Annotated in this window: 111 protein-coding genes, 2 tRNA genes and 1 pseudogene (2 of these 114 running past the window's edge); 51 read left to right on the forward strand and 63 right to left on the reverse strand. The window is 64.9% G+C overall.

The genetic code is table 11. The features are described 5' to 3' along the window. The 3 genes in view from QTI66_RS11980 to QTI66_RS11990 are tightly spaced (at most 18 nt apart) and all read left to right on the forward strand, a layout consistent with a single transcriptional unit that may run on beyond the window. Window positions 1–312, forward strand: partial view of an SRPBCC family protein gene (locus tag QTI66_RS11980; protein ID WP_286559729.1) — the 3' portion only. It extends 153 nt beyond the left edge of the window; only the last 312 of its 465 coding nucleotides appear in the window; its start codon lies off the left edge, out of view; its stop codon occupies window positions 310–312. Window positions 313–322: 10 nt separating this feature from the next. Beyond that, window positions 323–1078: a DUF899 domain-containing protein gene (locus tag QTI66_RS11985; protein WP_286559730.1), complete on the forward strand. Its 756-nt coding sequence runs from the start codon at window positions 323–325 to the stop codon at window positions 1076–1078. 18 nt (window positions 1079–1096) lie between these two features. Next, window positions 1097–1570: a VOC family protein gene (locus QTI66_RS11990; RefSeq protein ID WP_286559731.1), complete on the forward strand. Its 474-nt coding sequence runs from the start codon at window positions 1097–1099 to the stop codon at window positions 1568–1570. Window positions 1571–1731: 161 nt separating this feature from the next. Here the strand turns inward: QTI66_RS11990 and QTI66_RS11995 are convergent, their stop codons facing one another. From QTI66_RS11995 to QTI66_RS12005, 3 genes are all read right to left on the reverse strand, one after another. After that, a complete protein-coding gene (locus QTI66_RS11995) occupies window positions 1732–1908 on the reverse strand; it encodes a hypothetical protein (RefSeq protein ID WP_286559732.1) in 177 nt (58 codons plus the stop codon). A 171-nt stretch (window positions 1909–2079) separates the two neighbouring features. Beyond that, window positions 2080–2247 carry a hypothetical protein gene (locus QTI66_RS12000; protein ID WP_286559994.1) on the reverse strand — a complete coding sequence of 56 codons (168 nt, stop codon included), beginning with the start codon at window positions 2245–2247 and terminating at the stop codon, window positions 2080–2082. After that, window positions 2228–2458, reverse strand: a complete 231-nt coding sequence (locus tag QTI66_RS12005; protein ID WP_286559733.1) for a hypothetical protein — start codon at window positions 2456–2458, stop codon at window positions 2228–2230. The genes QTI66_RS12000 and QTI66_RS12005 overlap by 20 nt, the downstream gene beginning before the upstream one ends. 225 nt (window positions 2459–2683) lie before the next feature. On the opposite strand from QTI66_RS12005, the gene QTI66_RS12010 reads away from it, so the two are divergent. Continuing rightward, window positions 2684–2899, forward strand: coding sequence for a hypothetical protein (locus tag QTI66_RS12010; protein WP_286559734.1), 216 nt, complete (start codon window positions 2684–2686; stop codon window positions 2897–2899). A 33-nt stretch (window positions 2900–2932) separates the two neighbouring features. On the opposite strand, the gene QTI66_RS12015 is transcribed toward QTI66_RS12010, so the two are convergent. The 3 genes from QTI66_RS12015 to serS form a co-directional block, all read right to left on the reverse strand. Beyond that, the gene (locus QTI66_RS12015; RefSeq protein ID WP_286559735.1) at window positions 2933–3325 is read right to left on the reverse strand and encodes an FHA domain-containing protein; all 393 of its coding nucleotides are present in this window, start codon (window positions 3323–3325) and stop codon (window positions 2933–2935) included. A 117-nt stretch (window positions 3326–3442) separates the two neighbouring features. After that, a tRNA-Ser gene (locus tag QTI66_RS12020) sits at window positions 3443–3532 on the reverse strand. A 45-nt stretch (window positions 3533–3577) separates the two neighbouring features. Next, window positions 3578–4909, reverse strand: a complete 1332-nt coding sequence (gene serS, locus QTI66_RS12025; protein WP_286559736.1) for a serine--tRNA ligase — start codon at window positions 4907–4909, stop codon at window positions 3578–3580. 67 nt (window positions 4910–4976) lie between these two features. On the opposite strand from serS, the gene QTI66_RS12030 reads away from it, so the two are divergent. Continuing rightward, window positions 4977–5378: a VOC family protein gene (locus tag QTI66_RS12030; protein WP_286559737.1), complete on the forward strand. Its 402-nt coding sequence runs from the start codon at window positions 4977–4979 to the stop codon at window positions 5376–5378. Window positions 5379–5551: 173 nt separating this feature from the next. Here QTI66_RS12030 and QTI66_RS12035 read toward each other — a convergent pair whose 3' ends face one another. From QTI66_RS12035 to QTI66_RS12045, 3 genes are read right to left on the reverse strand one after another with little or no spacing between them, the layout of a single operon-like run. After that, window positions 5552–6514 (reverse strand): threonine/serine dehydratase, encoded by a 963-nt coding sequence (locus tag QTI66_RS12035; protein ID WP_286559738.1) that lies wholly within the window; start codon window positions 6512–6514, stop codon window positions 5552–5554. Beyond that, window positions 6511–7533, reverse strand: coding sequence for a 4-hydroxy-3-methylbut-2-enyl diphosphate reductase (gene ispH / locus QTI66_RS12040; protein WP_286559739.1), 1023 nt, complete (start codon window positions 7531–7533; stop codon window positions 6511–6513). The genes QTI66_RS12035 and ispH overlap by 4 nt, the downstream gene beginning before the upstream one ends. Continuing rightward, complete coding sequence (locus QTI66_RS12045; protein WP_286559740.1) at window positions 7530–7985, reverse strand: FKBP-type peptidyl-prolyl cis-trans isomerase; 456 nt, start codon at window positions 7983–7985, stop codon at window positions 7530–7532. The genes ispH and QTI66_RS12045 overlap by 4 nt, the downstream gene beginning before the upstream one ends. Before the next feature lie 65 nt (window positions 7986–8050). Here QTI66_RS12045 and radC point away from each other — a divergent pair, with 65 nt between their 5' ends. Then, on the forward strand, window positions 8051–8728 hold the full coding sequence (radC, locus tag QTI66_RS12050) for a RadC family protein (RefSeq protein ID WP_286559741.1): 678 nt from the start codon (window positions 8051–8053) through the stop codon (window positions 8726–8728). 25 nt (window positions 8729–8753) lie between these two features. Next, the gene (locus QTI66_RS12055) at window positions 8754–9410 is read left to right on the forward strand and encodes a Smr/MutS family protein (protein WP_286559742.1); all 657 of its coding nucleotides are present in this window, start codon (window positions 8754–8756) and stop codon (window positions 9408–9410) included. Between the two features lie 16 nt (window positions 9411–9426). Here QTI66_RS12055 and QTI66_RS12060 read toward each other — a convergent pair whose 3' ends face one another. Both QTI66_RS12060 and QTI66_RS12065 read right to left on the reverse strand, forming a co-directional pair. Then, a complete protein-coding gene (locus tag QTI66_RS12060) occupies window positions 9427–10650 on the reverse strand; it encodes an NAD(P)/FAD-dependent oxidoreductase (protein WP_286559743.1) in 1224 nt (407 codons plus the stop codon). Between the two features lie 76 nt (window positions 10651–10726). Continuing rightward, entirely contained in the window at window positions 10727–11146 is a 420-nt protein-coding gene (locus tag QTI66_RS12065) for a group II truncated hemoglobin (RefSeq protein ID WP_286559987.1), read from the reverse strand. Between the two features lie 411 nt (window positions 11147–11557). Between QTI66_RS12065 and QTI66_RS12070 the strand changes: the two genes are divergently transcribed. The 3 genes from QTI66_RS12070 (at window position 11558) to QTI66_RS12080 (ending at window position 14375) form a co-directional block, all read left to right on the forward strand. After that, on the forward strand, window positions 11558–12205 hold the full coding sequence (locus QTI66_RS12070) for a hypothetical protein (protein ID WP_286559744.1): 648 nt from the start codon (window positions 11558–11560) through the stop codon (window positions 12203–12205). Between the two features lie 180 nt (window positions 12206–12385). Then, complete coding sequence (locus QTI66_RS12075; RefSeq protein WP_286559745.1) at window positions 12386–13261, forward strand: phosphate/phosphite/phosphonate ABC transporter substrate-binding protein; 876 nt, start codon at window positions 12386–12388, stop codon at window positions 13259–13261. Window positions 13262–13346: 85 nt separating this feature from the next. Continuing rightward, window positions 13347–14375 carry an isopenicillin N synthase family dioxygenase gene (locus QTI66_RS12080; RefSeq protein WP_286559746.1) on the forward strand — a complete coding sequence of 343 codons (1029 nt, stop codon included), beginning with the start codon at window positions 13347–13349 and terminating at the stop codon, window positions 14373–14375. A gap of 113 nt (window positions 14376–14488) precedes the next feature. On the opposite strand, the gene QTI66_RS12085 is transcribed toward QTI66_RS12080, so the two are convergent. Beyond that, window positions 14489–17008, reverse strand: coding sequence for an ABC transporter permease (locus QTI66_RS12085; protein WP_286559748.1), 2520 nt, complete (start codon window positions 17006–17008; stop codon window positions 14489–14491). A gap of 85 nt (window positions 17009–17093) precedes the next feature. Here QTI66_RS12085 and QTI66_RS12090 point away from each other — a divergent pair, with 85 nt between their 5' ends. Continuing rightward, entirely contained in the window at window positions 17094–18014 is a 921-nt protein-coding gene (locus QTI66_RS12090) for a crotonase/enoyl-CoA hydratase family protein (RefSeq protein WP_286559749.1), read from the forward strand. 6 nt (window positions 18015–18020) lie between these two features. Here QTI66_RS12090 and QTI66_RS12095 read toward each other — a convergent pair whose 3' ends face one another. The 11 genes from QTI66_RS12095 to QTI66_RS12145 all read right to left on the reverse strand — a co-directional run bounded on the left by QTI66_RS12095 (window position 18021) and on the right by QTI66_RS12145 (window position 36709). Next, entirely contained in the window at window positions 18021–18905 is an 885-nt protein-coding gene (locus tag QTI66_RS12095; protein WP_286559750.1) for a formate dehydrogenase accessory sulfurtransferase FdhD, read from the reverse strand. A gap of 16 nt (window positions 18906–18921) precedes the next feature. After that, a complete protein-coding gene (gene fdhF, locus QTI66_RS12100) occupies window positions 18922–21900 on the reverse strand; it encodes a formate dehydrogenase subunit alpha (RefSeq protein ID WP_286559751.1) in 2979 nt (992 codons plus the stop codon). A gap of 79 nt (window positions 21901–21979) precedes the next feature. Further along, a complete protein-coding gene (locus QTI66_RS12105; protein ID WP_286559752.1) occupies window positions 21980–23788 on the reverse strand; it encodes an NADH-ubiquinone oxidoreductase-F iron-sulfur binding region domain-containing protein in 1809 nt (602 codons plus the stop codon). A 90-nt stretch (window positions 23789–23878) separates the two neighbouring features. Further along, window positions 23879–25561 (reverse strand): OFA family MFS transporter, encoded by a 1683-nt coding sequence (locus QTI66_RS12110; RefSeq protein WP_286559753.1) that lies wholly within the window; start codon window positions 25559–25561, stop codon window positions 23879–23881. Window positions 25562–26541: 980 nt separating this feature from the next. Continuing rightward, the gene (gene apbC, locus QTI66_RS12115; protein ID WP_286559754.1) at window positions 26542–27633 is read right to left on the reverse strand and encodes an iron-sulfur cluster carrier protein ApbC; all 1092 of its coding nucleotides are present in this window, start codon (window positions 27631–27633) and stop codon (window positions 26542–26544) included. 114 nt (window positions 27634–27747) lie between these two features. Next, complete coding sequence (gene trxC / locus QTI66_RS12120; RefSeq protein ID WP_286559755.1) at window positions 27748–28194, reverse strand: thioredoxin TrxC; 447 nt, start codon at window positions 28192–28194, stop codon at window positions 27748–27750. Window positions 28195–28263: 69 nt separating this feature from the next. After that, window positions 28264–29601: an MFS transporter gene (locus QTI66_RS12125; RefSeq protein ID WP_286559756.1), complete on the reverse strand. Its 1338-nt coding sequence runs from the start codon at window positions 29599–29601 to the stop codon at window positions 28264–28266. A 569-nt stretch (window positions 29602–30170) separates the two neighbouring features. Beyond that, window positions 30171–31577: an aldehyde dehydrogenase family protein gene (locus QTI66_RS12130; protein WP_286559757.1), complete on the reverse strand. Its 1407-nt coding sequence runs from the start codon at window positions 31575–31577 to the stop codon at window positions 30171–30173. Window positions 31578–31631: 54 nt separating this feature from the next. After that, a complete protein-coding gene (locus QTI66_RS12135) occupies window positions 31632–33206 on the reverse strand; it encodes an amidase (RefSeq protein WP_286559758.1) in 1575 nt (524 codons plus the stop codon). Between the two features lie 20 nt (window positions 33207–33226). Then, window positions 33227–35551 carry a primary-amine oxidase gene (gene tynA / locus QTI66_RS12140; protein ID WP_286559759.1) on the reverse strand — a complete coding sequence of 775 codons (2325 nt, stop codon included), beginning with the start codon at window positions 35549–35551 and terminating at the stop codon, window positions 33227–33229. 132 nt (window positions 35552–35683) lie between these two features. Then, the gene (locus QTI66_RS12145) at window positions 35684–36709 is read right to left on the reverse strand and encodes a helix-turn-helix domain-containing protein (RefSeq protein ID WP_286559761.1); all 1026 of its coding nucleotides are present in this window, start codon (window positions 36707–36709) and stop codon (window positions 35684–35686) included. A 274-nt stretch (window positions 36710–36983) separates the two neighbouring features. Here QTI66_RS12145 and QTI66_RS12150 point away from each other — a divergent pair, with 274 nt between their 5' ends. Beyond that, on the forward strand, window positions 36984–37280 hold the full coding sequence (locus QTI66_RS12150; RefSeq protein WP_286559763.1) for a hypothetical protein: 297 nt from the start codon (window positions 36984–36986) through the stop codon (window positions 37278–37280). A gap of 111 nt (window positions 37281–37391) precedes the next feature. Here QTI66_RS12150 and QTI66_RS12155 read toward each other — a convergent pair whose 3' ends face one another. After that, a complete protein-coding gene (locus QTI66_RS12155; RefSeq protein WP_286559764.1) occupies window positions 37392–38234 on the reverse strand; it encodes a Crp/Fnr family transcriptional regulator in 843 nt (280 codons plus the stop codon). Between QTI66_RS12155 and paaX the strand changes: the two genes are divergently transcribed. Then, the gene (gene paaX, locus QTI66_RS12160; protein WP_286559765.1) at window positions 38233–39207 is read left to right on the forward strand and encodes a phenylacetic acid degradation operon negative regulatory protein PaaX; all 975 of its coding nucleotides are present in this window, start codon (window positions 38233–38235) and stop codon (window positions 39205–39207) included. The genes QTI66_RS12155 and paaX overlap by 2 nt on opposite strands. Next, entirely contained in the window at window positions 39204–40406 is a 1203-nt protein-coding gene (locus QTI66_RS12165; RefSeq protein WP_286559767.1) for a patatin-like phospholipase family protein, read from the forward strand. Before paaX ends, QTI66_RS12165 begins: the two co-directional genes overlap by 4 nt. 14 nt (window positions 40407–40420) lie before the next feature. Here QTI66_RS12165 and rimI read toward each other — a convergent pair whose 3' ends face one another. Then, window positions 40421–40888, reverse strand: a complete 468-nt coding sequence (rimI, locus tag QTI66_RS12170; RefSeq protein WP_286559769.1) for a ribosomal protein S18-alanine N-acetyltransferase — start codon at window positions 40886–40888, stop codon at window positions 40421–40423. A gap of 139 nt (window positions 40889–41027) precedes the next feature. Between rimI and metG the strand changes: the two genes are divergently transcribed. The 5 genes from metG to QTI66_RS12195 all read left to right on the forward strand — a co-directional run bounded on the left by metG (window position 41028) and on the right by QTI66_RS12195 (window position 46229). Beyond that, window positions 41028–43103 carry a methionine--tRNA ligase gene (gene metG / locus QTI66_RS12175; RefSeq protein ID WP_286559770.1) on the forward strand — a complete coding sequence of 692 codons (2076 nt, stop codon included), beginning with the start codon at window positions 41028–41030 and terminating at the stop codon, window positions 43101–43103. A 4-nt stretch (window positions 43104–43107) separates the two neighbouring features. Beyond that, a complete protein-coding gene (locus QTI66_RS12180) occupies window positions 43108–43359 on the forward strand; it encodes a hypothetical protein (protein ID WP_286559773.1) in 252 nt (83 codons plus the stop codon). 37 nt (window positions 43360–43396) lie between these two features. Continuing rightward, window positions 43397–45082, forward strand: a complete 1686-nt coding sequence (locus tag QTI66_RS12185; RefSeq protein WP_286559775.1) for a SulP family inorganic anion transporter — start codon at window positions 43397–43399, stop codon at window positions 45080–45082. Between the two features lie 22 nt (window positions 45083–45104). Continuing rightward, window positions 45105–45311 (forward strand): DUF3460 family protein, encoded by a 207-nt coding sequence (locus tag QTI66_RS12190; RefSeq protein WP_286559776.1) that lies wholly within the window; start codon window positions 45105–45107, stop codon window positions 45309–45311. Window positions 45312–45431: 120 nt separating this feature from the next. Continuing rightward, window positions 45432–46229 (forward strand): segregation and condensation protein A, encoded by a 798-nt coding sequence (locus QTI66_RS12195; protein ID WP_286559988.1) that lies wholly within the window; start codon window positions 45432–45434, stop codon window positions 46227–46229. A gap of 236 nt (window positions 46230–46465) precedes the next feature. Here the strand turns inward: QTI66_RS12195 and QTI66_RS12200 are convergent, their stop codons facing one another. The 5 genes from QTI66_RS12200 to QTI66_RS12220 all read right to left on the reverse strand — a co-directional run bounded on the left by QTI66_RS12200 (window position 46466) and on the right by QTI66_RS12220 (window position 49568). Further along, entirely contained in the window at window positions 46466–47134 is a 669-nt protein-coding gene (locus tag QTI66_RS12200; RefSeq protein ID WP_286559778.1) for a hypothetical protein, read from the reverse strand. 175 nt (window positions 47135–47309) lie between these two features. After that, the gene (locus QTI66_RS12205) at window positions 47310–48317 is read right to left on the reverse strand and encodes an NAD(P)H-dependent glycerol-3-phosphate dehydrogenase (protein WP_286559779.1); all 1008 of its coding nucleotides are present in this window, start codon (window positions 48315–48317) and stop codon (window positions 47310–47312) included. 41 nt (window positions 48318–48358) lie between these two features. Next, window positions 48359–48817 carry a protein-export chaperone SecB gene (gene secB / locus QTI66_RS12210; RefSeq protein ID WP_286559782.1) on the reverse strand — a complete coding sequence of 153 codons (459 nt, stop codon included), beginning with the start codon at window positions 48815–48817 and terminating at the stop codon, window positions 48359–48361. Between the two features lie 90 nt (window positions 48818–48907). Next, window positions 48908–49168, reverse strand: coding sequence for a glutaredoxin 3 (grxC, locus tag QTI66_RS12215; protein ID WP_286559783.1), 261 nt, complete (start codon window positions 49166–49168; stop codon window positions 48908–48910). Between the two features lie 16 nt (window positions 49169–49184). After that, complete coding sequence (locus tag QTI66_RS12220; RefSeq protein ID WP_286559989.1) at window positions 49185–49568, reverse strand: rhodanese-like domain-containing protein; 384 nt, start codon at window positions 49566–49568, stop codon at window positions 49185–49187. Between the two features lie 116 nt (window positions 49569–49684). On the opposite strand from QTI66_RS12220, the gene gpmA reads away from it, so the two are divergent. The 3 genes from gpmA (at window position 49685) to QTI66_RS12235 (ending at window position 52778) form a co-directional block, all read left to right on the forward strand. Beyond that, the gene (gene gpmA, locus QTI66_RS12225; protein ID WP_286559785.1) at window positions 49685–50428 is read left to right on the forward strand and encodes a 2,3-diphosphoglycerate-dependent phosphoglycerate mutase; all 744 of its coding nucleotides are present in this window, start codon (window positions 49685–49687) and stop codon (window positions 50426–50428) included. Between the two features lie 88 nt (window positions 50429–50516). Beyond that, window positions 50517–51953, forward strand: coding sequence for a S41 family peptidase (locus tag QTI66_RS12230; protein ID WP_286559786.1), 1437 nt, complete (start codon window positions 50517–50519; stop codon window positions 51951–51953). A gap of 57 nt (window positions 51954–52010) precedes the next feature. Further along, window positions 52011–52778: a HesA/MoeB/ThiF family protein gene (locus QTI66_RS12235; protein ID WP_286559787.1), complete on the forward strand. Its 768-nt coding sequence runs from the start codon at window positions 52011–52013 to the stop codon at window positions 52776–52778. Window positions 52779–52797: 19 nt separating this feature from the next. Here QTI66_RS12235 and QTI66_RS12240 read toward each other — a convergent pair whose 3' ends face one another. Continuing rightward, a complete protein-coding gene (locus QTI66_RS12240) occupies window positions 52798–54831 on the reverse strand; it encodes an AsmA family protein (protein WP_286559789.1) in 2034 nt (677 codons plus the stop codon). Window positions 54832–54974: 143 nt separating this feature from the next. Between QTI66_RS12240 and QTI66_RS12245 the strand changes: the two genes are divergently transcribed. Next, entirely contained in the window at window positions 54975–55382 is a 408-nt protein-coding gene (locus QTI66_RS12245) for a response regulator (protein WP_286559790.1), read from the forward strand. Window positions 55383–55413: 31 nt separating this feature from the next. Here QTI66_RS12245 and QTI66_RS12250 read toward each other — a convergent pair whose 3' ends face one another. Further along, window positions 55414–56046, reverse strand: coding sequence for a response regulator (locus QTI66_RS12250; RefSeq protein WP_286559791.1), 633 nt, complete (start codon window positions 56044–56046; stop codon window positions 55414–55416). 134 nt (window positions 56047–56180) lie between these two features. On the opposite strand from QTI66_RS12250, the gene QTI66_RS12255 reads away from it, so the two are divergent. The 6 genes from QTI66_RS12255 to QTI66_RS12280 all read left to right on the forward strand — a co-directional run bounded on the left by QTI66_RS12255 (window position 56181) and on the right by QTI66_RS12280 (window position 59675). Next, window positions 56181–57497 carry a CHASE3 domain-containing protein gene (locus QTI66_RS12255; RefSeq protein ID WP_286559990.1) on the forward strand — a complete coding sequence of 439 codons (1317 nt, stop codon included), beginning with the start codon at window positions 56181–56183 and terminating at the stop codon, window positions 57495–57497. Window positions 57498–57690: 193 nt separating this feature from the next. Further along, a complete protein-coding gene (locus tag QTI66_RS12260) occupies window positions 57691–57855 on the forward strand; it encodes a DUF1328 domain-containing protein (protein ID WP_286559792.1) in 165 nt (54 codons plus the stop codon). A gap of 57 nt (window positions 57856–57912) precedes the next feature. Then, complete coding sequence (locus tag QTI66_RS12265; RefSeq protein WP_286559794.1) at window positions 57913–58290, forward strand: hypothetical protein; 378 nt, start codon at window positions 57913–57915, stop codon at window positions 58288–58290. Window positions 58291–58322: 32 nt separating this feature from the next. Beyond that, window positions 58323–58703, forward strand: coding sequence for a phage holin family protein (locus QTI66_RS12270; protein ID WP_286559795.1), 381 nt, complete (start codon window positions 58323–58325; stop codon window positions 58701–58703). After that, the gene (locus tag QTI66_RS12275) at window positions 58693–59136 is read left to right on the forward strand and encodes a hypothetical protein (protein ID WP_286559796.1); all 444 of its coding nucleotides are present in this window, start codon (window positions 58693–58695) and stop codon (window positions 59134–59136) included. Before QTI66_RS12270 ends, QTI66_RS12275 begins: the two co-directional genes overlap by 11 nt. Beyond that, window positions 59133–59675, forward strand: coding sequence for a ferritin-like domain-containing protein (locus QTI66_RS12280; protein ID WP_286559797.1), 543 nt, complete (start codon window positions 59133–59135; stop codon window positions 59673–59675). Before QTI66_RS12275 ends, QTI66_RS12280 begins: the two co-directional genes overlap by 4 nt. Window positions 59676–59764: 89 nt before the next feature. On the opposite strand, the gene QTI66_RS12285 is transcribed toward QTI66_RS12280, so the two are convergent. The 18 genes from QTI66_RS12285 to serA all read right to left on the reverse strand — a co-directional run bounded on the left by QTI66_RS12285 (window position 59765) and on the right by serA (window position 78583). Further along, a complete protein-coding gene (locus QTI66_RS12285; RefSeq protein WP_286559799.1) occupies window positions 59765–60259 on the reverse strand; it encodes a BON domain-containing protein in 495 nt (164 codons plus the stop codon). 89 nt (window positions 60260–60348) lie between these two features. After that, complete coding sequence (locus tag QTI66_RS12290) at window positions 60349–61176, reverse strand: DUF429 domain-containing protein (RefSeq protein WP_286559801.1); 828 nt, start codon at window positions 61174–61176, stop codon at window positions 60349–60351. A gap of 84 nt (window positions 61177–61260) precedes the next feature. Then, window positions 61261–61683: a BLUF domain-containing protein gene (locus tag QTI66_RS12295; RefSeq protein WP_286559804.1), complete on the reverse strand. Its 423-nt coding sequence runs from the start codon at window positions 61681–61683 to the stop codon at window positions 61261–61263. 90 nt (window positions 61684–61773) lie between these two features. After that, complete coding sequence (folE, locus tag QTI66_RS12300; RefSeq protein ID WP_286559806.1) at window positions 61774–62508, reverse strand: GTP cyclohydrolase I; 735 nt, start codon at window positions 62506–62508, stop codon at window positions 61774–61776. 74 nt (window positions 62509–62582) lie between these two features. Then, complete coding sequence (locus QTI66_RS12305) at window positions 62583–63335, reverse strand: endonuclease/exonuclease/phosphatase family protein (RefSeq protein ID WP_286559808.1); 753 nt, start codon at window positions 63333–63335, stop codon at window positions 62583–62585. Further along, complete coding sequence (gene nudB, locus QTI66_RS12310) at window positions 63332–63805, reverse strand: dihydroneopterin triphosphate diphosphatase (RefSeq protein WP_286559809.1); 474 nt, start codon at window positions 63803–63805, stop codon at window positions 63332–63334. Before nudB ends, QTI66_RS12305 begins: the two co-directional genes overlap by 4 nt. 7 nt (window positions 63806–63812) lie before the next feature. After that, window positions 63813–65624: an aspartate--tRNA ligase gene (aspS, locus tag QTI66_RS12315; protein ID WP_286559811.1), complete on the reverse strand. Its 1812-nt coding sequence runs from the start codon at window positions 65622–65624 to the stop codon at window positions 63813–63815. A 55-nt stretch (window positions 65625–65679) separates the two neighbouring features. Continuing rightward, window positions 65680–66297, reverse strand: coding sequence for a DUF502 domain-containing protein (locus QTI66_RS12320; RefSeq protein ID WP_286559817.1), 618 nt, complete (start codon window positions 66295–66297; stop codon window positions 65680–65682). 12 nt (window positions 66298–66309) lie between these two features. Next, window positions 66310–66663, reverse strand: coding sequence for an FmdB family zinc ribbon protein (locus tag QTI66_RS12325; protein ID WP_286559819.1), 354 nt, complete (start codon window positions 66661–66663; stop codon window positions 66310–66312). Window positions 66664–66743: 80 nt separating this feature from the next. Then, window positions 66744–68192, reverse strand: a complete 1449-nt coding sequence (locus tag QTI66_RS12330; RefSeq protein ID WP_286559820.1) for a high affinity choline transporter 1 — start codon at window positions 68190–68192, stop codon at window positions 66744–66746. A 33-nt stretch (window positions 68193–68225) separates the two neighbouring features. Then, window positions 68226–69794 (reverse strand): ubiquinone biosynthesis regulatory protein kinase UbiB, encoded by a 1569-nt coding sequence (gene ubiB, locus QTI66_RS12335; RefSeq protein ID WP_286559822.1) that lies wholly within the window; start codon window positions 69792–69794, stop codon window positions 68226–68228. Next, on the reverse strand, window positions 69791–70339 hold the full coding sequence (locus QTI66_RS12340; RefSeq protein ID WP_286559823.1) for a ubiquinone biosynthesis accessory factor UbiJ: 549 nt from the start codon (window positions 70337–70339) through the stop codon (window positions 69791–69793). Before QTI66_RS12340 ends, ubiB begins: the two co-directional genes overlap by 4 nt. A gap of 122 nt (window positions 70340–70461) precedes the next feature. Further along, a complete protein-coding gene (locus QTI66_RS12345) occupies window positions 70462–71505 on the reverse strand; it encodes a Tim44 domain-containing protein (RefSeq protein ID WP_286559825.1) in 1044 nt (347 codons plus the stop codon). Window positions 71506–71537: 32 nt separating this feature from the next. Further along, window positions 71538–72269, reverse strand: a complete 732-nt coding sequence (gene ubiE / locus QTI66_RS12350; protein ID WP_286559826.1) for a bifunctional demethylmenaquinone methyltransferase/2-methoxy-6-polyprenyl-1,4-benzoquinol methylase UbiE — start codon at window positions 72267–72269, stop codon at window positions 71538–71540. Window positions 72270–72425: 156 nt separating this feature from the next. Then, window positions 72426–72839 carry a gamma-butyrobetaine hydroxylase family protein gene (locus QTI66_RS12355; RefSeq protein ID WP_286559828.1) on the reverse strand — a complete coding sequence of 138 codons (414 nt, stop codon included), beginning with the start codon at window positions 72837–72839 and terminating at the stop codon, window positions 72426–72428. Then, window positions 72839–73279: an HIT family protein gene (locus tag QTI66_RS12360; RefSeq protein WP_286559991.1), complete on the reverse strand. Its 441-nt coding sequence runs from the start codon at window positions 73277–73279 to the stop codon at window positions 72839–72841. Before QTI66_RS12360 ends, QTI66_RS12355 begins: the two co-directional genes overlap by 1 nt. Before the next feature lie 5 nt (window positions 73280–73284). Continuing rightward, window positions 73285–77268, reverse strand: coding sequence for a DUF3683 domain-containing protein (locus QTI66_RS12365; RefSeq protein WP_286559831.1), 3984 nt, complete (start codon window positions 77266–77268; stop codon window positions 73285–73287). An 85-nt stretch (window positions 77269–77353) separates the two neighbouring features. Further along, window positions 77354–78583 carry a phosphoglycerate dehydrogenase gene (gene serA, locus QTI66_RS12370; protein ID WP_286559832.1) on the reverse strand — a complete coding sequence of 410 codons (1230 nt, stop codon included), beginning with the start codon at window positions 78581–78583 and terminating at the stop codon, window positions 77354–77356. 195 nt (window positions 78584–78778) lie between these two features. Between serA and ugpB the strand changes: the two genes are divergently transcribed. The 6 genes from ugpB (at window position 78779) to QTI66_RS12400 (ending at window position 86179) form a co-directional block, all read left to right on the forward strand. Next, complete coding sequence (gene ugpB / locus QTI66_RS12375; protein WP_286559834.1) at window positions 78779–80089, forward strand: sn-glycerol-3-phosphate ABC transporter substrate-binding protein UgpB; 1311 nt, start codon at window positions 78779–78781, stop codon at window positions 80087–80089. Between the two features lie 65 nt (window positions 80090–80154). After that, window positions 80155–81036, forward strand: a complete 882-nt coding sequence (ugpA, locus tag QTI66_RS12380) for a sn-glycerol-3-phosphate ABC transporter permease UgpA (RefSeq protein WP_286559835.1) — start codon at window positions 80155–80157, stop codon at window positions 81034–81036. Window positions 81037–81090: 54 nt separating this feature from the next. After that, window positions 81091–81942 carry a sn-glycerol-3-phosphate ABC transporter permease UgpE gene (ugpE, locus tag QTI66_RS12385; protein ID WP_286559836.1) on the forward strand — a complete coding sequence of 284 codons (852 nt, stop codon included), beginning with the start codon at window positions 81091–81093 and terminating at the stop codon, window positions 81940–81942. Further along, window positions 81942–82955 carry a sn-glycerol-3-phosphate ABC transporter ATP-binding protein UgpC gene (gene ugpC / locus QTI66_RS12390; RefSeq protein WP_286559837.1) on the forward strand — a complete coding sequence of 338 codons (1014 nt, stop codon included), beginning with the start codon at window positions 81942–81944 and terminating at the stop codon, window positions 82953–82955. The genes ugpE and ugpC overlap by 1 nt, the downstream gene beginning before the upstream one ends. Further along, a complete protein-coding gene (ugpQ, locus tag QTI66_RS12395) occupies window positions 82952–83701 on the forward strand; it encodes a glycerophosphodiester phosphodiesterase (RefSeq protein WP_286559838.1) in 750 nt (249 codons plus the stop codon). The genes ugpC and ugpQ overlap by 4 nt, the downstream gene beginning before the upstream one ends. A 39-nt stretch (window positions 83702–83740) precedes the next feature. Continuing rightward, a complete protein-coding gene (locus tag QTI66_RS12400) occupies window positions 83741–86179 on the forward strand; it encodes a DUF3772 domain-containing protein (RefSeq protein ID WP_286559839.1) in 2439 nt (812 codons plus the stop codon). Here the strand turns inward: QTI66_RS12400 and QTI66_RS12405 are convergent. Continuing rightward, window positions 86169–86444: a hypothetical protein gene (locus QTI66_RS12405; RefSeq protein ID WP_286559841.1), complete on the reverse strand. Its 276-nt coding sequence runs from the start codon at window positions 86442–86444 to the stop codon at window positions 86169–86171. The two genes, QTI66_RS12400 and QTI66_RS12405, sit on opposite strands and share 11 nt — an antisense overlap. Window positions 86445–86537: 93 nt before the next feature. Between QTI66_RS12405 and hemA the strand changes: the two genes are divergently transcribed. The 7 genes from hemA to paeA all read left to right on the forward strand — a co-directional run bounded on the left by hemA (window position 86538) and on the right by paeA (window position 93203). Continuing rightward, window positions 86538–87809: a glutamyl-tRNA reductase gene (hemA, locus tag QTI66_RS12410; protein ID WP_286559843.1), complete on the forward strand. Its 1272-nt coding sequence runs from the start codon at window positions 86538–86540 to the stop codon at window positions 87807–87809. Between the two features lie 110 nt (window positions 87810–87919). Next, window positions 87920–89002: a peptide chain release factor 1 gene (gene prfA, locus QTI66_RS12415; protein WP_286559844.1), complete on the forward strand. Its 1083-nt coding sequence runs from the start codon at window positions 87920–87922 to the stop codon at window positions 89000–89002. After that, window positions 88999–89844, forward strand: coding sequence for a peptide chain release factor N(5)-glutamine methyltransferase (gene prmC, locus QTI66_RS12420; RefSeq protein ID WP_286559846.1), 846 nt, complete (start codon window positions 88999–89001; stop codon window positions 89842–89844). Before prfA ends, prmC begins: the two co-directional genes overlap by 4 nt. Before the next feature lie 27 nt (window positions 89845–89871). After that, window positions 89872–90198: a Grx4 family monothiol glutaredoxin gene (gene grxD / locus QTI66_RS12425; protein WP_286559848.1), complete on the forward strand. Its 327-nt coding sequence runs from the start codon at window positions 89872–89874 to the stop codon at window positions 90196–90198. Window positions 90199–90214: 16 nt separating this feature from the next. Next, window positions 90215–90697, forward strand: a complete 483-nt coding sequence (locus QTI66_RS12430; RefSeq protein ID WP_286559850.1) for a cupin domain-containing protein — start codon at window positions 90215–90217, stop codon at window positions 90695–90697. A 108-nt stretch (window positions 90698–90805) separates the two neighbouring features. Then, window positions 90806–91804 carry an AAA family ATPase gene (locus QTI66_RS12435; RefSeq protein ID WP_286559851.1) on the forward strand — a complete coding sequence of 333 codons (999 nt, stop codon included), beginning with the start codon at window positions 90806–90808 and terminating at the stop codon, window positions 91802–91804. Window positions 91805–91883: 79 nt separating this feature from the next. After that, the gene (paeA, locus tag QTI66_RS12440; RefSeq protein ID WP_286559852.1) at window positions 91884–93203 is read left to right on the forward strand and encodes a polyamine export protein PaeA; all 1320 of its coding nucleotides are present in this window, start codon (window positions 91884–91886) and stop codon (window positions 93201–93203) included. 1 nt (window position 93204) lies between these two features. On the opposite strand, the gene QTI66_RS12445 is transcribed toward paeA, so the two are convergent. Continuing rightward, a complete protein-coding gene (locus QTI66_RS12445) occupies window positions 93205–93840 on the reverse strand; it encodes a lytic transglycosylase domain-containing protein (protein ID WP_286559853.1) in 636 nt (211 codons plus the stop codon). Then, window positions 93837–95582 carry a proline--tRNA ligase gene (locus tag QTI66_RS12450; protein ID WP_286559854.1) on the reverse strand — a complete coding sequence of 582 codons (1746 nt, stop codon included), beginning with the start codon at window positions 95580–95582 and terminating at the stop codon, window positions 93837–93839. The genes QTI66_RS12445 and QTI66_RS12450 overlap by 4 nt, the downstream gene beginning before the upstream one ends. Window positions 95583–95708: 126 nt before the next feature. Between QTI66_RS12450 and QTI66_RS12455 the strand changes: the two genes are divergently transcribed. Beyond that, window positions 95709–96362, forward strand: a complete 654-nt coding sequence (locus QTI66_RS12455) for an RNA pyrophosphohydrolase (protein WP_353506193.1) — start codon at window positions 95709–95711, stop codon at window positions 96360–96362. Then, window positions 96307–96861, forward strand: coding sequence for a CNP1-like family protein (locus QTI66_RS12460; RefSeq protein WP_286559856.1), 555 nt, complete (start codon window positions 96307–96309; stop codon window positions 96859–96861). The genes QTI66_RS12455 and QTI66_RS12460 overlap by 56 nt, the downstream gene beginning before the upstream one ends. Window positions 96862–96878: 17 nt before the next feature. On the opposite strand, the gene proB is transcribed toward QTI66_RS12460, so the two are convergent. The 4 genes from proB to rplU form a co-directional block, all read right to left on the reverse strand. Continuing rightward, window positions 96879–98021 (reverse strand): glutamate 5-kinase, encoded by a 1143-nt coding sequence (proB, locus tag QTI66_RS12465; RefSeq protein WP_286559857.1) that lies wholly within the window; start codon window positions 98019–98021, stop codon window positions 96879–96881. 72 nt (window positions 98022–98093) lie between these two features. Continuing rightward, a complete protein-coding gene (cgtA, locus tag QTI66_RS12470; RefSeq protein WP_286559858.1) occupies window positions 98094–99158 on the reverse strand; it encodes an Obg family GTPase CgtA in 1065 nt (354 codons plus the stop codon). 69 nt (window positions 99159–99227) lie between these two features. Further along, window positions 99228–99485: a 50S ribosomal protein L27 gene (rpmA, locus tag QTI66_RS12475; RefSeq protein WP_214687201.1), complete on the reverse strand. Its 258-nt coding sequence runs from the start codon at window positions 99483–99485 to the stop codon at window positions 99228–99230. A gap of 11 nt (window positions 99486–99496) precedes the next feature. After that, on the reverse strand, window positions 99497–99808 hold the full coding sequence (rplU, locus tag QTI66_RS12480; RefSeq protein ID WP_213953195.1) for a 50S ribosomal protein L21: 312 nt from the start codon (window positions 99806–99808) through the stop codon (window positions 99497–99499). A 209-nt stretch (window positions 99809–100017) separates the two neighbouring features. Between rplU and QTI66_RS12485 the strand changes: the two genes are divergently transcribed. The 3 genes from QTI66_RS12485 (at window position 100018) to QTI66_RS12495 (ending at window position 102300) form a co-directional block, all read left to right on the forward strand. Beyond that, the gene (locus QTI66_RS12485; protein ID WP_286559861.1) at window positions 100018–101004 is read left to right on the forward strand and encodes a polyprenyl synthetase family protein; all 987 of its coding nucleotides are present in this window, start codon (window positions 100018–100020) and stop codon (window positions 101002–101004) included. A 38-nt stretch (window positions 101005–101042) separates the two neighbouring features. Beyond that, window positions 101043–101119: transfer RNA gene (locus QTI66_RS12490), tRNA-Pro, on the forward strand. 257 nt (window positions 101120–101376) lie between these two features. Further along, window positions 101377–102300, forward strand: coding sequence for an alpha/beta fold hydrolase (locus tag QTI66_RS12495; protein WP_286559863.1), 924 nt, complete (start codon window positions 101377–101379; stop codon window positions 102298–102300). 54 nt (window positions 102301–102354) lie between these two features. On the opposite strand, the pseudogene QTI66_RS39565 reads toward QTI66_RS12495, so the two are convergent. The 3 genes and pseudogenes from QTI66_RS39565 to orn all read right to left on the reverse strand — a co-directional run. Continuing rightward, window positions 102355–102528 (reverse strand): annotated as a pseudogene (locus QTI66_RS39565) (helix-turn-helix domain-containing protein); the annotation flags it as partial. 50 nt (window positions 102529–102578) lie between these two features. Then, window positions 102579–104399 (reverse strand): DEAD/DEAH box helicase, encoded by a 1821-nt coding sequence (locus tag QTI66_RS12500; protein ID WP_286559865.1) that lies wholly within the window; start codon window positions 104397–104399, stop codon window positions 102579–102581. A gap of 219 nt (window positions 104400–104618) precedes the next feature. Beyond that, window positions 104619–105239: an oligoribonuclease gene (gene orn, locus QTI66_RS12505; RefSeq protein WP_286559866.1), complete on the reverse strand. Its 621-nt coding sequence runs from the start codon at window positions 105237–105239 to the stop codon at window positions 104619–104621. Window positions 105240–105276: 37 nt separating this feature from the next. Between orn and QTI66_RS12510 the strand changes: the two genes are divergently transcribed. From QTI66_RS12510 to QTI66_RS12525, 4 genes are read left to right on the forward strand one after another with little or no spacing between them, the layout of a single operon-like run. Further along, a complete protein-coding gene (locus QTI66_RS12510) occupies window positions 105277–106539 on the forward strand; it encodes a M48 family metallopeptidase (RefSeq protein ID WP_286559868.1) in 1263 nt (420 codons plus the stop codon). A 19-nt stretch (window positions 106540–106558) separates the two neighbouring features. Next, a complete protein-coding gene (locus QTI66_RS12515; RefSeq protein WP_286559870.1) occupies window positions 106559–106897 on the forward strand; it encodes a 4a-hydroxytetrahydrobiopterin dehydratase in 339 nt (112 codons plus the stop codon). Between the two features lie 32 nt (window positions 106898–106929). Further along, the gene (gene rsgA, locus QTI66_RS12520; protein ID WP_286559871.1) at window positions 106930–107871 is read left to right on the forward strand and encodes a ribosome small subunit-dependent GTPase A; all 942 of its coding nucleotides are present in this window, start codon (window positions 106930–106932) and stop codon (window positions 107869–107871) included. Next, window positions 107868–108995 (forward strand): glycosyltransferase family 4 protein, encoded by a 1128-nt coding sequence (locus tag QTI66_RS12525; RefSeq protein WP_286559873.1) that lies wholly within the window; start codon window positions 107868–107870, stop codon window positions 108993–108995. The genes rsgA and QTI66_RS12525 overlap by 4 nt, the downstream gene beginning before the upstream one ends. Window positions 108996–108998: 3 nt before the next feature. Here QTI66_RS12525 and hisC read toward each other — a convergent pair whose 3' ends face one another. The 3 genes in view from hisC to QTI66_RS12540 are tightly spaced (at most 50 nt apart) and all read right to left on the reverse strand, a layout consistent with a single transcriptional unit that may run on beyond the window. Next, window positions 108999–110102, reverse strand: a complete 1104-nt coding sequence (gene hisC / locus QTI66_RS12530) for a histidinol-phosphate transaminase (RefSeq protein WP_444814990.1) — start codon at window positions 110100–110102, stop codon at window positions 108999–109001. A 50-nt stretch (window positions 110103–110152) separates the two neighbouring features. After that, the gene (locus QTI66_RS12535; protein WP_286559875.1) at window positions 110153–111154 is read right to left on the reverse strand and encodes a CobD/CbiB family protein; all 1002 of its coding nucleotides are present in this window, start codon (window positions 111152–111154) and stop codon (window positions 110153–110155) included. 43 nt (window positions 111155–111197) lie between these two features. Then, on the reverse strand, window positions 111198–111858 hold the 3' portion of the coding sequence (locus QTI66_RS12540; protein WP_286559876.1) for a CoA pyrophosphatase. Its footprint extends 71 nt past the window's final position; 661 of the gene's 732 nt are visible here — the last part of the coding sequence; its start codon lies beyond the right edge, outside the window; it ends in the stop codon at window positions 111198–111200.

Below are 111858 nucleotides of genomic sequence, written 5' to 3' on the forward strand. Positions count from 1 at the left end.
CTGCGCGCCAGCGTGGACCTGCGCGTGGGCGGGCATTTCAACGTGGCCTTCAACACCAAGGACGGCGGCGAGCATGAAGTCAACGGCGTCTATCGCGAGGTGGTGCCGCAGCGCAAGCTGGTGTTCACGTGGGCCTGGGTCAGTACGCCCGAGCGTGAATCGCTGGTGACGGTGCGCTTCGAACCCACCGCTACCGGCACGCAGATGGATTTCCTGCATGAGCAGTTCCACGACGAGGTCGCGCGCGACGACCACGAAGGCGGATGGACTCCCACCTTCGAAAAACTCGCGCGTTTCGTTCACACATTCTGAAAGGACCGAAATGAGCAACCGGATCGAAGGCCACCGCGTCGTCTCGCGCGCCGAGTGGATCGAAGCCAGCACGCGCCACGTCGCGCTTGAAAAGGAACTCACCCGCCTGCGCGACCGCCTCAGCGAAGAACGGCGCGACCTGCCGTGGGTCAAGCTCGACCAGGCCTACGCCTTCCAGACGCGCGAAGGCACACGAACGTTGGCAGAGCTCTTTGGCGGCAACAGCCAGTTGGTGGTCTACCACTTCATGTTCGCGCCGGGCGACGAAGCGGGCTGCATCGGCTGCTCCTTCGTGCTCGACCACATGCAGGGCGCACTGGTGCACCTGGCGCATCACGACGTGAGTGTGGTCGTGGTGTCGCGTGCGCCGCTCGTTGAAATCGAACGCTATCGCGCGCGCATGGGCTGGAACGTGAAATGGGCGTCCTCCAGCGGCAGCGATTTCAACTACGACTTCAAGGTGTCGTTCACGCCGAAGCAGGTGGCATCAGGCCTCGTGGACTACAACTTCAAGATGCAGGCGCCTTGGGGGCCGGAAGCCTCCGGCGTGAGCGTGTTCTTCAAGGACGAACGCGGGGACGTCTTCCACACCTATTCATCCTTTGGCCGCGGCGGCGAAGGGCTGCTCGGTGCCTACACGCTGCTCGACATGGTGCCCAAGGGCCGTTCAGAGCCCGCCACGGGCGCCAAGATGCAGCATTGGGTCAAGCGCCATGACGAATACGACGGCGGCGCAGCCACCGTCCCGCACGCCTGCTGCAACTGAACAAAAAAGGAATCCCCCATGCAAAAGATCTCTCCCTTCCTGTGGTTCGACAACAATGCCGAGGAAGCCATCGAGTTCTACACGTCGATCTTCAAGAATTCGAAGGTGTCGAACGTGATGCGTTACGGCGATGCGGGCCCCGGCCCCAAGGGCAGCGTGATGGGCGCGAGCGTCGAACTCGAAGGCCAGGAATTCATGGTGCTCAACGGCGGGCCGATGTTCAAGTTCTCGCCAGCCATTTCCTTCTACGTGCATTGCGACACGCAGGACGAAATCGATCACTACTGGGCACGGCTCGGTGAAGGCGGAACCATCCAGCAATGCGGATGGCTGCAAGACAAGTTCGGTGTGAGTTGGCAGATCGTGCCCAACATCCTGAGCAAATACCTTCAGGACAAGGACCCCACCCGGTCAAGCCGCGTGATGCAGGCCATGATGAAGATGGTCAAGCTCGACATCGGCGGCCTGCAAAGGGCTTACGACGGCGTTTGAGCGCGGCAAGGCGCGCACGGCTCACTCAGTGCAGCGAGCAGAAGGGGCGGCCTTCAACGGTCGCCCAGATGCATGCGCGAATCCACGCAACGACGATGCGCGGGTCCTGCGACGAAGGGACTGCCTGCATGGGTATTTGCATGATGCTTCTCCCACCATGTTCAGCGCTCGACGCGCTCGAGAAGCCGCACCACCTCGTAGCCGAGCAGGTGCCAGAAGAACGCTTCGGATTCGTTCGTCGTGTGCAGGCGCGATTCGCGCGGCCCGGTGCATTCGTAGCAAAAGCGCCAGCCGAAGGTTTCGGTGCTGCGAAGGCTGCTGCTGCTGTTCTCGTTCATGGCAATTCTCCTGAGCGGAAGATGCGGAAGATCCTGTAGTTGCAAGATAGGTCTTTCCCATCGCGCGAAGGAGCGGCGGGCCGCCACTGGTGCCGTCAGCGTTCAGTTGCAAAGCTTGTCCGCATTGATGCCGTCTTCACCCATGGGCAATTGCTGACGCGAGGCTGCCGCTCATTGCGGCTGCTGGTGAGCGGGCGGATCGTCTTCGGTGGAGGGCCCCGGCGGATTCACCGGCTGCGGATTCGGGTCGTCCTGCCCCGGAACGGGCTCGGGCGGCGGCTCGTCGCCGCCGGGCTGGACGTGGCGCACGCCCTCGTCCTCAGACAGATTCGGTTTCATCTCTGAGCGCATCGCGGCCTCTGGGGGTGATGGCCAGCACCTGTGCGGCCTTGTGGCTCTGCCCGCCGCCCTCCAGCGGCTCGGCCGGCGGAATCAGGGCGGTGACCAGATCGGCGGCGCGCAGCACGCGCAGGCGGTCGATGTCCGCCGGCGCATAGACCGCCAGCGGCAACTTTTCCTGGGCAATCTGTCGAAGAAACTCCAGCGGCATCCCGTGTCTCCTTGGCTTGTGTGACGAGCGACAGAAATCGTATGAACGCGCCGAGCTTGCACCAACAACGAAAAATACTTTCGTTGAAGGGAAATCGAAAGTCCCGGTTCATTCTTGTCACGTAAGCTTGGCTGCAATGCCCTGTCGGCATGAGGACGGAACTTGCAATCAATCGCCAGAAGAGAACTACCCGACAGCCTCCCCCGCTTGCCTCCCGGCTGGACCTTGACACTGGAACTGGACGCGGGTGACGACGGCGAACTCAACGGGGTCGCGCAGCTTCGGCAAGCGGGTGAGCTGCGCTGCCGCATGGTGCTGACGCGCTACGGAACCGATCGCGCGGCTGCCGTGGCACGCGTGAATGCGCGTGTTGAATACTGGCTGTCCGAGTGGCTCGCCCGGCCGCATACCGGTACAACGGCTTTCGGCGAACTCGAATAAGGCCCGTTGTTCGCCCGCGCGCTCGCGGTGCCGCTATCCCGGCCGATTGGTTGAATGCGGCCGCCGCGTGTCGAGGTCGATGAGGGAGCCGGGAATCGTCAGGAGCCGCAAGCTTTCCGCCGAACTGAACTTCTGGTTCGTGGCGAAGAAGCGCATCTTGCAGTCGCCGATCATGATCTCGTCGCCATGCTTGAGCACATGGCTCATGTCGATCCTGGTGCCGTTGACGTAGATGCCGTTCTGGCTTTCAAGATCCTTGACGATGAAGCCCTCGCCTTGCGTCACGATGGCCGCGTGGCGCCGGCTCACACGCGACTGGTTGACCACGATATCGTTTTCCAGCGCCCGCCCGATCGTGGTTTCCGCGCCCTTCAATTCCACCTGCTTGACCTTGTTGGGTTCGGAGAAAAGGATCAGCTTGGACATGGTGCTTGGAGGTCGGCGAGGATGTAACAGGCAGGATCCGTGACGCGGTTGGCCCTGTCAATCCCTATTTGTGCCCAAAGAAAAGCCCCCGAGCATTTCTGCTGGGGGGCTTTCAACTGGAGGAGCGGGAGGGATTCGAACCCTCGGTACGTTCGCACGTACGCCTGATTTCGAGTCAGGTACATTCGACCACTCTGCCACCGCTCCGGTATGTGTCGAGCCTGCGATTCTAGCAGACACGCGACACGATTTTTAACCGCGCAGCACTTCCGTGCCGCCGAGGTACGGTCGCAAAGCGGCCGGTACCCGGATCGAGCCGTCTTCCTGCTGGTGGTTTTCGAGCACCGCGACCAGCGTGCGACCCACGGCCAAGCCCGAGCCGTTGAGCGTGTGGACCAGTTCGTTCTTGCCCTGCGCGTTCTTGAAACGCGCCTGCAGGCGACGTGCCTGGAAGGCTTCGCAGTTGGACACGGAGCTGATCTCGCGGTAGGTATCCTGCGCGGGCAGCCACACTTCCAGATCGTAAGTCTTGGTCGAGCCGAAACCCATGTCGCCACTGCACAGCAGAACCACGCGGTAGGGCAACTCCAGCGCCTGCAGCACGGCCTCGGCGTGGCCGGTCATTTCCTCGAGTGCTTCGTAGCTCTTGGCGGGGTGCGTGATTTGCACCATCTCGACCTTGTCGAACTGGTGCTGGCGGATCATGCCGCGCGTGTCGCGGCCGGCGCTGCCCGCTTCGGAACGGAAGCACGGCGAATGCGCCGTGAGCCTGATCGGCAGGCTGGACTCGGCCACGACTTCATCGCGAACGAAATTGGTCAGCGGCACTTCGGCCGTCGGGATGAGGTAGAGCGCGGAATGGTCGGGCATGGCCTCGCCTTCCTGCCCGCCTTTCTTCGCGGCGAAGAGGTCGCCTTCGAACTTGGGCAACTGGCCGGTCCCGCGCAAGGTGTCACCGTTGACGATGTAGGGCACATAGCACTCGGTGTAGCCATGCTTTTCGGTCTGCATGTCGAGCATGAACTGCGCGAGCGCGCGGTGCAGGCGCGCGATCTGGCCCTTCATGACCGTGAAGCGCGAGCCTGCCAGCTTGACGCCGGTTTCGAAGTCCAGGCCCAGCGGCATGCCCAGGTCGACGTGGTCGCGAGCCGTGAAGCCCAAGGGTGCTGCGTTGCCGCCCGCGCCGCCTTGCGGGCTCCAGCGGCGGATCTCGAGGTTGGCGCTCTCGTCTTCACCCAAGGGCACGCTTTCATGCGGCAGGTTCGGTACGGCGAGCAACAGCGCCTGCAGTTCGGGCTGGATCGCTTCCAGGCGCGTGGCCGAGGCTTCCATCTCGGCCTTGAGCGCATTGACTTCGGCCATGAGCGCATCGACCGATTCGCCCTTGGCTTTCAGTGGCCCGATCTGCTTGTTCAGTACGTTGCGTTTGGCCTGGATTTCCTCCGTGCGTGTCTGCAGCAACTTGCGCTCCGATTCGAGCGCGGTGAACGCGCTGACGTCGAGGTAGGGCTGGGGGGTTTTTCGCTTTTCCAGACCCGCCACGGCGGCGGCCAGATCTTTGCGTAACAGAGTGATATCAAGCATGCGTCCGATTTTAGGGTGGCGCCACGCGCGCTACGATGATTGTGTTCACCAACCATAGAGGACTGCAATGCAAGCCTATCTTTCATTCAACGGCAATGCGGCGGAAGCGCTGGCGTTTTATGCGGACAGCCTGGGCGGCAAAGTCATCTTTTCCATGACCTTCGGCGAGAGCCCGATGGCCGAGCAAACGCCCGCGGAATACAAGGCCAAGATCATGCATGCGACGATGGAAGCGCGAGGCCATCAGATCATGGGCTCCGACTTGCCGCCGGGCATGCCTTTCGAGGGCTACAAGGGCTTTTCGATCTCGGTGCAGGGCAAGGACGCCGACGAAGGCAAGAAGCTCTTTGACGCGCTGTCCGCGGGCGGGAAAGTCACCCTGCCCTATGGGCCGCAGTTCTGGGCCAAGGGCTTTGGGATGCTCGTGGACAAGTTCGGGGTGCCGTGGATGGTTAACTGTGAGCACTGAAGCCCCCCGGCTTTTCACTTCGCTTCGCTTCGTGTAACTCCACCCCCCGAGGGGGAGACCCGGGCTCGCCTTGGGGCGGCCCGGCGGCTGCCCGGTGGCTGGAAATCGCATCCGTCGACTGGGGGGTGTGCTGGTCGCGCTTCCTCTGCGAGCGGCGTGTGGCCGCAGATCGGTCAGCTCAAGCTCGACGGATCGACGTTTGCGCCGCAGATGATGAGGCAGACCTTCTCGCCGTCGCGCGGGGCGTAGGCGCCGGTTTGCAAGGCGGCGAGGGGGAGCGCGGCTGCGGGTTCGACGGCGAGTTTCAGTTCGCGCCAGAGCCATGTTTGCGCGTGGCGGATGGCGTCGTCGGGTAGCAGCAGTGCGTCGCGGACGTGGCGCTGCGTTACGTCCCAGGCGATGCTGCCGATGCGGCGCGCGCCGAGGGAGTCGGCGGCGATGCCGGTGACTTCCACGTCGACGGGTTCGCCGGCCTCGCGTGCGCGGACAAGGGTGGGGGCGCCTTCGGGTTCGAGTGCGACCACGCGGCTGCGCGTCTGAAACCAGGCGGCAAGGCCGCCGATCAAACCGCCGCCGCCGACGCTCACCAGCACCGAATCGGGCAAGCCGCCCTGCTCTTCGATCTCGCGGCCCAGGGTGCCGGCACCGGCCACGACTTCGGGCTGGTCGTAGGCGTGCGTGAGCAGTGCGCCGGTTTCGCGCTGGCGCGCCAGGCACGCGGCGAGCGCATCGGAATACACCTCGCCGCCCACGACGACCTTGGCACCGAGTGCGCGCAGGCGCGCTCGCTTGGCTTCGGGCGACACGACGGGCAGGAAGACTTCGCAGGGCACGCCCAGCGCCGCCGCTGCCGCAGCGGTGGCGATGCCGGCATTGCCGCCCGACGCCACGATCGCGCCGCTGGCCGGAATGTCGTTGGCCAGCAGCCGGTTCATCATGCCGCGCGCCTTGAAGCTCCCGCTGGCCTGCAGATGTTCGAGCTTGAGCCAGATCTCGGCGCCGGGACGATCCACGCCCAGGGCGCTCGCCGGCAGTTTCCACAACGGCGTCGTGCGGACGAAGCCGCAGCCGTGCGCGCGCAGGCGCTGCGCGGCGTCGTCGATCTGCGACGCCCAGTCTGTGCTTGAAACGGTCACGACAGATGTTCCGGAGGAAGGCCGCCGCTCAGCTTCAGGCCCTTGGGCAATGGGAACTTGATGGTCTCCTCGATGCCGTTCATCTTGCGCACCGACACCGCGCCGAAGGAGCGCACGCGCTCGATCACTTCGCGCACCAGCACCTCGGGGGCGGACGCGCCAGCCGTCAGGCCCACGCGGGTCTTGCCCTCGAACCATTGGGGTTGCAGTTCGTCGGCCGAATCGACCATGTAGCTTTCGGTGCCCAGGCGCTGCGCCAGCTCGCGCAGGCGATTGCTGTTGGAACTTGTCGGGCTGCCCACGACGATCACCAGCTCGACCTGCGGGCTGAGGATCTTCACCGCGTCCTGCCGGTTCTGCGTGGCGTAGCAGATGTCCTGCTGCTTGGGTTCGCGCACCAGCGGAAAACGCGCGCGCACGGCGGCGGAAATCTCGGCCGCATCGTCCACCGACAACGTGGTCTGCGTGACCACCGCCAGCTTCGTCGTTTGCGCCAGGTGGAGCTTCTCGACGTCCTCGACGTCTTCGACGAGGTAGATGCCGCTGGAAAGCTGGCCCATCGTGCCCTCGACCTCGGGGTGTCCCTTGTGGCCGATCATGATGAACTCGTAGCCTTCCTTCGCGAGCTTGGCCACTTCGACGTGCACCTTGGTCACGAGCGGACAGGTTGCGTCGAAGATGTCGAAGCCACGCGCCCGGGCCTCGGCCTGCACGGCCTTGCTGACGCCGTGCGCGCTGAACACCAGCGTCGCGCCAGGCGGCACTTCGGCGAGGTCTTCGATGAAGATGGCGCCCTTGGCCTTGAGGTCGTTCACCACATAGGTGTTGTGCACGATCTCGTGGCGCACATAAATCGGCGCGCCGAACTTGACGATGGCGCGCTCGACGATCTCGATGGCCCGGTCGACGCCTGCACAAAAGCCCCGCGGCTCGGCCAGCAGGATTTCACTGCCGCCAGGGTCCGGAGATTCGCTGGCTTCGCCCTGCAACGACGCCGACTGGAAGGATGACGCGCTCATAGCACTCCGATCAGGCGCACTTCGAAGGTCACCGGCTGGCCGGCCAGCGGATGGTTGAAGTCGAAGCGCACGGCCGTGTCGCTCGACTCGACCACGGCGCCGGCGTAGCTGCCCAGGCCGTCGGGCGTGGGGAACTGCACGACGTCGCCGACGGCGTACTTCTCGTCCGGGTCGCCCATTTGCGCGAGCAGCTTGCGTGCGACCCATTGCTGCATCTCGGGATTGCGCTCGCCAAAGGCTTCGCCGGGTGCCATCTCGAAGGTGGTGTGGGTGCCTTCGGCGAGGCCGAGCAAGCGCTGTTCGACCGCTGGCGACAACTCGCCCGTGCCGAGCGACAAGGTGGCGGGCTTGTCGTTGAAAGTATTGATGACGTCGCCCGCAGGGCCTGCCAGGCGGTAGTGCAGCGTGAGGAAGGAGCCGGGCGTGACGACGGCGAGAGTGGGCGCAGACAAGGTGGGAAGTCTCGATAAACTGAACCGCGTATTTTAGGGAGTGGGGTCAAAGGCCCCAGGAGAACATGTCTTTCAAGGATTTGCCGGCCGAATCACGGCCGCGCGAAAAGCTCATCGCTCGCGGCCCGCAGGCGCTGGGCGACGCCGAATTGCTGGCGCTGCTGCTGCGAACCGGCATCGCCGGCAAGAACGTGCTGCAACTGGCGCAGGAGCTTCTGGACAGCTTTGGCGGCATTGCGGGCCTGCTGCACGCGAGCCTGGACGATCTCAAGCGCATCAAGGGTCTGGGCGGCAGCGCCAAGCGTGCCGAACTCAGCGCGGTGCTCGAACTCGCGCGCCGAGGAACGGCCGAGCGGCTGCGCGAGCGCGCGGTTTTCGACTCGCCGGACGCCGTCAAGCATTATTTGCAACTGCACATCGCGTCGCGGCCGCATGAGGTCTTTGCCGTGCTTTTCCTGGACGCGCAGCACCGGCTGATTGCGCTGGAAGAAATGTTTCGCGGCACGCTGACGCAAACCAGCGTCTATCCGCGCGAAGTGGTCATCCGCGCCCTGCACCTGCACGCGGCGGCGGTCGTGCTGGCGCACAACCATCCCAGCGGTTGCGCCGAGCCTTCGCGAGCGGACGAGGCGTTGACGCAGACGCTCAAGGCGGCCCTGGCCTTGATCGACGTGCGGGTACTCGACCACGTCATCGTGGGCCAGGGTGTGGCGCTGTCGATGGCCGAAAAAGGAATGGTGTGAACACCGGTCCCGTACGATGCGCTCAATGGCTGCCAAATCACCAAGTTTCAAAAATCTTTCGGACCTGAAAAGCATTCAGCGGTCGCTGGCCGAGCAGCGCGAGCGCGAAGCCGCGCAAGAGTTGGCGCGCGCTGCGCAGCAGAAGAAGCAACACGCCGACCAGAACCTTTTCTCGCGCGCCATCGGCAACACGCAACCGCTGCGCAAGAAGTCTGGCGTTTCGCTCGCGCCCGAGCCGCCTGCGCCGATTCCCGTTCAGCATCAGCTCGACGAACAGCGCGTGCTGCGCGAATCGCTTTCGGACGAATTCGACGTGACGACATTGCTTGACGCCGACGACGCGATGAGCTTTCGCCGGCCCGGCATCAACACCGACGTCACCCGCAAGCTGCGCGCCGGCGAGTGGTCGATCCAGCGCGAAATCGATCTGCACGGCATGCGCAGCGACGAAGCGCGCGAAGCACTCGCGGCTTTCATCCGCACCGCGCACAAGCACGGCATCCGCTGCGTGCGCGTGGTGCACGGCAAGGGACTCGGCTCGCCGGGCAAGCAGCCGGTGCTCAAGACCAAGGCCCAGCGCTGGCTGATCCAGAAGATCGAAGTGCTGGCCTTCGTGCAGGCCAAGCCGGCCGAGGGCGGTGCCGGCGCGCTGGTGGTGCTGCTGGCGCCCTCTTCGCGTTGATTCGTCCGCGACTGGCTCAGGCCAGATGCGACTTCAGCGGAATGGACGGGTCGGCCGCCACGGCCGGCGCCGGATTGCGCCCGGCTTCCAGGATCTTGCGGCTCATCATGTGGTCGACGGGCGTGTTGACCGACTCGACGCACGTCAGTTGTCCGTTGACGTAGTGCAGCAGCGAGAAGGCGGCTTCATTGGCGCCCGGCCGGCGCACGGTTTCGAGTCCGGGTGTGCCCTCGGCGGGCATCAGGCCGGCCATCTGCAGGCGCAAGCTGCCCTCGTCCGACCAGAACCACGGCACGGCGTCATGCGCACGCGGCGCACCGACGAGCGTGGCGACCGCGGTGCGGGCCTGGTCGTTGGCGTTCTGCACCGACTCCAGCCGCAAGGCGCGGCCGGCGCGGCGGTCGGGAAAGCGCGTGCAGTCGCCCACCGCCAGCACATGGGGGTCGCTGGTCTGCATGTTCTCGTCGACGACGATGCCATCCGCGCATTCGATGCCGGCCGCCTGCGCCAGCGCCGTCTCGGGCACGGCGCCGATGCCCAGCAGCAGCAAATCGATGGGCTGGCGAACGCCGTCGACTTCGATCGACACGAGGCGCGTGCCGTCGATCTCGAACCCGCCGGCAGTTGCGCCGAGGACGATGTCCATGCCCGCCGCGCGATGGGTCGCCAGCACGTGCGCTGAAAGCTCAGGCGACACGGCGCGGCCCAAAAGACGCGGCGCGCTCTCGATCACCCGGACCTGCTTGCCCAATGCAAGCGCCGTCGCAGCCACTTCGAGCCCGATGAATCCGCCGCCCAGCACGGTGACGTGCTGCGCCGCCGCCAGACGGTCGCGCAACTGGTGCGCCTCGTCAGCGATGCGCAAGGTCGCGACGTTTTCCAGCGTTGATGCCAAGGCGGGCAGGCGTCGCGCGCGCGTGCCGGTGGCGAGCACCAGCCGTTCCCACGGCAGCACGGCGCCGGAGCGAAGCGTGACGGTGCGTGCATCGCGGTCGATGGCGACGGCCGGGTCGCCCAGATGCATGGTGATGCCCGCCTCGCCGTACCAGCCTTGCGCCTTGTGCGGCTGCGTGGTCTGGTCCGCGCTCTTGAGGAAGGTCTTGGACAGCGGCGGCCGGTGGTAGGGCTCGCAGCTTTCCTCGGACACCAGGTGCACGCGGGCAGCCTGCCCGGCTTCGGCCAATCCGGCGCAAAGCTGCGCTGCGGCGTGGCCGCCGCCGATGATGACGATGGGATTCATGTTGTCTTTGCTCTCTTGATGATCTTGTTGTTGGCCCGCGGGGAGCCTGTCGCTCGCCGCTGACTCGCTTTGTCGCTTATTCGCCGCGATTGCGCATCCAGTCCGCGGTCTGGAAGAAACTGTTGCGAAGGCGCGCGCGCAGCGCTTCGGGCACGCCGGTTTCTCCCATGGCCTGGTCCATGCAGGCCAGCCACTCATCGCGCTCGCGGATGCCGATGCTGTGGCCGCCGATGCTGCGCGGCAAGTGGCGTGCGCGCAGCATGGGATGGCCAAAACGGTCGGTGTAGTGCTGCGGTCCGCCGAGCCAGCCGCACAGGAACCAGAACAGGCGCTGGCGCGCGTTCTCGAGCGTGTTGCCGTGCACGGCGCGCAGGGCGGCATAGGCCGGCTCCAGGTCCATCAGGTCATAAAAACGGTCGACCAGCGCCCGCACTTTTTCTTCGCCGCCGATCCATTCGAAAGGGGTATCGAACGGCAGCTTTTCTTCAATCTGCATGCCTTCGAGTATCGCGCCTTGCCAATCCACCCGCCGAAATGCGTGCATTTGTACTCAAAACGCCACGCCGGATGCAGAAGGCGTTTTGGCAAAAGTCAAGCGTCGTTAACAATTAGTAAAACTTTGGGTATCACCGTCATGGAAGTCTCTCGCCTGTTCGGACGCTTTCTTCGAATGCTGGGTCGCCTTCGCCCACGCGCTCGAAAGCCCGTGCGCAAGATGCCACGGGTGGTTGCCACGGCGCATGGGCCCATTCCGATGCCGGCCCGGAACCGGGAAATCAGGATGCCACCACCTCCGCCGGGCGTGTTCAGGCAGTCGCTTCGGGGAGAGTTGACGGAACATGGCATGCCGTCAGGGTTGGCGCCCCTTCGGCCCGAAGTGGCTGTCCCTGCAGTCCGCCCGGAGGCGATGGGCGACGCCGTAGCAGCGCGCAATGGTGGCGGTGCCGCCCAGGCACCGGCTGCGGCGAAGCTGCCACCGGTCGTGACGCCTCCCCTGTCTGGTCCGGAAGCGGAAGACGTTGTTGTTGCGCCAGTGGCGGCGCCCATTGTGGCTACGCCCGCGACGACCGCGCCTGTCATGGCTGAGCCCGCTGCTACTGCGACGGTTGTCGCGCCACCCGCTGTTGTCGAGCCACGCGCCCTTGCCGCGCCACCCGCCGTCGCCGCCCCACCCGTCGTTGTAGCGCCACCCGCCGTCGCCGCCCCCACGCCCGCTCCCATCGCCCGCCCCTCCGTCGATCTTCCGCCGCGGGCGTCCGCTGCGGCCCATTCCACCACGCCCCCTGCCACTGCGCCCCACGCCGCCGCAGCCGCCAAGTCACTGCGCTCGCTCGAAGAAGTCCGGGCCGATCTCGCCCGCCTTCGCGAAAGCGCCAAGGCGCGCCACGCCGCCGTAACCCCCACGCGCCCCCGGCGCGACAACGCCTTTGCCGCGACCGACTTCATGGACTTCAACAAGCCCGAGCCCAAGCCCGCGGACAACCCCGAGTCCAGCTTCGCGCCGACGGCCTTTCTCGACTTCGCCATCGTCAAACCGCCAACGCCTGAGCGTTGAAATCTGCACAGCGTCCGGTGCGGAAAACCGGAAAAGCGAACTTTCGTGTAATCGTCCGGAAACTCACAAAGTTTTACACTTTGAAGTGAGACATCGCTCACGCTGCAGCGGCCCGATCCCTGCAGCGAAAGGTGAAGCACCTCAGTGTGTGCAAACTGACGAAACCCGAAAGCCTTCCAGATGGAACACCGCAGCGCGACGACAGGCCCTGACAAGAAACACCGCCAAGGCCGCCCACCAGGCAGCGCATCCGCCCTGGCCCGGCTGACCGCCGCGCTCCTCCTGACGGCCGGCGCCTCAGCCCATGCGCTGGTGATCGGCGTGACGGAAGGTGTGACCTACCAGGCCACCGACAACCAGATCGAGGCGCGCTTCGAGCCCATCGCGGAAGTGCTCAGCAAGGCGCTCAAGCAACCGGTGACCTTCAAAGTCATGAGCAACTACAACAGCGCGCGCGCCGCGCTGAAGGACCAGCAGGTCGACATCGCCTTCGTCCACCCGGCGCACGTCGCCTTCGAGGCGACCAAGAGCGGCAAGTACAAGGCCGTTGCGTGGACCGCAGGCTTCACCGAATACAAGGTCTCTTTCCTGTGCAAGGACCCGCAGCCCATTTCCAACTGGAAAGACGTGGCGGGCAAGAGCCTTGTCATGCCCGATCCCGACTCCATCACCTCGGTCATCACGCGCGCCATGCTGCGTGAGCAAGGCTTGCAGGAGGGCACGGTGAAGGTGTCGAACACGCGCTACCAGGACGCCGTGCCCTTCTACGTGCAAAACGGTTTCACCGTCTATGGCGCGACGGCATCGGCCGGGGTCATCAAGGGCTGGAAGGCGGCGGGCGGCAAGACCTGCGCCGAATCGCGTGCCGTGCCGATCAAGCAATGGCTGGCATCGACCAAGCTGGACGCCGCCACGGCCACAGCGGTGCGAGAAGCGCTGCTCGACATGGCCCAATCCGACCTGGGCAAGCGCGCGCTCACCACATCGACTTATACGGGCTTCGTGGCGCCCTCGGCGGACATCGAGAAGACGCTGACAGCCTGGCTGGGCATCTGATATCGCGGTCGGTGGTTCGGTCAGCGGGCCCGCTTTGGCGGGCCCCCATAATCGTCGGGAGAACGCCTCCAGATCGAGACAACACGTGACCGACTCTTCGACCCCCTCTGCATCGGCGGCGACAGCGCTGCCCATCATCGACGTGAGCGCGCTGGTGACGCGAGGTGCAGACCGCGCCCATGTCGCCACGCAAATCGGCGCAGCCTGCCGCGCACACGGCTTCTTCTACATCACGGGCCACGGCGTCGACGAAGCGCTCGTGGCGCGTCTGGATGAACTCAGCCACCAGTTCTTCGAGCGCGACGAAGCGACCAAGATGCAATGGCGCATGGCGCTCGGCGGACGGGCGTGGCGCGGCTACTTTCCGCTGGCGGGCGAACTCACCTCCGGGCGGCCGGACTGGAAGGAAGGCCTCTACCTCGGCACCGAGCTGCCTGCCGACGACCCGCGGGTGCAGACGCGCACGCCGGTGCATGGCCCCAACCTGTTTCCCGACGTTCCGGGCATGCGGCAAACGATCCTCGACTACATCGACGCGGTGACGCAGGTGGGCCATCGGCTCATGGAGGGCATCGCGCTCAGCCTCGGCTTGCCCGAGAAATACTTTGAAGAGCGTTACACGCGCGACCCGCTGATCCTCTTTCGCATCTTCAACTACCCGACGCAGCCGGTGCCTCAGGGCCTGGACGTGCAGTGGGGCGTGGGCGAGCACACCGACTACGGCCTGCTGACCATCCTGCGACAGGACGACGTGGGCGGACTGCAGGTGCGCACACCCGAAGGCTGGATCGAGGCGCCGCCCGTGGCCAACGCCTTTGTCTGCAACATCGGCGACATGCTCGACCGCATGACGGGCGGGCTGTACAAGTCGACCCCGCACCGCGTGACGCGCAACACCTCGGGGCGTGACCGGCTGTCGTTTCCGCTGTTCTTCGACCCGAATTTCGACGCGCGCGTGCAGCGCATCGAAGGCCTGGCCGGCGCCGATGCGCTTGACGACAGCGCCGCACGCTGGGACCGCGCCAACGTGCATGCCTTCAACGGCCGCTACGGCGACTACCTGCTGGACAAGGTGTCGAAGGTGTTCCCGCAGTTGCGTGACGAAGTGCTGTAGCTTCTTGCTCCCTCTCCCACCGGGAGAGGGTTGGGGTGAGGGCACTGGGCGGTGGTGATGGCAAGGCTTGTTTCAGCGCCGCTGCCCCTTGCCATCTCCCAAAGGGAAGGCAGCTACTCCGCCGCCCGCCGCAACGTATCGACCACCGGCCGCCGCAGCACCTCGCGAAGCCCCCACCACCCAGCGCCAAGCGCCAGCACGGCACCCGTGATGGCACCGCCAATCGGCACCAGCGGCGACGCCGTCCAGGTGAACTCGAACACATAACGCGCCAGCGCCCATCCGATCACCGACGCGACGATGCTCGCCAGGAAGCCGGCCAGCAGGCCCACGCCGATCAACTCCGCGCGCTGCACTTGCCGCAACAAACTGGCCCGCGCACCCACGGCACGCATGATCGCGAACTCGCGCGCCCGCTCTTCACGCGTCGCACTGACCGCGGCGAAGAGCACCACCAATCCGGCCGCCAGCGTGAAGCCGAAAAGAAACTCCACCGCACGGATCACCTGGTCGAGCACGCGTTGCACCTGGCCGATGGTCGCGCTCATGTCGACGTTGGTGATGTTGGGATAGGTGCGCACCAGGGCGTTGTCGAAGCCCTTCACCTCCGGTGCGCGGAAGGCGCCCATGTAGGTCACCGGCACGTCCGGCAGCGACGCCACCGTGTACATCACGAAGAAGTTGGCGTGCAGCGATCCCCAGTCGACCTTGCGCAGCGAGGTGATGCGCGAGTCGTTCTGCATGCCACCGATGTCAAAGCGCAGCGTGTCGCCCAGCTTGAGGCCCAGCGTCTGCGCAATGCCGTCTTCCACGCTCATCTCGCCGGCGGCGTTGGGCGTCCACTGGCCTGCCGAGATGCTGTTGTGCGGCGGCGCTTCCGCGCTGTTGCTCAGGTTGAACTCGCGGTCGACCAGCCGCTTGGCGCGGTCTTCGATGTAGTCATCCGGCGTGACCGGTTTTCCGTTGATGGCGACCAGGCGCCCGCGGATCATGGGATACCAGTCGAACTTGTTCACGCCGTTGTCGCGCAAGGTCTTCTGGAAGGACTCGCTCTGGTCCGGCATGACGTTGATGACGAAGCGGTTGGGCGCATCGGGCGGCGTCGCGCGGCGCCAGCTCGAGACGAGGTCGGTGCGCAACAGCACCAGCAGGATCAGCGCCAACAAGCCCACGGCCAGCGCGCTCACCTGCACCACGGCATAAACCGGTCGCGCCGAGATCTGCCGCGTGGCCAGCACCAGCCAGCGCGGCGCGGTGCTCTCATTCACGCTGCGGCGCAGCAGCTTGACCGCGAACCAGCTGAGCAGCGCAAACACCGCCACAGCCGCTGCGAATCCGCCCACGGCGATGAGCCCGAGCTTCAGGTCGCTGCTGGCCGCCACGAGCAAGGCTGCAAAGCCGACGATGCCGATGCCCAGCACCGCCAGCGAGGCCGGCTTGAGATTGCCCACGTCGCGCCGGATCACGCGCAGCGGCGGCACCCTGGCCAACTGCAGCACGGGTGGCAAGCCAAAGGCAAAGAGCAGCGTCAGCCCCATGCCGAGCCCGAAGAGCACGGGCCAGATGGTCGGCGCCGGCAAGGAGCTTTCCACCAGCCCGGCCAGCAGCACGACGAAGGCATAGTGCACCGCAAAGCCGAGCAACACGCCGAGCGCGCTGGCCACGAGGCCGATGATGCCGAACTCGATGGCATAGGCGCCGGCAATGGTGTTCTGGCTCTGACCCAGCACGCGCAGCATCGCGCAGTCGTCCAGGTGGTTGGCTGCAAAGCCCCGCGCGGCCAGTGCGACCGCCACGGCTGACAGCAAGGCCGCCAGCAGCGCGACGAGGTTCAGGAATTTCTCGGCGCGGTCCAGCGTCTGGCGCATCTCGGGCCGACCGCTTTCAAAGGACTCCAGCCGCGCGCCGCGCACCTCGCCCTTCTTGAGCAGCGCGTCCGCCCAATCGGTGAATGACTTGACGCCCCGCGCATCGCCCGCGACGGCAAAGCGATAGCTCACGCGGCTGGCAGGTTGCACCAGTCCGGTGGCGGGCACGTCGGCCTGGTTGAGCATGACGCGCGGCGCAAAGCTCATGAAGCCGGCGCCGCGATCGGGTTCGAGCACGATGATGCGTGCAATGCGCAAGGCCGAATCGCCCAGCAGAAGCTTGTCGCCGAGCTTGAGCGCCAGCGATTCGAGCAGGGGACCGTCGACCCACACCTCGCCTGCCGCGGGAACATCGTGCGTGGACTCGCCCTTCTCTCCGGCCTGCGTGCTCGTCTGCAGGCTGCCACGCAAGGGGTAGCCCGCGGTGACCGCCTTGAGCGCGACCAGCTTGCTCGCCCCGCCCTGCTCGTCGCTGGCGCGGGCCATCGTGGGGAAGCCGTAGTTGGCCGTGGTCTGCAGCCCCAGCGCATGGGCGCGTTCGACAAAGGCCTTCGGTGTCGGGTTGTCGCTGGCAAGCACCGCATCGCCACCCAGCAACTGCCGCGCATCGCGCTGCAATCCGCCCTTCAGGCGATCCGCAAAAAAACCGACCGCCGTGAGCGCCGCCACCGCCAACAGCACGGCCACGATGAGTAGCCGCAACTCGCCCGCGCGCAGGTCTCGCCAAAGAGTGCGCCAGCCAAGGCGAAAGGAAGAAATGCTCATGGGCGCGCACCTTAGCGCAACTGCGTTCCTGCCACACGCGGGAAGGGATATCGTGCGCTTCATTTCTACAACGAGGAGACAAGGCATGCCCCAATACAACACCGTGCGCATCGACAAGGATGCCGCCAACCCGCGCATCGCGCGACTGCTGCTGAACCGGCCGGAGCGGCTCAACGCCATCAACGAAGACACGCCGCGCGAGATTCGCGCCGCCGTGGAATGGGCCAATGCGGACGACGAAGTCCACGTGATCGTGGTCGAGGGCGCCGGCAAGGGCTTTTGCGGCGGGTACGACCTAGGCATCTTCGGCTCCGGCAACATCGACCATCCCTGTCAGCAGGAGAAGTTCCCGTGGGATCCGATGGTCGATTACGCCTTCATGAAGCGCAACACCGACGACTTCATGAGCCTGTGGCGCAGCGCCAAGCCCACCATCGCCAAGGTGCATGGCTACGCCGCAGCCGGCGGCAGTGACATCGCGCTTTCGTGCGACCTGCTGGTCATGGCCGAGGACGCGCGCATCGGCTACATGCCCACGCGCGTGTGGGGCTGCCCCACCACCGCCATGTGGACCTATCGCCTCGGCCCGACACGCGCCAAACAGATGATGTTCACCGGCGACACGATCGACGGGCGCACCGCTGCCGACTGGGGCCTCGCCAACGAGGCCGTGCCTGTTGCCGAACTGGACGAAGCAACGATGCGGCTCGCAAGCCGCATTGCGGGCGTGCCGCGCAGCCACCTGGCCATGCACAAGATGGTCGTGAACCAGGTCATGCTCAACATGGGGCTGGAGCAGTCGCAGATGATGGCCACCGTGTTCGACGGCATCACGCGGCACAACCCCGAGGGCCTGTGGTTCCGCCGTTACGCGCAGGCCGAAGGCTTCAAGGCCGCGGTGCAGTGGCGCGACAGTGGCAAGCCGATTCCTGAGGGCGACGAGGCGCGCGAACTGATCGCGGCGATGGAGGCCGAAGCGCGGGCGCGCACGCCGCGTCCCGCCTGAGGCCGGTCAGGCAAATTTCGGGTTGACGTCCACCAGTTCCGGCTGCAGCACCAGCCGGTCCGCGCCCGCGTAGCAAACGAAGCGGCGATTGGTCGCACGCCCGATGGCGCACAGGCCCACGCGGTGCGCCACGTCGTAGCCCATCTGCGTCATGCCGCTGCGCGAGACGACGATGGGCACGCCCATCTGCGCGGACTTGATGACCATCTCACTGGTGAGCCGGCCGGTCGTATAGAAGACACGCGATGCGCCCAAGGCGCCCTCGCCTTTTGCGGGCTGCATCGCCATCCATCCGGCGATGGTGTCGATGGCGTTGTGGCGGCCGACGTCCTCGACAAAGCATTGCATCGATGCCTGCGTCCCGCCGGCTTCGTCGAGCGTGAACAGCGCGCAACCGTGCACCGAACCGGCGGACTTGTAGGTGCTTTCCTGAAGGCGGATGGCGTTGACCAGCGAATAGAGCAGCGCCTGCGTCATGCGCGTGTCGGGCAGCTTCAGCTTGTCGATGTCGGCCATCAGGTTGCCGAAGACGCTGCCCTGGCCGCAGCCGGTGGTCACGACCTTCTTCGCAGTGCGTTCCTCGATGCGGTCGATGCCGGCGTGGGTCTTGACGGCGGCCGCACCGACTTCCCAGTCGACGGTGATCGACTCGACATCGAAGACCGACTCGATCAGGCGCTGGTTCAGCAGATAGCCGAGCACAAGGAGTTCAGGCTGCGCACCGAGCGTCATCAACGTGACGAGCTCACGCCGATCAACGTAGATCGTCAGGTCGCGTTCGGCGGGAATCGATATCTGCCCGCGCTCGCCGCGCTCGTCGATGACCTCGACCTCGCGCGTGAGCGGCGCGCGCGCTGCCGTGAGCCGCGGCAGCGCATGGGCCTTGGTCATCGTCGGCAAGCTGTCATCACGCGGTTGCCGGCGCACGTGAATAGCCTTCGATGGCCGCCGGCGTGCCACCGGCCTGGATGCGTACCGCGCAGTACTTGAATTCCGGGATCTTGCCGAACGGGTCCAGCGCGGCGTTGGTCATCAGGTTGGCAGCCGCCTCGTAGTAGGCGAAGGGCACGAACACCGCGCCATGCGGCGTGCCGTCGTCGCGGCGCACGCGAATCGCCACCTCGCCGCGGCGCGACTGGATGGTGATGACGTCGCCCGGCTCCAGACCCATTTTCTGCAGGTCCGCCTGATGCATCGATGCCGTGGCGATCGGTTCGAGCGCATCGAGCACGGTGGCGCGGCGCGTCATGCTGCCGGTGTGCCAGTGCTCGAGTTGGCGCCCGGTGATGAGCACGAACGGGTATTCGGCATCGGGACGCTCGTCGGCAGGAATGATGTCCGCCGGCACGAGTCGCACACGGCCGTCCTGCGTCGGGAAGTTCTCGATGAACACCGTCGGCTGGCCGGGATCGTCCGCCGAGAGGCAGGGATAGGTCACGCTCGATTCGCGCTGCAGCCGCTCCCAGGTGATGCCGCTGATGGCAGCGTGCATCGCCTGGCGCATTTCCTCGTACACCGCGGCCACGCCGGATTCTTCCCCGGCGTAGTTCCACGCGAGGCCCATGCGCCTGGCGATCTGCTGGATGATCCACAGGTCGGGTTTCGCATCGCCGGGCGGGTTCACGGCGCGCTTGCCCAACTGCACCATGCGGTCGGTGTTGCTCACGGTGCCGGTCTTCTCCGGCCACGCGGTGGCGGGAAGCACGACGTCCGCGAGCCATGCGGTCTCGGTCATGAAGATGTCCTGCACCACCATGTGTTCCAGCGCACCCAATGCATGGCGTGCGTGGTTCAGGTCGGGATCGCTCATCGCGGGGTTCTCACCCATGATGTACATGCCGCGGATCTTGTGCGGATCGCTGTCGGGCGCGAGCGCCTTGTGCATGATCTCGACGACCGTGTAGCCGGGCGTCGCGTCGAGCTTGGTGTCCCAGAACTTTTCGAACCACTCGTGCGCGCCGGCATTGTCCACGCGCTGGTAGTTGGGGAACATCATCGGGATGAGCCCCGCGTCGCTCGCGCCCTGCACGTTGTTCTGGCCGCGCAGCGGATGCAGGCCCGAACCGGGTTTGCCGATCTGGCCGGTGACCGTCACAAGCGCAATCAGGCAACGTGCGTTGTCGGTGCCGTGCACGTGCTGGCTGATGCCCATACCCCACAGGACCATTGCGCCCTTGGCCTTGGCGAACTCCCGCGCCACTTCGCGGATCGTTTCGGCCGGGATGCCGCAGATCGGCTCCATGGCTTCGGGGCTGTAGCCCTTGACGTTTTCGCGCAGCGCGTCGAAGTTGCTGGCGCGATCGCGAATGAAGGCTTCGTCGACCAGCCCTTCGTCGATCACCGCGTGGATGAGCGCGTTGAGCATCGCGACGTCGGTGTCGGCCTTGAACTGCAGCGTGCGCCAGGCGTGCTTGCTGATGTCGGTGCGACGTGGATCGGCCAGCACGATCTTGGCGCCGCGCTTGGCGGCGTTCTTCATCCACGTCGCGGCCACCGGGTGGTTGGCCGTCGGGTTGGAGCCGATGATGAAGATCAGATCGGAATGATCGACGTCGTTGACCTGGTTGCTCACCGCACCGGAGCCCACGCCTTCGAGCAGCGCCGCGACGCTCGAAGCGTGGCACAGGCGCGTGCAGTGGTCCACGTTGTTGCTGCCGAATCCGGTGCGCACGAGCTTCTGGAACAGGTAGGCCTCTTCGTTGCTGCCCTTGGCCGAGCCGAAGCCGGCGAGCGACTTCACGCCATAGGCATCGCGCAACTGTTGCAACTTGCCGCCGGCGAGTTCCAGCGCTTCTTCCCAGCTCGCCTCGCGGAACACTTCGCTCCAGTGCGTGGGTTGTGCGCCGTCGATGTCCTTGGGGATGCCGGCCTTGCGGATCAGCGGCTTCGTCAGGCGCTGCGGATGGTGCGCATAGTCGAAGCCGAAGCGGCCCTTGACGCACAGGCGGCTGTGGTTGGCCGGGCCGTCGCGTCCATCGACGCTGACGATGATCTCGTCCTTGACGTTGTAGGTGATGAGGCAGCCCACGCCGCAGAAGGGGCACACCGAATCGACCTTGCGATCGACGATCTGCGAGCCGATCTGCGTCTTGGGCATGAGCGCGCCGGTCGGGCAGGCTTGCACGCATTCGCCGCAGGCCACGCAGGTGCTGTCGCCCATCGGGTCATCAAGGTCGAACACGATCTTGCTGTGCTCGCCGCGCATGGCGTAGCCGATGACGTCGTTGACCTGCTCTTCGCGGCAGGCGCGCACGCAGCGGTTGCACTGGATGCAGGCGTCGAGGTTGACGGCCATCGCGGGGTGCGAGATGTCGGCCTTGGGCTGCTCGCGGCGCAGGGCCTTGAGTTCGGGGCGGACGGTGATGCCGAGCTTGTCGGCCCATGCGCTGAGTTCGCCGTGTTGGCCGACTGGGGCAACGGAGGGGGGTGCGCCCCCACCCCAACCCTCCCCCGGAAGGGGAGGGAGGAAGTCCGGATTCGCTCCCTCCCCTTCCGGGGGAGGGTTGGGGTGGGGGCCAGCAGCCTTCCCCACACCCGCGTCATTCCATTTGTACCCAGCATCCGGCATGTCCGACAGCAGCATCTCCACTACCATCTTCTGGCTCTTGAGCGCCCGCTCGCTGTTCGCCTGCACTTCCATGCCAGCCGTCACATTGCGGCAGCAGCTCGGCGCCAGCGTGCGTTCGCCCTTCAGTTCGACCACGCAGGCCCGGCAGTTGCCGTCCGGACGCAAGCCTTCCTTGTAGCAAAGGTGCGGAATGTCGATGCCCGCCCGCTTCGCAGCGACAAGGATGGTCTCGCCCTCCAAAGCCTCGACCGTCCTCCCATCGAGCTTGAACTCAATGGTCTGCGGCATCAACTGCGCCAGGTTGGTCGGGGCGTTCATCGTGCCCCCACGCTTGTCACTGCGTGTACTGCGCTGCCCCCCGTGGGGGCTTTCAATTCTTGGGGCGGCCCGGCGAATTTCATGCAATCTCCTGCGGAAAATACTTCTGAATGCTGCGAATCGGATTCGGAGCCGCCTGCCCCAGCCCGCAGATCGATGCATCGCCCATCACCTGCGCGAGGTCTTCGAGCATCACGTTGTCCCAGACCGGCGCCTGCATCAAAGCGGCCGCTTTGCCCGTGCCCACCCGGCACGGCGTGCACTGACCACAGCTTTCATGTTCGAAAAAGCGCATGACGTTGAGCGCCGCATCGCGTGCCTTGTCATGCTGGCTCAGCACCATCACAGCGGCCGAGCCGATGAAGCAGCCGTAAGGTTGCAAGGTGTCGAAATCCAGCGGAATGTTGTTCATGCTCGCGGGCAGGATGCCGCCCGAAGCACCGCCCGGAAGGTACGCATGGAGCGTGTGCCCATCCAGCATGCCGCCACAGTATTCGTCGATGAGTTCCTGCACCGTGATGCCGGCCGGCGCCAGCTTGACGCCCGGAAACTTCACGCGCCCGCTCACGCTGAAGCTGCGCAGCCCCTTGCGTCCATTGCGGCCGAAGCCGCTGAACCACTGCGGGCCTTTTTCGACGATGTCGCGCACCCAGTACAGCGTCTCGAAGTTGTGCTCCAGCGTCGGCCGGCCGAAGAGGCCCACCTGCGCGATGTAGGGCGGGCGCATGCGCGGTTCGCCACGCTTGCCCTCGATGCTTTCAATCATCGCGGACTCTTCGCCGCAGATGTACGCGCCCGCGCCGCGCCGCAGTTCGATGGTCGGCAATGCGCAGGGCGGGTCGGCCTGCAGCTTGGCCAGCTCGGCTTCGAGCAGCGCGCGGCAGTCGTGGTATTCGTCGCGCAGGTAGACGTAGCAGGCATCGATGCCGACCGCCATGGCAGCAATCAGCAGCCCTTCCAGAAAACGGTGCGGATCGCGTTCGAGATAAGTGCGGTCCTTGAAGGTGCCGGGCTCGCCCTCGTCGATGTTGACGGCCATGAGCTTGGGAGCCGGCTGGTCTCGCACGATGCGCCACTTGCGCCCCGCCGGAAAGCCCGCGCCGCCCAGGCCGCGAAGGCCCGAGTCTTCCATGGCCTTGATGATGCCCTCGACGTCGCGCTGCTCGTTGACGAGCGCAGCGGCCAGCGCGTAGCCGCCGTGGGCCCGATAGCTCGCATAGTCTGTGAATGCGGGAATGGCCTCGACGGCATCCGGTGCCGGCGAGACGCTCTTTTCCGCGAGCTCGGCCGGCACGAATTGCGCCGTGGCACGCGGCGCCGGCTTCGATTCGAGCGCTTGCAGCACCTTGTCGGCGGTGGCCAGCGGAACCGCGCGCTGGTTCAACGCCACGGCGGGCGCCTGTTCGCAGCGGCCGATGCACGGCGCGGAAACGACGCGCACGTCGTCGTGGCCCGCAAGGCCAAGCAAGGCGGGCAGCCGCGCCAGCAGATCCTTTGCGCCGGCCAGTTCGCAAGACAAGCCGTCGCACACGCGCACGGTCAGGCCGGGCAGCGATTCATCGCCGCGCAGCACTTCGAAGTGGTGATAGAAGGTCGCGACCTCGTAGGCCTCGGCCATCGGAATGTTCATCAACGAAGCCAGCGCCACCAGGTGCTGGTCGCGCAGGCCGTTGAATGTGTCGTTGATGCGGTGCAAATGCTCGATCAGCAGGTCGCGCCGATAACCGTCATCCGGCCTGGGCCCGATGAGTTGCCTCACTTGTTCCAGCGCGTCGGCTTCGGGCTGACGGCCCTTGAGCTTGCTCTTGCGGCGAATGCGCTCGCGCAGTTCATCGGGCGTGGCGAGGGGAATCGCCTGGACTTCTTGTCGGGTGCCTGGGTATTGCATTTGCCTTGGACCTTTGGACTGGCCAAAACGGCCAGCCCCTTTGTCACTTTAGCGCGGGCCCACCGGGCCCGCGCTTGACTCACGTCACTATTAGCTGAAAAACTTTGCCGCGCTGATGAGCGTGCGGTAGACACCCCAGGCAAGGGGGATACCGACCGCGCCCCAGGCCAGCCACACCATGACGGGGCTGGTCACGCCCGACTCGGTGGAAGCGCCACCCACTTCGAGCGAGATGGCTTTTTCGTGCGCCAGCTTCTTTTCACGCGCAAGCTCTTCCTCGCTCATGAAGTGCTTGTCCGCCACCGGACGCACCAGCAGATTGCAGATCAGGCCGATGACCAGCATGCCGACCAGGATGTACATGGTCTGGTTGTAGACCTGTTCGCGCGGGATGCCAAGGCCGAGCTGGTATTCGCGCATGTAGTTCACCACCACCGGGCCGAGGATGCCGGCCGTGGCCCATGCCGTGAGAAGGCGGCCATGGATGGCGCCCACCATCTGCGTGCCGAACAGGTCGGCCAAATAGGCCGGCACCGTGGCAAAGCCGCCACCGTACATCGACAGGATGACGCAGACTGCGCCCACGAAGAGCAGCTTGCTGCCCGCCGCGGCGGAACCCGGGATGCTCGCGTACAGGATGCCACCCAGGATGAAGAAGATCGTGTAGGTCAGCTTGCGACCCAGCTTGTCCGACAAGCTGGCCCAGAAGAAGCGGCCGCCGATGTTGAAGAGCGACAGCAATGCCGCAAAGCCGCCCGCCACCGTCGCGATGGCGGCGAGTTGCGACTTGTCGAGCTCGCCGAACTTCTTGGCGACGCCGATCAGGTTGCCGCCGAACACTTCCTGCAGCATGGGCGAAGCCATGCCGATCACGCCGATGCCTGCGCTGACGTTCATCGTCAGCACCATCCACACCAGCCAGAACTGCGGGATGCCCCAGACCTTCTTCACGTGCACGTGACGCTGCGTGATCATGGCGTTGGTTGCTTTCGCCACGGGCGGCGTCCAGCCCTTGGGCGTCCAGCCGGTGGCCGGCACGCGGTAGCCGAAGGCGCCGGCCATCATGAACACGAAGTAGACGATGGCCATGACGACGAAGGTCTGCATCACGCCGACGTCGGTCGGGGTGGAGAAGTGCTTCATCAGGTCCACGGCAAGGGGCGAGCCGATCATCGCGCCGCCGCCAAAGCCCATGATCGCCATGCCGGTGGCCATGCCGCGACGGTCAGGAAACCACTTGATGAGCGTGCTCACGGGCGAGATGTAGCCCAGCCCCAGCCCGATGCCGCCGATCACCCCTGAGCCCAGGATCATCATCCAGAACTGGTGGGTGTGGATGCCCAGCGCCGAGAACAGCATGCCACCGCACCAGCACACCGCTGCCACGACACCCGCCTTGCGCGGGCCGGCGCGTTCGAGCCAGCCGCCCCACAACGCGGCCGCGCAACCCAGGAACACGAAAAAGAGGGTGTACATCCAGCCCAGCGTGGCGATGCGCCAGTCGCAGCCGGTGGCGAAGAGTTCTTCGATGAAACCCATGTCCCTGGGACATGCGGCGCCAACGCCTGCCGTGGTCAATGCCTTCGACAAGGGCAACCAGAACACCGAGAAGCCGTAGGCCATGCCGATGCAAAGGTGGATCGCGAGTGCCGCGGGGGGAACCAGCCAACGGTTGAAGCCGGGGCCGGCAATGATGCGCGCCTTGTCGAGCAAGCCCGGCTGGCCGCCCACGAGGTCATCGCCGGTCAAGACGCCGGCAGAAGTACTAGCCATGAATGTTTACTCCAGTGTTGTTATTTGCAATGCCCCTCTATGGAGGCACGCGCAGTTTGACGTGATTTGTAACCAAACGTCAATCACTGGAGCATAGTCGAATGACCCGGCTGCTTTGAACCCCAACGGGTGGGCGTTGGTCCGTCGTCGAAAAGACACGAACTTTCGTAATGTTGCGATGCGTGTCGACTTTTGCCTGTGGCCTGTGGCCTGTGCTGGTGTCGGGGGAGCGCCGCGGCAGGTGGTCTGCGGCGCGGGCTCATACCGGGGCGGTCGATGCTGCGCATCGACTGCACTCCGGTGCTCGGTCGCGGGGCGCGGTGCAGAACTCACTGCGCGCGCCTTCGGCGCGCTCCGTTCAAACAGCTGCACCGAGTCAGTTTACGAAGCGCGTGTCCTTCGGCACGCGCCGCCCCGCGCCCTGCGCTCCTCGTCGCCCCGGAAATCGCCCGCGCCGCAGATCACCTGCCGCGGCTGGACACGACGTGCTTGTTCAAAGAGGGGAAAGGAACGCCGTCCCGCTATGGCCGTTGGAGCGCACGTTGCGGGCGTTGCACCCCCACACCGTTTCCAGAGCAAAGGCGCCTGCGGGCCCGGCGTGACGCGCCTCTGCGGCGCCGAGAAGCGCAGCGCGACCGGCCTGCACGCGTGCCGAAGGACACGCGTGCTTCGTGATCTGACTTGCCGCGGCTGTTTGAGCAGAGTGAACGCAGTGAACGTCGCGAGTTCCGCGGCAGGCCGGGCGCGCGAGCATCGCAGGGAAGTCGGTGCGCAGCGCCGACCGCTGCAGTGGCGCGTCACGCCGGGCCCGCAGGTGCCTCTGCGTCGCGCGCAAACGAAGCAAACAACGGGCCCGCAGGTGCCCTTGCGTCGGGCGCGAACGCAGCAAACAACGGGCCCGCAGGCGCCTCGCGTGGGGCGCGAACGTCGCAAACAACGCCCCTTCCTGAAGAGGTATCAGTTCTCTCCAGCCAACGAAATCAGGTGTTCTTGCTCACCGTGATCGTCGGAAACTTCGCCGTGAAGTCCTTGGCCGTTTCCGCAATGCCAACCGCCACGCGGCGCGCCACGGCCTTGTAGATGCCGGCCACTTCACCGTCAGGATCGGCCGCCACCGTCGGCTTGCCGCTGTCGGCTTGCAGGCGGATGTTGATGTCCAGCGGCAGCGCGCCGAGGTAGGCCATGTTGTATTCGGCCGCCATCTTCTTGCCCCCTTCGGCGCCGAAGATGTGTTCGACGTGGCCGCAGTTGGAGCACACGTGCACCGCCATGTTCTCGACGATGCCCAGGATCGGCACGCCGACCTTCTCGAACATCTTGATGCCCTTCCTGGCGTCTAGCAGCGCGATGTCTTGCGGCGTGGTGACGATGACCGCGCCCGTCATGGGCACGCGCTGCGACAGCGTGAGCTGGATGTCGCCGGTCCCGGGCGGCAGGTCGACGATGAGGTAGTCGAGGTCTTTCCAGTTGGTCTGGCGAAGCAATTGCTCCAGCGCCTGCGTGGCCATGGGGCCGCGCCAGATCATGGCCTCATCCTGGTTGACCAGGAAGCCGATGGACATCACCTGCACGCCGTGGTTTTCCAGCGGCTCCATCGTCTTGCCGTCCACGCTCTCCGGGCGGCGGTCGATGCCCAGCATCATCGGCTGGCTGGGGCCGTAGATGTCTGCATCGAGCAGCCCGACGCTGGCGCCCTCAGCCGCCAGCGCCAGCGCGAGGTTGGCAGCCGTGGTGCTCTTGCCGACGCCCCCTTTGCCCGAGGCCACGGCGATGATGTTCTTGACGTTGGGCAGGAGCTGCACGCCGCGCTGGACCGCGTGGCTCACCACCTTGCTCGTGACGTTGGCGGTGACGGCCTTGACGCCCTCCACCGTCCGGGCTGCGGCAACGAGCGCGTCGCGCAGCGCCGGGATCTGGCTCTTGGCCGGATAGCCCAACTCGACGTCGAAAGACACTTCGCCGCCATTGACCAGCACGTTTTTCAACGACTTGGTGCTGACGAAATCCTTGCCGGTGTTGGGATCGAGAACTTGCTTGAGCGCCTGCGTGAGCGCTTCCTGTGTAACTGCCATGGGTGACTCCTGAATGGCAGCTAGTCTAGGGCTTGTGAATGAAGGTATCCGCGGACGCCGGGTGCCGACCGTTGCAACAAGGGGACATTGCGGGCAGCCCTCGAGGGCTGCAGATCAACGACCCACGTTCGCCTGAACCCAGCGCACGATGTCCGCTGCCCCCATCGCGCCGGCTTGCCGGGCCACCTCCCGGCCGCCCCTGAACAAGGCCAGCGTGGGGATGCTGCGAATGTTGAAACGGGTGCCCAGGGCCGGCACCGCCTCGGTGTCCACCTTGGCCAAGCGCATCTTCGGTTCAAGCTGGGCCGCGGCCTGTTCATAGGCCGGCGCCATCTGGCGACACGGACCGCACCACGGCGCCCAGAAATCGACGAGCACCGGAATCTCGTTGCGCCCGATGTGCCGATCGAAGGCCGCTTGATCCAGCGCCGTCGAATGGCCGGTGAAGAGCGCTTGGTGGCACTTGCCGCAGTCAGGCGCGCTGCCGAGCTGCGCAGCCTGCACGCGGTTGGTGGTATGGCAATGGGGGCACACGATGTGCAGCGGCGACGTGTCGTTCATGGCGCTGAACTGGGGCCGCCGACCCGAAAATCAAGTCGCCGCCCCGCGCGTGCAACAGCCCCCACCCACCTACTTGATGGCCGGCGACTTCTTTTGCGCGCCGACGACGAGCACCAGCAACGCGCCGCACACCAGGTAGGCCACCATCACGACATACATGCTGGCCGTGCCGCTGCCGGTCGCCTTGGTGATGGCCGCGTTGATCGACGGGCTCACGGCCGGTCCGAACGCGCCCAGGCTGCTGATGAATGCAATGCCGCCGGCGGCAGACGACTTGGGCAGGTAGGAGGAGACGGCCGTCCAGAACAGCGGCGTGGCACCCGCCATGCCGATCATCGCCACCGACAGCGCAGCAAGAGAGCCGACGAGATTGCCGGTGGTCACGGTCGTCAGCCCCAGACCGATGGCGGCCAGCAGGGTGCACACCATGTAGTGCATGCGGCGTTCACCGGTCCTGTCGGAGTTGCGGCCGATGAACACCATCCCGACCACGGCGATCGCGTTGGGAATGGCGGCCAGCAAGCCCACCATCAGGACGTCCTTGACGCCCCAGCTCTGGATCAGCGTGGGCGTCCAGAAAATGATCGTGTAGGCACAACCGAGCAGCAGGAAGTACGACAGCGCAAACACATAGACCTTCGGATCGCGCATCACCTGGCCGAACGAGTGGCCTCCGTTGGTGCCGGTGTCGACGTCCATTTCGAGGTTGTAGTGCAGCAGGTTCTTCTCTGACGCACTGAGCCACTTGGCCTGCGCCGGCTTGTCGTCCAGCCACAGGAACACCAGAACGCCCAGGATCGCAGCGGGCACGCCCTGCGTCAGGAAGAGCCATTGCCAGCCGTGCCAGCCGTTCCACCCATCCATGTATTTCAGGGTGGCGCCGGAGATCGGCCCCGCCACCACGCTGATCAGCATGGTCGCCGACATGAAGATCGCGATCACCTGGCCACGCCGGATCGACGGATACCAGTAGGTGAAGTAAAGGATGACGCCAGGAAAGAAGCCCGCCTCGCATGCCCCAAGGATGAAGCGGACGATGTAGAACTGTGTGGGCGTCGTGACGTACATCATTCCCGCGGCGCAGATCCCCCACAGCACCATGATGCGCAGCATGGTCTTGCGCGCGCCGATTTTCGTCAGCATCAGGTTGCTCGGGACTTCGAAGATCAGGTAGCCGACGAAGAACATGCCGGCGCCCAGCGCGTAGACCTCGTTGCTCCAGGGCAGCGTCTGCTTCATCCCCAATTGCGCGTAGCCGATGTTGACCCGGTCGAGGTACGCGATCATGTAAGAGATCAGCAAGATGGGCAGGAGTCGCCAACCCACCTTCTTGTACAAGGCATCCACTCTTCCGAGTTCGGCTGGCGTCGGCTGGGTCGCCGACCCTACTGTCACACTTGTGTTCACTGGTTCGTCTCCTTGAGTTTGTGCCGCTCCGCAGCGGTCGTTTTGACAGGGCGCGGGATTGCCGCCCGTGAATTTCTGCCTGCTGTGGCCTCAAGGTGCTGCCCGGTGCATGCGCGCATGCGGCAGCGCAGTCCGATCGAGGGACTGCAAGGGCCTGAGGCGGCTCCGTGCTGGAGCTGCAATTCGGTGTTCGGGGCGGTCGCGCCTAGGCCCGTCGGGCACGTCGCCTGTGCGGCGATCTGGCGATCTGCAATGACTGGAGGTGCTGGGGGATTTCAGCCGGGCGGCTGATGGCGAGGCCTTGCCGGAAGGCTCGCTGCTTCGGCAACGCTTGATCGGCAGTCTTCGACGACTGCGACAAACGGCCCACGATTTGCTCGTTCATACCTGGCTCCCTGTCTCACTTATTGTTCTGGACGAGGCGTCCCCCCGACCGCAGCGGATGGTAGGGACGCTGGAAGAATCACGCAATCGCTTGGTGCGTATCAAGTCCCGCTGGTGACAGTCAGACGGAACTCACCCGAGACGCGGGCATCCCTGCCCGCGCCTCCTTCCCGAAGCGGACGGCCTCAGGCGAAGATCACTTGCCCGTTGGTGTATTCCTTGAGGCCATCTTCCGTGAACTCCACGCCGATGCCCGAGGACTTGACGCCGCCAAAAGGCGCGTTGGGCTGGAGGGCACCGTGCTTGTTGATCCACACCGAGCCGGTTTCCATGCGCGCAGCAACGCGCTTGGCATGCTCGATGTCGCTCGACCACACCGATCCGCCCAAGCCGTTTTCACTCTGGTTGGCCGCGCGGATCGCCTCGTTGACGTCGGTGTAGCGAATCACCGGCAACGCGGGGCCGAACTGCTCTTCGTCCACCAGTGCGTCGCCGTTCTTGAGCCCGGCCACGATGGTGGCGGGATAGAACAGGCCGTCGGCCGGCTCGCCGCCGATGAGCACATCACCCTTTTTCTTCGCGTCGGCCACCAGGCGCGACACGATGTCGAACTGGGCACGGTTTTGCACCGGGCCCAGCAGGCTCGTTTCGTCCATGCCGTCGCCCATGCGAATGTTGCGCGCAAAAGAAACGAGGTGCTCGCAAACGTCGTCATGGATGCTGTCGTGCACGTACAGGCGCTTCATCGCCGCGCAGGTCTGGCCGTTGTTGATGAAGCCGCCCCAGAAGAGCCCTTCGGCGATGGCCTTCGGGTTGGCGTCGGGCAGCACGATGCCGGCATCGTTGCCGCCGAGTTCCAGCGTCAGCCGCTTGAGCGTCTGCGCGGCCGAGGCCATGACACGCTTGCCAGTGCCGGTGGAACCCGTGAAGACGATCTTGCGGATGTCGGGATGCGCCGACATCTCGGCGCCGAGGTTGGAGGTCGAATCGTCGCAGCTCACACTGTTGAACACGCCGGCCGGCAGCACTTCGTTGAGCAGTTCGACCATGCGCAGCGTGGCCAGCGGCGTGTTGGGCGATGGCTTGATGACCACCGTGTTGCCGGTGCGCAATGCGGGCAGCACGTGCCACACGGCGATGAGCACCGGGTAGTTCCACGGCGTGATGGAGCCCACCACACCCAGGGGTCGGCGATGCAGTTCGATGCGACCCTGCTCGTTGTCCTGCAGCGTGCGCATCGGCAGCGACAACCCGGCCGTGTAGCCCGACCATGCACCCGCGCCGCCCACTTCGAAGCGCGAACCCAGTCCGTTGAGCGGCTTGCCCTGCTCTTGCGTGATGAGCGCGGCAAGTTCCTCGGCGTGGGCATTGATCTTGTTGGTGACGGCCATGCAGGCCTCGGCCAGCTCCGCATCGGACTTTTGCGACCAGCTCTCGAAGGCCGACTTGGCCGCTGCCACGGCGGCGTCGAGATCGGCGCGCGAGCCGTTGGGGGCGGTGCCGATCACCTGCCCGGTCGACGGGTTGCGAACGTCGAATCTCGCGTTGCCTGCGACGGCGCGACCGCCGATGGTCATGTTGGCTTGATGCATGTTGTGTCTTCTCCTTGGATCTTGGTAAAAGTAATACTTAAGTAAACAGCCGTACTAGGATAACAGCGGGCTGCGGCGTGCCGTGTAGCCGCTGGCTTGCTCGTAGGCATGACCGATCTGAAGCACCGAAAGATCGGCCTGGGCTTTGCCCATGACCTGCAGGCCCATGGGCAACCCGCTTGGCCCGAAGCCCGCCGGCACGCTCAGCGCCGGCACACCCGCCAGCGTGCCGCCCACCACCACTTCCATCCAGCGGTGGTAGGTGTCCATGGCCTTGCCGTTGATGCTCTTGGGCCAGTCGAGCTTGGCGTCGAAGGGGAACACCTGGGCGGAAGGCAGCACGAGATAGTCGAAGCGCTCGTACAGCTTGTTGAGTGCCTGGTACCACGCCGAGCGATCGGCCGAGGCCTTGTACACATCGCGGCCGCTGAGCTTCAGGCCGTTTTCGATTTCCCACACGGCTTCGGGCTTCATCATGGCGCGCAGCTTCGGGTCGTCGTATAGCCCGCCCGCCACACCGGCCAGGAGGAAGCCGCGCATGGTCAGCCAGGTCGCCCAAAGCTTTTCCATCGGGAAGTCGGGCTGCACGGCCTCGACCTTGCAGCCGATGGTCTCGAAATGCTTCAGCGCGGCGGTGCAGGTTTCCATGACGCCCGGCTCCATCGGCAGGTAGCCGTTGTAGTCGCCGAGCCAGCCCACGCGGGCGCCCTTGAAGTCCCTGGCCAGTGGCTTGGCGAACACGGCCGCGTCCTGATCGATGGACAGCGGCGTGCGCGCATCGAAACCGGCCTGCACCGACAGCAGCATCGACAGGTCCTGCACGGTGCGGCCCATCGGCCCTTCGTAGCCCAACTGCTGGATGAACACTTCGCTGGTCGGGCCGAAGGGCACGCGCCCGAACGAAGGACGGAAACCGAAGACGTTGTTCCAGCCGGCCGGATTGCGCAGCGACCCCATCATGTCGCTGCCATCGGCCACGGGCAGCATGTCCAGCGCGAGCGCCACCGCCGCGCCGCCGCTGCTGCCGCCGGCGCTCTTGGTCACATCGTATGCGTTGGTGGTCGTTCCGAACACCGTGTTGTAGGTGTGCGAGCCCAAGCCGAATTCCGGCGTGTTGGTCTTGCCGACCAGCACCACGCCCGACTTGCGAACACGCTCGACGATGATCGAATCCGCCTTCGGCACGTTGTTCTTGAGGATGGGCGAGCCCTGCGTCGTGAGGATGCCCGCCGTGTTCGTCAGGTCCTTGGGCGCCTGCGGAAAGCCATGCATCCAGCCGACGCGCTGGCCGCCCTTGATCGCGCTCGCCAACTGGGTGTCGCGCTCGGCCGCCTGTGCCATCAAGCCGTCGCGTGCTTGCACGGAAACGATGGCATTGACCTTCGGGTTGAGCCGGTCGATCTGCCCGAGGTAAGCCGTCATCACTTCGACGCACGACACGCTGCGTGAGTGGATGGCCTTGGACAGCTGCACCGCATTCCATCCAGTGATCTCGTTGGGCCGGGCGGCCGCGTGGGCCGATGCCGCAACCGCCGTGAGCGGTGCAGCGAGCACGGCCGCGCCCATCTTGAGGAATTCGCGGCGGTCGCTACCGCCTGCCAGTGCTGACTGGCCTTGTGCTTCTTGCATGGGAGCTCCTGAAGTTGATGTCACTTCGCCGCGCGGTTCAAGCCCAGCGTCGGCGTCTCGTCGAAGAAATTCCACGGCTTGAGCAGCACGTTGACCCACTCGGTGGGCATGATTGGCCACTCTTCGGCCCGCGCCACGTGCGTGGTGCCGGTGGTGAGCCACACCACGTTGTCGGTGTTCTCGATGGGCTGGTCGTTGGCAATGAACTCCCCCAGGCCGGTGTCCTTGTTGGAGCGGTTGGGGTACTTGCCTTCCGGGAACAACTCGTCGGGGTTGTAGCGCGTGACCCAGAGCTGGCGGTCCATGAAGCTCAGGCGGTGGTTGATCCACTCGTCCTTGGCAAAGTTGGCGCCCTTGGCGATCGGGTGCGTGCCGCCGGCATACGGAATGAGCTGGTAGGAAACGGGGTTGCCCACCTTGTTGTTGCGCGCGGGGTTGCTCAGCAGCCGGATGGTCGCAGGGTCGAACTTCTGCGCAGCCTTCTGTTCGGAGGCCACCGTTCGCGTCACTGTCTCCATGGTGCTGGTGCGCGGCCCGCCGCGGGTGTTCGCGGCGACGACGGGATCGACTTCGGTCAGCGAGTTGTTCTCGCCGTCCACGTCCATGTCGAGCCGGAAGTTGTAGATGTGCTGGTGCGTGGTGCCGACGATGTTGTGGTCGAGCAAGGTGCCGTAGCGAGTATCTTCGGCCGCGGTCGGGTCTTGCATGGTGCGCGAGCGCACGCCCTTGACGGCTTCGATGCCGGTGGCGCCGGCGTTGATGCCGATGGTGCCGTTCTCCGAGAACACCCAGTCGAAGATGTAATCGTAGTTGCCCACCGTGCTGATCCAGCGCACCACCAGCTCGCGGCGCTCGGTGCTGATGTTGGGCTTGCCCATTTCCTGGTGCTTGAACTCGGGGCCCGCATAGCGCTCGAACACGGCCATGGCATTGGGAATCTTGTAGGCCTTGCCGGTGAAGTCGGCCAGCGTGGCTTCGAGCAGCACCGCGTTCTGCGGCGCGTCCTTGCCGGGCTCGATGGGCGAGGTGAGCGTGCCCATGCCGTACTCGCCGGAATCGAGGTAGGCCTTGAAGTACCAGCCGGTGTCGGGGTCGCCGTAGGGCACGATCATGCCGCCGAGCGATCCCTCGTACATGACCTTGCGCTTCGTGCCCTTGTCGTTGTAGGTGACCGTTGAGAGGGTCAGCCCCACGCGCGAATCCAGGCGCATGTGGAAGTCCCAGTTGCGCCAGTGCAGCGTGTTGCCGGTGATGGTGTAGTTCTTGCCGTCGGGCTCGATGATGTCCAGCGCCTTGGGCGACGGCGTGGCCTTGCGGTCGCGGCCGTCATAGGGCGTGGGCTTGAGCGGCACGGGGATGACGCCCGAATCCTCGATCTTGATGACCTTCTTCTGCTCCAGGTCGACGACGGCCACGAGGTTCTCGATGGGGTGCGCCCAGTTGTTGCCGTCGCCCACGTCGAGGTAGCCGACGACCTTGAGCAGGCGGTCTTCCTGGCGCAGCGAATCCTTGCCGTCGAAGTAGCCGACGGTCAGCGGCGTCGCGAACACCTTTTTGACATCATTGATGCCACGCTTGGCAAGCGCCTGCGCGTATTCGGTGCTGGCTTCGACGGCCTTTTGCACCGTTTCGAAATCGTCCAGCAGCACCATGCCGTGGGCGCCTTCGACCGGCTTGAAGCTCAGCACATTGCGCGCCACGAGGTCCACGGTGCCTTCGATGACTTTCTTGCCGTCGAGGATCACGAAATTCGCCTGTCGGTTGGCCTGCACGGGCTGGCCGCTGAAGGCGAAATTCCAGACCTGGTCCTTGGGCGGCGTCTTGACCGTGATCTCGGTGAAGCGATAGCCCGGCTGATAGCGGCCCGCCGCCTTCAGGATGTCGACGGTGGCCTTGATTTCGCCTTCGGTGAGCGGGTTGAGCGGACTGGCCTTGCGCTCCACGACGAAGGTCTTGTCCAGGCTGGACTGGAACACCTGGTTGGCGAACTGGCTCGACACGAAGGGCTTGCCCTTTCGCATGACGACGGGCACGTCGAGTTGCAGCGGCGCGCCGTTGACCAGCGCTTCCCGCGAACCGGGCTTGACGCGCACCAGCGTGCTGTTGCGCGAGATGGTGAAGACGTTGGAAAAGCGATCAAAGCGCAAGGTGGCGCCAAAGTCTTCCATCGTTTTCGCGAGCGGCACCATGTGCGCTGCGGCGCCGTGGGCCATCGCCGCCGAGGGCCAAAGTGCCAGCGAACTCATGCCGCAAGCACCGGCGACGATGGCGGCGGCCATGGCGATCGCGCTGGTGCGCGGGGCGAAGCTTCGGGATTGGGGCGGCGAGGTGGAGGCGTCGTGCATCTTGGATTCCTGATCGGCGTAGGTGGTGGCTCGATCAAGTTTGCGGTTGCCGCCGGCAACAGCGTTATCCACTTTTGGCAAAGCAGCGCCTCCGGGAGGCGCTGCGGCCAGCAATGCAGGGAAAGCCCTTATCTAGTGACGCGGCGACACGTCGGCGCGATGGCTCGACGCGAAACGCATGCGCGTCATCGATGGCAGTTCGCCAAAAAGCTGCTTGTATTCCGCCGCGAAGCGCGACGGGTGCCAGAAGCCCCATCGCGCCGCAATGTCGCCGACGGTGTCATGGCGCCGTGACTGCAGTTCGCTGCGCACATGATTGAGCCGCATCACGCGGAGGTAGGTCACCGGGCTCAGGTTCACGACGTCTTCGAAGGCGTATTGCAGCGCGCGGCGCGACGCGCCGGTGGCCACGCACAGGTCCGGCACGGTGATAGCCTCGTCGGCATGGTTGCGCATGTAGTCCCGCGCACGTACCACGATGTGCCGACGGGCGGCAGCGCCCGGCAACAGGCTGGTTTCGAACTGGCCCGGCGCGATGCAATCGAGCACGGCATCGGTGAGCGACTCCACCAGGCCCGTGCGCACGCGGGGGTCTTCGAGCAGGCCGGGGCGTTCGCGCGCCATCGACATCGCGTTGCCAAGCAGCGCGCCCAATTCATCGCACTCGGCTGCGGACTTGCGCAACACGGAGGGCGCGGGCAGGCGCAGTTCCTCGTCGCGGCCACGAACGATGGCGGCCCGCTCCAGCAGCGCGGCGGTGTCGACGCAAACGGCAAGGAAGGTGACGCCAGCCTCGGCGACAAGCTCGAACTCCCGGTCCGACGCCATGGCAAATGCCTGCCTGTCGCCAAGCCGGTGACCGCAATACCAGCCCGGCTCGCGGGCGCCCAGCGTCAAGCCGATGGTGACCGTGTCCGCGCGCGGCCGACCACCTTGCAGCACGCTCTGATTCGCACGCTCGCCGAAGATCTGGACGGGACCGATGCGCAAGTCTTCAAGATGGCCCTCGAATCGGCCGCCCGAAAGCTGCTCGTAGCGCTGCTCCCATGCGCTCAGGCTCGCGGCGTGGTCCTCGGCGTCCAGCGTCAGCCTGCGCGCATGGTAGACAGGTCCTGCGGCGGCCGGCGCGACGGAATCTGCGTTCTGCAGCGCGTACATCACTCTCTCTCCGTTCATGGGTCGCGACATACTAGTGATACCGATAGCACTCACACAACATGATTTTGTGTATCACTTTAGCCTCAGCGGCGGCGGTGCCGGAGGAATGCGTAAATACCCTTATCCCGGCGCCCTTTCCATTTTTTATTGACTGAAATCAAGGCTTTCAAAAGCGCGACGGGACACCGGAAGCGGCGCCCTACCATTGCCGCCAATCACTGCTTCGAGGTCTTGAAGACGGTGATCTTCAATTTCAACAACTCAGGGAGAAAAAATGACCGTCATGTTTACCCGCATCGGAACGCCACACGCTGGCCACCAAGCCGAGGCGCTGGCTTACGCCAAGCAGCGCTGCGAGGCCGTCAACGAAGTGTATGCACTGCACGCACAAGTCTTCGCCCGCTTCGGCGGCCCCGCTGGCCAGGTCGTCATGCTGGAGACCTTCGAGAACATGGCAGCCCTCGAAAAGCTGAAGATGGCCACGATGGACCCCGCGAACGCCGCCCGGATTCCCAATGCGCCCGAAGGCGTGTTCCAGTCGGTGGAAGAGCACATCTGGATCAAGCTTTGATGTGAAGTCGCGAAGGTCCTCCAGAAGAAGAACGCTTCGCGGCTGAACAGGTGGAGTTGCCCTCGCGGGTCCACCTGTTTTTCCCCGCCGGAACTGGCCTCGCGGCATGGTTCAGGCGGGTCTTTCAACACCGTATTGCCTCAACTTCACCACGTTGAAGATCGTCACGCAGTTGCCACGCAACTCGATCAACCCATCCGCGCAGAACTGGCGGAAATAGCGTGACAGGGTTTCAGGCTTCAGATTCAGTTGCGCTGCCACCAGATGCTTGTGCAAGGTCAGCTGAATGTTGTTCGCATCCAGGCTATTGGGTGGAACCAGCCGCAACAAATAGCTCACGAGCCTGGCCGCCGGCGGCTGCAAAAGAAAGTCGTCGATGTCGTCGATCAGCTGGTGCAGCCGGTGCGACAGATTGGCCAGCATGCGCATGCCCAGGCGCCAGTCCGATTGCAAGAGCGTCAGCACCGCCTCCTTTGGAATGAAGATCAGCCCGGAGTCTTCCACAGCGATGCTGGTCGTGTCGTGCGGCATGCCCCGCAGCATGGCCGGCTCGCCAAAGCTGCTGCCGGCGCTGGCAACCTGTATGGGCTTTTCGACGCCCTTGCTGGAAAACAGCGACAGCCTGACGCAGCCATAAGAGACCACGTGGAAGCCGCTGCAAACATCACCCTTGCGATAGATGACGTCCCGCCTCAGGACGCGGACCATGCGCGCTTCGCTGGCAATCCTGCGGATGAGCTCTTCATCGAGCCCGCGGAACAGCGGCAGGTTCTCGATGAGTCGCACGATGTGTGCAAACCTCATGGCCTGGCCGCATGGGATCTCACCATCATGTCTACCTCCCTTTTCATTTTTTTCTGGCACGCAATCGCTCGTTCCAGTTCGGGCGCATGTTAAAGATACAAATTGATTCATGCAATTGACCGAACGGATAACTGCCCACGCGATCACCATGCAACGCCCCACCTTCGAAGCCGACATCTCGCCCGAGCTTGCCAAGCTGCGACGGGGCCTTGAGTTGCGGGCCAACTCGGTGCTGATCACGGTCTATGGCGACGCCATTGCACCGCGACGCCAGGCGGTCTGGCTGGGCAGCCTCATCCGGCTGGTGGAGCCCTTCGGCATTTCGTCGCGGCTGGTGCGCACCAGTGCCTTTCGCCTCACGGCCGACGAATGGTTCACCGCGACGCGCGTGGGGCGCCGCAGCTACTACGGCCTTTCGGATGCCGGCTTGCTGCGGGTTCAGCACGCCGACCGGCGCATCTACGAATTCAACCTTCCCAGTTGGGATGGGCGCTGGACGCTGGTGCTGCTGGAGCACGGCATGCGATCGTCCATGCGGCAGAACCTCAAGCGTGAACTCCTGTGGGAAAGCTTTGGCCAACTGATGCCGGGCATCTTCGCGCACCCTCATGCTGACCACCGTTCGCTCAAGGAGATCCTGCGCGCAGCCGGTGCGCAGGATCACGTGGCGGTGCTCAGCGCACAAAGCCTCGACGACTACGCGCGCAAGCCCTTGCAGGCGATCATGCGTGACACCTTCAAGCTGGACACGGTCGGTCAGGCCTGGCAGCAGTTCATCGTCCGCTTTGCGCCTGCCGTCCGGTTGCTGGACGCGTTGACGCAAGCCGAATCCTTCTTCCTGCGGACCTTGTTGATCCATGAATACCGCCGCGTCTTGCTGCGCGACCCCAACCTGCCTGCTGCTCTTCTGCCTGCAGATTGGCCCGGCGTTCAGGCACGGGACCTGTGCGAAGTCATTTACCGCGGCGTGCTCGCAAGAAGCGAGCAATACCTGTGCGTCCACATGGAAGCGATGGACGGTCCGCTGGCGCGCACGCCAAGGCAAATCAGCCGCCGCCTGTCGCCCGGCCGCAGTCGCTCGGGCACGGAGCGGGCGCAGGCCCAGCCGGAGTCCACGCCGTGAGCGATGCACGCCCAACCACGGGCCTGTTGCTCACGGGCGGCGGCGCGCGGGCGGCCTACCAGGTGGGCGTGCTCGAAGCCATTGCCGACCTGCGGCGCGAAGCGGGCGCAGAAGCGACGGGCAATCCGTTCCAGGTCACCACCGGCACATCGGCAGGCGCGATCAATGCGGCCGCGCTGGCCTGCGGCGCGGACGACTTCGACGCCGTCGTGCGGCGCATCGCACGGATGTGGCGCAACATCCGCGCCGAGCAGGTCTACCGCACGGATTCGCTCGCCGCGCTCGATCGGTCGGCGGGCTGGGGCATGCTGCTCGGCATCGGGCAACTGCTCGCGCGATGGATGCGCATGAGGCCGCGCTCGCTGCTCGACAACACGCCTCTTTCCGAACTGCTCAAGGAGGTCGTGCCGCTGCATCGACTTCCGCAAATGATGCGTGAGGGCCACCTGCAGGCGCTTGCCGTGACGGCGTCGAGCTACAGCTCGGGCACGCACTTCACTTTTTTCGAGTCCGCCACCGCTGTGGCGCCGTGGGTGCGCACGCAGCGCGAGGCAGTGCCGTGCGGCATCACCCACGAGCATCTGCTGGCCTCGTCCGCGATTCCCTTTGTGTTTCCTGCGACGGCCCTGCCCATCCACGGACACGACGAATATTTTGGCGACGGCTCGATGCGGCAGTCAGCCCCCATCGCGCCGGCCATTCACTTGGGAGCCGACCGGATATTGGCCATCGGTGCCGGCCGCATGGTCGAGCCGGGTGGTCCGTCCGCGCTGGCACCCAACAGCCTGACCGGCTATCCCTCGATGGCGCAGATCGCGGGCCATGCGCTGTCGAGCATCTTCCTGGATGCGCTCGCGGTCGATGTGGAGCGCCTGCAGCGCATCAACCACACGCTCAGCCTCATTCACCCTGATTTCCTTCGTGAAAGCACGCTCAGGCCGCTCAAGCTGCTGCTGATTTCGCCTTCGCAGCGCATCGATGCCATCGCCGCGCGCCACGTCGACGCCCTGCCCTCGGTGGTCCGGCGGCTCTTCGTGGGGCGCTCGACGGACGGCGTCGAACAGGTCAAGGCAGCCGCCCTTGCCAGCTACCTGCTGTTTGCAGCGCCATTCACCCGCGAACTGGTGGAACTGGGCCGTGCGGACACGCTGGCGCGGCGCGAGGCGGTGTTCGAATTCTTCGGCTGGACAGCGAGGTAGCAGAACCGGGCCGCTCAGGCAGGCGCGCGCAGCCGCTTGACCATGCGGAGCGCGTCCTCCACGCCCTCGTAGTAGCCGACGCTGATGCCGGACTCCTCGAACCCATGCCGGCTGTAGAAAGACATCGCCACGGCATTGCTCACGCGCAGTTCCAGGCGAATCGACCGGATCCCCGCGACCCGCGCGGTGGTCTCGAGCCAGTCAAGCAGCGCCGAGCCCAGCCCCTGCCGGCGCAGCCCGGTCTTGACGGCAAACAGCGCAATGTGCGCGTCGTCGTCGCCGTATTGCATGATGGCAAAGCCCAGCAGGCTGCCGCTGCGGCGCACCACCGCCACGTTGGTCGATCCGTCCTTGATGCATTGCAGCACCCGCCGCGGCGTCCAGCGCCACGACAGGCCGTACTCGATGGCATCGCGCGACAACTCGGCGATAGCCACCGCGTCGAGGGTGCGCGCAAGGGTGATTTCGTGTTCGGTGATCACGATGAATCCGGGGTGTGGCAGCGACTATAGCCCTGCCAATTAAAATGGCGGGTTCTTTCGCGGGCGCGGCCCGGTCTGCCGACCGGCCCCGCGCCCAGCCCGCCCTGAATTCCCCGAACGCCCGAAAGCGCCCCTCGCGATGTCCCAGCGCAAACTGTTTGTCACCACCGCCCTGCCGTATGCCAACGGCAAGTTTCACATCGGCCACATCATGGAATACATCCAGGCCGACATCTGGGTGCGCTTCCAGCGCATGCAGGGGCACATGGTGCACTTCGTGGGCGCGGACGACGCGCACGGCGCGCCGATCATGATCGCGGCCGAAAAAGCCGGCAAGACGCCGCAGGAATTCGTCGGCGAGATCGCTGCCGGCCGCAAGGAATACCTGGACGGCTTCCACATCCGCTTCGACAACTGGCACTCGACCGACAGCGCCGAGAACACCGAACTCGCCCAGGGCATCTACAAGCGCCTGCGCGAGGGCGGCATGATCGCCAACCGCACCATCGAGCAGTTCTACGACCCCGTCAAGGGCATGTTCCTGCCCGACCGCTACATCAAGGGCGAGTGCCCGGTGTGCCACGCGAAGGACCAGTACGGCGACTCGTGCGAGGTGTGCAGCAGCGTCTATGCACCCACGGAACTCATCAACCCCTATTCGACGCTCACCGGCGCGACGCCGGAGCTGCGCAGTTCGGAGCACTTTTTCTTCAAGCTGTCCGACCCGAAGGTGGTCGACTTCCTCAAGACCTGGACGCAGGACGGCAAGCTGCAGCAGGAAATGGCGCGCAAGGCCAGCGAATGGTTCGAAGCCGGCATGGCCGACTGGGACATCTCGCGCGAAGCGCCCTACTTCGGCATCGAAATCCCGGACGCGCCGGGCAAGTATTTTTACGTGTGGCTCGATGCACCCGTGGGCTACCTCGCCAGCCTGAAGAACCACTTCGACAAGGGCCAGGCCGCGCAGCATTGGCATGAGGCCTCGCGCACGTCGCAAAGCTTCGACGACTTCGTGGCCGACCCCAAGGTTGAACAGGTGCACTTCATCGGCAAGGACATCGTGTACTTCCACACCCTGTTCTGGCCCGCGATGCTGCAGTTCAGCGGCCGCAAGACGCCCAGCCAGGTGAACGTGCACGGCTTCATCACCGTCTCGGGCGAGAAGATGAGCAAGAGCCGCGGCACGGGCATCGATCCGCTCAAGTACCTCTCCATCGGCATGAACCCCGAATGGCTGCGCTACTACATCGCCGCCAAGCTCAACGCCAAGGTGGAAGACGTCGACTTCAACCCCGACGACTTCATGGCGCGCGTCAACGCCGACCTGGTCGGCAAGTACATCAACATCGCGAGCCGCGCGGCCGGCTTCATTGCCAAGCGATTTGGCGGCAAGCTGGGCGAAGTGACTGACGACGGGGCCGCTTTGCTCAAGACCCTGCAAGGCGAGGCGCAGGCCATCGAAGCGCTTTACGACAGCCGCGACTTCGCCCGCGTGCTGCGCGAGATCATGCTGCTGGCCGACAAGGTCAACGAATACGTCGACCAGAACAAGCCTTGGGAACTGGCCAAGAAGGAAGGCGCCGACGCGCGACTGCACGACGTGTGCACCGCTTGCATCGAAGCCTTCCGGCTGCTCACGATCTATCTCAAGCCCGTGTTGCCGACGCTCGCCGAGCAGGTCGAAGCCTTCCTGAACTGTGCGCCGCTGGCCTCCGGCGACGCGGGCCGCCTGCTGGGCAAGGACCACGCCATCAACGACTACAAGCACTTGATGCAACGCGTGGACGTGAAGATGCTCGACGCGCTGTTCGAGCCACCCGCCGCCACCGAGCCCGTTGTTGAAAAACCGCTGCCCGGCGGCGAGGCGCTGGCCGACACCATCACCATCGACGACTTCGCGAAGATCGACCTGCGCATTGCGAAGATCGTGAACTGCGAGGCGGTCGAAGGCTCGACCAAGCTGCTGCGCCTCACGCTCGACGTGGGCGAGGAAAAGACGCGCAACGTGTTCAGCGGCATTGCCTCTTCGTACAAGCCCGATCAACTCGTGGGCAAGCTGACCGTCATGGTCGCCAACCTCGCGCCGCGCAAGATGAAGTTCGGCCTCAGCGAAGGCATGGTGCTGGCCGCGAGCCATGCCGACGAAAAGGCGAACCCCGGCATCCACGTGCTGGAGCCGTGGCCCGGCGCGACGCCTGGCATGCGGGTACGCTAAGGCCATGTCGACGACCATGCGCCCTTTCATCCGGACGGCCATGCAGCTTGCTGCAGCGGCCCTCCTCGGCTGCGCGCTGACGGGTTGCGCCGTCGTCGGCGTGGCAGGTGCGGCGGTCAGCGTCGCGACGACGGCGGTGAGCGTGGGTGCTGGGGCCGTCGGCCTCGCGGCCGACGCGGCCATCGGCACGGCCAAGATCACCGGCAAGGCCGTCGGCGCAGCGGCCGACGCGGTGCTGCCGGGCGAAAACAAGTAATTCGCGGGTGCACGTGCCTCGGCCACAATGGCCGAACATGGCATCCCCGATCAAGCTGCACTCCTTCCGCCCGCGGTTGGTGGACGCGTTGCAGGACTACAGCCGCGAACGATTCCTGAAAGACCTGGGCGCCGGCGCGACGGTCGGCATCGTCGCACTCCCGCTCGCCATGGCCTTTGCCATCGCGTCCGGCCTCAAGCCGGAAGCCGGCATCTGGACGGCCATCATTGCCGGCTTCCTGATCTCGGCGCTCGGCGGATCGGCGGTGCAGATCGGCGGGCCGGCCGGCGCGTTCATCGTCATCGTGTATGGCATCGTCGAACGCTACGGCCTGGCGAACCTGCTGATCTCCACCGCCTGCGCGGGCGTGCTGCTGTTCCTGATCGGGCTCTTGCGGCTCGGCACGCTGGTGCGTTACGTTCCGGTGTCGATCGTCGTGGGCTTCACCAATGGCATCGCGGTGCTGATCCTGATCTCCCAGCTGCGCGACTGGTTCGGCCTGCGCATCGACAAGATGCCGGCGGATGTGTTCTCGCAGCTGAATGCGCTGGTGGAGCACGCTTCGACTTTCAACGCGTACGCCTTCGGGCTGGGCAGCGTGTGTGTTCTCGGGCTGTTTGTCTGGCCTTTGCTGCTGCACGACACCTCGCGCTTTGGCCACGCAGTTCGTTTCGTGTTCGGGCGCGTGACGGAACTGCGTGCGGTGCGGATGGGGTCGCGCGTGCCCGGCCCCATCGTGGCGCTGGTCACGTTGACGGCGCTTGCGTGGGCGTTGGACTTGCCGGTCGAGACCATCGGCACCCGCTTCGGCGGAATACCGGAGGGACCGCCCACCTTCGCCTTGCCGGACTTCTCTTGGGAAACGGTCAAGCAACTGGTCACGCCCACGCTGACCATTGCCCTGCTGGGCGGCATCGAATCCTTGCTGTGCGCACGCGTTGCGGACCAGATCACCGGCCTGCCGCGGCACGATCCCAACCAGGAACTCATGGCACAGGGCATCGCCAACCTGGTGACGCCCTTCTTCGGCGGCATGCCGGCCACGGGCACCATTGCCCGCACCGTGACCAATGTGCGCGCGGGCGCCAGTTCCCCGTTGGCCGGCATCGTGCACGCGCTGACGCTGGCCGTCGTGGTGCTGGCGGCTGCACCGCTGGCCAAGCTCGTGCCGCTGTCGGTGCTGGCCGGCATCCTGCTGTTCGTCGCGTGGAACATGGGCGAATGGCGTGAATTTGCGCCCTACATGCTGCGCCGCGTCAGCCAGCACTACATCCTGTTGATGCTGGGCACCTTCTTCCTCACGGTAGTGTTCGACCTGACCGTCGCGGTGCAGGTGGGCATCGTGCTGGCCTGCGCGCTCTTCGTCCGGCGCATGAGCACGCTGTTCCGGGTGGAGCTTGTTTCGCTGCAGCCGCCGGTGCTGACCTACAAGCTCTACGGCGCCCTCTTCTTCGGAGCCGCCGCCAAGCTGGACGAAGCCATCCGGGCCGTCGAGCGGGCGCCGCGCGGCATGACGGTGGTGCTGGACGCCATGCACCTCATCCTGCTGGACGCGACGGGGCTCGATGCCATCCGGCAACTGCACAAGGCCGTCCTGGCCCGCGACGGAGTGCTGCGCATCGAGTCCTTGCAGCCCCAGCCGCATGAAGTCATCGAGCGCTCGGGCTTCGCGGCAGAGCTCGCCAGCATGCCCGAGCCGGCTTTTGCGGGCGGGGACCGGTAAAATCCGGTCAAAGGTTCCATTCATGAATATTTTCCGCCGCCCCCACTACACCTCCGAGATCACGAGTTTCATCGAGGAGATGAAGGAAAAGAAGCCCACGCTGGAGGCCGAACAGCGCGCCGGCCGGGCGCTCCTGTGGGACAAGCACCTGGACCGCGACACGCAAAGCGAATTCAGCCAGGCGAAGGTGCCGCAGCAGCCCTACGTCTACCAGACCCAGGTCAAGTAAGCGGCCGCAGGCGACTGTGTCGCTCCAGAGTGGCCGCAGCCTCTTTTCTTCGAACCGCCTTCCATCGTGACCGCCGTTCAAGCCGAACGCGACGAAGACAGCGCGCCACTGGTTGTCGCCATGCCTGACGTCGTCGATCAAGTCGCGCTCGCTCGCCTGTATGGCGAGCCCCTGTTCGCCCTTCCAAGCGACCTCTACATCCCGCCCGAAGCGCTCCAGGTGTTCCTGGAAGCCTTCGAAGGCCCGCTGGACCTGCTGCTCTACCTGATCCGCAAGCAGAACTTCAACATCCTCGACATCCCGATGGCGGGGTTGACGCGCCAATACCTGAGCTACGTCGACGAAATCCGCCAGACCAACCTCGAACTGGCCGCGGAATACCTGTTGATGGCCGCGATGCTGATCGAGATCAAGTCGCGCATGCTGCTGCCGCCCAAGAAGGTGGCCGAAGGCGAGGAAGCCGAAGACCCGCGCGCCGAGCTGGTGCGGCGTCTGCTCGAATACGAGCAGACCAAGATGCAGGCCGCCTCGATCAGCGCCATGCCGCAGTTCGGCCGCGATTTCTGGAAGGGTCAGGTCTACATCGAGCAGTCGCTCAAGCCCCGCTTTCCGGACGTGAACGTCGTCGACCTGCGCGACGCCTGGGCCGACATCATGAAGCGGGCCAAGCTGGTCCAGCACCACAAGATCTCGCGCGAGGAACTCAGCGTGCGCGAGCACATGAGCATCGTCCTGCGCACGCTCCAGGGCCGCCAGTTCGTGGAGTTCGAAAACCTGTTCGACGTCACGCGCGGCAGCGCCGTGATGGTCGTGACCTTCATCGCGATGCTCGAACTGGCCAAGGAAACCCTCATCGAGATCACGCAAGCCGAAGCGTTTGCGCCCATCTACGTCCGCCTCGCCTACACCCCCGCCTGAGGCAACCGCCGCAACGCTCCAAGGGAGTCAAGCAACCGGGCAGCCGCCGGGCCGCCCCAAGGCAGGCCCGGGTCCCCTCCTCGGGAGGTGGCGAATTACACGCAGCGAAGCGAAGTGAAAAGCCGGGAGGCCTCAGTCCCCGGGCGGCCGCCGGGCCGCCCCAAGGCAGGCCCGGGTCCCCTCCTCGGGAGGTGGCGAATTACACGCCGCGAAGCGAAGTGAAAAGCCGGGAGGCCTCAGTTACTCGCGAAGCAGTACATGCGCCCGTCTCCGCCAGTTTTCTTCAGGGCATCCAGGCTGCACCCTTGGCTGGGGTGCGACGAGTTCCAGGACTTGGCCGGCGCAGACTCATCCAGACCCGTTCGGTCGGAGTGTCCAACGATTGCCGAACCATCACCGCTCTTGGTCCAGTTGCCGCAGGTGGTGTCCTTGTCGCCAGCCATCGCCCGCCCCTCGGGCGACGAGCCGGTCAGGATGTCGTGCATGTTGGGCGTATCTCCGCGCCCGTTGACGATCCCGCCCTTTTCGGTCAGCGCCGTCTGCTTGGTGAGCTTGTTGACACCATGGAGTTCATCCACGTTTGTGGCGATCAGTTCGCCCTTGGCGTTGTACCAGGGGCCGGCGCCAATCCGGTCGCGGGCGTTGACCGCTGCCGAACCACCCATTGCACTGGTGCTCAGGTAGGCGCGCCAGGTGCGGCCGCCTGCGCCAGCGGCTGCGGCCAGATCCTGGCAATACTTGTCTGCGCCAGCGAGGCCACCGAAATCCGCCCCCTTGCCCGAGTTGGCGCTGGTGACGAAAAACCCCATCGACTTGCCGCCGATGGAGCCTGTTGCACAGGCTGCAAGGAGCACGGCTCCCAGGACGGGGGCAATGAGGGAAAGGGCTCTCTTGGTGCGGCGCATGCTGGTCTCCTTGGGGTCTGTGAAGGTGCGCACACGCTAACCGAAGCACCACCCGCCTTCAATAAGGTAATCACTGCCGGCCTGTTCGCGGTTTGCGGGTAAGCGAAGCGCCCCGCCGGCTCGACGCAACGAAAAAATGTCCTGCTTCAGCGCGGCATCTGAAGCGCGGTGCATTTCAACCCGGTTCGATCGTCGGACCGCGCCCCATCAGTGACGCCACCACTTCGGCCGGCTGCGCCTGGCCATCGAGCAGTGCGACAACGCCCGAGGTGATCGGCATGTCCACGCCCAAGTGCGACGCACGCTGGAGTACGGCACGGGCGCAATAAACGCCCTCCGCGACATGGCCAAGGGAATCGACCGCTTGCGCCAGCGTCCGGCCTTGCGCCAGCAGGAGCCCGATCTTGCGATTGCGGGACAAATCGCCGGTGGCAGTGAGAACGAGATCTCCCAGACCCGACAGCCCCATGAAGGTTTCGGCACGCGCACCGAGCGCAATGCCCAGCCGTGTCATTTCGGCCAGACCACGCGTGATGAGCGCGGCACGGGCGTTGAGCCCCAGGTCCAAGCCATCCGCAAGACCCGTGGCAATGGCCAGGACGTTCTTGACGGCACCACCGACCTCGACACCGACGATGTCTTCGTTGGCGTACACCCGAAGCGAGGGACCGTGAAAGGCAGCCACGAGCGCGTCGCGCACCGCCGGGTTCGGGCTGGCCGCGACCAGCGCCGTCGGCTGCGCACGCGCCACTTCCTGCGCAAAGCTGGGGCCGCTCAGCACCCCCGCCAGCAGATCCGGGGCGACCTGCGCCTGAATTTCGTGGGCCAGCAATCCGAAGGCGACCCCGCCGCCCGCGTCACGGGCCGGTTCCACGCCTTTGCAAAGCCAGGCCACGGGAACCGTGACGCCCCGCAAATTGCCCAGTTGCTCGCGCAGCGCCGCCATGGGCGTGGCGACGATCACCAGTTGCGCGTCGCGCGCAGCCGCCGCCGCATCGGCGGACTGAACCGCCAAGGATGCAGGGAGCTGGATTCCGGGCAAATAGCGCCGGTTTTCGCCATGCGCGCGCATGGCGCTGGCCTGGGCCGCGTCGCGCGACCAAAGGGTCACGTCGTGCCGGCTGGCCGCGTTGACAGCCAGCGCCGTGCCCCAGGCACCGGCGCCGAGCACGCAGATTTTCATCGTTGACGACGCACGCCTTGCGCGAGGCCCAGGATTTCAGCTTATTGCGTGACGGCCGGAGCGGCCTGGCCGGCAGCTTGAGCCTGCTGTTGCTCGAACATGGCCTGGAAGTTGATTTCAGCCAGGTGCACGGGCGGGAAGCCGCCGCGCTGGATCACGTCCGCCACGTTGCCGCGCAGGTACGGGTAGACGATTTGTGGGCAGGCGATGCCCAGGATCGGCGACATCTGGTCTTCCGGCAGATTGCGGATCTCGAAGATGCCGGCTTGCTTGGCTTCGACCAGGAAAACGGTCTTGTCCTTGATCTTGGTCTGCACGGTGGCCGACACGGTGATCTCGAAGATGCCTTCGCTCACCGGCTGGGCGTCCACGCCGAGCTGGATGTCGACGGTGGGCTGTTCCTGCTCGAGCAGGATCGCGGGCGAGTTGGGTTGCTCCAGCGACAGGTCTTTCAGGTAGACGCGTTGGATCTGGAACACGGGATCTTGATTGTCAGCCATGGCTTTTCTTTCGGATACAAAAAAACATTGCCCACCGGGTTTCCCTCCCTGCGGTGGGTTTAGAAGTAGGGAGCGCGGATTATCGCTGGCTCAAGCGCCCTGCAGCATGGGCAAAAGTCCGCCACGGCCGTCCAGCGCCATGAGGTCATCGCAGCCGCCGACGTGCTTGTCGCCGATGAAGATCTGCGGAACGGTACGCCGCTGCGTGACTTCCATCATGGTTGCCCGTGCGCCGGGGTCCATGTCGACACGGATTTCCTCGATTTTTTCGACACCACGTGCCTTGAGAATCTGCTTGGCCCGAACGCAATAGGGGCAAACGGCGGTGGTGTACATCTTGACGTGTTGCATGGCGGATCGCGACTTTTTAAGCTTTTTCAACCGGCAGATTAGCGTCTTTCCAGGATTTGAGTCCGCCTGCAACGGCTTGGGCTTGCTCGTAGCCGAGCTTCTTGGCCACGGAGACGGCGCGTTGGGCGCGCGCACCCGTGGCGCACACGATCACCAGCGGCAGGGACTTGTTCTTGACCGTGCCGGGCAGCTTGGCTTCCAGCTGGTCGAGCGGCACGTTGCGCGCACCGGTCACGTGGCCGGCAGCGAACTCTTCCGGCTCGCGCACATCGACGACCACGGCGCGTTCACGGTTGATCAGTTGCACCGCGCCCTGCGCGCTCAGTGCGCCCGTGTTGGCGCCCTTGATCATCGGCCACGCCAGCATCCCACCCGCGCTGATCGCGATCAGGAAAAGCATCCAGTTGGCGATGACAAAGTCGAAGACGAATTTCACGGTATTCCTTGAATGACAAACCCGGATTTTAGAATGGCGGGTTGCACAGACTTCTTCAAACTGCCCAAAGGCCCTGACACATGTACAAACTGGTGCTGATCCGCCATGGCGAATCGACCTGGAATCTCGAAAACCGCTTCACCGGCTGGACCGACGTTGACCTCACGCCCGCGGGCGTGGAACAGGCCAAACAGGCGGGACGTCTCCTGAAAGCGGAAGGCTACGAATTCGACGTGGCCTACACGAGCGTCCTCAAGCGCGCAACGCGCACCCTCTGGCACACGCTCGACGAACTGGACCGCACCTGGCTGCCGGTGGTTCATTCGTGGCGCCTGAACGAGCGCCATTACGGCGCCCTCCAAGGCCTCAACAAGGCCGAAACCGCCAAGAAATACGGCGATGAGCAGGTTCTTGTCTGGCGCCGCAGCTACGACACGCCGCCGCCGGCGCTCGAAGCGACCGATCCGCGCAGCGAACGCACCGACATCCGCTACGCCAAGCTCAGCCCCGACCAAGTACCGCTGACCGAGTGCCTGAAGGACACCGTGGCCCGCGTCCTCCCGTTCTGGAACGAGTCGATGGCGCCCGCCATTCGCGCTGGCCGGCGCATCGTCGTGGCGGCGCACGGCAACTCGATCCGCGCGCTGGTCAAGTACCTGGACGGCATCTCGGACGCGGACATCGTTGGGTTGAACATTCCCAACGGCATTCCGCTCGTCTATGAACTCGACAGCGAGCTCAAGCCCCTGCGCCATTACTACCTTGGCGACGCCGAAGCGGCCGAAAAGGCTGCCGCCGCCGTCGCAATGCAAGGAAAAGCCTGATGTTTCGCACAGGCTTGGAACTGTTGCAAAAAGTTTGCTTCCAAGCGCTGTATATTGATCTGGCACGCTGCTGCTAACAGGACATCCCATGGGCCAAAAACTCAAGACTACAGGCTGGGTCGCCGCCGGCGCTATCGCTGGCGTGCTCACGACCGTCTCGCTGCAAACCGTTGCGCGAGGCTCATTGGCTCCCTTGCCACTCGAGGAATTGCAACAACTCGCCGCGGTGTTCGGCATGGTCAAGAGCGACTATGTGGAACCGGTGGACGAGAAGAAGCTTATTTCCGACGCCATCTCCGGCATGGTGGCCGGCCTTGATCCGCACTCGCAGTACTTCGACAAGAAGTCCTTCAAGGAATTCAAGGAAGGCACCTCGGGCAAGTTCGTCGGCGTCGGCATCGAGATCTCGCAGGAAGACGGGCTGGTCAAGGTCGTGTCGCCCATCGAGGGTTCGCCGGCATTTCGCGCGGGCCTCAAGCCCAACGACCTGATCACCAAGATCGACGACACCGCCGTTCGCGGACTGTCGCTCAACGAGGCGGTCAAGCGCATGCGCGGCGAGGCCAACACCAAGGTGCTGCTGACCATCTTCCGCAAGGACGAGAACCGCACCTTCCCCGTCACCATCACGCGCGAGGAGATTCGCACGCAGTCGGTGCGCGGCAAGATGTTCGAGCCCGGCTATGCATGGATTCGCCTGTCGCAGTTTCAGGAGCGCACCGTCGACGACTTCGTCAAGAAGGTCGACGAGCTCTACAAGCAAGACCCCAACATCAAGGGCCTGGTGCTGGACCTGCGCAACGACCCGGGCGGCCTGCTCGACGCCGCCGTGGCCGTGTCCGCCGCCTTCCTGCCCGAAAACGTCACGGTTGTTTCCACCGACGGCCAACTCGCCGAGAGCAAGTCTGTCTTCAAGGCCTCGCCCGAGTTCTACCAGCGCCGCTCCGGCAGCGACCCGCTGCGCAGCCTGCCGGCAGCGCTCAAGACGGTGCCGCTGGTGGTGCTGGTCAACGAAGGCTCCGCGTCGGCCAGCGAAATCGTCGCCGGCGCCCTGCAGGACCACAAGCGCGCCACGGTGATGGGCAGCCAGACCTTCGGCAAGGGCTCGGTGCAGACCGTGCGCCCGCTCGGTCCGGACACGGGCCTGAAGATCACGACCGCCCGCTACTACACGCCGAGCGGCAGCTCGATCCAGGCGCGAGGCATCGTGCCCAACGTGCTGGTCGACGAAAGCGCCGAAGGCAGCCCCTACGCCATCCTGCGCATGCGCGAAGCCGATCTGGACAAGCACCTGGCCAGCGGCCAGGGACCGGAAGACAAGAGCCCCGAGCGTGAAAAGGCACGCGACGAAGCGCGCAAGCGCCTCGAGGAAGAAGCGCTCAAGCCGCCGGCAGACCGCAAGGTGCCCGAGTTCGGCTCCGACAAGGACTTCCCGCTGGTGCAGGCCGTGCTGCAACTCAAGGGCCAACCGGTGCTCGTGAGCAAGACGCAAGTCGAGCGCAAGGAAGAAAAGAAGGAAAACTGATCGAACAACGGCCTTCGACCACCGGTTGAAGGTCGCTGCTTCGTTCGCCGAGGGCGCATGGACGACAACGATCTGCTGCGCTACTCGCGCCATATCCTGCTGGAAGAATTCGGTATCGACGGGCAAGCGCGCGTCAGCGCGGGCCATGCGCTGGTCATCGGCGCGGGCGGTCTGGGCTCTCCCGTCGCCTTGTACCTGGCCGGCGCGGGCGTCGGCCACATCACTCTCGTGGACGACGACGAGGTCGACCTCACCAACCTGCAGCGCCAGATCGCCCACACCACGGCGCGGGTGGGCCAAGCCAAGGTCACGTCGGCAGCCGCGGCCATGCACGATATCAATCCGGAGCTTCGAATCGAAACGCATGTGCGGCGCGCTGATGCCGCGCTGCTCGCGCAGCTGGTTCCGCGTGCCGACGTGGTCATCGACTGCTCGGACAATTTTTTGACGCGCCACGAAATCAACCGCGCCTGCGTCGAATTCGGCCGCCCGCTGGTGGCCGGGGCGGCCATCCGGTTCGACGGTCAACTGAGTGTCTATGACACGCGCAACGCGGCATCGCCCTGCTACGCGTGCCTCTTTCCTGCGGACGCGCATTTCGAAGAAACACGGTGCGCCGTGCTGGGCGTCTTTGCACCTGTCGTCGGCACCATCGGTACGCTGCAAGCCAGCGAAGCGTTGAAGCTGCTGGCCGGCATTGGCGAGTCGCTCGCCGGCAAGCTGCTGATGTTCGACGGACGCACCAGCAGTTTCGACACGATGCGCGTGTCGCGCGACCCGCATTGCGCCGTGTGCGGGCATCGCCAAGCCGACGGCACGGCCTGAAGCCAGGCCACCTGCGTCCTCAGTCCCTGGAGTTTCTCGCGGCCTTTGCCTTCGCAGCGCCCGTCGCAGCCGCGCCGGAGGTTGGCGCCTTGGCCTGCGCCAGCACTTCCTGACAATCCGCATCCTTGCCGGGGCCTGTCTCGACGGTCGCCGCGATCGCGAGCAAGGGGTTGATCGCGCCGAGCGCCACCGCGACCGCGCCTCGGACGATGAGCGGCCCCTTCTTCACGCCGGCCGACGGTGCGGCAAAGGTTCCGCGAACGACCAGGGGCGTGCGCGCGACGAAGATGCTCTTGTCCTTCGGCTCGGGCCGCACCACGAAGTCGAGCGTCTCGTCGGCCAGGCTGGCGCGGCCGGTCGCGGTAAATGCGGTGTCTGCCGTATCGAGCATCAGCGTGCGCCCGGTCATCGCGCCCTTGTTCACATCGAAGGCCAGCGCCCCGCAACGCACAAGCACCTTGCGGTCACCGCGCAGCCAGAACTTCAGGATCTCCGCGCCATCGAGCCCCAGGTACTCCAGCAGCAGGTTGCTGATCTCGCCGCGTCCCGTGATGACGGCGACGTCACCCGACGCGCCAGCCAACCACGTCGCAATCGAGGAGCCCCGCCCGGAGAGGTTGATGCGGCCATCGAGCCTGTTCAAGGAGGCGTGCAAGGTCTCGACCTTCGGGATCAGCCGGTCGAGCCGCAGCCGCCGGATGTCGAGCGACGCGCGCATGTCCGCGGGGTCTTGCGTGCCGTCGATGCGCATGGCGCCCGCGAGTTCGCCGCCGGCCAGGCCCATGACCAACGGCTCCAGGCTCAGCACGCCGCCGTCGAGCTTGACATGCACATGGCCGTTCTCCAGCGGCAGGTCGTGCACGTTGCGGATGCGCTCGGCCGTGTACTTCACGTCCGCATCCATGGCGCGCAGGCGCTCGAGGTCGAGCGTCCCGGTGGGCAACACTTTCCTTGACGCCTTGCTGGCCCGCTGTGTCTGCGCCAGCGTGGTCGGTGGCGCGACGCCTTCAATGGCATTGGCCGAGCGCGTGGTGGGCGCCAGGCCGATGAACGGGCCCAGGTCGTCCATGTCCATGACGCGCGATCGCAATTCACCCGAGAGCAAGGGCAGCTTTCGGGATTGCTCAATACGCATCTCGCCTTCAATGTCCGACAGGCCCAGTTGCCCCTTCAGTTGCCGGATGTCCCATGTGTGGCCCTCGCGGTGCAATCGGCCGCTCAGTCGATACGGCGGCGTGTGCGGCAAGGCGACGCCCAGCAGCACGTAGAGATTGCCGAGGTTCTGGCCGCGCACGTCGAAGTCCGCATCGATGCCGTCCAGCGTTGACAGGTCGGCCACCGTGCCCTTCGCGTTGATGCGCCCATGGCGGGTGGCGGCCTCGATTTCCATCGGAATCGGCGTCCGGTCTGCTGCAGAAAAATGCAGCAGGTCACCCGTGCGGCCTTGGGCCGTGACATCCTGATGGCGGTACTGGCCCTTGACGCGGTAGTGCAGCGGCATGTCGCCGCGTTGCGCATCAAAGTCGACATCGGCATGGAGATCGAGGCTGAACTCGCTCGCCAGAAAATCGACGGTGCCGCGATCGACCTGCAGCACGCCGACGCGGGGAACGGTGTCGGTGTCCGAGGTGTCCTTGCCCAGCGCCCACGTGCGTCGCCCGTCCGGCTCGATCTGCAATGCGAGTTGTGGCGCCGTCAGTGCCATCCTTGGCAAGACGAGCTTGCGCGCGCTGAACAGCGGCCAAAGCGCGATCTCGAATTCCGCACGCTCGGCGCGCAGCAGATAGGGCTCGCGGGCCCAGTCGGGATTGGCAAACTCGATGCCATCGAATTCGACCGTCAGCCCGCGCCAACCCGGATGAAGATCGAGCCGGCGCGTCACCTCGAAATGCCGTCCTGTCTTCTCGCTGACGTAGCGATTCAGCGGCCCGCGCAGGACGTCCCACGGGAAGAAAGCCAGCGCGATCACGAGCACCAGCAACACCCCGAACAGGCCCGACCCCAACTTCAGCCAAAGCGTGGCATTGCGTTCGTCATGGGCCGGCTGTCGCATACGGACGTCAGATTGTTCCTACAACGTTAACCACTGCTAACTTGCACGTTGTCAGTGCGCCAAACCCTAAACTTGGGCCCAGGCTCTCGTTGGCCGTTCATCTTGATGGCAAGGTTTGCCGCGACGAGAGCAGTCGTTTCGACATGAAGCCCAAATTAAAAACCTATATCGTCGAAGACAACCTCACTATCCGAGAAAACCTGGTTGGCACGCTCGAGGAGTTGTCGCGTGTGTCCACCGTGGGCTTTGCCGAGACCGAGGCCGATGCAAAGCTTTGGCTGACCGAGCACAACGATGAATGGCAACTCGCCATCGTCGACCTGTTCCTCAAACAGGGCAGCGGACTGGGCGTGTTGCAGGAGTGCGCCTCCCGGCGCAGCACGCAAAAGGTCGTGGTGCTGAGCAACTACGCCACGCCCGACATTCGCACGCGCTGCTCGCAGTTGGGCGCCGATGCGGTGTTCGACAAGTCCAACGAAATTGATGCGTTGGTGGATTTCTGTGTCGCGATGGCCACCGAGCAAGCAGGCGCGGCCGCTGGCCAAGCCTGAGCCGGCACACGCCGTTCCTTTGCAAAGCCGATCAGTCGATCAGCTTGTTCTTCAGCGCGTAGTACGTGAGGTCGCTGTTGGAGGAAAGATTCATCTTCTCCATCAGCCGCGTGCGATAGGTGCTCACCGTCTTCACCGACAGGGACAGCGTCTTGGCAATGTCGCCGGCGGTTTCGCCCTTGGCCAGTTTCAGGAACACCTGGAATTCGCGTTCCGACAACTGTTCGTGCGGCGCTGCATCGTCCTTGCGGTCCAGTTGACGGGCCAGAAGTTCGGCCACGGTCGGCGTGATGTAGCGACGGCCCAGCGAGATCGTGCGAATCGCGTTCACGATCTCGATGGGATCGCACTCCTTGTTGAGGTAACCGCTCGCGCCTTGGCGAATCAGGTTCATCGCGTAGTGCTCTTCGGGATAGCCGCTGAGAATCAGGATGCCGACGTCAGGCGCTTTGGCGCGAATCATCGCCAACGCGTCAATGCCGCTTTGGCCCGGCATCGAAAGATCCATCACCAGCACATCGAGTTCGGTCGTGCGCACCAGTTCGATCGCCTCACGCCCGCTCGCCGCTTCGCCCACCACGCGCAGATCGACGTGTTCCGAGAAAAACTGGCGCAAGCCGGAACGCACGATCGCATGGTCGTCCACAATTCCAATTTTGATCATCTTGTACCTTCGTCAACTTTCTGCATGCCGCTGCACGTTTCCCTGCGGGCCACCCTGGGTCTATGACAATTATTGACGAATTTGAACTTCGCGCCGTCGGCCAACGCCTCAAACGTTGGTTGGCCTTTCCACCCATGTCGCTGGGGCTCGGACTGGCCATGCTGGCAGCGTTGGTACTCGTGGGCATCAATGAGGCGGGGTATCGGCAATCCACCCGGGCGTTGGCCGAAGTGGGTGAAGCGCAGGACGTGAGATTGGTTCTCAATTCGCTGCTGCAGAACGTGCTGGACGCGGAGACTGGGCAACGCGGATTCCTCTTGACAGGCGAGGCGCGCTATCGCGAACCCTACGACGTGGCGGTCAAGCAGATCGACAGCCATTTCGCCACCTTGCGCAAGCTCTACGCAGACAAACCCGCGGAGAGCGCACGCCTGTTGCAGCTCACCAACCACGTCACGCGCAAGCTCGCTGAAATGGACATGAGCGTGCGACTGCGCGAAAGCGGCAACGACGACGCGTGGAAGTTCGTCATGACCACCGACGTGGGCCGGGAGGAAATGGCCGCGATCCGCGCCGAGGCGAACGGGCTGGTGGAGTTGAGCAACCAGTCGCTGCGCGCCGGCCAGCTGCAGATTGCCCAGTCGCTGCGCATGGCGCGCCTGGGCATCGGGTTGGTCGCGCTGGCCGGCATGCTGGCCTTCTATCTTTACCTGCGCCAGACGTACCAGCTGCGCACGGCGGGCGAGCGGCAGCAGGCGGCGCTGGAGCGCGAACGCAACGCACTCGAAGGCGAAGTGAGGGAACGAACCGCGAACCTCGCCGAACTGGCCACGCACTTGCAGGAAGTGCGAGAAACCGAGCGCGGATTTCTGGCGCGCGAGCTGCACGACGAACTGGGTTCACTGCTCACCGCGGCCAAGCTGGACGTCGCACGCCTCAAATCCAGGCTCGCGGATTCGCCCGATGCCATCCAGCGGCTGCAGCATCTGATCGAACTGCTCAACAGCGGCATTGCGCTGAAGCGCCGCATCATCGAAGACCTGCGTCCTTCGTCGCTCTCCAACCTGGGCCTCGTGGCCTCGCTGGAGATTCTTGGGCGCGAGTTTGCGGAGCGTGCCGGCGTGCAGGTCGAGATGGCGCTGGAGCCCGTCACGCTGGACGAGGGCCGCCAACTGACCATCTACCGCATGGTGCAAGAGGGATTGACGAACATCGGCAAATACGCCGAAGCCTCCGAAGCGACGATCGTGCTGAAGAACTACGGCAATCACGTGCAGGTGGAAGTGGCCGACAACGGCAAGGGCTTCGATCCTCGCCATATGCGCCCGGCCACGCACGGGCTGGCGGGCATGCGGCACCGCGTGGAAGCCGCGCATGGAAAACTGAGCGTGTCTTCCACGCCGGGCAACGGCACGCTGCTGGCCGCCATGCTGCCGATCGTCACGCCTTAACTGGCTGTTGATCGCCTGCCGTGTTGCCGGCTCTTCAAGGGGCCGCGCGGCAATTCGCTCCTCTCCTACGCCCCCGAGCCCCGCCTGCTGACAGGGTCGCTGAACGCCGGCCCTTAAGGTCCTCATCAAGCCGGTTCGCAATGAAACCAGCGGGCAAGTCGATCAACAACGAGGCATCTCCAAGGAGCTCATCATGTTGCACTACGCAGTCGTATTTCTCATCATCGCGCTGATCGCGGCGGTGTTCGGATTCGGTGGCATTGCCGCAAGCGCGGTGGGTATTGCGAAGGTCCTGTTCTTCATCTTTGCCGTGCTTGCCATTGCGGGCTTCATTGCAAGCTTGCTGCGGCGCAGCTAGCGCCGCTACGATCAGCAACTCAAGGTTTCATTTTTTGATTTTTGAAAGGGAAGCGACATGAACACGACCACCTCCAAGACGGCTGCGCAACTGGCCGACGACGCCCGCAACACCGCCAATGACGCGGTGGAAACGACCCGCGCCTATGCACAGAACGCCGTCAATGCCGCCGGCGAAAAGGTCCGCGACCTTCGCCGCGACATGGAACCGGCCGTCGAGCAGATTGCGGCCCGCGTCCAGCAAGCGGTGCAACGCGGTCTTGACTCCGCCACCAAGACAGGCGCACGTGCCCAGCGCCGCTTCGAGCAGGCCGCCGACGTGACGGGCCGCTATATCGCCGACCAGCCGGTCCGCTCCGTGCTGGTGGCCGCGGCCGCCGGCGCAGCCATTACGGCCTTGATCGTCCTGGCGGCTCGCCGCCGCGACGACTACTGATCCGGGTCAAGATCCGGATCGCCCGAAGCACCATGCTGCATCCTCTTTATTCAACGGTGCTCGGGCACCCGGAACTGGTGGCGAATCACCTCGCGAACTACGTCGCGCTGGTGAAGGAAGAAGCCGGGGAAGCCGGACGCGGGTTGGTCCAACGGATCATTGCCGGCGTGCTGGCGGTGATCAGTGCCCTGATGGCGTTTGGGCTGATCGGCGTCGCCGTCATGCTCGGCGTGCTCCACGGGAGCTTCAACTGGGTATTGGTGATCGTGCCCGCAGTCGCCGTCCTCGTGGCGGCGGTGGCGGCCTACGTCGCCTCCCGTCCGACGCAAAGCCATGGATTCGAAGACTTGCGCGCGCAGCTCGATGCCGACGTGCGCGCCCTGCAGATTGCGGGAGAACACCGTGGCCGTTGATCCATTGGTCTTGACCGCGCAGCAGCGCCTGGCCATGTCGCGTCGCGCGTTGGTCGAGCAGCTCAATGGCGGAGTGGTGGAGGAGGAAGAAGCCGCTCCCTACCGCCCGCGTCTCAAGTCATCACACTCACCGGGCCTCAATGGCGCGGTGTGGCTGCCGGTGGCCCGCAAGGTCGTGAAGCGCTGGTGGCAGAACCATCCCGCCAACGCCGTGGGTCATCTGGCTTTGCCAGCGCTGGAGCGCTATGCGCGGCAGGAGCCGGTCAAGGTGGTCGCGGCAGCGGCCGCGGTGGGTGCGCTGATCGTGCTGGTGCGGCCGTGGCGCCTGATTTCCATCACGGCGGTACTGGCCACCATCCTCAAGACTTCTGACGTTGCAGGCGTGGTCACCACGCTCATGCATCGCGAATCTCCCCCACGAAAGGACCCATGATGACAATTCAAAAATCAGACACCCACCTTCGACTGGACCAGGGCGCCATCGACGCTGCAGCCAAGAGCCTCGACGACGGCGCCGTGACGCCGAGCTACGGGCCGTGGCGCGACGACATCGTCAAGCTCCTCAACGATGCGCTGGCGACCGAGCTCGTATGCATCCTGCGCTACAAGCGCCACTATTTCACCGCCAGTGGCGTGCAGTCGCCGCCGATCGCAGATGAGTTCCTGGTTCACGCCAACGAGGAATCCGCGCACGCAGACAAGATTGCCGAACGCATCGTGCAGCTCGGCGGTGAGCCGGACTTTTCTCCGTCGACACTGCTGGAACGCAGCCACGCGAAATACGACGAATCCACCGACCTCCAGGCCATGGTGCGGGCCAATCTGGTGGCCGAACGCATCGCGGTCGAGACGTATCGGCAGATGATCAACCTCATCGGCGACAAGGATCCGACGACACGGCGCATGCTCGAGGAAATCCTTACCGACGAGGAAGAGCATGCTGACGAACTGAAGGACTGGCTGGGCCACTGAGCCCTGCCCTGGCCCGCACCGTACGAGCGGGTGCAGCAAAGAAAAAAGCCCCGGACACCGGGGCTTTTTCCATTGGGCGGCGCAGTCGCCTACATCTTTACGTCGAGCTTGTTGTCGACCGAGCTCACGCCCTTGACGTTCTTGGCGATCTCTTCGGCGCGCGACTTGGCCGCGGCGGTCGGCGCAGGGCCGGTGAGTGTCACATTGCCCGCCTTGGTGTCGACGTCGATCTTGATGGCGCTCAGGTCCGGGTCCTTGGCGAGTCGCGAGGACACCGCCGCCGTGATGGTCGCGTCATCCGCGGCGCCGGAAACGGCCGCACCGGCGTCCTTGACGGCTTCCGTCACCTTCGCCGTTGCGCCGGACGACTCCATCTTGGCCTTGGCATCGCTGGCCATCTGTTCCGTCTTGTCCTTGGCGTCGTTGGCTGCCTTCTCCGTCTTGGCGATGGCGGAATCCACCTTTTCACCGGCCGTGCGGTTGTCGGCCTTGTCACAGGCCGTCAGGGTCAGGGCAGCTCCCACCAACGCAACGGCCCACCAGGCGCGCGAGCCCATTGCGTGGATTGGTTTCATTTCGTTCATGTCGATCTCCTTCTAAGAGATCTCAATCTAGAGCGGCACGGCCTTCCCGGGCGTCTCATGGGCGCCGCAAATGCGTGTAGGACAGGATTTCAGGCCGTGACGATCCAGCCTTCCAGCGGATCCATGTTCGCAGGCAGGCCGTAACCCGGCGGGCCATTGCCGGCGCGCTGCACGCCCCAGGCGGCCTGCAGGAGGCACAGCACGGCGTCGAGACCGTCGCCCCTTGCATCGGAGACGAGTTCCAGGCGCAGGCTGTCCGTGAGGGTCAGGCTGAGCGCCAATCGCGTGGCGCCGCGCTCCAGTTCCGCCAGCAAGTCCTGGCGTGCACGGCGACGGGCATCGGTCTGCTGGCTGGTGTCGTCGCTCTTGTAGCTGCGACGGCCGATCACTTCCCGCGCCAGCATGCCCGGATAGCCTTCGAGGGCCACCCTTGCACTTTGCGGATGAGGTTCATGCAATCCGGGAAACGAGGCCTGCGCCGCCATGAGTCGCGGCACCCCGGCGTGCAGCATGTACGCGACCGGCGGATTGACCCATTTCATCGATGGGCTCGAATCGGCCGGTCCGTCGGTGGCCCGGTGCGCGAACTTCCGGCCCGCGGGCCTTGCTGCGCAGAACGCCGCAAACGTGCGCTGGATCTCGGCGCGGCTCAATGCCGCGTAGTGGTCGATCAGCGCCGGCCACAGCTTCGGCCAGCCAAGATGCTCGACCAGTTCGCGCGGCAGCCCGAAGGGAAAATCGAAAGCCCCCACCCACGAAGGCGTCGCGCGCAACCACGCGCCCCAGTCGTCCAGCGTGGAAAACCTGCGCAAGGACGAGACCACGACGCGTTGCCCTGACAGCACGCCGGTGGCCACGACGATGTTCTTGCGCTGCGAAGGCGCGCTCGAGAAGTCGCAACCAATGAGCAGTTGCATCGGCTCCGGCTCAGTCCCGCGCGGGTCCGGCGAAGACCGACGCGGTACCCGTCACGCGAGACACCCGATGGCTCGTGCGCAAGATCAGGCTCGACCGACGATCGCGGCCGTGGCCATCAGCTCTTCCAGGAGCGCCAGCGACACCTTGCCGGACACCGCATACGGGTCCAGCTCGGGCCGCTCCGAATAGCGCAGCAGGATGGAGGAATGCACCTTGGTCAGGTTGACCTGACCCATCGTCCAGCCGCCGAAGCGGCGCTCGGAGATTTCTTCGTAGTGCAACAGCACGACGTCCTTGTGGCGGGCGTCGCGCTGAATGTGGCCATACAGTTCGCTGACCGTGGCGCGTCCGCCTTCGATGGCTTGCAGGAACACACCGCCGCCATGGCAGAGGATGCCGGTGATGCCGCACGACGTGTTGTGGGCACGCGCCTGCGCCAGGATGGCCTCGATGGCGGGAGGACTTGAATCCACAGCGCGGCTGGCGTAAAGCAGACGGACGAGCATGTCAGGCCTCCTGCCGGGCCGCCCCAAGGGAGGCCTGCGCCCCCTCGGGGGGCAGCGGGTACACGAAGAGACGGAGCGTGGGGGCCATCGTCAGCCTTTCCGGGGCAGGAGGGACAGGAATTCGCGACGCAATGAAGAGTCCTTGAGGAACGCACCGCGCATGACCGAGTTGATCATCTTGCTGTCCATTTCCTTCACGCCGCGCCACTGCATGCAGAAGTGCTCGGCTTCGACCACGAGCGCGAGGCCGTCGGGCTGGGTCTTTTCCTGGATGAGGTCGGCCAGTTGCACGACGGCCTCTTCCTGGATCTGGGGGCGCCCCATGACCCACTCGGCCAGGCGCGCATACTTCGACAAGCCGATGACGTTGGTGTGCTCGTTGGGCATCACGCCGATCCACAGCTTGCCGATGATCGGGCAAAAGTGGTGCGAGCAGGCGCTGCGCACGGTGATCGGCCCGACGATCATCAGCTCGTTGAGATGCTCCGCGTTGGGGAATTCCGTGAGCGGAGGCGGCGCCACGTAGCGTCCCCTGAACACCTCATTGACATACATCTTGGCAACGCGGCGCGCGGTCTTGCCGGTGTTGTGGTCGTTCTTGAGGTCGATGACCAGGCTTTCGAGCACGCCGTGCATCTTGTGCTCCACCTCGTCGAGCAGGGCTTCAAGCTCGCCAGGACGGATGAATTCAGCGATGTTGTCGTTCGCGTTGAAGCGCTTGCGGGCGGCCAGGAGCCGCTCGCGGATCTTCACGGAAACTGGGGTGCCCTCGGCATCGCCGCCCGCATCGTCGGGCAGCTGCTTGGCAGCGGTTTTCGTCAGCATGCGCGCATCGTATCAGTGAATACAAGCCCGGCCATACCGTGCTGGAATCCCTTTGCAGGCTTGCGTTGATGCTATCAATTCAATAGCGAAAAGTCTGTGACGAGCGGCAAGTGATCCGACATGCGCGCCCAGACCGGTCCGCGGGGCACGGTGCAATCCAGCGGCTTGAGGTGGCGCCCGTAGATGAAGTCGAGCTGCGTCACGGGCATCCGCGACGGATAGGTCAAGGTGCGCGGCCCGCGCAGGTCGCTGGAATCGCGCAGGCCCATCGCGTTCATGGCGTAGCGCATGCGCGCGCCCCAGTCGTTGAAATCGCCGGCAACGATCAGGCGTTCATTGGCGGGAATCTCGTGCTCGACGAATTCGCGCACCAGCCCGATCTGCCGCACGCGGCTGCCTTTGATGAGGCCAAGGTGCAGCACGATGGCATGGACCGGCGAGCCATCGACATCGATGACGGTGTGCAGCAAGCCGCGCTGCTCGAAGCGATGGTCCGAGATGTCGCGGTGGCTCTGGTGCAGCACCGGCCAGCGCGTCAGCAACGCATTGCCGTGCTCGCCGTGCCGGGTGATCGCATTGGTTTCGTACACGGCCGTGTAGCCCTCGGGCGCCAGGAAGTCCGCCTGCGGCAAGTCGGGCCAGCGCTCGAAGCGCTCGGCGGCCTTGCGGTTCATCTTGCGCACTTCCTGCAGGCAGATGATGTCCGCATCGAGCTGTTCGATGGCGTGGCCGAGGTTGTGGATTTCCAGCCGGCGCGTCGGGCCGAGGCCCTGGACGCCCTTGTGGATGTTGTAGGTCGCGACGCGTAGGTTGCCTGCAGAACTCATTGCGTAAATTGTGGCAGCAACAGGATCGCTTCGGCATTGGAAGGCGAAAAACACGCGTCTGCCGCCTGCCGATACGGCAGCCATTGCCAGTGGGTGTGTTCGCGTGGGTCGAGCGTCGGCGTGCACCGATCGGGCAGGCAAAGGCCGAACAGATGTTCGGTGTTGTGCGTGACGCCGGGCTCGTAGCGCGAGCGCCACCGGGGGTAGATCTCGTAGATGTTCGTGAGGCCCCAGTCGCGCAGCCCCGCGGCCAGTGGCGTGCCGGGCCGGCAGTCGATACCGGTTTCCTCGGCCACCTCGCGCGCGGCCGTCAGGGCGAGTGGCTCGTCCACCCGGTCCTTGCTGCCCGTAACCGACTGCCAGAAATCGTTGGCGTCGGCGCGCCGGATCAACAGGACATCCAGCGCGGGCGTGTGAATCACGACCAGCACCGACTCGGGAATTTTCCAGGGTCGGTCGCCGGTCGTCATGGCCGCATCAGGCGGGCGCGGCCGGCGTCGGGTTGCGCAGGCGGATGTGCAGTTCGCGCAACTGCTTCTCGTCCACCGGGCTCGGCGCCAGCGTGAGCAGGTCTTGCGCGCGCTGGGTCTTGGGGAAGGCGATCACGTCGCGGATCGACTCGGCGCCCGTCATCAGCATGACCAGGCGGTCCAGGCCGATGGCGATGCCACCGTGCGGGGGCGCGCCGTATTGCAGCGCGTCCAGCAGGAAGCCGAACTTGAGTTGCGCGTCCTCCGCGCTGATCTTCAGCGCGCGGAACACCTTGCTCTGCACTTCCTCGCGGTGGATACGCACCGAGCCGCCACCCATCTCAATGCCGTTGAGCACCATGTCGTAGGCCTTGGCGATGCACTTCTCGGGCGCCGTGTCCATGAGGTCTTCATGGCCGTCCTTCGGTGCCGTGAATGGATGGTGCACAGCGGACCAACGCTGTCCCTCCTCGTCGAACTCGAACATCGGGAAGTCGACCACCCACAGCGGCGCCCAGCGGTCGTCGAACAGGCCCGCCTTCTTGCCGAAGGCGCTGTGGCCGATCTTCACGCGCAGCGCGCCGATGGCGTCGTTGACCACCTTTTCCTTGTCGGCGCCGAAGAACAGGATGTCGCCATTGCGGGCACCGGTGCGGGCGATGATCTCGGCCAGCGCCGCATCGTCCAGGTTCTTGACGATCGGGCTTTGCAGGCCCTCGCGGCCGGCCGCGGCGTCGTTGACCTTGATGTAGGCCAGGCCCTTGGCGCCGTAGATCTTGACGAATTCCTGATAGGCATCGATTTCGCCGCGCGAGAGACCACCTTCGGCACCGCCGCCCGGCACGCGAAGCGCGACCACGCGGCCGCCCTTCATCGTGGCGGCGTTCGAGAACACCTTGAACTCGACGCGCTTCATGAGTTCGGTCAGTTCGGTGAACTCGAGCTTGACGCGCAGGTCGGGCTTGTCCGAGCCGTACTTGAACATGGCGTCGCCATAGCTCATCGTCGGGAACACGGGCAGGTCGATGCCGGCCGCATTGCGGAACACGGTGCGGATCATGCCTTCGAACATCTCCCGGATCTCTTCTTCGGGCAGGAAGGAGGTCTCGATGTCGATCTGCGTGAATTCGGGCTGGCGGTCGGCGCGCAGGTCTTCGTCACGGAAACACTTGACGATCTGGTAGTAGCGGTCGTAGCCCGCGACCATCAACAGTTGCTTGAAGAGCTGCGGCGACTGCGGCAGCGCGAAGAAGCTGCCGTCATGCACGCGGCTGGGCACGAGGTAGTCGCGCGCGCCTTCGGGCGTGGACTTGCCGAGCATCGGCGTCTCGATGTCGATGAAGCCGTTGGCATCGAGGAACTTGCGCGTTTCCATCGTGACCTTGTAGCGCAGCATCATGTTGCGCTGCATCGCCGGGCGGCGCAGGTCGAGCACGCGGTGCGTGAGGCGCGTGGTTTCGCTGAGGTTGTCGTCGTCCAGCAGGAACGGAGGCGTGACCGACGGGTTCAGCACCTTGAGTTCGTGCGCCAGCACTTCGATCTTGCCGCTCTTGAGGCTGTCGTTGGTCGTGCCTTCGGGGCGCGCACGCACCAGGCCCGTCACCTGCACGCAGAACTCGTTGCGCAGGCCTTCGGCCGCCGCAAAGGTCGCCGCGCGATCCGGGTCGCACACCACCTGCACGTAGCCTTCGCGGTCGCGCACGTCGATGAAGATCACGCCGCCATGGTCGCGGCGGCGGTTGACCCATCCGCACAAGGTAACGGTTTGGCCCATCAGGGCATCGGTCACGAGACCGCAGTAGTGTGAGCGCATGGCCATGGCTGATTGCAGGCGCCCTTGAAGGCGCCTTCTCCTGTCTGAAAAACTGTCTGTCTTAAGCCGCTTCGAGGGCTGCGGGGCCACCTGGCACCACCACACCCATCGAGACGATGTACTTGAGCGCTTCGTCCACGCTCATCTTGAGTTCGATGCAATCGGTGCGTTTGAGCATCACGAAATAGCCGCCGGTGGGATTCGGCGTTGTCGGCACGTAGACACCCAGGTAGTCATCGTGCAGGTAGTTCAGCACATCGCCACCCGGGGTGCCGGTCACGAAGGCAATGGTCCACGCGCCGGGGCGCGGCCATTCGATGAGGACGGCCGTGCGAAAGGCATTGCCGTTCTCGGAAAACAGCGTATCCGAAACCTGCTTGACGCTGGAATAAATCGAACGGACGACCGGAATGCGCCGCACCACCGCGTCGCCCCAGCCCAGCAGGCGCTTGCCGACGAAGTTGCTGGCAATGGCCCCCACGATCAGCAGGATGGCGAGCGTGAACAGCACGCCCAGGCCGCGAACCTTGTGCTGGACCAGCCAGACTTGCCAATCGGAAGGCAGCAGCCAAAGGGTTTGGTCCAGCGTTCCGATGATCCAGTCGAGTACCCACAACGTGATGGCCAGCGGGACGATCACCAGCAAGCCGGAGAACAACCATTTGCGCAAGGCAAGCATGTGATCTTGTTTTTAGTTGCTGGCGGGCGTGGGACTGGGGGCCGGCGCAGGCGTGGCCGCAGGCGCTGCGGCAGCAGGGGCCGATGCCGGCGTGCTGTCGGCGCCCGAGGCGGGCGTGGCGGGCGCAGCGCTGTCGCCGGAGGTTTCCGACGCAGGCTTGTCGGCGCCCGTCTTCTTGTTGCCGCCTTCACGGAAATCGGTGACGTACCAGCCCGAGCCCTTCAGCTGGAAGCCGGCGGCCGTGAGCTGCTTGCTGTAGGCGGCCTTGCCGCATGCGGGACAGACCGTCAGCGGCGCATCGGACATTTTCTGCAGCGTGTCCTGGGCATGGCCGCAGGCAGCGCACTTGTAGGCGTAGATTGGCATTGAATTGGGGGGCGAAAACGGCGGTCGAACGGCCGCCAGCAAAGCCCTCGATTATAAGGGCGCCCCACCAAACACGGTGCTCACGCCGCGTCCACTGCCAAGGGGCGGTGTGGCGTGCGCACGTTGGTCAGCCATTGCGGCGCGAGCGACCCCACGACCATGCCCGCGAACGCTGCCAGCACGCCCGCCAGTTGAGCCGGAAACTCGGCGCCCCACGGCAGCGCGAGGAAGATGAGCCACACGCCAACGCCCAGCACCACGGCGAACACAGCGCCCTGCGTGGTCGCACGCGACCAATAGAGACCGGCCACCAGCGGAACGAAGGCGCCGACCAGTGGCACCTGGTATGCGCCCGAGACCAGTTCGTAGATGGGCGTCCCCTGCATGCGGATGGCGTAGGCCAGCACCGCCGCACTGAACAGCAGCACCGTGATGCGCATGGTCAGGAGGTTCGACTTGTCCGAGCCGGCGGGCCGGAACTGGCGCCAGATGTTCTCGGTGAAGGTCACGCTGGGCGCCAGCAAGGTGGCCGAGGCGGTGGATTTGATGGCCGAGAGCAAGGCGCCGAAGAAGAGCACTTGCATCACGAAGGGCATCTTTTCGAGCACCAGCGTGGGCAGCACACGCTGCGGATCGTCCTTGAGCAGGGCCGCGGTTTCCTCCGGCATGATGAGCAAAGCACTGGCCACGAGGAACATCGGCACGAAGGCAAACAGGATGTAGGCAATGCCGCCGATTACCGGCCCGCGCGTGGCCGATTTGGTGCTGTTGGCCGACATGACGCGCTGGAACACGTCCTGCTGCGGAATGGAGCCGAGCATCATGGTGATGGCCGCGGCAAAGAAGAAGATCATGTCCTTGAAGGTGGGCTCGGGCCAGAAGCGGAACAGGTCCTTGCTGGCCGCGAACGCGATCACCTTGTCCGCGCCGCCGGCCATGTTGCCGGCGAACATGGCCAGCACGGCCAGGCCGAGCACCAGGATGATCATCTGGATGAAGTCGGTCACCGCCACCGACCACATGCCGCCAAACAGCGTGTACGCCAGGATCGACACCACCCCGATCACCATGCCCATCGACACGCTGATGGCGCCCGCCGACAGCACGTTGAACACCAGGCCCAGGGCCGTGACCTGCGCCGACACCCAGCCCAGGTAGCTCAGCATGATGATGAGCGAGCACGCCACCTCCACCGTGCGCCCGTAGCGCTCACGGTAGTAGTCGCTGATGGTGAGCAGCGTCATGCGATAGAGCTTGCCCGCGAAGAAGAGGCCCACCAGGATCAGGCAGGTTCCCGCGCCGAACGGATCCTCGATGACGCCGTGCAGCCCCCCGTCGATGAACTTGGCCGGAATGCCCAGCACCGTTTCCGAGCCGAACCAGGTGGCGAAGGTCGTCGTGACGATCATGTAGAGCGGCAAATGGCGCCCGGCGATGGCGAAGTCCGTTGTGTTTTTCACCCGGCGGGCGGCGTAGAGGCCGATCGCGATGGTGACCAGCAAATAGACGATGACCAAAGTCAGCAGCACGAAAAATCTCCTCTTTTCACTTCTGGGCGGGTACTAGAACAACACGCGCACACGAACGAGCACCTGCATCACGATCAGTCCCAATACAAATCCTATGCCACCGTAGATGATGGCCTGTAGCAGCTTGTTGGTGCGCTTTTGAGCCGCCAGCAATTCCACCAGTTCCTTCCGGTGGTCGGCCGGCCGGTGTTCCAGGTAGTCGTGCAGCAACCTCGGCAGTTGGGGCAGCAGCTTGGCAAAGCGCGGCGCCTCGGCACGCAGTTGCTCCAGCAGCTTGCGCGGCCCCAACTGGTCGACCATCCACTTTTCCAGGAAGGGCTTCGCGGTCGCCCACAGGTCGAGATCGGGATCGAGCTGGCGCCCCAAACCCTCGATGTTGAGAAGGGTTTTCTGCAGCAACACGAGCTGCGGCTGGATCTCGACCTGGAAGCGGCGCGAGGTCTGGAAGAGGCGCATCAGCACCATGCCCAGCGAGATCTCCTTGAGCGGCCGGTCGAAGTACGGTTCGCACACCGTGCGAATGGCGGCTTCCAGCTCGTCGATGCGCGTGCCCACCGGCACCCAGCCGCTTTCCAGGTGAAGTTCGGCCACGCGCTTGTAGTCGCGGCGGAAAAACGCCGCGAAGTTCTGCGCGAGATACTCCTTGTCGACCTCGGTGAGCGTGCCGATGATGCCGAAGTCCAGCGAGATGTAGCGCCCGAAAGTCGCTGGTGCGAGGCTGACCTGGATGTTGCCCGGGTGCATGTCGGCATGGAAGAAGCCGTCGCGAAACACCTGCGTGAAGAAGATCGTGACGCCGTCGCGGGCCAGCTTGGGAATGTCCACGCCGGCCGCGCGCAGGCGGTCGAGCTGGGCAATGGGCACGCCGATCATGCGTTCCATCACGATGACCTCGGGGTGGCAGAAGTCCCAGATCATTTCCGGGATCATCACCAGGTTGAGCTGGCTCATGTTGCGGCGCAGCTGCGCAGCGTTGGCTGCCTCGCGCACCAGGTCCAGCTCGTCGTGCAGGTACTTGTCGAACTCGGCGACCACCTCGCGCGGCTTCAGCCGCTTGCCGTCGGCCGACAGGTTCTCGATCCAGCCGGCCATCATGGCCATGAGCGCCAGGTCTTTCTCGATGACGTTGCGCATGCCGGGGCGCAGCACCTTGACCGCGACGTCGCGCAGTACACCGTTGGGCATGCGCATGGTCGCGAAGTGCACCTGCGCGATCGAGGCACTGGCGATGGGCACTTCGTCGAACTGCTCGAAGATCTCGCTCACCGGCCGATGGAAGGCCCGCTCGATGGTCGCCATGGCGACCGACGAATCGAAGGGCGGGACGCGATCCTGCAGCCAGGCCAGTTCGTCCGCCAGGTCGGCGGGCAACAGGTCGCGCCGGGTCGACAGCACCTGGCCGAACTTGACGAAGATCGGTCCCAGCCGCTCCAGCGCCTCGCGCAGGCGCTGCCCCCGTGGGGCGTCGAGCTTGCGGCCGAACGAGACGATACGCGCCACCACGCGCAGCCACGGCTTCTGGAAACTGGTGAGAACGAGCTCGTCCAGGCCGAAGCGAAGCGCGACCAGGACAATGAAGGCGCCGCGATAAAAGCGCCTCATTCGGACTTGGCCGGACCGGAGCGGGCCGCCTTGTCGATGAACTGCCGCAGCGCGCCGACCACCTTGCGCGCACCGTTGCCGATGGCGTGGGCGGGCACGTCACCGATCAGGCGGGCCAGGTCGTCCTCCACATCCCAGCGTACGTGGTCGACCAGCCAGTTCACCTCGGCGGCGAGCTGCACGTCGCCGACGATCTGCACCGATGGCTTGTCGCCGCGAAGCGTGGCCTGGGCCAGTCCGAAAGGGGACTCCTCGGTGACGGTCAGGGTGAGATCAGGGCTGGCGTTTTCCGGCGCAAGGTCCAGGAGGCCGGCCGGCGTGGCGATGACGCGAACCACGATGAAGCGCCACTTGACTTCGACCACCCGCCCCTGCTGGCGCATGAGGCGCTGCTGCGCCTCGGGCTCCTGCTGCAAGACATGGTTGATGAAGAGCACCGCGCGGTGCTGGATCTCGTGAATCGCCCAGGCTGGCGGCTGCAGCCGAGACCCGATCTTGTTGAACAGGTCGTCTAGAAAAGCAAATGGGGACGATGGTGTAGCCATGTCCCCATTATCCTGCGCGCCGGCACCTGTCAAACCCCGGTCGCCCCCGAACGCCTGCACTTTGCCGTCGGGCGAGGCGAGCGTGTGCGGCGGCGCGGGCCGACGAATGCCTTCTGCTTAACTTACTGCAAGGCCTGCACCCCAGCCACCAGCCAGCCGCTGGTGCCGTTGACCGGCTTCGTCATGTTCCACACTTCGCGGAAGGGGCTCGGGCCGGCCGACACGTCTTCGCGGATCATTCCGGAGAACTCCACGCTGGCCATGTAGGCATCAGGCAACTCCTCGATGCCCAGCAGCTTGGCGTCGAGCATGACCACGTCGGTCTTGTTCGGCTGGCCGCCCGTATGGCTTTCGCGCTCCGCCAGCTGGTTGCGGATTTCACCCACCATGCCGTCGGTCATCATGGTGCGCAGCATGCTGATGTCGTTGCGGTCCCAGGCGTCTTGCAGCGTCACGAAGTTGCGCTTCGCCGCGACCAGGAAGCCGTCCGCGTCGAAGCCGGCGGGAATCCCCCAGCTTTGCGAGCCGGCCAGGGCCGAGCCGATCATGCTGCCGCCCGCCAATGCCGCCGATCCGTGCACTTGCGTGGGCGCAGCGTCTGCCGGTGATGCGTCGAACGCAGCCGTATTGCGCTCCCACGGCCGGGCCGAGGCGTCGTTGCCGACGTTGTTGGGGCTGTACTGCACAGGCGCCGTTGCCGTGGCGGGGCTGCCTGCGCCGGCGCCTTCGAACGCGAACGCACCCTGACGGTTGGCGCCAGCAGGACGCGAACGCGACTTGAACATGCGCCACGCCGCAAAGGCCACGAGCGCCACCAGTGCGATCAGCAAGATGTTGCCGAAGGCAGCACCCAAGCCCAGCGAATGCGCGAGCCAAGCCAGGCCAAGGCCTGCCGCGAGGCCGCCCAGCATGGCGCCCCACGGACGCTTCGGCGCGGCCGCGGGCGTAGCGGCGCCTGGCTTGGCGGCAGCAGCGGGCGTGGCCGCCGCAGCCGGCGCGGCGTTGGTTGCGTTATTGGCGGGTGTCGAGGGCGCCGCGGACTCACGTTGCGTCACGTTGTTCGACTGGCGGCCCATCGACTTGCCGCCTCCAAGGCGAGCGGCGTCGGCATTGATGCTGACCAGAGCAACAGCGCAGACCAACAAAAACGGCAGTATCTTTTTCATGGCGTCTCCTCTTTCGAACTGAATAAACTACTTCAACACTTGATTCCAACATGCAAGGCGACCACGCCCCCCGTCATGTTGTGATAGTCCACGTGACCGAAACCGCCCTCTTTCATGAGGGTCTTGAGTTCTTCCTGTGCGGGATGCATGCGGATGGACTCGGCCAGATAGCGATAGCTCGCGTCATCGCCCGCCACCACCTTGCCCAGGCGCGGCAGCACCTGGAACGAATACCAGTCGTAAACCTTGGCCAAGGGCTTGGCCACCTTGGAGAACTCCAGCACCAGCAGCTTGCCGCCTGGCTTGAGCACGCGATTCATTTCCTTGAGCGCCAAGTCCTTGTGCGTCATGTTGCGCAGGCCGAAAGCGACCGTCACCACATCGAAGTGCCCGTCGGGAAACGGCAGCTTTTCGGCGTCGCACACCAGCGTGGGCAAGGCCACGCCTGCGTCGATGAGGCGATCGCGACCCGTGCGCAACATGGCCTCGTTGATGTCGGTGTGCACCACCTGGCCTGATTCGCCGACCTTGCGGGCAAAGGCCAGAGCAAGGTCGCCGGTGCCGCCGGCGATGTCGAGCACGCGCGAGCCTTCGCGGACATTGGCCACCATCACGGTGTAGGCCTTCCATGCGCGGTGCAGCCCCATCGACATGAGGTCGTTCATGATGTCGTAACGAGAGGCCACGGAGTCGAAGACCCCGCGCACGCGACTGGCCTTCTCTGACTCGTCGACCTTCTCGAAACCGAAATGCGTTTGGCTCATGCGTGTCATGTTAGGACGTTGGCGTTCATATCAAGCGGACGACCCCGCCAGCGCGACGGTCATTTGTCGCGCTTCTCCAAAAAAGAACACGGCCGCAAGGGGCGGCCGGCCTGGGGTTGTTGCTAGCTTTTGGATAGCAATGCGAGGTGGCGCAATTCAATGGCTTCCGCAGGCATGGCCGCCCTTTTCGACCATCGGCGCATCGCGATCGACACCGGCTGCGGCAAGGCGGGCCTCGTACTGGCTCCACAGTTCGGCCTGCTTGGCGCCCAGTTCATAAAGCAGGTCCCACGAGTAGATGCCCGTGTCGTGGCCGTCGCTGAAGCGTGGCTGCACGGCATAGTTGCCCACCGGTTGAAGGTCAACGAGCTCGACGTCGCGCTTGCCGGTCTGCAGGATCTCCTGGCCCGGCCCGTGGCCCTGCACCTCGGCCGAAGGCGAATAGATGCGCATCAGCTCGAAAGGAATCCTGAAGGTCGCCCCGTCGGAGAAGCCCACTTCCAGCACGCGCGACTGGCCATGCACGGTGATCGATTGCGGCGTCGGCGCGCCAGCTTGCAAACCTGCCATCAGAAACCTCCAGCGCCCAGGCGCTCGACCATCATTTGTTCCATGGCGGCCAACTTGCCGGCCACGACCGCTTCGCGATCCGTCGCGCGTTCGCGCTGCGCCGTCGTCCACACAGGGCCCGGAAAGTGGCTGTCCCATTCAAAGCGCGCAATGACGTGCCAATGCAAATGCGGCACGACGTTTCCCAGCGTCGCGAGGTTGACCTTGGTGGGCGCCAGCGCCTCGCGCAGGCATTCCTCGATCAGGTTCACGGCGTCCATGCAAAGAATGCGATCGTCGCGCGACAGCTTCGAGAACTCGGTGACGTGGTCACGCCACACGAGGCGGTAGAACGCCGGGAAGCCAGCCTCGGCGGCACGGATCACGCGAAAGCGCGCCGCCTCGAAAATGAGCTTGCCACCCGTGTCTTCACAAAGCGGGCAGCCCGCCACACGCGCCATCGTCGTCATACCAGCACCCGTTCAATGCCACCCTGGTTGGCCGAAGCCACATATTGCGGCAGCCAGTCTTCACCCAGAATGAGGCGGGCCATCTCGACCACGATGTAGTCGGCTTCGAGCAGACCGTTGTTCAGGTCGTTGCCATAGCGGCTCAGGCCCTGCAGGCAGCTCGGGCAGCTGGTGAGGATCTTCACGTTGTCCTTTTCGCCGACCTTGCCGCTTTCGCGCAGCGAGGCCTCGCCCTTGCGCAGCTCTTCTTCCTTGCGGAAACGGATCTGCGTGGAGATGTCGGGCCGCGTCACGCCGAGCGTGCCGGATTCGCCGCAGCAGCGGTCGTTCTTCTGCACGTTGCTGCCGACCAGCGCCTTGACGGTCTTCATCGGGTCCTGCAGCTTCATCGGGCTGTGGCAGGGGTCGTGGTACAGATAGCCGCCGTTGCCCGCGTCGCCCAGCGTGATGCCCTTTTCCAGCAGGTACTCGTGGATGTCGATGATGCGACAGCCCGGAAAGATCTTGTCGAACTGATAGCCCTGCAACTGGTCGTAGCAGGTGCCGCAGCTCACCACCACCGTCTTGATGTCGAGGTAGTTGAGCGTGTTGGCGACGCGATGGAAGAGCACGCGGTTGTCCGTGATCATCTTCTCGGCCTTGTCGAACTGGCCGCTGCCGCGTTGCGGATAGCCGCAGCACAGGTAGCCCGGTGGCAGCACCGTCTGCACGCCGGCGTGCCACAGCATCGCCTGCGTCGCCAAGCCGACTTGCGAGAACAGGCGCTCGGAGCCGCAACCCGGGAAGTAGAAGACGGCTTCGGTCTCGGCCGTCGTCTGCTTCGGATTGCGGATGATCGGAACGTAGTTCGCGTCCTCGATGTCGAGCAGCGCTCGCGCGGTCTTCTTGGGCAGGCCGCCCGGCATCTTCTTGTTGATGAAGTGGATGACCTGTTCCTTGACCGGCGCCGGGCCGAGCGTGGCCGGCGGCGCCGAGGTCTGCTTCTTCGCGACGCGGCGCAGCAGGTCATTGGCCATGCGCTGCGCCTTGAAGCCGATGTCCACCATGCCCACGCGCATCGCCTTGATGGTCTGCGGGTTGGTGGCGTTCAGGAAGAACATCGCTGCGGCGTTGCCCGGGCGGAAGCTCTTCTGGCCCATCTTGCGCAGCAGGTTGCGCATGTTCATCGACACGTCGCCGAAGTCGATCTTGACGGGACACGGGCTCAGGCACTTGTGGCAGACCGTGCAGTGGTCGGCCACGTCCTCGAACTCTTCCCAGTGCTTGATGCTGATGCCGCGGCGCGTCTGTTCTTCATACAGGAAGGCTTCCACCAGCAGCGAGGTCGCGAGGATCTTGTTGCGAGGCGAATAGAGCAGGTTGGCACGCGGCACGTGCGTGGCGCACACCGGCTTGCACTTGCCGCAGCGCAGGCAGTCCTTGACGCTGTCGGCAATGGCGCCGATGTCGCTCTGCTGCATGATGAGCGACTCGTGGCCCATGAGGCCGAAGCTGGGGGTGTAGGCGTTGGTGAGATCGGCGTGGATCAACGCGCCCTCACCCCGGCCCTCTCCCGCACGCGGGAGAGGGAGTGGATTGCCGCCCTCCGCCGCCATCGGGAGGGGGAGCGAATCGCCCCCTCTCCCGCTCGCGGGAGAGGGTTGGGGTGAGGGGCTGCGCAGCAGCTTCCCCTTGTTGAACCGCCCCTCAGGATCCACCCGCCCCTTGTAATCCATGAACGGCTGCAATTCCTCGTCCGTCAGGAACTCCAGCTTCGTGATCCCGATGCCATGCTCCCCGGAGATCACCCCATCCAGACTGCGTGCCAGCACCATGATCCGCGCCACGGCCGCATGCGCCGTCTGCAGCATCTCGTAGTTGTCGCTGTTGACCGGAATATTGGTGTGCACATTGCCGTCGCCCGCGTGCATGTGCAGCGCCACCCACACGCGCCCCTTGAGCACCTGCTGGTGAATCGCATTGCACTCCGCCAGGATGGGCGTGAACTCCGCACCGGTGAAGATCTGCTGCAGCGGCGCACGAATCTGCGTCTTCCAGCTCGCGCGCAGCGAATGGTCTTGCAGTTGCGGGAACAGCGCGTCGATGTCGCGCAGCCAGCCGGCCCACAGGGCGCGCACTTCCTGCACCAGCGCAATGGCTTGCCCCACGCGGTCTTCCAGCAACTCCGCCGAAGGAATGTCGTTGGCGTCGTCCGTCTTGCCCAGCGGCAAATTGCCGCGCGCAAAGAACTCCTCCAGCGCATCGCACAGCGCCAGCTTGTTCTGCAGGCTCAGTTCAATGTTGATGCGCTCGATGCCGTCGGTGTACTCGGCCATTCGCGGCAGCGGAATCACCACGTCTTCGTTGATCTTGAAGGCGTTGGTGTGGCGGCTGATGGCCGCTGTGCGCTTGCGGTCGAGCCAGAACTTCTTGCGCGCTTCGGGGCTGATGGCAATGAAGCCCTCACCCATCCGCGAGTTGGCGATGCGCACCACTTCCGAAGTGGCACGCGCCACGTCGTCGGCGTTGTCGCCGGCGATGTCGCCGAACAGCACCATCTTGGGCAAGCCGCCGTGCTTCTTTGACTTGGTCGCGTAGCCCACCGCCTTCAGGTAGCGGTCGTCCAGATGCTCCAGACCGGCCAGCAACACGCCCGAGCGCTTCTGCTCGGCGAACATGAAGTCCTTGATCTCGACGATGCTCGGCACCGCGTCCTTGGCGTTGCCGAAAAATTCGAGACATACCGTGCGCGTATGCGCCGGCATGCGGTGCACGACCCAGCGGCAGCTGGTGATGAGGCCGTCGCAGCCCTCCTTCTGGATACCCGGCAGGCCCGAGAGGAACTTGTCGGTCACGTCCTTGCCCAAGCCCTCCTTGCGGAAGGTCTTGCCAGCAATCTCGAGGCGCTCGGTGCGCAGCTTCGTCTTGCCGTCGGCCGCGAAGTACTGCAGGTCGAACACCGCGCTTTCGGCGTCGTGGATCTTGCCGAGGTTGTGGCCGACACGTGTGACCTCGAGCCACTCCGCCTGAGGCGTGACCATGCGCCAAGAGGCAAGGTTGTCCAGCGCCGTGCCCCAGAGCACCGCCTTCTTGCCGCCTGCGTTCATGGCGACGTTCCCGCCAACGCAAGAAGCTTCGGCCGAAGTCGGATCGACCGCGAAAACGAACCCAGCCCGCTCCGCCGCATCCGCCACGCGCTGCGTCACCACGCCCGCTTCCGTCCAGATCGTCGGCACTTGGGCTTCGAGGCCCGGCAGCGAGCGCATCTCGACCTCGGTCATCGCTTCGAGCTTTTCGGTGTTGATGACCGCGCTGTTCCACGTCAGCGGGATCGCGCCGCCCGTGTAGCCGGTGCCGCCGCCCCGCGGAATGATGGTCAGGCCCAGTTCGATGCAGCTTTTGACCAGTTCGGCCATCTCGGCCTCGGTGTCGGGCGTGAGCACGACGAAGGGATATTCGACGCGCCAGTCGGTGGCATCCGTCACGTGCGACACGCGCGAAAGCCCGTCGAACTTGATGTTGTCCTTGGCCGTGACGCGCCGCAGCGCCCGGGTCGCCTTGCGCCGCAATGCGGCCACGTCGCGGAACATGACGTCGAAGGAGCCGATGGCCTGCGAGACCAGCCCAACCAGTTCGCCCACCAGGCCGTCGCGCTGCGCGTCGGCATCGGGCGTGCGGCGTTTCTGGACTTCCTTCAGGCGGTGTTCCAGCGCCTCGACCAACTGGATACGCCGGCGCGGGTTGTCCAGCAGGTCGTCCACCAGGTAGGGATTGCGCTGCACGACCCAGATGTCGCCAAGCACTTCGTAAAGCATGCGGGCCGAGCGGCCGGTGCGGCGCTCGCTGCGGAGCACTTGCAGCAGTTCCCAGCCGCGTGCGCCCAGCAGGCGGATCACGATCTCGCGGTCGGAGAAGCTGGTGTAGTTGTACGGGATCTCGCGAAGTCGCGCGGGCTCTGCGGCCTGCGACAACAACGCCGTCAACGCGGTCGGAGCATTCATCGGGGATGGGCCTTGGCTGGGCACTGCGCGCCCACTTACCAGGGACTCGAATTTTAGGCCAGCGGTCAAGACCCCGCTGAAAAGGTCAAAAGAGCACCCGGCTCCTGATGGTGCCGGGGACTTTGGCGAGTTTTTCCAGCGCCAGGTCGGAGGACTCGGCGTCGATGTCGGTCACGACGTAGCCCACCTTCTCGTTCGTCTGGAGGTACTGCGACGAGATGTTGATGTTGTTCTCGGCAAAAACGCGGTTGATGTCCGACATCACGCCCGGCACGTTGCGGTGGATGTGCAGCAGCCGGTGCTTGCCCGGGTGTGCCGGCAAAGCGACTTCGGGGAAGTTGACCGACGAGGTCGAGGTGCCGTTGTCGCTGTACTTGACGAGCTTTTCGGCCACTTCGAGGCCGATGTTGGCCTGCGCCTCCATCGTCGAGCCGCCGATGTGCGGCGTGAGGATCACGTTGTCGAGCCCGCGCAGGGGCGACTGGAATTCGTCCTTGTTGCTGCGCGGCTCGACCGGGAACACGTCGATGGCGGCGCCCAGCAGCTTCTTGTTCCTGAGCGATTCGGCCAGCGCCTCGATCTCGACCACCGTGCCGCGCGACGCGTTGATGAGGATCGCGCCGGGCTTCATCGCGGCCAGTTCGCCCGCGCCGATCATCCACTGCGTGGCCTGCGTTTCCGGCACATGCAGGGTCACGATGTCGCTCTGGCCCAGCATGTCGTTCAGATCGCGCACCTGGCGGGCGTTGCCCAGCGGCAGCTTGGTCACCACGTCGAAAAAGACGACGTTCATGCCCAGTGCCTCGGCCAGCACCGACAACTGCGCACCGATGGAGCCGTAGCCCACGATGCCCAGGGTCTTGCCGCGAATCTCGAAGGCGTTGTCAGCCGACTTGAGCCAGCCGCCGCGATGCGCCACGGCGCTCTTTTCCGGCACGCCACGCAGCAGCAGGATGGCCTCGGCGAGCACCAGTTCGGCCACGGATCGCGTATTGGAAAACGGCGCATTGAACACCGCCACGCCGTGCTCGCGCGCCGCGTCCAGGTCGACCTGGTTGGTGCCGATGCAAAAGCACCCTACCGCCACCAGCTTGCCCGCAGCAGCAAACACGTCGGCCGTGAGTTGGGTGCGCGAACGGATACCCAGGAAATGCGCGTCGGCGATGCGCGCCTTGAGTTCTTCCTCCGGCAGCGCGCCCGCGAGCGTCTCGATTTGCGTGTACCCGGCCTCGCGCAGCACCTCGATGGCCGAGGGGTGGATGCCTTCCAGCAAAAGGAACTTGATCTTGCTTTTGTCGAGGGAAGTCTTGCTCATGGAGACCCGTCGCGTGTCCGCGGAAAAGGAGGGCGATGCTAGCATGGTGCGGCGCAACATGCCCGCGTGCTGACATGCATCAAAAAGGGTTTCCCCGCTTGGACGCGATGCACTCCCCGTGCGAAAAACGCGGCCGCGCCGGTGTCACGAACACCCACTAGCATTCGCGCTTTCAAAATCCCAGCAGGAGTATTCATGCGACTTCAAACGCTCGCCGCGAGCTTGGCCCTGACGGCCACGTTCGTTGGTACGGCCCAGGCCCAGACCGAGATCCAGTGGTGGCACTCGATGGTTGCCGTCAACAACGAATGGGTCAACGACCTGGCCAAGCAGTTCAACGAGAGCCAGAAGGAATACAAGGTCATCCCGACCTTCAAGGGCTCATACGATGAGTCGATGACCGCGTCGATTGCCGCATTCCGGTCGGGCAACGCGCCGCACATCCTGCAGGTGTTCGAAGTGGGCACCGCGACCATGATGGCCAGCAAGAGCGCCATCATCCCCGTGGGCCAGGTCATGAAAGACGCGGGCGAGAAGTTCGACCCGAACGCCTACATCTCGGCCGTGGCCGGCTACTACACCGCCCCCAATGGGCAGATGCTGAGCTTCCCGCTCAACAGCTCGACCACCGTGTTCTATTTCAACAAGGACGCCTTCAAGGCGGCGGGCCTGCCGACCGACAAGGCGCCGACGACCTGGCCCGAGGTGGTGAACGCCGCGGCCAAGCTCAAGGCCGCCGGCCACAAGTGCCCGTTCACGACCGCGTGGCAGGGCTGGACGCAGCTTGAGAGCTTCTCGGCCTGGCACAACGTCGAGTACGCGACCAAGAGCAACGGGCTGGCCGGCCTGGACGCGCGCTTGAAGATCAACTCGCCGCTGCACCTGCGCCACATCGAGAACCTGGCGAACATGGCCAAGCAGGGCCTGTTCATCTACAAGGGCCGCGGCAACGTGCCTGAAGCCTCGTTCGTGTCGGGCGAGTGCGCCATGATCAACACGTCGTCCGGCTTCTACGGCAACGTCGCCAAGAACGCCAAGTTCGCCTACGGCCTGGCACCCCTGCCCTACTACCAGGACGTGCCGGGTGCGCCGCAAAACACAGTCATCGGCGGCGCCAGCCTCTGGGTGATGTCGGGCAAGAAGCCGGCCGAATACAAGGGCGTGGCCAAGTTCTTCAGCTTCATCTCGACGCCTGAAGTGCAGTCCGCCAGCCACAAGCGCACCGGCTACCTGCCAATCACCACCGCGGCCTACCAGCTCACCGAGAAGTCCGGTTTCTACAAGGAGAACCCGGGCACCGACGTGGCTGTGACGCAAATGATCCGCAAGGTCACCGACAAGAGCCGGGGCATCCGGCTGGGCAACTACGTGCAGATCCGCGCGATCGAAGACGAGGAGCTCGAGCAGGTCTGGAACGGCAAGAAGACGCCCAAGGAAGCGCTCGACTCGATCGTGACCCGCGGCAACGAGCAGTTGGAACGGTTCCAAAAGGCGAACAAGGGTTAACTTCCCAGTAGACTCGCCCGGCCCGCCGTTCTCATAGCCGGCGGGCTTTCTTGTTTCGAGGCCCCATGGAAAAACGCGTCGTCTTTCGCTCCAGCTGGTTGCCATGGCTGCTGCTGTTGCCGCAGATGGTGGTCATCCTGACCTTCTTCTTCTGGCCAGCGGCGCAGGCGCTCCTGCAGTCGCTGCAGCAGCAAGACCCCTTCGGCACCTCGATCGAATTCGTCGGCTTCGACAACTTCAGGCAGATTTTCGGTGACCCGAGCTACGTAGAGTCCTTCAAGACGACCGCATTCTTCTCGGTGATGGTGGCCGCCATCGGCATCAGCATCTCGCTGGCGCTCGCCGTGTTCGCCGACCGGATCGTGCATGGCGGCATGTTCTACAAGACGATGCTGATCCTGCCCTACGCGGTGGCGCCATCGGTGGCCGCCGTGCTGTGGGTCTTCATGTTCTCGCCGTCGCTGGGGGTCGTGTCGTACGCCTTGGGCAAGATCGGCTTCGAGTGGAACCACCTGCTCAATTCCAACCACGCCATGACGCTGATCGTCGTGGCTGCCATCTGGAAGCAGATTTCGTACAACTTCCTGTTCTTCCTGGCGGGGCTTCAATCGATTCCGAAGTCGCTGATCGAGGCGGCTGCCATCGACGGAGCGAAGCCCTGGCGCCGCTTCTGGACGGTGCAGTTCCCGCTGCTTTCGCCGACGACCTTTTTCCTGCTGGTCATCAACGTGGTCTACGCCTTCTTCGACACCTTCGCGATCGTCGACGCGGCAACGCAGGGCGGTCCGGGCAAGGACACGGCGATCCTGGTCTACAAGGTCTACTACGACGGCTTCAAGGCCATGGACCTGGGTGGCTCGGCTGCGCAGTCGGTCGTGCTGATGGTGATCGTGGTGGCGCTCACGGTCATCCAGTTCCGTTTCGTCGAGAAGAAGGTCAATTACTGATGAGCCCCCACGTTCGGCACTTCGTGTCCTCCCTGTCCGCGCGGGAGTTCGGTCATGGTTGAAAAACGCGGAACCCACGGCATCCTGGCCCACGTGGTGATGGTGCTGGGCGTCTTCATCGTCGGCTTTCCGATCTACCTGGCGCTGGTCGCGTCCACCCACACGCCGCAGGAAATCGTGCAGGCCCCCATGCCGTTGCTGCCGGGCAGCAACATGTGGGAGAGCTACAAGGGCGCGCTCTTCGGGCGCGCGGCCAGCGCCGGCTCCAATGCGCCGGTCGCCCACATGCTGTGGGTGAGCTTCGTATCGGCCATGGTGATTTCCATTGGCAAGATCGCCATCTCGCTGCTGTCGGCCTTTGCCATCGTCTATTTCAAGTTCCCCTTCCGCAAGACCTGCTTCTGGATGATCTTCGTCACCCTGATGCTGCCGGTGGAGGTGCGCATCCTGCCGACCTACAAGGTGCTGTCGGACCTGAACATGCTCAACACCTACGCCGGGCTCACGGTTCCGCTGATCGCCTCGGCGACGGCCACCTTCCTGTTCCGGCAGTTCTTCATGACGGTGCCCGACGAGCTGACCGAGGCCTCGCGCATGGACGGCGCGAGCCCCATGCGCTTTTTCATCGACGTGCTGCTGCCGCTGTCGAAAACCTCGATCGCGGCGCTTTTCGTGATCCAGTTCATCTACGGCTGGAACCAGTACCTCTGGCCGCTGCTGGCGACCACCGGCGAAGACATGTACCCCATCGTGGTCGGCATCAAGCGCCTGATCGCCGGCGGCGATTCGCAGAACGAATGGAACGTCGTCATGGCCACCGCCATTCTGGCGATGCTGCCGCCCGCGCTGGTGGTCGTGCTGATGCAGAAATGGTTCGTCAAGGGCCTCGTGGATACCGAAAAATAATGGCTGCTCTTTCCCTTCAAAACGTCATCAAGCGCTACGGCCACGGGCCGAAGGCGAACCAGGTCATCCACGGCGTGAGCGCCGAGATCAAGGATGGCGAGTTCATCGTCATCGTCGGCCCCTCGGGCTGCGGCAAGTCCACGCTGCTGCGAATGGTGGCCGGCCTCGAGGAGATTTCCAAGGGCGAGATCTCCATCGGCGGGCGCGTGGTCAACGACCTCGAACCGTCCGAGCGCGACATCGCGATGGTGTTCCAGAACTACGCGCTCTACCCGCACATGAGCGTGTTCGACAACATGGCCTACGGACTGAAGATCGCTCAGGTGCCCAAAAACGAGATCAAGGTGCGCGTCGACAAGGCCGCGAAGATCCTCGAACTCGGCCACCTGCTCACCCGCAAGCCCCGTGAACTCTCGGGCGGCCAGCGCCAGCGCGTGGCCATGGGCCGCGCCATCGTGCGCCAGCCGCAGGTCTTCCTGTTCGACGAACCGCTGTCCAACCTGGACGCCAAGCTGCGCGCCCAGACCCGCCTCGAGATCCAGAAGCTGCACCGCGAACTGGGCATCACCTCGCTTTTCGTCACGCACGACCAGGTCGAGGCGATGACGCTCGCGCAACGCATCATCGTGATGAACGCCGGCGTGATGGACCAGTTCGGCACGCCCGAGGACGTCTATTCGCGTCCGGCAACCACTTTCGTCGCCAGCTTCATCGGTTCGCCGCCGATGAACCTGCTGCGCAACGCGCCCGGCGTGCGGCCCGGCACGATCCTGGGCATTCGCCCCGAACACCTGACCTTCGACGACGAAGGCTGGATGGTGTACGTGGAGCAGGTCGAGATGCTGGGTGCCGAGCGGCTCATCTACGGCCGCGTCAGCGGCGAAGAACTGGTGATGCGCACCGACGAAGGCGTCGCGCCTCCTGCCATCGGCTCGACCATTCGCATCGCGGCGCGTCCTGACAAGCTGCATTGGTTCGACGCCGGTTCGGGCAAGCGCCTGGCCCAGGCATGACGGTCGCACTTCCGCCCTGGCCCTACCCGCGCTGGATCGCGCATCGCGGGGCCGGAAAGCTCGCACCCGAGAACACGCTGGCCGCCTTCCGGCTCGGGGCCACGCACGGCTATCGCATGTTCGAATGCGATGCCAAGCTGAGCGCGGACGGCGTCCCCTTCCTCATGCACGATGCGACGCTCAATCGCACCACCAGCGGACAAGGCATTGGGGGCGAGCGCCCGTGGCACGAACTGGCGCAGCTCGATGCAGGCGGCTGGCATTCGCGCGCCTACGCAGGCGAGCCTCTGTGCACACTCGAAAACTTGGCGCGCTTTTGCCTGGCCAACGGCCACTTCCTCAACATCGAGATCAAGCCGACGCCGGGTGCGGAGCGCGAGACCGGCGAAGTGGTTGCCCGCGAAGCCGCCCGCCTCTGGGCTGCCCAGGCCGTGCCGCCCTTGCTCACGTCCTTTCAGCCCGACGCCCTTCGCGGCGCGATGGCGACCGCGCCACAGCTTCCGCGCGGCCTGCTGCTCGACACCCTGTGGGACGGCTGGTTCGACATGGCGCAGTCACTCGCATGCGCCGCCATCGTCTGCAACTACAGCCTGTGGAACGACGCATTGGTCGCCCGCGTCCACGAGGCCGGCTGGCGCGCCCTGAGCTACACCGTGAACGACGACTGGGCCGCGCAATGGCTGCTCGCGCTGGGCACGGACGGCGTCATCACCGACCGCGTTGACCTTTTCAGTCCTGCGGGCTGATTTGCCGCGCCGCCGGCGCGGCCTCCTATGATGGCGCGGATGACCTGTATCACCCGTTGGGCCCTGGCACTGCTGACGGCGCTCCTGTGCAGCGTCTCGCCGGCGGCACAGGACGCTGCAGTCCCGCCCATCCAGCCAGAAGTCACGCTGCAGAGCCTGCGCGAGCAACTCGAGCAGGTGCCCACCGTCATCGACAACGACGATCAGGTGCGCAAGCTCACGTCGATCACCAACGAAATCGTCGCCCAGACCGAGCGCTTCGCGGCGTCCCGCACGACCCAGTTGAATGACCTGAATGCGCGGCTGGGCGAACTGGGGCCTGCGCCTGCGGCGGGCACCGCCGAGGCGCCGGACGTCACCCGTCAGCGCGCCAATTTGACCCGAGAGCGCAATTCCCTTGATGCCGATATCCGCCTCGCACGGCTGTTGGCCGTCGATGCCCAGCAGCGTCGCAGCGAAGTCCTGGCGAGGCGGCGCGCCGTGTTCGAAGCGCAATTGTTCGAGCGCGCCGACTCGCCGCTCACGAGCGCGTTCTGGGAAAAATCGATCAAGCAGTGGCCCACCGATCAAGCCCGCATCCGGGCGCTCAACGAGGAAATTCGCGTTGGCTGGACCACCGCCCTGAAGGGCTTCGACCGCACCAGCGCCCTGCTCGGCCTTGCGGGAGCGGTGGTGATGCTGTGCGGTGGCCTGTGGCTCGCGGAATTCGGGCTGGCGTGGCTGGCGGCGCGCTTCTTTCCGGTGGGGCGGCTGCGACGCTCCCTGCTCGCCCTGCTCACCGTCCTGGGCTACGTACTCATCACGGGCCTTGCCCTGTCCATCGCCTGGGAAACACTGGATTACGCGGGCACATGGGGCACACAAAGCGCGCGGATGGGCAATTCGGCCGTGCGCTTCGGGATGTTCCTGGCCTTCGTGATCGGGCTCGGGCGGGCACTCCTGTCCAATCGGCGTCCGTCCTGGCGGCTGCCCCCGATTTCCAATGCGATGGCTTCGCGCCTGGCGCCGGTGCCCTGGCTTTTTGCTTTCGTGGTGGGCGTGGCCTGGCTCCCGACCCAGGTCAACGACGTCATCGACAACGCCCTGAGCACCGTCCTGACCAACCTGATCCCCACCGCAGTGATGGCGGTCGCCGCAATTCTCGGTTTGACGCTGCTGCGACGACCACGGCCCGCGGCGGCGCCCGCAGGCAAGGACGCAGACGCCGACGCGGCGGCCGAGGCGCCGGACGCCGCCGAGCGGCCTGGATGGGTCGGCCTGCTCATCGGCCTGGTGATCACGCTGCTCGTGGCCCTGGCCATGATGGTGATGGCCGGTTACCTCGCCTTCAGCCGGGTCGTGGCGGGGCAGGCGGTGTGGGCCGGCATTGTGATCGCCTCGGCGTACCTGCTGTTCAAGTTCGCGGACGACCTCTGGATGGCCTTGCTGAGTTCACGCAGCAACATGGGGCAGCGGCTGCAAAAGGGCCTGGGCGTCACGCCGCAGACGCTGGACCAGGCGGCGGTCGTGCTGTCCGCGATCAGCCGGGTCTGCGTGTTTTTCTACATGGTGATTGCCTTCGTTGCGCCCCTGGGCAGCACGCCGGGCGATCTTCTCCAGCGCAGCGGCAGGCTGGGAACAGGCCTCCAGGTGGGCGAGTTCCAGGTCGTGCCGGCGGCGATCTTCAGCGCGCTGGGGGTGCTCATCGTCGGCTTCCTGGTGCTGCGGCTTTTCAAGCGCTGGCTGGAAAACAGCTACCTGCCCAACACCAAGCTCGAAACCGGGATGCGCAGCTCGCTCACCACGCTGCTGGGCTACGTGGGCGGCATCCTGGTGATTGCCTTTGCGCTTTCGGCGCTGGGCATCGGCATCAACCGCATCGCCTGGGTGGCGAGCGCGCTGTCGGTGGGCATCGGCTTCGGCCTGCAGGCCATCGTGCAGAACTTCATCTCGGGCCTCATCCTGCTGGCGGAGCGGCCAGTGAAGGTGGGTGACTGGGTGGTGCTGGGCACGTCAGAAGGCGATGTGCGGCGCATCAACGTGCGGGCCACCGAAATCCAGCTGGGCGACCGGTCGACGCTGATCGTTCCCAACTCGGAATTCATCACCAAGACGGTTCGCAACATGACGCTGGCCAACGCCGAAGGCCGCGTGCTCATTCGTCTGCCGATGCCGCTCACGACCGATGCGCAAAAGGTGCGCGACGTCATGCTCGAGGCCTGCCGCGAACACGAGACCATCCTGCCGACACCCGAAGCGGGCGTGACGCTGGACGGCATCGAGAACGGCCTGCTCATCTTCCAGGCGATCGCCTATGTGCCAAATCCGCGCCTCGCCGGAGGCGTCCGCAGCGATCTGCTGTTCACGATCCTCGGGCGGCTGCAGGAGGCCAACGTGCCGATGGCCGTTTACGCGACGCCCACGACGCCGGCAGCTCCCGGCCAGTTGGCGCCGCCGCTGGCGCCGCCGGCCCCTGCGCCAGGGCCATTCAACGCCTGAGCCCTCCACCCGCCAGCCACTGGACGGTGCCGCAGACCCCCACCAGCGCCGCGTAGGTGAGCATCTTTCCATCGCGCCCGAACCACACCAGGCCGCCCACGAGAACGGCCCCGCCGGCGATGAAGGTGATGGCGCATTGCGCCCACATGGCAAGCCCGCCGGATTTCCCCATGAGCATCCGGCCGCCAAGAACCAGCACCACGGCAAGGAAAAAGGCCGGCGCGACGAAGTTGGCCAGGTGGTTGATGAGGTCGAACAGGGGCATTTGAGAAGGCGGACGACCCCTCGGCTAATCAGCTTTGGGGGCCATTGACGGACGGGGGCGCCACGGGCGGGCGGCAAATTTTATAATCCGGGGATGGCAGTCTGGGCTTTGGGCTTGAATCACACGACCGCGCCGCTCGATCTGCGCGGTCGTTTTGCGTTCGCCCTCGACCAGATCGCCCCGACGCTGCACAGCCTGCGCAGCTCTTTTGGCTCGAATCGACACCCCGATGTCGAGGCGGCCATCATCTCGACCTGCAACCGCACCGAGATCTATTGCGCCGCCGACCAGGTGGCGCTGGAGCACACGGTGGGCTGGCTGGCCGAAAGCGGCGGCGTTGCCCCCGCCCTGCTGCGCTCGCATGCCTACACCCTCTCTGACGACCAGGCCGCCCGGCACGCTTTCCGCGTGGCCAGCGGCCTCGATTCCATGGTGCTGGGCGAGGCGCAGATCCTCGGCCAGATGAAGGACGCCGTGCGTGCCGCCGAAACGGCCGGCGCACTGGGCAGCACGCTCAACCAGCTTTTCCAGCGCTCCTTTGCCGTCGCCAAGGAAGTGCGCACCGCCACCGAGATCGGCGCGCATTCGATCAGCATGGCCGCCGCGTCGGTCCGGCTGGCGTCCCAGCTGTTTGAAGATCTCAAGCAGACGCGCGTTCTCTTCGTCGGCGCAGGCGAAATGATCGACCTCGCCGCGACGCACTTCGCGGCCAAGCAGCCCAAATCCATCGTCATCGCCAATCGCACCCTGGAGCGCGGCGAGAAGCTGTCTTCGCGCTTTGGCGGCGAGGCGATGCGGCTGGCCGACCTGCCTGCTCGCCTGGCGGAGTTCGACATCGTCATCAGCTGCACCGCCAGCACGCTGCCGCTGATTGGCCTGGGTGCCGTGGAACGCGCGCTCAAGCAACGCAAGCACCGCCCGATGTTCATGGTCGACCTGGCCGTGCCGCGCGACATCGAGCCCGAAGTCAAGGCGCTGTCGGACGTGTACCTCTACACGGTGGACGATCTGGCGCAAGTTGTTCAACAGGGCCACGCCAGCCGGCAGGCGGCGGTGGCGCAGGCCGAAGTCATCATCGACGCGGGCGTGCAAAGCTTCATGCACTGGCTGAACCAGCGCCGCACCGTGCCTCTCATCCAGCAACTCAACGCCCAGACGGACGAGTGGCGCGCCACGGAGCTGGCCCGCGCGAAAAAGCTGCTGGCCAAGGGCGAGGACATCGACGCGGTGCTGGACGCCCTGTCGCGCGGCCTCACGCAAAAAATGCTGCACGGCGCGCTGGCCGAGCTGCATGCCGGCGACGCGGCTGCCCGCGAACACATGGCGCAGACCATTTCGCGCCTGTTCCTGCGCAAAGAGCGTTAGCGACGCTCCCCGCGGCCGGGTCCCGGCGCGGATCCGAAGGCTTTGCGCCTGGCGCAAGGCGCGTTCCCTCTCCCTGAATTCTTCTGCCGCCTGCTTGCGGCGCACAGCACGTGAAAACCTTCCTTCGCCAACAACTCGAACGCTACGTTCAACGCCTCGAAGAGCTGGATTTCCTGCTCTCGCGCGAGGACATCATGGCGGACATGTCGCAATACCGCGTGCTCTCGAAGGAACACGCCACGGTCACGCAGGTCGCCGGCCGCTACCAGCGCTTCAGGCAAGCGGAAGCCGACCTGGCCGGCGCGCGGGAAATGCTCGACGACCCGGACATGGCCGAGATGGCACGCGAGGAAATTGCGTCGACCGAACCCGAACTGACCAAGCTGGAGGACGAGCTTCAGCGCCTGCTCCTGCCCCGGGACCCGGACGATGCGCGCAACGCATTCCTCGAAATCCGGGCGGGCACGGGCGGCGACGAATCCGCGCTCTTCGCCGGTGACCTGTTTCGCATGTACACCCGCTACGCGGAACGCGCGGGCTGGCGCATCGAGATCGTGAGCGAGAGCGAGAGCGAATTGGGCGGCTACAAGGAAGTGGTGCTGCGCGTGGTCGGCGACGACGTCTTCGGCGCACTGCGCTTCGAATCCGGCGGGCACCGCGTGCAACGCGTGCCGGCGACCGAGACGCAGGGGCGCATCCACACCAGCGCCTGCACGGTCGCCGTGCTGGCCGAGCCGGACGAGGCGCAAGCGGTGCAGATCAACCCGGCAGACCTGCGCATCGACACCTACCGCGCCAGCGGCGCCGGCGGGCAGCACATCAACAAGACCGACTCGGCGGTGCGGATCACGCACATTCCGACCGGCATCGTGGCCGAGTGCCAGGACGACCGCTCGCAGCACCGCAACAAGGCCAAGGCGCTGCAGGTGCTGTCGGCGCGCATCCAGGAAAAGGACCGCTCGGAGCGCGCCGCCAAGGACGCCGCGATGCGCAAGGGCCTCATCGGCAGCGGCGACCGCTCCGACCGCATCCGCACCTACAACTTCCCGCAGGGCCGCCTGACCGACCACCGGATCAACCTCACGCTTTACAAGCTTCAGTTCATCATGGACGGTGACCTGGGCGAAGTGCTCGGCGCCCTGAAGGCGGCGCACGAGGCAGAACAGCTGGCCGAACTGGAAGCGACCGCGTGACCCAAGCCACTTCGCGCACCATCGTGCAGGCCCTGGCCGACGCGTCAGCGCTCGGCATGGACCGGCTCGATGCGCAACTGCTGCTCCTGCACGCGCTGGGACGGTCCGGTGACGAGCGGGGGTGGCTGCTCGCGCACGACACGGATGCAGTTGCGCCCGAAGTGGCAGATGCGTTTTCGCGCGCCTGCGTAAGGCGCGTGGCCGGCGAACCGGTGGCCTACCTGCTCGGCGAGAAGGAATTTCACGGCCTGATGCTGAAGGTCGATTCCCGCGTGCTGGTGCCCCGCCCCGACACGGAGACGCTGGTCGACTGGGCGATCGAGTGCCTGACGGGCCACAGGGAAGCGCGGGTCATGGACCTGGGCACCGGCAGCGGCGCCATCGCCCTGGCCTTGCAGGCGTCGCGGCCGGACCTGCAGATCCACGCCGTCGACGCCAGCGCCGACGCGCTCGACGTCGCACGCGCCAACGGAGAGCGCCTCAGCCTACCCGTGCGCTTCGCGGTGGGCAACTGGCTGGAAGGCGCAGGCACGCAGTACACGCTCATCGTCTCCAATCCGCCCTACATCGCCGAGCGCGATCCGCACCTGCCGGCGCTGGCGCATGAGCCGCTTTCCGCCCTCGCCTCCGGCCCGGACGGGCTGGACGACATCCGCACCATCATCGACAGCGCGCCGGCCCACCTCGCGGACGGCGGCTGGCTGCTGCTCGAACATGGCTACGACCAGAGCAGTGCCGTGAAAACCCTGCTCAGCAAGGCCGGCTTCGATGAAGTACAAAGTCGCACCGACCTTGCCGGCATCGAGCGCTGCTCCGGCGGCAAATGGCACGCAGTGAAATAATTGACGCAATATTTTTGAGGAGCCCCCATGAGCGACGCCCAGCAACGCATTGACGACCTCGTCAAGCAAAACGACATCCTTCTGTTCATGAAGGGAAGCGCCAGCTTTCCGATGTGCGGATTCTCCGGCCGCGCCATCCAGATCCTGAAGGCGTGCGGCGTCGACACCAAGCAGCTCAAGACCGTGAACGTGCTGGAAGACGACGGCATCCGCCAGGGCATCAAGGAATACAGCAACTGGCCGACGATCCCGCAGCTGTACGTGCGCGGCGAATTCGTCGGCGGCTCCGACATCATGATGGAGATGTACGAGTCGGGTGAGCTTCAGGCGGTGATCGCCAGCCAGCCCAACTGATCCTTCCTTCTTTCCCATGGCGCACACGCACTCGCACCCCACCGACTGGAAACACGATGGTGTGCGGGTGATCCCCGCCAACCAGCTCGACACCAACACGGCGCAGACGCCGGGCATGAACCGGGCGGCGGCCATCAATTTCGCCCGAGTGGGCGCGCAAAAGCTCTGGGCCGGCACCGTCACCATCCACGCGGATGCCAAGACGGGGGCGCACCACCATGGCCATCTCGAGTCGGTGATCTACGTCATCCGCGGCAAGGCGCGCATGCGCTGGGGCGAGAAGCTCGAGTTCACTGCCGAGGCGGGGCCGGGCGATTTCATCTACGTGCCGCCGTACGTCCCTCACCAGGAAATCAACGCGAGCGCCACCGAGGCGCTCGAATGCGTGCTGTGCCGCAGCGACGGCGAAGCCGTTGCCGTGAACCTCGACATTGCGCCCATCGAGAAACCCGAAACAGTGCTTTGGGTGGATCCCACCCACCCTGACGGCGCAGTGTGATTGCAGCGCGACATATCGCGCGACCCCTCCAAAACGAGAAATCCTGGACATACGCGAACTTCGGGCACGGCTTATGCTGTCCACAAGTGTTCGAAGTCGGAGGTTTCCATGGATTCCCGCAGTCTCGTTCCTTCTCCCTCGGGATTGGCCTTGCCCATTGCCAATCTGCGCAGCGTCTTCCAGCCGCACGACGTGGAGCGCAAGCTCGCCAAGCTGCCGGATCGGGAACACGAACACCTGCGCAGCACCTACGAACGCATGCTGGAACGCGGCCCGGACCGCTTTCAGGTCAAGCCCAGCGGCGTGCCGGAAATGGCCTCTCTGTACGCCCAGTTGCCCAACTTCACCGAGGCCATCGACGATGTGCGCCGCCACGTTGCACTCGCGCAGGACAGCCGCGACGGATTGGAAGTCACGCCCATGCTGCTGCTGGGCCCGCCGGGCATCGGCAAGACCCACTTTGCGCGCAAGCTCGCCGAGCTGCTGGGCACGGGCATGTCGCTCGTGCCGATGAACTCGATGACGGCCGGCTGGCTGCTGTCGGGTGCTTCCTCGCAATGGAAGGGCGCCAAGCCGGGCAAGGTCTTTGAAGCGCTGGTCGAGGGGCAGTACGCCAACCCGGTCATCGTCGTCGACGAAATCGACAAGGCCGGCGCCGATGCCCAGTACGACCCGCTGGGCGCCCTCTACAACCTGCTGGAGCACGACACGGCGCAATCCTTTGTCGACGAGTTTGCCGAAGTCGCCATCGACGCGAGCCAAGTCATCTGGATCACCACGGCCAACGACGAACGCAGCATTCCCGAGCCGATCCTCAACCGCATGAACGTGTTCGAGATCGACGCGCCCTCGCCGGAGGCGGCGCGGCAGATTGCGCGCAACCTCTACGCGTCCATTCGCGCCGAACACGACTGGGGACGGCTGCTGGCGCCGGAGCCTTCGGACGACGTCATCGACTTTCTCTCGGCGCTCGCCCCGCGCGACATGCGCCGCGCCTTGATGACGGGCTTCGGCAACGCACGGTTGGCGCGGCGTGATGCGATTCGCATCGAAGACCTTCCAGCGCGCGGCGGCAGCACCCGCACCAAGATCGGCTTCGTGCAGTAGCCGCGTGCAACAGATCGGGCAGCCTCGGCATTGAGGCTGCCACGGCTCGTGGCACCATGTCGGTCTTGGTTGACCGGACATGAACTTCACAGAAAGCCTGCTCATCATCGTGGCGCTGATTGCCACCAGCGCCTTTTTCTCACTCGCTGAAATCTGCCTGGCGGCGTCGCGTCGGCTGCGCCTTCGGCAAATGGCCGACGAGGGCGACGCGCGCGCCGATCGTGTCTTGCGACTGCAGGAAGACCCCGGCCACTACTTCACCGTGGTGCAGATCGGCCTGAATGCCGTTGCCATCCTGGGCGGCGTGGTGGGCGAAGGTTCGCTCAGCCCTTACTTCGCCATTTTGTTCGAGCGCTGGCTCAGCCCCGAAGGCGCGCAACGCGCGGCCTTCGGCGCTTCGTTCGTGACGATCATTGCGGTGTTCCTCATCTTCGCCGACCTGTTTCCCAAGCGCCTGGGCATGAACGACCCGGAGCGCCTGGCGGTTCGCATGGTCGGCCCGATGCAGGTGCTCATCACCACCTTCAAGCCGCTCGTGTGGCTCTTCACGCGCAGCACGGACCTGCTTTTCAAGCTGCTGGGCATGCCGATGCAGCGCGAGGAAAAGATCACCTCCGCCGACATCCTGGCGATGACGGAGGCCGGCGCGCGTGCGGGCGTGCTGGCGCATCGCGAGCAACAGGTCATCGCCAACGTGTTCGAACTTGACACGCGCATGGTCAACAGCGTCATGACCTCGCGCGACCGCGTCGCGTGGTTTCACAAGGACGACCCCGAGTCGGTGCTGCGTGCGCGCATCGTGGCGGAGCCCTTCTCCGCCTACCCTGTTTGCGAAGGCGACATCGACCACCTGCTGGGCTATGTGGATGCCAAGGACATGTTCCAGCGCGTGCTGAGCGGCCAGCCGCTGTCCTTCGGGCAGGGACTTCCATTGCACAAGGCGCTGGTGATTCCGGACCGCATCTCGCTGACGGAAGTGCTGGAGCAGTTCCGCCTGGCCCACGAGGACTTCGCCATCGTCGTGAACGAATACAGCCTGGTCGTCGGCGTGATCACGCTCAACGACGTGATGAGCACCGTCATGGGCGACCTCGTGCCGACTTCCGACGATGAGGAACAGCAAATCGTTCGCCGCGACGAGAACTCCTGGCTGATCGATGGCGTGACGCCCATCCAGGACGTGCAGCGCGCGCTCGACATCGACGACCTGCCGCATGGCGAGGAATATGAAACCCTCGCCGGCTTCCTGATGATCATGCTGCGCCGCGTGCCCAAGCGCACCGACAGTGTGAGCTGGGCCGGCTACAAGTTCGAAGTGATGGACGTGGACAGCTACCGCATCGACCAGGTGATGGTGACGCGTGCCAGCGCGGCCACGACGCCGACCGTCGTCGCCTGAGTCAGTCCACCCGCGGGCGGTCGGCGAAGGCCCAGTTGCGCTGGTTGGCAAACACGGCGTTCGGGTACGGCGCCTGGCCCCGGCTGCCGTTGTAGCGACCGAGCGTCATGAACAGGTCCCCCCGCTCGCGGTCCAGGTAGTGGCGCAGGATGACGCATCCAAAGCGCAGGTTCGTCTGCATGTGGAACAGGCTGGACGCATCTCCATTGCCGATGACGCGCGTCCAGAACGGCATCACCTGCATGTAGCCTCGCGCCCCCGCGCTGGAGACGGCGAACTTGCGGAAGTTGCTTTCCACCTGCACCAGGCCTAGCACGAGGCTCACGTCCAGCCCGGCGCGCTTGGTTTCGTACCAGATCGTCTGCAGGAATTCCTTGCGCGTTTCCCAGTCGGGTTTCTTGCCCTTGAGCCGCTCGCTCATCGCGCCCAGCCAGCGCAGATAGAGCATGCGCGATTCCGTATCCTTGAACTCCGGAATCGGCGGCGCGCTGTTGTTGATCGCCGAACTCAGGGCCGTGCGGACCGAGTCGATCAGCGGCTCTTCGATCTGCGCGCCCGCCATCGCCAGCTGCGGCAGGCCCAAGGACAAGGCCCCGGCGGCGGCGCCGCCAAGGCATTGGCGCCGTGACAGTGTCATGCGCTGAATTTGCCCCGAATGAACGAGGCCACCTCGGCCGCCGGCACCTTGCTCGCCGCCGCATCCCGACGGTGCTGGTATTCGAACTGCCCCTCCTTGATGCCACGGTCGGAGATCACAACGCGATGCGGCACGCCGATGAGTTCCCAGTCGGCAAACATGGCGCCCGGCCGTTCACCCCGGTCGTCCAGGATCACGTCGACGCCGGCGGCCAGCAACTCGTCGTACAGCTTCTCGGCCGTCGCCTTGACGTCGGCGCTGCGGTCCATGCCGATCGGGCAAAGCACCACGGTGAAGGGTGCAATCGCGTCCGGCCAGATGATGCCGCGCTCGTCATTGTTCTGTTCGATGGCCGCGGCCGGCAGGCGCGTGATGCCGATGCCGTAGCAGCCCATCTCCAGGAATTGCGGCTTACCGGCCTCGTCCAGGAAAGTGGCGTTCATCGCCTTGCTGTACTTGGTGCCCAGCACGAACACGTGGCCCACCTCGATGCCACGCTCGATGGCCAGCAGGCCCTTGCCGTCGGGCGACGGGTCGCCGGCGACGACATTGCGCAGGTCGGCCACCAGTTCGGGTTCCGGCAGGTCGCGGCCCCAGTTGACGCCGGTCATGTGGAAATCGACCTCGTTGGCGCCGGTGATCCAGTCGGCCATCACGGCCACTTCGCGGTCGACGACCAGCTTGACCGGCTTTTTCATGTTCAGAGGGCCGAGGTAGCCGGGCTTGCAACCGAAGTGTTCGTCGATTTCGCCCACCGAGGCAAAGCGGAAGCCTTCCTTGAGGCCCGGCACCTTGCTGACCTTGATCTCGTTCATGTCGTGGTCGCCGCGCAGCAGCAACAGCCAGACCTCGGCGCCCACGACGTTGCCCGCTGCATCGAGCTTGTCAGTCGCCAGCACGATCGACTTGACGGTGGTCGCGAGTGGCACGCCGAGCAATGCGGCAACGTCTTCGCAGGTGCTCTTGCCGGGCGTCGGCGTCTTGGCGAGCGCGTTGGCGGCGCCGGGGCGCGGGCCGGCAGGCGCCAGAGCCTCGGCCTTTTCCATGTTGGCGGCGTATTCGCTGTCCGGGCAATAGACGATCGCGTCTTCGCCGGTGGCGGCGATCACCTGGAACTCTTCGCTCATGTCGCCGCCGATGGCGCCGCTGTCGGCCGCCACGGCGCGATAGGTCAGGCCGAAGCGGTCGAAGATGCGGCGGTAAGCCTGTGCCATGTTCTGGTAGCTCGCCTTGGCCGCCTCAAGGTCACGGTCGAAGCTGTAGGCGTCCTTCATGGTGAATTCACGGCCGCGCATCAGGCCGAAGCGCGGGCGGCGCTCGTCCCGGAATTTGGTCTGGATCTGGTAGAAGTTACGCGGCAGTTGCTTGTAGCTACGAATTTCCTGCCGTGCGATGTCGGTCACGACTTCTTCGCTGGTCGGCTGCACGACGTAGTCGCGGTCGTGGCGGTCCTTGATGCGCAGCAGCTCGGGGCCCATCTTGTCGAAGCGGCCGCTTTCCTGCCAGAGCTCGGCCGGCTGCACCACGGGCATGGTGAGCTCGACGGCTCCGGCGCGGTCCATTTCCTCGCGCACGATGGCTTCGACCTTGCGGATCACCCGCAGGCCCATGGGCATATAGGTGTAGATGCCGGCGCCAAGCTTCTTGATCATGCCCGCGCGCATCATGAGCCGGTGGCTTGCAACCTCGGCGTCCGTTGGCGCTTCTTTCAGGGTGGAAACAAAGAAACGGGAAGCTTTCATTGATGGCGCTCAAGAAACGGGAATACAAAACGCCTCATGGCGGAGCCAGAGGGTCGGGGACTGGTCTACTTGCCGAGTGCAACCCGGCATGCATAATCGACTCAGTTCAAAAATTGGGGTTCGATTATGCTCGACCGAGATGGCTTCAGGCCCAACGTCGGCATCATCCTGCTCAACCAGCGCAATCAGGTATTTTGGGGCAAGCGCATCCGCACCCATTCATGGCAGTTTCCGCAGGGCGGCATCGACCGCGGCGAAAGTCCCGAACAGGCAATGTTTCGGGAGCTCCATGAAGAAGTCGGACTCCAGCCGGAGCATGTGCGTATCGTGGCCCGCACCCGCGACTGGTTGCGCTATGAGGTGCCGGATCGGTTCATTCGCCGCGACGCGCGCGGCCATTACAAAGGACAAAAGCAGATCTGGTATCTGTTGCAGCTGACAGGTCACGACTGGGACCTGAACCTGCGCGCCACCGACCATCCCGAATTCGACGCGTGGCGTTGGCACGACTACTGGGTGCCGCTCGACGTTGTCGTGGAGTTCAAGCGGGGCGTCTACGAAATGGCGTTGACCGAACTCGCCCGCTACCTGCCCCGGCAGGATTTCCGAAACCGTTTCCTGCGCAGCAACGTGCGTGGCCGCGAGTTCGATCGTCACCCCTCCGGCGGTGGACACGATTCGGCTTACGACCTGCCGCCTGGTGCATCTTTCGATCCCGATCCCAATGTCAGTCCACAAGACGGCGCGCCTGCGTCAAGCCACTTTCACGCGCCGCGCTAGTTGCGCACTTGCCCTTCTCTTGCCGGTGGTGTTCGGGCTGGCAGCGCCGATTGCGGCCCATGCCCAGTTGCTGTTCCAGGACCTGGACTGGAAGGAGTCGGATGTGCCGCCGCCTCCGGCATTCGATCCGAAGCGGATGGTCGAAATCGACATGTCCCGACGGATGGAGCTGAAGTACGGCGTTGACCCGGCGACCATCGTCATCACCAAGGATGGTGTGGTGCGCTACGTCGTGATGGCGAGCCGGTCCGGCGAGGGCGGCGCCTTCAACGCGTTCTACGAGGGCTTGCGCTGCGCCACCGGCGAAGCCAAGACCTACGCGCGCTACAGCGGCGGAGAATGGCACATGGCAGACAAGCCGGAGTGGCAGCGTCTGAACGCCATGGGTTCCCGCCACACGCTGGCCCTGGCGCGGCAAGGCATTTGCTCCAGCGCAGCACCGCGCCAGTCGGTACAGGAAATGGTGCAGTCGCTCAGGAATCCGACCCCGTCGAACTGAGCGTAGTCCGCGGCGAATCAGGCCGCGCTCATCACGATCATGTTGTCGCGATGAACCATCTCTGGCTCCGCGACGTAGCCGAGAAGGCGTTCGATCTCGCCTGAAAGCCGGCGGCAAAGCAGCCGCGCCTCGGCGCTGGAATAGTTGGCCAGCCCGCGGGCCAGTTCCGCACCTTGCGGGTCGCGAATGGCGATCACGTCGCCACGCGAGAACTCGCCCTCGACAGCCGTCATGCCGATGGGCAGCAAGCTCTTGCCTTCGGCGCGCACCTTGGCAGCGGCGCCGGCATCCACCGTCACCGCCCCACGCATCTGCAGGTGATCGGCCATCCAGCGCTTGCGCGCCTGGTGCTTGGCGGTCTGGGCGAGCAACAGGGTCCCGATGGACTCGCCTTGTGCCAGGCGCAACAGCGCATCGCGTTCACGCCCCCACGCAATGACGGTGGAGGCACCCGAGGCCGCCGCGCGCTTGGCGGCAAGAATCTTGGTGATCATCCCGCCCCGCCCGATGCTGGAGCCCGCGCCACCCGCCATCGCTTCGAGCGCCGGGTCGCCGGCCTTGGCCTCATGCACGAATTGCGCGCTCGTGTCCTTGCGGGGGTCGGCCGTGTAGAGGCCCTTCTGGTCCGTCAGGATCACCAGCGCATCGGCCTCGACCAGGTTGGCAACCAGGGCCCCCAAGGTGTCGTTGTCGCCAAACTTGATTTCGTCGTTGACGACAGTGTCGTTCTCGTTGATCACGGGCACCACGCCCAGACGCAACAGCGTGACCAGCGTGGAACGGGCGTTGAGGTAGCGCTCGCGGTCGGCCAGGTCGGCGTGGGTCAGCAGCACCTGCGCACTGCCCAGGCCGTTTTCGCGCATCTTGGACTCGTACATCTGCGCGAGCCCCATCTGGCCGACGGCGGCTGCCGCCTGCAATTCATGGATTTCATGCGGGCGCGTGGTCCAGCCGAGGCGCTTCATGCCTTCGGCGATGGCACCGCTGGACACCATGACGACTTCGCGCCCGTCCTTGACCAGCGCGGCGAGCTGTCGGCACCATTCGCCGATGGCGCCTTCGTCCAGTCCGCGCCCCTCGTTGGTGACCAGGCTGGAGCCCACCTTCACAACGATGCGACGGGCGTCGCGCAACACGGGGGAACCAGTCTTTGCAGTCATGTCGAACAGGCGGGGTCGGAAGTGGGTCGGAAACTGTCTGCGCGACAGAAGCGGATCTGCAGCAAGGCTGGATCAGGACGGCTCCGCAAATCGCGGATCGATCTCGGCAGGCGGCTGCTCGGCAACCTGCGCCGCCTTGACCTGCTGGTAGACGGCCTTGACCAGCGGCTCGCAGCCTTCGCGCGTGAGCGCGGAGATCTCGAACACCGGGCCCTTGAATTTCAGGCGCTTCACGAAGTCCTTGACGCGTGCGGCGCGTTCGTCCTGCGGCACCATGTCCAGCTTGTTGAGCACCAGCCAGCGGGGCTTCTCATACAGGTCGGTGTCGTACTTCTTGAGTTCGCCCACGATGGCCTTGGCCTGCGCAACCGGATCGACGCTGTCGTCGAACGGCGCCATGTCGATCACATGCAACAGCAGGCGCGTGCGCTGCAAATGGCGCAGGAACAGATGGCCGAGGCCGGCACCTTCGGAGGCGCCCTCGATCAGGCCCGGCAGGTCGGCCACGACGAAGCTTTGCTCCGGCCCCACGCGTACCACGCCCAGATTGGGGTGCAGCGTCGTGAAGGGATAGTCGGCAATGCGCGGACGGGCGTTCGAGATGGCCGTGATCAGCGTGGACTTCCCGGCGTTCGGCATGCCCAGCAGGCCGACGTCGGCCAGCACCTTGAGCTCGAGCTTGAGGCTTCGCTTTTCGCCCGGCCAGCCCGGCGTCTTTTGACGCGGCGCACGGTTGATGGCGCTCTTGAAGCGCATGTTGCCAAAGCCGCCGTCACCGCCCTTGGCGATGGTGATGACCTCGCCGGGCACGAGCAGTTCGAACAGAACCTCACCCGTTTCCGCGTCGGAAATGATGGTGCCCACCGGCATCTTGAGCGTGATGTCGTCGCCCGCGGCGCCGAACATGTCCGAGCCCATGCCGTGCTCGCCGCGCCTGGCTTCGTGCCGGCGCGAATAGCGGAAGTCGACCAGGGTGTTCAGGTTGGAATCGGCAATGGCAAACACATGCCCGCCCCGGCCGCCGTCGCCGCCATTGGGACCGCCGAATTCCTTGTATTTCTCATGACGGAACGACACGCAGCCGTTGCCGCCATCGCCGGCTGCGATGTCGATAAAAGCTTCGTCGACGAACTTCATGGGCTATCCAGTGTACAAATGAAAAAGCCCCGACGAGCGGGGCTTCGAACAGGATCGAAGTGACTCAGCTTACGCCGGGGTCACGTTGACCGTGTGCTTGTTCAGGGCACCCTTGGTGCCGAACGACACGTGGCCATCGACCAGCGCGAACAAGGTGTGGTCCTTGCCCAGGCCGACATTGGTGCCGGGGTGGAACTGCGTGCCGCGCTGGCGAACGATGATCGAGCCTGCGCTGATCAGTTCACCGCCAAAGCGCTTGACGCCGAGCATCTTGGGCTTGGAATCGCGCCCGTTTCGCGTTGAGCCGCCGCCTTTTTTCTGTGCCATTTCCGAGCTCCTTAACCGGCGATCGCGCCGATTTGCAGCTCAGTGAACTGCTGGCGATGGCCTTGACGTTTTTGATAGTGCTTGCGACGACGCATCTTGAAGATGTGAACCTTGTCGTGCTTGCCGTGCGACAGCACAGTGGCTGTCACAGTTGCGCCGGACACCAGGGGTGCGCCGATCTTGATGTCCGAGCCGTTGCCGACTGCAAGAACCTGATCGATCACGATTTCCTGGCCTACGTCCGCAGCAATCTGTTCTACTTTAATTTTTTCGCCGGAAGCAACGCGATACTGCTTGCCACCGGTTTTTATGACCGCGTACATTGAATGACCTTTTGAGGGTTGGCTCCACGGACGGATTTCCGCAGAGCCCAATATTCTAGCACGGTTTGCATTCGCTAACATACCCCCGCCCGACTTCGCCAGACCGCATGGCGAAAGGGTGGACAGGCCGCTCCCTATAATCGCGGGCTTTGGCGGGCGTTGTCCGCACCTTCAACGTCCCCCTTTCTGGCGCCGGCCCTCCTCCTGTTTTGTCAGTTTCTGCTGCCACCACCACCACTTCCGTGCTCGGCCTGATCGCCGATGACATGGTCGAGGTCGACCGAGTCATCTCGGCCCGCCTGGACACCGGCGTTCCGCTGGTGAGCGAAGTCGCCCGCTACATCATCTCGGCGGGCGGCAAGCGGCTGCGCCCTGCCTTGCTGCTGCTGATGAGCGGCGCACTCGAATACGCTGGCACCCAGCACTACAACCTGGCGGCGGTGATCGAATTCATTCACACCGCCACGCTGTTGCACGACGACGTGGTCGACGAATCCACGCTGCGGCGCGGGCGTCCTACCGCCAATGAATCGTTCGGCAATCCGGCCAGCGTGCTGGTGGGCGATTTTCTTTATTCGCGCGCCTTCCAGATGATGCTGGACGCCAACGACATGCGCGTCATGCAAATCCTCGCGGAGGCGACCAACGTCATCGCCGAAGGCGAAGTGCTGCAACTCATGAACATGCACGACGCCACGCTGGACGAAGCTGCCTACCTGCGCGTCATTCGCTCCAAGACGGCCAAGCTGTTCGAGGCGAGCACGCGTCTTGCCGCCGTGCTGGCCAAGGCACCGCCGCACATCGAGGAAGCCTGCGCCACCTATGGCCAGGCACTGGGCACCGCGTTCCAGGTGATCGACGACGTGCTCGACTACGCCGGCGATGCCAACGAGACCGGCAAGAACCTTGGCGACGATTTGCGCGAAGGCAAGACGACGCTGCCACTCATCCTGGCCATGCAACGCGGCACGCCGGACGAGCGCGCACTCATTCGCGCGGCCATCGAAGCAGGCGACACCGCGCAGCTGTCGCACATCGTCGCGATCGTGCGACAAACCGGGGCGCTCGATGCAACCCGCGCAGCGGCTGCGGCAGAGGCACAACGTGCAATCGATGCATTGCACGACCTTCCGCAGAATTCCCACGCTAAAGGTTTGCTACAATTAGCGGCTCAGCTAGTTGAGCGCCGCGCCTGAGTTTTCACACAAGGGTTGCGTCTCTTTTCACTGCACTTCGGGGTGTAGCTTAGCCTGGTAGAGCGCTACGTTCGGGACGTAGAGGCCGGAGGTTCGAATCCTCTCACCCCGACCAATTTCCTTTTGCCAAGTCCGCTCGCGACTTGGTGTCTCCCACAGCAAATTTGTCCGTCGCCGCCCAGGCGATGACAACGACTTTGCTGCTGCGCATCGGGCGCGACATGCGTCCATCTCCCTTGGCACTCGCAACGGCCCTGTGCATCCGCTCAGCGTTTTCCCTTGACTGTCACAACAGCGTGTTTTGCAAGCTGCTTAAGCGCTTAGATTCGGCGGACCGCGCACACCCGGATGCGCGACGGGAGAAAAAAAGTAATGACGGCATCCATGCCATTGCCCAAGGAGTCGTTGGCGTACGCCAATGGCATCGAACTGGCCTATCAGGACATCGGGCGGCGCACAGCCCCGGTGGTCCTGCTCATCATGGGACTGGGCAGCCCCATGATCGTTTGGGACGACGAGTTCTGCCTTTCGCTCGCTGCGCGAGGGCTGCGCGTGATTCGCTTCGACAACCGCGACTGCGGCCGCTCGACGAGCATGGATGCAGGCGGCGTTCCTGACATCGCGCGCATGCTGTCCGCCAATGCATGCGGCCTGCCGGTGACGGCGCCCTATCGCATTGCCGACATGGCGGACGACGCGACAGGACTGCTCGATGCGCTCAGCATCGAAAGCGCCCACGTTGTCGGCGCATCGATGGGCGGGATGATCGCGCAGGAGATGGCACTGCGCCATCCCGCGCGCGTGCGCACCTTGACGTCGATCATGTCGTCCACCGGCAATCCCGAATTGCCGCCCGGCCGTCCGCAGGCCATGGGCGTCCTGATGATGCCGACGCCGCGCGACTGGCCCGCCTACCTCGCCCGGCATCTGAAGATCTGGTCCGTGCTGTGCGGCGACACATATCCCCTCGACACGCCTCGCGCCGAAGACATGGCCAGGCGCCTTTTCGAGCGGGGCCCCAACGCCGCAGGAACGGCACGCCAGCTGGCCGCCATCATCGCCTCGGGCAACCGCAAGCCAGCGCTGGCGCACGTACGCGTACCCGCACTGGTGCTTCACGGCAGGGACGATCCCCTTGTCCTTCTCGAGGCCGGCATCGATACGGCTGACGCGATCCCCGGTGCCAAGCTGCGCGTCTTCGATGGCATGGGCCACGCGTTGCCGATGGCGATGTGGCCGGACATCGTCGAATCGATTGCCGAACACATTGCCTCGCGGGACGCATCCCCCGCCTGATCTCCCGGGGAGGACGGGTGGCAAGGTCTCGAAGAATGCTTTCAAAAGGATGATTCGCCGACAGGCCAGCTTCAGCAAACCCGCATCTTCGAGTTTGCGCAGCGCCATGTGCACGCGTTGACGCGAGGCACCGACGGCCGCGGCCAGATCGACGTGGGCAATGTCGAGCATCGCCGTCTTGCCGCCGGCGTCGAACTGACCGTAGAGACTGCCGCAAGCAAGACGCAAAAAAACCCGCCTCCTTGCGGACGGCGGGTTTGCCTTATGCCTGTGTTCGATCAGCGGCTGGGCTTGAACGCGCGCTTCTGGGCGTCGCGCGGCACGAAGGCACGACCGCCACCGCCGGCGTTGCCGCGGTTGTTGTCGCCCCAGCCCGGCTTGCGACCGTAGCCGCCGCCTTCTTCGCGCGGTGCGCCACGGCCAGCGCCGTTGTCGAAGCTGCGTGCCGGACGGTCGCCGAAGCTGCGCGCCGGACGGTCACCAAAACCGCCGCCACCGCCGCCGAAGTTGCCACCGGCATTGCCGCCGCCGAAGCCGCCGCCCTGATGGCCACCCTGATGACCACCTTGGTGTCCACCAAAGCCGCCGCCATTGCCGAAGCGCTGGCCACCGCCACCGAACTTGCGGTCACGCGACTGGTAGTCACGGCCCTCGCGGCCACGGCCACCGCCGAAGTCGCCTTGCGGACGGCCGCCTTGCGGGAAGCGCTGTTGCGGCTCCATGCCCGGAATGGTTTCGGCCTTGAATTGCTGACGGCTGTAGCTCTCGATGTCGAAGATCTTGCGACGGTCGCGGATCTCGGCAAAGGTCACGGCGAGGCCGTCGCGGCCAGCACGGCCGGTGCGGCCGATGCGGTGCGTGTAGTCCTCTGCCTTCATCGGCAGGCCGTAGTTGAACACGTGCGTGATCGTCGGCACGTCGATGCCGCGGGCGGCAACGTCGGTCGCCACCAGGATCTGCACCTGGCCTTGGCGCAGCGCCATCAGGCGGCGATTGCGCAGGCCCTGGCTCAGGGCGCCGTGCAGTGCGACGGCGCTGAAGCCGTCTTGCTGCAGGTCGTTGGCCAACCCGTCGCATTCGACTTGCGTGCTGGCGAAGACGATGGCCTGGTTGATCGTGGTGTCGCGCAGCCAGTGGTCGAGCAGCTTGCGCTTGTGCTGTTGGTTGTCAGCCCAGAACAGGACTTGCTTGATGTTCGCGTGCTTTTCCTGCGGCGAATCGATCTGCAGCTTTTGCGGCTCGCGCATCACGCGGGCAGCCAGTTGCTGGATGCGCGGCGCGAAGGTGGCGCTGAACATCATCGTCTGCTTGCGGGCGATGGTGAGCTGGTTGATTTCGGCGAGGTCGTCCGCAAAGCCCAGGTCGAGCATGCGGTCGGCTTCGTCGACGACCAGGAATTGAACCTGGTCGAGCTTGATTTGCATCGAGCGTTGCAGGTCCAGCAGGCGGCCCGGCGTGGCCACCACGAGGTTCGCGTTCTGCAGGCGTGCAATTTGCAGCTGGTAGGGCATGCCGCCAACCACGCTGGCAATGCGCAGGCCGCGGCAATGCGTCACGAGACCGATGGCGTCGTGCGCCACTTGCTGGGCCAGTTCGCGCGTCGGGCACAGGATCAGGGCGCCGGGCGTGGCGGCCTTGAAGTGGCGTGCGTTGGTCGGGTCCTTGCGCTTGGCCTTCTTGGGCAGCGGTTCGCCGCGTGCTTCGGCTTCGGCAGCCAGGCGGGCGAATTCGGCCTTGGCGGCTTCTTCGGCTTCGGCTTGCTGGCGGATCAGCGTGTGCAGCACGGGCAGCAGGAAGGCTGCGGTCTTGCCGCTGCCGGTCTGGCTGGAAACCATCAGGTCGACCAACTTGGCGCCATCGGTGCCCATGGCCAGGGGAATGGCCTTGTCCTGGACAGCGGTCGGCTGGTCAAAACCGAGGTCTTGTACGGCGGCGACCAACTCGGGCGCCAGGCCCAGGCGGATGAAGCCGTTGGGCAGCTTGGGCTGCGGTGCTGCCTCGAGCGCCTCGAGGATGGGCGCGTCGTTGCCGATGACGGCGGAAAATTCGGAAGATTGCGCGGGCGCGAAGTCGCCCTGCGCTTCAAAAGCGTCGGTCATGAATAACTCTCTGACACGCAAGCAGAGACCGTGGGTCAATGCCGCGTTGGATGGTCAAAAACATCAACCATCCAACGACATCCAGCCTGGCTGTTGCCAAGGCTGCGGCCCATTCAGAGGGGCACGCTGTGCAAGATAGGGAGATGCAAGAAAACGCTGCCTGCCTTCAAGGCACCCGGTAGCGAAGCCATCGATTATGGCATGGATCCGGGTTTTTACCTAATCCTCAATTTTGAGGAAGGTTTCCCGGTAGTGAATCAGCTCGTCGATGGACTCGTGGACGTCCGCCAGCGCCGTGTGGGCCTGCTGCTTCTTGAAGCCGTTGTAGGCGGTCGGCTTCCAGCGCTTGGCCAGTTCCTTGAGGGTGCTGACGTCCAGGTTGCGGTAGTGGAAGTAGGCCTCCAGCTTGGGCATGAACTTCACCAGAAACCGGCGGTCCTGGCCGATGGTGTTGCCGCACATGGGCGAGCCGTTCTTCGGGATGTATTTGGCGATGAATTCGAGCAGCTCTTTCTCAGCGGCCGCCTCGTCCACGGTGGAAGCCTTGACCTTGTCGATCAGGCCGCTGCGCCCGTGGGTGCCCTTGTTCCACGCGTCCATCCCGTCCAGCACGGCGTCGCTCTGGTGGATGACCAGCACGGGGCCGTCGATGCGGGGCGTCAGCTGGGGACCGGTCACGACCACGGCGATTTCCAGCAGCCGCTCCTTCTCGGGGTCCAGGCCGCTCATTTCGCAATCGAGCCAGACGAGGTTCTGATCGCTCTTCTTGAGGGTGGCAACGGGCACGGGCTCAGGCGCCGCAGTGGACACGGCGCCGGTCGGGTCAATGGAATCAGGCATCGGTGGATTGTCGTCGATGGCCTAAACTGCGCCCCGAATGTCCTCATCCCTCATCCTCACCTATGCCTTCGCAGCCGCGCTGGTTCTTGGCCTGCTGCTGAAGTTCTGGCTCGCCACGCGGCAGATCCGGCACGTTGCGCAGCATCGGGCGGCCGTTCCCCGAGCGTTCGAGCGGACGATCACGCTCGCCTCGCACCAGAAGGCAGCCGACTACACCATCGCCAAGAGCCGTTTCGGCATCGTCGAGATGGCTTGGGGCGCGGTCATCTTGCTGGGCTGGACGCTGCTGGGCGGCCTGGACATCCTCAACAAGCTGCTGACCGGATGGCTGGGCGGCGGCGGGATGGTGCAGCAACTGGCGCTGCTCGGCGCCTTTGCGGTGATTGGCGGCTTGCTGGAGTTGCCGTTCGGCCTGTGGCAGACCTTCCGCCTCGAGGAGCGATTCGGTTTCAACAAGATGACATTTCGCCTGTGGTTGGCCGACACCGCCAAGGCCACGCTGGTCGGCGCCGTCATTGGATTGCCGTTGGCCGCGCTGATCCTCTGGCTGATGGGCGCCGCCGGCGCCAACTGGTGGCTGTGGGCGTGGGCCGTGTGGATGGGGTTCAACCTCACGCTGATGCTGGTCTACCCCACCTTCATTGCACCGCTTTTCAACAAGTTCAAGCCGCTGGACGACGCCACGCTCAAGACGCGCGTCACCGCGCTCATGAAGCGCTGCGGCTTTGCCGCCAAGGGCCTGTTCGTCATGGACGGCAGCAAGCGCAGCGCGCACGCCAACGCTTACTTCACCGGATTTGGCGCCAGCAAGCGCGTGGTGTTCTACGACACCTTGCTGCGGCAACTGAACGCCGGCGAAGTCGAGGCCGTGCTGGCGCATGAACTCGGGCACTTCAAGCACCGCCACGTCACCAAGCGGATGGTCGCGATGTTCGCGTTGAGCCTCGCCGGCTTTGCGCTGCTCGGCTGGCTCTCGTCGCAAACCTGGTTCTACACGGGACTGGGCGTCGAGCCCAACATGACGGCGCCCAATGACGCCATTGCCCTGTTGCTGTTCATGCTGGCGGTGCCGGTGTTCGGCGTGTTCATCACACCGCTGCCGGCCATGCTGTCGCGCAAGCACGAGTTCGAGGCCGACGCCTACGCCATCCGGCAGACCAGCGGCGCGGACCTTTCGGCGGCGCTGCTCAAGCTCTACCAGGACAACGCGGCGACGCTGACACCCGACCCAGTCTTCGTCAAGTTCTACTACTCCCACCCACCTGCTTCCGAACGCCTCGCGCGAATGACGGCGGCCTGAAAAGACACACATTCATCCCATGACCAGCATGCTGCAACCCAAGAACTGGACTGGCCAGACGCGCCGCGCCCTGACCGCGACGGAAACCGTCTCGGGCCTTGCGAAGCTCGATGGCTGGAAGCTCTCGGGAGACGGCGCCAATGTCGCCATCGAAAAGACCTTCAGCTTCCAGAACTACTTCGAGACCATGGCCTTCGTCAACGCCGTCGCGTTCATCGCGCATGCGCAGGATCACCATCCCGACCTCTCGGTGCACTACAACCGTTGCGTCGTGCGCTTCAACACGCACGATGCCGGTGGCATTTCGACCACCGACATCGATTGCGCCGCGCAAGTCGATGCGCTGCTGGCGCACTGAGGCGTGCGCCCCATCGCCTGCGAAAGAACGGCATGAGCCGCCAGCGTAGCGCTGCGGCCACGGCGGCGTTGCGACAGGGCCTGGTCATCGCGAGCCATGGGCGGCATTGCCTGGTCGAAACGCCTGAGGCGGAACGACTCATCTGCCACCCTCGCGGCAAGAAGAGCCAGTGCGTGGTCGGCGACCGCGTGTTGTGGCAGCCCAGCGAGGACGAAGGCACCGTCGAGCAGGTGCAGACCCGGCGCAACCTGTTCTACCGGCAGGACGAGATCCGCACCAAGTCCTTTGCGGCGAACCTCGATCACGTGCTGATCCTGATCGCGGCCGAGCCCGAGTTCTCGGAGCATCAACTGGCGCGTGCGCTCATCGCCGCGCAGGCGGAACGCATCACGCCCATCATTGCGCTCAACAAGAGCGACCTCGTGGGGCCTTTCGAGCGCGCGTGGGCCCGGCTGGGGCCTTATCGACGCATGCATCATGGCGTGCTGCCCCTGTCGCTCAAGGCTTCTGGCGACGTGGATCGCGAGACCCTGCTCAAGTTGTTGAGCAACAAGACGACGCTGGTGCTGGGGCCTTCGGGCGCGGGCAAGAGCACACTCATCAACCTGCTCGTGCCGGGTGCAACCGTGCTGACGCAGGAAATATCCCAGGCACTCAACTCCGGCAAGCACACGACCACGAGCACAACCTGGTACTGGGTCGACCGCGACAAGGGCACGGCGTTGATCGACTCGCCCGGCTTCCAGGAATTCGGCCTGCACCACATTGAGCCGATGCAACTCGCCTCGCTGATGCCGGACATCGCAGAGCATGCGTCGGACTGCAAGTTCTACAACTGCACTCACCTGCACGAACCCGGCTGCGGCGTGATCGCGAACGTGGAAACACCGGCGCAGGCTGGCCCGATCAATGCTTCACGCTACCGCATCTATGGTGAACTTTTCGCAGAATTGAGCCAGCGCCGTTATCCATGAAGGTGCTGCTCTACTCCCACGTCTTTCCCCCTTCCACTGGCGGCGTCGAAACCGTCTCGCTGGCGCTGGCTGAAGGATTCGCCCAGCGTGGGGTCGAATGCAAGGTGCTCACGCGCACCCCGGCCGAGGCCGACACCGCCTATCCCTTCGAGGTCATCCGAAATGCCGACACGGCCCGCGCCAAGGCGCTGGTGCAGTGGGCGGATGTGGTGCTCTTCAACGGCGCGAGCCTGGCGCTCCAGCCGTGGGTGTTGCTGTCCGGAAAGCCCTTCCTGTGGGTTCACGTGGGCTATCAGGCCTCCTGCATCGACGGCCTGGGGTGGGTGGACGGCAAGCCGGCTCCGCTGACGCCCTGGGCGTCCGTCAAGTTCCACGCGCAACGTGAAGGCTGGCGGCGGGCGACGACGGAGGGGCTCAAGCTGATGCTGCGCCGCTTCGTGGCCCGGCGCCTCGTCACCCGCAACATTGCCATCACGCAATGGATGGACAGCGCGCAGCCCTTGCCAAGGCAGGTGCAGATCTACAACCCCTTTCCCATTGACAGGTTCCATAGCCCCGGTCGCGTTCGCGAGCGCGAGTTCGACTTTGTGTACCTGGGCCGCCTTGTTTCTGAAAAGGGCGTGGAGACCCTGATCCGGGCCTTTGCCAAGGCTGTCGCCAGATCGACGACCAAGCGCCCTCGCCTGCTGGTCATCGGCGATGGCGAGCGCAGGGAGGAACTGGTCCAGTTGGCGCAATCGCTTTCCATCGAATCGGACGTCCATTTCGCCGGCAAGCAGACGGGCGCTGCCCTCGTCGACTGGGTGCACAAGGGACGCATCGGCATCGTCCCCTCCGTGTGGTTCGAACCCATGGGCGGCGTGGCGATCGAGTTGATGGCCGCGGGCATCAGCCTGATCGTGTCGCAACACGGCGGGCTGGCGGAGTGCGCGGGCGACGCCGGGCTGACCTTTCCCAACGGCGACGCGGATGCGCTCGCCGAATGCATGCTGCGCCTGTTGTCGGACCCCGAACTGGAGCGCTCGCTCGCCCAGCGCGCGCAAGATCGCGCGAAGTCCTTCATGCCCGACATCTTCGTCGACCAGTACATCGAACTGCTCAGAAAAGTCGCGCGCTCGGCGTGACGGTCAGATGTCCAGGATGTCGTGCAGCGCGGAGACAAGCGTCGCGCACTGATCGCGCGTGCCGACCGTGATGCGCAAATATTGCTCGATGCGCGGCTGCCGAAAGTGCCTCACCAGCACCGCCCGCTGACGCAAAGACGCAGCCAGATCCGCCGCGTCCCGGGTGGGGTGCCGCACAAAGACGAAGTTGGCCTGCGACGGCAGCACCTCGAATCCAAGATCCTCCAGGCCCAGCACCAGGCCCTCGCGCGTGTCGATGACGGCCGCGCGTGTCTTGTCGAACCATGCCTCGTCTTCCAGCGCAGCGATGGCGCCGGCTTGCGCCAGCCGGTCCAGCGGATACGAATTGAAGCTGTTTTTCACGCGCGTCAGCCCGTCGATGAGGTGCGCCTGGCCACAGGCAAACCCGACGCGCAGCCCCGCAAGGGACCGTGACTTGGAGAGCGTGTGCACGACCAGCAGGTTCGGATACCGCCCGATGAGCGACATGGCGCTTTCCGCCCCGAAGTCGACGTAGGCCTCGTCCACCAGCACCACCCCTTGCGGACAGGCGGCAAGCAGTTGCTCGATTGAATCCAGCGGCATGGCGATGCCCGTCGGCGCATTGGGATTGGCGACCACGATCCCGCCGCACCCCTGCCTGGCCCGCACGGCAAGCGCATCCACGTCGATGCGAAGCATCCCGTCCACCGGCTGTAGCAACGCGTCGATGCCGTAGATCTGCGCATAGACGCGATAGAAGCTGTAGGTGATGTCGGGAAACAGCAGTGGCTCGGGCTGCTGGAAGAAGGCAAAGAAGGCGTGCGCCAGCACCTCGTCGGAGCCGTTACCTACGAACACCTGCGAGGCGTCGAGGCGGTGCCGCCTGGCGATGACCTCGCGCAAGGCGACGGATTCGGGATCAGGATAGCGCTCCAGCCCGTCGGACGCAGCGTTCTGGATCGCGTCGATCGCGTTCGGCGACGGCGGGTAGGGGTTCTCGTTGGTGTTGAGCTTGACGAGCCTGGCAATGCGGGGCTGTTCGCCCGGCACATAGGGCTCCAGCGCCCTGATACGCGGGCTCCAGAATGAATGCTCTGGCTGGCTCATGTGCGTCATGTGCGTCATGTGCGTCATGTGCGCGACGCGGGCGCCGAAGCACGGCTCGGCACGGTGTGTCAGCCCAGCAGGCGCGCCAGCGTCAGCAGCGCCAGCAGGACCAGCCACATCACCACTGAACGCCAGACCAGGCCCACCACGCTGCGAAGATGCGCCGGCTCGGGCTCACGGCCCGGCGTGCTGCCACTGTCGGGCGGCCGGGCGCTCACCAGCGAATCGCCGGCTTGGGCGCGCTGCAACGGATCGGTCACCACTTCAGGCCGCAGCAGCCCGCCGCCCAGTCGCACGTTGACCGCGCCGGAGGTGGCCGCCAGGATCACCCCGTCGTTCTCGTTGGGGAAGCGATCCGCGTCGTTGCGCCAGCAATCGATGGCTTCCTCGAAGCTGCCCACCACGGCGAAGCCCAAGGCGGTGATGCGCGCCGGCAGCCAGTCGATGGCCATCCACGCGCGATCCGCCGCGCTTTGCGCGTAGGTGCTGGAAGGTTGCGACGCCGCCGCATTCTTGTGCGCCCAATAGCGCGCGACGAACTCGCTCATGCGGTAGAACACCGCGCCCGCCGGCCCCAGGCCGATCGCCGCAAGAATCGAGAACCATGCCAGCACCCCGAAGACATGCCGGTGCGCCGCGATGACCGAGTGCTCGATCACATGTCGAACGATCTCGCTGCGAGGGAGATTGGCGGCATCCAGATGCTTCCAGTGCGCCAGCAGCGAGCGGGCGAGCGGCTCGTCGCCCTCGTCCAGCGCATCGCGGATGCCGGTGAAATGGTGACTGAACTGCCGAAAGCCCAGCGTGACGTACAGCAGCGCAATGTTCCAGAGCACCGCAAAGGGCAAGCCGAGCGTGAGGATGAGCAGCCAATGCACGCCCAGGGCGCCGAGCGTCGGCACAAAAACGGCCAGGCACCATGCCACCCAACCGTGATGCGGCTTGCCCGCGTCGAAGTTGCGGCTGACCCAGCGTGTCCAGCCGAGTACGCCCGCGTACACCGGGTTGTGATAGCCGAGTGGGCGAACCTGCTCGATCAGCAGCGCGCACAGGATGGCAAAAAAGCTCATGCGCGGATGATAGCGACCGGGATCAATTCGCCCGCCACAAGGGTCACGCGCTCAGGAAGCGATAGAAGTTACGAAGCATTCCAGCCGTCGCGCCCCACACGAATCGCTCGTGGTGGCCGTCCTGGTAAGGCATCGAGAACCACTGCCGCGCGTTCATGCCGTCGCCCACTATCGCGTGGCGATGATGGTTGGCAGGGTTCATGAGGAAATCGAGCGGCACTTCGAATGCGTCGGCCACCTCATAGGGATTGAGCGTCAACTCGAAGCCCGGCTTGACCAGCGCCACGACAGGCGTCACCACGAAGGAAGTGACGGTCGTGTAGGTCGGCAGGCTCCCGATGACCTCGATGTATTCCGCGGACAGGCCCACCTCTTCCCATGCCTCGCGCAGCGCTGCCGCGGCGATGTTGACGTCCGTGGGATCAACCCGGCCGCCGGGAAAGGCCACCTGCCCCGAATGCGTCGTCATGCGGGACGAACGCTCCGTCAGCAGCACGGTGGGCCGCTCGCGCTGCACGATGGGCACGAGCACGGCCGCCTGCGCCGGTGGGCGGTCACCCATCTTCGGCTCGCGGCGCACTTCAGGCGTCCAGACGGGCGGGTTGGCAAACCGGGCACGAAGCGCCTGCGCGGTGAGCGATGGCGACGGCACCGCCGGGAGATCGAAATCGACCGCCACCACAGGCACCGCGCGCGGATCAAAA

The organism is Variovorax brevis (assembly GCF_030317105.1).
Classification (GTDB): domain Bacteria; phylum Pseudomonadota; class Gammaproteobacteria; order Burkholderiales; family Burkholderiaceae_C; genus Variovorax; species Variovorax brevis.

Coding starts and splice junctions, on each gene's coding strand:
- QTI66_RS11985 (WP_286559730.1), top strand. CDS start 323: ATGAGCAACCGGATCGAAGGCCACCGCGTCGTCTCGCGCGCCGAGTGG.
- QTI66_RS11990 (WP_286559731.1), top strand. CDS start 1,097: ATGCAAAAGATCTCTCCCTTCCTGTGGTTCGACAACAATGCCGAGGAA.
- QTI66_RS11995 (WP_286559732.1), bottom strand. CDS start 1,908: ATGAACGAGAACAGCAGCAGCAGCCTTCGCAGCACCGAAACCTTCGGC.
- QTI66_RS12000 (WP_286559994.1), bottom strand. CDS start 2,247: ATGAAACCGAATCTGTCTGAGGACGAGGGCGTGCGCCACGTCCAGCCC.
- QTI66_RS12005 (WP_286559733.1), bottom strand. CDS start 2,458: ATGCCGCTGGAGTTTCTTCGACAGATTGCCCAGGAAAAGTTGCCGCTG.
- QTI66_RS12015 (WP_286559735.1), bottom strand. CDS start 3,325: ATGTCCAAGCTGATCCTTTTCTCCGAACCCAACAAGGTCAAGCAGGTG.
- serS (WP_286559736.1), bottom strand. CDS start 4,909: ATGCTTGATATCACTCTGTTACGCAAAGATCTGGCCGCCGCCGTGGCG.
- QTI66_RS12030 (WP_286559737.1), top strand. CDS start 4,977: ATGCAAGCCTATCTTTCATTCAACGGCAATGCGGCGGAAGCGCTGGCG.
- ispH (WP_286559739.1), bottom strand. CDS start 7,533: ATGAGCGCGTCATCCTTCCAGTCGGCGTCGTTGCAGGGCGAAGCCAGC.
- radC (WP_286559741.1), top strand. CDS start 8,051: ATGTCTTTCAAGGATTTGCCGGCCGAATCACGGCCGCGCGAAAAGCTC.
- QTI66_RS12055 (WP_286559742.1), top strand. CDS start 8,754: ATGGCTGCCAAATCACCAAGTTTCAAAAATCTTTCGGACCTGAAAAGC.
- QTI66_RS12060 (WP_286559743.1), bottom strand. CDS start 10,650: ATGAATCCCATCGTCATCATCGGCGGCGGCCACGCCGCAGCGCAGCTT.
- QTI66_RS12065 (WP_286559987.1), bottom strand. CDS start 11,146: ATGCAGATTGAAGAAAAGCTGCCGTTCGATACCCCTTTCGAATGGATC.
- QTI66_RS12070 (WP_286559744.1), top strand. CDS start 11,558: ATGGGCGACGCCGTAGCAGCGCGCAATGGTGGCGGTGCCGCCCAGGCA.
- QTI66_RS12075 (WP_286559745.1), top strand. CDS start 12,386: ATGGAACACCGCAGCGCGACGACAGGCCCTGACAAGAAACACCGCCAA.
- QTI66_RS12085 (WP_286559748.1), bottom strand. CDS start 17,008: ATGAGCATTTCTTCCTTTCGCCTTGGCTGGCGCACTCTTTGGCGAGAC.
- QTI66_RS12090 (WP_286559749.1), top strand. CDS start 17,094: ATGCCCCAATACAACACCGTGCGCATCGACAAGGATGCCGCCAACCCG.
- QTI66_RS12095 (WP_286559750.1), bottom strand. CDS start 18,905: ATGACCAAGGCCCATGCGCTGCCGCGGCTCACGGCAGCGCGCGCGCCG.
- fdhF (WP_286559751.1), bottom strand. CDS start 21,900: ATGAACGCCCCGACCAACCTGGCGCAGTTGATGCCGCAGACCATTGAG.
- QTI66_RS12105 (WP_286559752.1), bottom strand. CDS start 23,788: ATGCAATACCCAGGCACCCGACAAGAAGTCCAGGCGATTCCCCTCGCC.
- QTI66_RS12110 (WP_286559753.1), bottom strand. CDS start 25,561: ATGGCTAGTACTTCTGCCGGCGTCTTGACCGGCGATGACCTCGTGGGC.
- apbC (WP_286559754.1), bottom strand. CDS start 27,633: ATGGCAGTTACACAGGAAGCGCTCACGCAGGCGCTCAAGCAAGTTCTC.
- trxC (WP_286559755.1), bottom strand. CDS start 28,194: ATGAACGACACGTCGCCGCTGCACATCGTGTGCCCCCATTGCCATACC.
- QTI66_RS12130 (WP_286559757.1), bottom strand. CDS start 31,577: ATGCATCAAGCCAACATGACCATCGGCGGTCGCGCCGTCGCAGGCAAC.
- QTI66_RS12135 (WP_286559758.1), bottom strand. CDS start 33,206: ATGCAAGAAGCACAAGGCCAGTCAGCACTGGCAGGCGGTAGCGACCGC.
- tynA (WP_286559759.1), bottom strand. CDS start 35,551: ATGCACGACGCCTCCACCTCGCCGCCCCAATCCCGAAGCTTCGCCCCG.
- QTI66_RS12145 (WP_286559761.1), bottom strand. CDS start 36,709: ATGTACGCGCTGCAGAACGCAGATTCCGTCGCGCCGGCCGCCGCAGGA.
- QTI66_RS12150 (WP_286559763.1), top strand. CDS start 36,984: ATGACCGTCATGTTTACCCGCATCGGAACGCCACACGCTGGCCACCAA.
- paaX (WP_286559765.1), top strand. CDS start 38,233: ATGCAACGCCCCACCTTCGAAGCCGACATCTCGCCCGAGCTTGCCAAG.
- QTI66_RS12155 (WP_286559764.1), bottom strand. CDS start 38,234: ATGGTGATCGCGTGGGCAGTTATCCGTTCGGTCAATTGCATGAATCAA.
- metG (WP_286559770.1), top strand. CDS start 41,028: ATGTCCCAGCGCAAACTGTTTGTCACCACCGCCCTGCCGTATGCCAAC.
- QTI66_RS12180 (WP_286559773.1), top strand. CDS start 43,108: ATGTCGACGACCATGCGCCCTTTCATCCGGACGGCCATGCAGCTTGCT.
- QTI66_RS12185 (WP_286559775.1), top strand. CDS start 43,397: ATGGCATCCCCGATCAAGCTGCACTCCTTCCGCCCGCGGTTGGTGGAC.
- QTI66_RS12190 (WP_286559776.1), top strand. CDS start 45,105: ATGAATATTTTCCGCCGCCCCCACTACACCTCCGAGATCACGAGTTTC.
- QTI66_RS12195 (WP_286559988.1), top strand. CDS start 45,432: ATGCCTGACGTCGTCGATCAAGTCGCGCTCGCTCGCCTGTATGGCGAG.
- QTI66_RS12200 (WP_286559778.1), bottom strand. CDS start 47,134: ATGCGCCGCACCAAGAGAGCCCTTTCCCTCATTGCCCCCGTCCTGGGA.
- QTI66_RS12205 (WP_286559779.1), bottom strand. CDS start 48,317: ATGAAAATCTGCGTGCTCGGCGCCGGTGCCTGGGGCACGGCGCTGGCT.
- secB (WP_286559782.1), bottom strand. CDS start 48,817: ATGGCTGACAATCAAGATCCCGTGTTCCAGATCCAACGCGTCTACCTG.
- grxC (WP_286559783.1), bottom strand. CDS start 49,168: ATGCAACACGTCAAGATGTACACCACCGCCGTTTGCCCCTATTGCGTT.
- QTI66_RS12220 (WP_286559989.1), bottom strand. CDS start 49,568: ATGCTTTTCCTGATCGCGATCAGCGCGGGTGGGATGCTGGCGTGGCCG.
- gpmA (WP_286559785.1), top strand. CDS start 49,685: ATGTACAAACTGGTGCTGATCCGCCATGGCGAATCGACCTGGAATCTC.
- QTI66_RS12230 (WP_286559786.1), top strand. CDS start 50,517: ATGGGCCAAAAACTCAAGACTACAGGCTGGGTCGCCGCCGGCGCTATC.
- QTI66_RS12235 (WP_286559787.1), top strand. CDS start 52,011: ATGGACGACAACGATCTGCTGCGCTACTCGCGCCATATCCTGCTGGAA.
- QTI66_RS12240 (WP_286559789.1), bottom strand. CDS start 54,831: ATGCGACAGCCGGCCCATGACGAACGCAATGCCACGCTTTGGCTGAAG.
- QTI66_RS12245 (WP_286559790.1), top strand. CDS start 54,975: ATGAAGCCCAAATTAAAAACCTATATCGTCGAAGACAACCTCACTATC.
- QTI66_RS12250 (WP_286559791.1), bottom strand. CDS start 56,046: ATGATCAAAATTGGAATTGTGGACGACCATGCGATCGTGCGTTCCGGC.
- QTI66_RS12255 (WP_286559990.1), top strand. CDS start 56,181: ATGTCGCTGGGGCTCGGACTGGCCATGCTGGCAGCGTTGGTACTCGTG.
- QTI66_RS12260 (WP_286559792.1), top strand. CDS start 57,691: ATGTTGCACTACGCAGTCGTATTTCTCATCATCGCGCTGATCGCGGCG.
- QTI66_RS12265 (WP_286559794.1), top strand. CDS start 57,913: ATGAACACGACCACCTCCAAGACGGCTGCGCAACTGGCCGACGACGCC.
- QTI66_RS12270 (WP_286559795.1), top strand. CDS start 58,323: ATGCTGCATCCTCTTTATTCAACGGTGCTCGGGCACCCGGAACTGGTG.
- QTI66_RS12280 (WP_286559797.1), top strand. CDS start 59,133: ATGATGACAATTCAAAAATCAGACACCCACCTTCGACTGGACCAGGGC.
- QTI66_RS12285 (WP_286559799.1), bottom strand. CDS start 60,259: ATGAACGAAATGAAACCAATCCACGCAATGGGCTCGCGCGCCTGGTGG.
- QTI66_RS12290 (WP_286559801.1), bottom strand. CDS start 61,176: ATGCAACTGCTCATTGGTTGCGACTTCTCGAGCGCGCCTTCGCAGCGC.
- QTI66_RS12295 (WP_286559804.1), bottom strand. CDS start 61,683: ATGCTCGTCCGTCTGCTTTACGCCAGCCGCGCTGTGGATTCAAGTCCT.
- folE (WP_286559806.1), bottom strand. CDS start 62,508: ATGCTGACGAAAACCGCTGCCAAGCAGCTGCCCGACGATGCGGGCGGC.
- QTI66_RS12305 (WP_286559808.1), bottom strand. CDS start 63,335: ATGAGTTCTGCAGGCAACCTACGCGTCGCGACCTACAACATCCACAAG.
- nudB (WP_286559809.1), bottom strand. CDS start 63,805: ATGACGACCGGCGACCGACCCTGGAAAATTCCCGAGTCGGTGCTGGTC.
- aspS (WP_286559811.1), bottom strand. CDS start 65,624: ATGGCCATGCGCTCACACTACTGCGGTCTCGTGACCGATGCCCTGATG.
- QTI66_RS12320 (WP_286559817.1), bottom strand. CDS start 66,297: ATGCTTGCCTTGCGCAAATGGTTGTTCTCCGGCTTGCTGGTGATCGTC.
- QTI66_RS12325 (WP_286559819.1), bottom strand. CDS start 66,663: ATGCCAATCTACGCCTACAAGTGCGCTGCCTGCGGCCATGCCCAGGAC.
- ubiB (WP_286559822.1), bottom strand. CDS start 69,794: ATGAGGCGCTTTTATCGCGGCGCCTTCATTGTCCTGGTCGCGCTTCGC.
- QTI66_RS12340 (WP_286559823.1), bottom strand. CDS start 70,339: ATGGCTACACCATCGTCCCCATTTGCTTTTCTAGACGACCTGTTCAAC.
- QTI66_RS12345 (WP_286559825.1), bottom strand. CDS start 71,505: ATGAAAAAGATACTGCCGTTTTTGTTGGTCTGCGCTGTTGCTCTGGTC.
- ubiE (WP_286559826.1), bottom strand. CDS start 72,269: ATGAGCCAAACGCATTTCGGTTTCGAGAAGGTCGACGAGTCAGAGAAG.
- QTI66_RS12355 (WP_286559828.1), bottom strand. CDS start 72,839: ATGGCAGGTTTGCAAGCTGGCGCGCCGACGCCGCAATCGATCACCGTG.
- QTI66_RS12360 (WP_286559991.1), bottom strand. CDS start 73,279: ATGGCGCGTGTGGCGGGCTGCCCGCTTTGTGAAGACACGGGTGGCAAG.
- QTI66_RS12365 (WP_286559831.1), bottom strand. CDS start 77,268: ATGAATGCTCCGACCGCGTTGACGGCGTTGTTGTCGCAGGCCGCAGAG.
- serA (WP_286559832.1), bottom strand. CDS start 78,583: ATGAGCAAGACTTCCCTCGACAAAAGCAAGATCAAGTTCCTTTTGCTG.
- ugpB (WP_286559834.1), top strand. CDS start 78,779: ATGCGACTTCAAACGCTCGCCGCGAGCTTGGCCCTGACGGCCACGTTC.
- ugpA (WP_286559835.1), top strand. CDS start 80,155: ATGGAAAAACGCGTCGTCTTTCGCTCCAGCTGGTTGCCATGGCTGCTG.
- ugpE (WP_286559836.1), top strand. CDS start 81,091: ATGGTTGAAAAACGCGGAACCCACGGCATCCTGGCCCACGTGGTGATG.
- ugpC (WP_286559837.1), top strand. CDS start 81,942: ATGGCTGCTCTTTCCCTTCAAAACGTCATCAAGCGCTACGGCCACGGG.
- ugpQ (WP_286559838.1), top strand. CDS start 82,952: ATGACGGTCGCACTTCCGCCCTGGCCCTACCCGCGCTGGATCGCGCAT.
- QTI66_RS12400 (WP_286559839.1), top strand. CDS start 83,741: ATGACCTGTATCACCCGTTGGGCCCTGGCACTGCTGACGGCGCTCCTG.
- QTI66_RS12405 (WP_286559841.1), bottom strand. CDS start 86,444: ATGCCCCTGTTCGACCTCATCAACCACCTGGCCAACTTCGTCGCGCCG.
- hemA (WP_286559843.1), top strand. CDS start 86,538: ATGGCAGTCTGGGCTTTGGGCTTGAATCACACGACCGCGCCGCTCGAT.
- grxD (WP_286559848.1), top strand. CDS start 89,872: ATGAGCGACGCCCAGCAACGCATTGACGACCTCGTCAAGCAAAACGAC.
- QTI66_RS12430 (WP_286559850.1), top strand. CDS start 90,215: ATGGCGCACACGCACTCGCACCCCACCGACTGGAAACACGATGGTGTG.
- QTI66_RS12435 (WP_286559851.1), top strand. CDS start 90,806: ATGGATTCCCGCAGTCTCGTTCCTTCTCCCTCGGGATTGGCCTTGCCC.
- paeA (WP_286559852.1), top strand. CDS start 91,884: ATGAACTTCACAGAAAGCCTGCTCATCATCGTGGCGCTGATTGCCACC.
- QTI66_RS12445 (WP_286559853.1), bottom strand. CDS start 93,840: ATGACACTGTCACGGCGCCAATGCCTTGGCGGCGCCGCCGCCGGGGCC.
- QTI66_RS12450 (WP_286559854.1), bottom strand. CDS start 95,582: ATGAAAGCTTCCCGTTTCTTTGTTTCCACCCTGAAAGAAGCGCCAACG.
- QTI66_RS12455 (WP_353506193.1), top strand. CDS start 95,709: ATGCTCGACCGAGATGGCTTCAGGCCCAACGTCGGCATCATCCTGCTC.
- QTI66_RS12460 (WP_286559856.1), top strand. CDS start 96,307: ATGTCAGTCCACAAGACGGCGCGCCTGCGTCAAGCCACTTTCACGCGC.
- proB (WP_286559857.1), bottom strand. CDS start 98,021: ATGACTGCAAAGACTGGTTCCCCCGTGTTGCGCGACGCCCGTCGCATC.
- cgtA (WP_286559858.1), bottom strand. CDS start 99,158: ATGAAGTTCGTCGACGAAGCTTTTATCGACATCGCAGCCGGCGATGGC.
- rpmA (WP_214687201.1), bottom strand. CDS start 99,485: ATGGCACAGAAAAAAGGCGGCGGCTCAACGCGAAACGGGCGCGATTCC.
- rplU (WP_213953195.1), bottom strand. CDS start 99,808: ATGTACGCGGTCATAAAAACCGGTGGCAAGCAGTATCGCGTTGCTTCC.
- QTI66_RS12495 (WP_286559863.1), top strand. CDS start 101,377: ATGACGGCATCCATGCCATTGCCCAAGGAGTCGTTGGCGTACGCCAAT.
- QTI66_RS12500 (WP_286559865.1), bottom strand. CDS start 104,399: ATGACCGACGCTTTTGAAGCGCAGGGCGACTTCGCGCCCGCGCAATCT.
- orn (WP_286559866.1), bottom strand. CDS start 105,239: ATGCCTGATTCCATTGACCCGACCGGCGCCGTGTCCACTGCGGCGCCT.
- QTI66_RS12510 (WP_286559868.1), top strand. CDS start 105,277: ATGTCCTCATCCCTCATCCTCACCTATGCCTTCGCAGCCGCGCTGGTT.
- QTI66_RS12515 (WP_286559870.1), top strand. CDS start 106,559: ATGACCAGCATGCTGCAACCCAAGAACTGGACTGGCCAGACGCGCCGC.
- rsgA (WP_286559871.1), top strand. CDS start 106,930: ATGAGCCGCCAGCGTAGCGCTGCGGCCACGGCGGCGTTGCGACAGGGC.
- QTI66_RS12525 (WP_286559873.1), top strand. CDS start 107,868: ATGAAGGTGCTGCTCTACTCCCACGTCTTTCCCCCTTCCACTGGCGGC.
- hisC (WP_444814990.1), bottom strand. CDS start 110,102: ATGACGCACATGACGCACATGAGCCAGCCAGAGCATTCATTCTGGAGC.
- QTI66_RS12535 (WP_286559875.1), bottom strand. CDS start 111,154: ATGAGCTTTTTTGCCATCCTGTGCGCGCTGCTGATCGAGCAGGTTCGC.